Here is a 114,865-nt window from a genome sequence, read left to right on the forward strand (position 1 = left end):
AGCACGGATAATATCGCTGGTGGGGTAACCTACTCCATTGATCTTCAGGAAGAAGTCGGCAACAGGATCAAGAACCTTTGCCTTATTACTGATTACAATGAGGACGGAACCGTAAAACTGGTAAATGGCAGTCCTGTTACCAGACCTATCTTTGCCGAGGATTCAATCATCCTGGGGACCAACTCCTACAGCTTCAATAAATGGATGGGGAAAGGCGGTCCCCTTGAGGGCAAGAAGTATGAACCAATTTTCTCGTCGACAACCCAATGGGGTGATTATGGTACGGTACGGGAACTTACCATACGATATATCAAGGAAGCTCAGAAAGGTGTCCTTGATGGAAATGCTTTCAACTATGAGAACTGGAAGCTGGTTACCGGAATTGACACGACCTCCAAGGCTTTCAAGAAGACGGTTGAATTACTTAATGCCGGTAAGCTGGAACTTCCGAAACTCAAGAATGGCAGGACCAATGTAGGGGCCATCACCATTGAGGAAGTCAATCAATATCTGTAAGGGCAAGGGACCTGACAGGTACTTTGCAAAATAGTGTTTTTCAAGCAAGAGTCGTACAGGCTCTTGCTTTTTTATATCCTGCAAAGGCCATTTGCATCAGAAATTTCAATACAGGGTTATAGAAATTTTCGTATACTTGGCAAAAGAATTCATGAATTTTTTATTGACTAAAAATTGCGCTATACTGAGAGAAATAAAAAGGAGAAATACATGCTATTGGATAACCGAATTTTCACTTGCTTCCAACAGGAGGCGAAAGAATCAACCATTGACGAAATATATCTGGGGCTTGGATACTCAGCTGTTACCTTGACTGATGGAAGATGTGGCCTTTGCTATACACTCCTTGATGAAAATACTTCCTGCACAGTAAACAAGAATCCTCAGGATTTCGAAAAGCAAAGTGCATTGCCCCTTCTTGAAAAAATCTTTTCAACTGCGTCATTGGACAGAACCATGGCCATAGCCTTGGCAAACGCCTTGAATGCAACTTTTGCCACCTCCCTTTCCGATGCACCCTTGGATCTGAAACAAGCACTTCATCTAGCACAGGGAAGCAAGGTTGCCATGGTTGGATATTTCGAACCAATAGCAAGAAACCTTGCCAACGAGGGAATCGAAGTAATTGCCTATGACATCAACAAAGAAATCGGCAAGGAAAAAGAATTCTATGACTGGGCAAGAACAAACGCCGAGGCTCTGATACTGACGGCCACCAGTGTCATTACAGGAAGCACTGAACAGGTGTTTGAATCCCTGGGAAAGAAAAATATTCCGATGATGCTTATGGGACCTTCTACCATTATGCGCCCCATGCTGTATAAGGATTTGGGCATAACAGTTTGTGCAGGAACAGTTCCTACCGATATTCCCAATACCCTGAAAGCAATCAGGAATGGACGAGGAACCCCTGTCTTGCACAGGTATGCAAAAAAGATTCATGCCTTCGTATAAAAGGGAAGCGAATGTCAAGATGCTTCCCTGTATACGTCTTTTCAATCCCTGAACAATTCCCGGTAATCACAACCTACTGATTTATAGATACTTGGTTTGTCGAGCAGTTGGGCAAGGCTTTCAGGCACGGGAATCTCTTTGCCAATAAGAGGTTCCACGATGGTATCAAATTTTGCAGGATGTGCCGTAGAAACCACGATGGTTCCTGTATCGTTGAAATGATCACGCCTTACCCGTTCGGCTGTAGCAGTATGGGGACACATGATATAACCATTCTCACTATGGACTTCCTGGATTGTCCGCTTGATGGTTTCGTCATCAACAGACCAGGCACTGACTTGTTTTCGAAAGGTATCGATATCCCCATAGAGGGCAAAAAGACGTTCCATGTTGCTCGGAGCACCTACATCCATGGCGTTTGCCAAAGTAGGAACGCTTTTTCGGATCTTGTATTCACCTGATTCAAGATAATCAGGAATGGTCTTGTTGGCATTCACCGCCAAGGCAATACGGGCTATGGGGGCACCCATTGAAAAAGCCCAATAGGCACCACAGCTATTACCCACATTCCCACTGGGAATGATAAAAGTCGGTTTTTCTTGAAAGCTTTGCTGAAAAAGGTGGGAAGCGTACACATAATATACGCTCTGGGGAAGCAAACGCCCCAAGTTAATGCTATTGGCACTGCTCAAGCCCCATTCTTTCTTGAGTTTGGTATCCATGAAGGCATCCTTTACCATTTTCTGACAGTCGTCAAAGGAGCCCTCGACTTCATAGGCCTGAATATTGCCCCCCCAACAGGTCAATTGTTTCTTTTGTCGGGCGCTTACCCTACCCTTGGGAAACAAGACCTTGACGTCAATGCCCTTTCGATTGGCAAAGGCCGCCGCCACTGCTCCTCCTGTATCACCACTGGTAGCAACGAGAATCGTCAGTTTCCTCTGTTGCTTCTCCAGTAGCTTTTCCATGGAGCAGGCAAGAAAACGTGCACCAAAATCCTTGAAGGCGGCCGTTGGGCCATGATAGAGCTCAAGAACTGTTTGTTTTTCTTTCAGCTGGACCAGGGGCACAGGGAAATTGAAAGCCTCGATACAAATTTCAGCAAGGTCCTCCTTGAGTACATCATCCTCAAAGAAAGGGGCCAGAACCTCAAAAGCCAATTCCGGATACGAAGATATTTCATGAATATTCAGGTTTCCCAAAGAAGGAAAGGATTCCGGGATATACAGCCCCCCATCAGGGGCAAGTCCTTGCATTATCGCTTCACTGGCACTGACGGCCGCTGATTGTTTTCTCGTCGAGACAAAGTTCATTCGATCCTCCTCAGATTCTGGCACCAAGATAGGCTGCCAAACGCAGAATATCAGAAAATACGCCACCGGCGGTTACATCCCGACCGGCTCCAGGTCCCTTGATTACCAAAGGTTGGGTATAATAACGATCTGTTGTATAGCAAATGACATTGTCGGTTCCCGTTGCCTGGGCAAAGGCATGATCAGGTGGAAAACTCTTCAAGGAAGCCGAGCAATTCCCCAATTCATCGATAGTGGCGACATACCTGAGTTTCTCGCCTTTTGCCTGGGCTTCCTTGAACAAGGCAAGCATAGGTTCATCGATTTCCTCCAATCGCGCCATGAATTCAACAGATGAGGCATCCTGCAAATGTTTGGGAACCAGGCTTTGTATCGGTATATCCGATACCTCCACGGAAAAATCCAATTCACGAGCAAGAATGACTGCTTTTCTTCCGACATCCATACCAGAGAGGTCATCGCGAGGATCAGGTTCCGTATATCCCATTTCCTTGGCTTCACGTACCAGTTTGCTAAAAGGAATGGAACCATCGTATTGGTTGAAAAGCCAGGCAAGGGTTCCGCTGACAATCCCTTCGATTCGGTGGACTCTATCCCCTGTCTGGACAAGGTCCTTAAGGGTACAAATGACAGGAAGTCCTGCACCGACAGTTGTTTCATACAGGAACCGTCTCCCGGTTTTCAGGCAAGTCTCGAAAATTGAACTATAGTAAGGATAGGGAGTCGTCCCTGCTTTCTTGTTGGGGGTAATGACATGTATTCCCCTTTCAAGCCAACTGACATATTTTTCTGCCATTTCCGTACTGGTCGTACAATCGACCAACAAGGAATGCGGGAAATAGGTTGCACCAATATGATTTACGAATTCTTCCATCCTAAGATCGACAGCTTCCGAGGCAAAGCGTTCTCGCCATGTATCCAAGTCAATGCTGTCATCATCAAGGAGCATCTTTCTTGAATTGGCAATGCCACGTACATGGATATCGAGCCCAAACTGTTCTTTCAGGCGTACGGTCTCGCTGGAAATCTGGTCAAGTAAGGTACCCCCGATATTTCCTGGACCAAACAACCCGACTGACAAGGCTTGCTTGGAGAGAAAGAACCCAGCATGAAGAGCCCTGAGGGCCTTGGTAGAGTCAGGAGCCTTGATCACGACGCTTATATTGGTTTCACTGGAGCCTTGGGCTATGGCACGAACATTGACACCAGCTTTACCCAGGGAAGAAAAGAATTTTCCTGCAACTCCTGCCTGACCAGTCATTTGCTGACCGACTGCCGCCAAAATCGCACAATTGGGTTCTCCATCAATACTTTGAATCAAATGCTCTCCCATTTCATGGGCAAAGGCAGTCTTGGCGGTTTCACAAGCCAAGTCCATTTGTTTTTGGGGAACAGCAAAACAGATTGAATATTCGCTGGAAGCCTGACTGATGAGAATAACCGAAATGGAAGCCTCTCTCATGGCAGAAAAAAGTCTTCCGGCAATGCCTACGACTCCGCTCATACCGGCGCCTTCGACATTGATCAGCCCTACATCATGGATAATGCTGAAGCCTTTTACTTTATTATGGTTATGGATATTGCCTTGCTTGGAAATGACGGTGCCTTCAGATTCTGTGTCAGACCACCAACGAAGTTGCACATCAATGGAGGCTTCGATGGCAGGAAGCAAAGCCTGCGGATGAATCAAGGGAGCTCCAAAGAAAGAAAGTTCCGTGGCCTCTGAATAGGAAAGGGACTGGATGATCTTGGCCGAAGGCACTTCATGCACATCTGCATTTCGAAGCAGGGCCGTATCATTCCAGAAAGTCAGCCCTTTTGCCTTGAGGGAAGCAGCCAAGAGAGATGCAGCATATTCTGCAACTCCTTCAGAGGGAGAAGTCTGGTCCACTTGGGCAAGGAGCCCGGAGACAAACAAACAATCTTCCTTGATTTCAGTTTGTTTAAGGGAAACAGCAAAATCCATTAGATTGGAAGAATACCCAAGTGCGGCAAAATAATGACAGAGCAAATCAGAAAGCCAAGACCCAAGCAATATATCGATATAATGCTTGGAACCGGAGGAAATATCCTCAACGAGCCAAATGGCCCGAAGAAGATCCTCGATATTGGAAAAACCTTCCTTTATTCTCTGCAATACTTTTTCACCTGCACTGTGCACCAAAAGCCGATCAACCAAGGCTGTCCACTCTGAAAATCGTTTCTCAAGCATCGACCAAAGTCTTTCATCATGCTGTCTGGCGAAAAGCAAGAGCGAGTCTATTTCCAACTGACTGTCACGGACAGGCGAGAGGACAAACACCTGGTGGGGTTCGGCATAGGAACGAAAGATTCGTACCAGTTTTTCACAGCCTTCCTTTGAGACCAGGTTTGAGCCATCGACGGCATGTATTCTTATTTCTTTCATGTGGTGCTCTCCCTTGGGTTTGAGATACTAAACAAAGCAGTGAACAAACGTGTTGTCAGAATAATCGAGTAGGCGGGGGCCACTAAGCCCCAACCTCTCACACCACCGTACGTGCCGTTCGGCATACGGCGGTTCAACCAAACAGACTATTGTACCGGAAATCCAGCACAATCCCATCTTGCTCCATACGCACAGTATGGAGCTTCTTGTAATAACCCAGAATATCCACCAGTCGGTAATGCTCATGAAGGCTCTCATTGCTGATGAGATAGTTCATGGATTTTGCCATCTTCCAGTACGACCTGCTGGCAAGTGTCCATTTCTTCAGCTTCCACTCTTCCGCTCCCAGTTGCCTGATGCGGTGTTTCCGGTTATTCCCGGACTTCCACTGTTTCCATAGATACTGGCGTATGCGCCTCCGAATCCACTCCATCAGGCCCTTGAGGTATTCCTTGATGGCACTTCTTGCAAAGTACCCAACCCAACCCCTCAGGATGCTGTTGAGCTCCCCAATGACCGTCCAGATGCTCACTCCGCGGTTGCGCTTCGTGACCAGCCGTATCCGGTCCTCAAGTTTCTTCAGCTTTTTCTCGTGGGGAACGGTCCTCCCAAGTTTTCCTCTCTCGCCGTATGTCCGGAATGTGAATCCGAGGAAGGTCGAACCTACGGCCCTCCTTGCCTCCGTCTTCTCCATGTTCACTTTCAGTTTCAGCTTCCGCTCCAGATAGCTTTTCGCGCTGTCCCTCACCCGGTAGGATGACATCTTGCTCTTGGTGAATATGTTGCAGTCATCGGCGTACCTCACAAACCGCAGTCCCCGCTTCTCCAGTTCCCTGTCGTAGGGGGTGAGATAGACGTTCGACAGCAGGGGCGACAACGGGCCCCCCTGCGGGGTACCCAGTGCTGTTGCCATCATGCTCCCGTTGGTCATCACTCCGCTTTTCAGATATACGTAGATGAGCCTCCTCACGTCCTTGTCGTCCATGTGCTTGTCGATTAGTCCCATGAGGATGTCATGGTCGACCGTGTCAAAGAACTTGGACAGGTCCAAGTCAACCACGTGCTTGTACCCTTCGGACATGTAGGTCTGGGCGAGTCGGACCGCATCCTCGGCGCTCCTGCCGGGCCTGAACCCGAAGCTGAAGTCGCTGAATGTCGGTTCGAACACCGGGGTCAGAACCTGCACCAGGGCCTGCTGGATTACCCGGTCCACTGCCGTCGGTATCCCCAGCAGACGCACGCCCCCGTTGTCCTTGGGTATTTCCCGTCGGAGCACCGGTTTGGGTTTGTACGTCCGAGTGACAATCCGCTCGCGAATCAAGGCCCAGTTGGCTTCAAGGTAGGATGGAAGTTCAGTCACTTCCATCCCGTCGATTCCCGCAGAACCCTTGTTCTGCATCACCTTCCTCATCGCTTGCTGGATGTTCGCAAGGGAAATCAGTTGCTCGCACAGTCTCGTGTTCGGTCTTGACCTGTCTTCCTCTCTCATTCGTTCCTTTCTCACCCGCATCATCACTGGTAGGCTCTCGCCGTTCGGATTTGCGGATGGACCTTTCCCTTTCGAAAGGCGTTTGATTGTTCGGCCCTTTGCGTCCGTTTCCCCGGTCGCTACTACGGCCTCTGCTGACTTCTCCACATTCGTTGTTACTACGTCGTCATAAGCGATGTTGCAGCCTCGTACGCTGTGGAGACCTCGCGGGATAAGTCATCACTCTTTCCTCGTTTACCCGCCTGATTTACAGATGAAGGTCACATTGCCTTTGGGATTCACTGATAGTAGCCAGCTTGTCCCCTCCACCTGCCTACTATCAGGTTTCTGTCCGTCGGGCCACGATTTCGCTATTGCTTCTTCCCTCCCACACCTCGCGGCGTGAAACTTGCAAGTCGCTATCGGGTTCGTCGGCAACTACGCCCCTTGGGAATTTCACCCAAGAATGATGACATGCCCGTCATACTACAAAAAGAGCCCAACAAGGGCTCTTTGTCGATCGAATTATCGTAAAAGCTTAAATAATTATACGATCTTCTCGACCACTCCGCTCCTCAGGCAACGTGTACAAATCTTGATGGTACGGGGTGTCCCGTTAATCAAGGTCTTGACCGTCACGAGATTGGGGCGGAATACGCGCTTTGTGGTTACGCCAATGTGCTGGCCTACGCCGCCGTGCTTCTTGGCCTGACCTTTTCTTGGAACACTATTACCTGCAACAGTTCCTTTTCCGCAAATCTCACATCTACGAGCCATAGCTATATCCACCTTATCCAATTAATTTCATTCGTCTGGCCATATACTGGCCTGTTAAAGTCTCGGCTATCCTTGCACGGGCAACGGCTTACCCGTGAGCATAATTGCAAGGCTGTTGCTATAATGACTCTAACCTTTGCCAAATTATCAGATTACGGGCATTATGTAAATACAGCAAGCCTATCTTTTGAAAAAAACTCCCTTGTTGGGCACGCTATTTCGCAGTATGCTTATTTTCATGCCAAGTTATTTTTGTCTTCTCCTTCCAGAGGCTACCCGGAAGGTAATCAACCAAATACGAACTGAGCTTTTCAGAAAAAGCGGATCTAAGTCATTCAGGACGCTTCCTCCTTGCATCATGCTTGGAGAAACTGAGAAAAACAGTCTTCCTGCAGGGTTGGATTGCCCCAATTTGCCACTCAAAATAGGAAAAACATCCTGTTTTATGCATGATCAACTCTTTTTTCCGATAGAGAACAAATTCTTGCAACCGTTAAAGGATCAACTGGGAGTTTCGTACCCTATCACGGGAATTTTTCTCGGAAGCATAGAAGAAACCATAGAAGCCACTCTTCCCCCTGTCGATGACCTTCGCCTGGCCCTATTGGAAATTAAGGAAACAGAAGGCCTTACTCTTTGGAGGATCCTTTCAGAAAAGCATCTGCAGACGGACAAAGGTTGACCAACGGGCAAATCGGACAACTGGGTTTCTTTGCATGGCAAGTCGTACGACCAAAAAGATTGGCGGCCATGGAAAATCGATATTGAAAATCAGGGTCAAGTATCGAGGCAATTTCCTTTTCTATCTTCTCTGGATCTTTCGTATCAACAATTCCCAGCCGTTGGACGACCCTGCCAAAATGGGTATCCACTATAATAGCTGGTTTATGAAAGACTTCACCAAGCACGCAGTTCGCAGTCTTTCGCCCTACCCCAGGCAACTTGACCAGTTCATCAATTGTCGAAGGAATTTGCCTACCCACAAGAGTTTTGGCACAGGCAACGATATTTTTTGCCTTCATCTTATAGAAACCAGTTGCATGAATGATTTCTTCCACAAGTAAAATATCGGCATTGGCCAGGCTCTCTACGGTAGGATAGGCCTTGAAAAGCGGAACCACCACCTGATTTACCATCTTATCGGTCGTCTGGGCCGAAAGGATCACGCTCACCATGAATCTGAAGGGATCCTTTTGGTCCAAAAAAACTATCGTTTCAGGGTATAAGCCATCGAGTAATGTATAGATAGCCATAACCTTTTCTTTCTTTTCCATCATTGATGCATATTACCCCTTGACGCTTACAAGCTCAAGTGCGTATACTCCAGTAGGTTTTCGGGGCGTAGCCTAGTGGCTATGGCGCCTGCTTTGGGAGCAGGATATCGAAGGTTCGAGTCCTTTCGCCCCGACTCGTTTTTCTATTGCGAATGCAAAAAATAAAGATGGCAATTTGTTTGTTTATATATAATTACAAACAGGTTGCTTTTTTATGGCTCAACTCAGAATTCTGTGGGATTCGTATCGTAGGTAGGGTCTCCTGCTTGCTTCCATGATCTTCCAGAAGAAGTACGAGTGTCCCTGCAAACAGTCTTGATCAGGTTGTTCGCCCTTTCGCTTTCCGTACGAGCTTATGATCGATAGTGACATTGAAGCTTGCTAGGCCATGGGCAATATAACTGTGTCATGCATGGGGACGGCTTTTTCCTCTTTGTTGGAGTGTGGTAACTACAAAATAAAGGAATACCGTCCCTTTTTGCAATCCAACACTTTTCAAGACCTCAGTCTTTTCTCAGCATCCCACAAGAAACTGAATTGAGCCAAAACTATGCCAGTTTATAAATCAGATGCAATCTGTCCTTTATCCATGTATAATAATGAATAGTTTATATCCAAGAGGTAATTAATGGGATTTGTAGACGCAAAGACAGTATTCTTGATCTATCTCATTGCCTCCACTATCTGCTCCATTGTGCAAATCTCACTTTGGAAAGAGAATCATACCCGTTTTCCTGAATTGATACTCATAGCAGGAGCATCCATCCTGCAGGTAATTGGGTTATTCCTCTTATTGCTGAGAAATCAGATACCCAATTTTTTTTCCATAGTGCTTGCAAACACACTGATATTGACTGGTATAGCTATGTTATACAGGGGATTAGGAAAATTCACCAAACAAAAAACCTCGCTGCCATTTATAGGACTTACTCTTCTTGTTTATTCTATCATTCATACTTGGTTGACTTTTGTGCATCCAAGTCTTCCTTTGCGCAATATCAACACCTCCTTGTTCATTATCATTCTTACTACAAAAACTGCTTGGCTCATGATTTTTAAGGTTGGTAAGAAAATGCGCTCAATCACCTTGGTTCCAGGTGTCATTATTTTCTTTCATAGTTTTTTAAGTCTCCTTAATATTTTTGTAAATATTCAACAGCCGGAAACCAACAATCTTTTTGCCTTGGATTCATACAATACCTTTATTTTCCTGTTGTATATGGCAATCTATATATCCATTACGTTCAGTTTGGTGCTCATGATCAACAACATGACTACCCGGGAACTCATCCAGAGCGAACAAAAATTCTCCATTGCTTTCAAGACATCCCCCTGCGCACTTTCTCTCTCAGCACTGGAAGATGGAAACCTTCTTGATTTTAACGATGCCTTTATCACACTCTCAGGATTCACCAGAGATGAGTTACTTAAAAATTCATCTCTGGCTCTTAAAATATGGTTCTCAGAGGCAGAACGGACTGGAGTAGTTACAAGGACAATGAAAGGACTTCCTGTCTTCAATCAGGAAATAAAATTCCGTCATAAAACAGGGACAATCCTCACCTGCCTCTTTTCAACAGAATTGCTCAATCTTTCCATGGGTCCTTGTTTGCTCTCAAGCACAATCGATATATCTGATCGAATTTCCATAGATAATAAATTGCGAGCTAACAGGGCATTTCTTTCTGAACTTATTGAACATAGTGGAAACCTTGTCAGTGTCAAGGATAAAGAAGGACGATATGAACTGGTGAACAATATATGGGAAAAAGTCACAGGTTTTCAACGTTCAGAAGTACTGGGCAAGACAGATCTGGAGCTTTTTCCAGGATCGCCGGGAAAACAATTCCGGGAAAACGACCTCTTGGCTATACATGCGAAACAAAGCATGAAAGTCGAAGAGCATTTTTTCAATGGGAAAACTACCCATTATTTCCTTTCACATAAATTTCCCATGCATGATGAATTTGGACAAATATCCCAGATATGTACCATGACTACCGATATTACCGAGTTAAAACTAGCGGAGGGAAAGATAGAACACCTGGCAAACTACGATTTCCTGACAAACCTTGCAACAAGAAGATTGGCAATGGAAAACCTGAAAAAAGCTTCTGAACAAGCCAAGGCCAACAATTGCAAGGGAGCTTTGCTCTATCTCGATCTTGATGGGTTCAAGAAAATCAATGATTCCTTTGGACATAACACCGGTGATCTAGCTTTAGTGGAAGTGGCTGGCAGGTTGAAGGCCTGTGTAACTGAAAATGATACCGTTGCACGAATCGGAGGCGATGAGTTCATGATCATCCTGGCAAGAGTGAATTCCCATCAATCTCTGCTCTCCCTAACGAGATCCATTCTCGATACCATCCATGACCCATTATATCTTGAAGGAAATATATGCCAAATCAGTACCAGCATTGGTATCGCACTTTTTCCCAACGAGAATCAGGATTTTGAAGAGCTGGTCAAAAAAACTGACCAGGCAATGTATCTGTCTAAAACAACTGGCAAGAATACCTGGACACTTCTACCATGAACTTCTAGTCCGTGAGGAAATCCTCGCGTTCAGGAGTAAAGATATCAATGAGACTCCCCTCTTGCAGGCACACCGCACCATGGAGTATTTCCGGTTGTTTATACGTACTGTCACCGGCTTGCAATACTACCTTTTTTCCCCCGATTTCAAATTCAAATTTTCCTGAAATAATATAGGTGCACTGTTCATGGGGATGCGTATGCAAAACCCCTACAGAACCTTCTTGAAAATGCAATTCACAAACCATAAGATTTTCATGATGAGCCAGAACTTTTCGGGTAATCCCTTCACCGACAGTTTTTTCCACGCAATCTTTTTTCAAAAAAAAGTTCTGAATTTCCATTTTCCACTCCTAGTAGGACTTAATTAAGTTAAAACAAATATAATCAGGGTACATCCAGAAAAATACGGTATCACTGGCTTCGAATTCCGTCAACAAGCATATCTTATCATTTGATATATGTGAATATGCAACTTTTCAAGCTTAGCAAAAATAAATCAAGAAAAAGCTTTTCAAATCCGAAATTCAGTGTAGACTATGTTTACTGGTCGTATCTACGAATAGCGTTCGTATATAAGAACACTCTCAATAAGGAGCATTTACTGTATGGTTTCCTCAGAACACAGAACAACCGAAAGAATCCTGGACATCCTGGAGACTGTATCCAAACATCCTGATGGTATGACCCTCAGTGAGATTGGACGCGCCTTGAACGCACCCAAAAGCAGTATCTTCCCTCTTATAAATACGCTTAACAGTAGAAAATTCCTTACCTATAATAAGCGCGAACAACGATATTTCCTGGGAGAAAGCATATTTATCCTAGGCAACCGGTATGTCAATGAAACCACAATTATCGAAAGAATTCGCAAAGTCCTTTTTGCTGTCTGTGAGCAAATTCAGGAAACCTTATATTTTGGTATTCTCTCGGATCTCGATGTCCTGTACTTGATCAAGGCAGACGAATATTCCAAATTCAGGGTAGTCAGCAATCCGGGAAATAAATTGCCTGCTTATTCAACAGGATACGGCAAAGCCTTGCTAAGCCAATTCTCGGAAGATGAAATCAGGGCATTTTATCCAGAAAATACGCTCAAACCCATTACAGAGCATACAATAAAGACCGTCGATGAATTGAACAAGCAACTTACTGAAATCCGAAGAACAGGTTTTTCCTATGAAAAAGGTGAATCAACTGTAGGAATCCAGTGTGTCGGAATTCCTGTCTGCCACGAAGGCAAAATTCTTGCAGGAATAAGTATTGCGGTTCCTGAATTCAAGTATAACCAAGAGAGGGAAAACCAATTCAAGGAATTACTTATCAAGGCAAAACAAGAAATTGAACATATTATTGCCACCAACAGAAACCAGTGGAATTACAGTGATATTGAGGGAGATAGGCACTAGATGATTGATTTAATTACGATTGGGGAGACAATGGTTGCATTTATCCCTGAAACCAATACCCGACTCAGATATGTAAGCAAGTTTGGCAAGGCAATCGCGGGAGCTGAAAGCAACGTAGCCGTAGGCTTAAGCAAATTGGGACATACCAGTGGGTGGATCAGCAAACTCGGTGAAGATGAGTTCGGTGAATTCATCATTCGTGAGTTACGGGGAGAAGGTGTAGATACCTCAAGGGTACTTCACACAACAGAATATCCAACGGGAATCATGTTCAAGCAATTTTCCGCTGATAAAGAATCCTCGGTTTATTATTACAGGAAAGGATCGGCGGCCAGTACTCTTTGTCCTCAGGACCTGGATGAAGAATATATAAAGCAGGCAAAAATACTGCTGGTATCAGGAATTACACCGGCATTGGGTGAATCTTGCCGGAAAACTCTGGTCAGGGCCATTGAAATTGTCCATGAACAGGGTGGATTGGTTTGTTTTGATCCCAATATCCGTCGGAAGCTTTGGAGCGAGGAACAAGCTAAAGAGACTCTCCAACCCTTCCTTGATGTAAGTGACATCGTCCTTCTCGGTGAGGATGAAGCAGAAATTTTGCTTAACGAAACCATGCCGGAAAAAATCATTGAGGCACTCAGGAAACATAATGTCAGGTGGATAGCCGTAAAAATGGGAAACAAGGGTGCGTATGTAGCAGATAGCAAACACGAATGCTTCACACCGATTTATCCCATGAAGGTCGTTGATTCCATTGGTGCCGGGGATGCCTTCAATGCAGGGTTCCTTGCTGGATTGCTGGAAAATCGTCCAATCGCGGAATGCGGGAAGATGGCTTCCATAATGGGGGCTTTTGCTGTTTCGGCTCCAGGGGATGTCGAGGGAATACCCAATAGGAAAACCTTCAACCAAATCCTTGCAAACACAAAAGAAACAAACAGATAAGGAAATAGAATCATGGGAAACAAGGAAAATGTATTGGCAATAATCGAACAGACAAAGGTCATTTCGATTATCAGGGGAGTAAGGGAAACCTATGCGGCGCGCCTTATCGATGCCTTGCTTGACGGCGGGATTCGTTGCCTTGAAATTACCCTGAATACCCCGGGAGCCCTGAATATAATCAAGGAAGCCAGAAAACGGGAAGGCATTGTCGTCGGTGCGGGAACAGTGCTTTCCCTAGAGGATGCACAAAAAGCCATAGAAGCCGGTGCACAATTCATTCTCTCTCCTTCTCTTTCTGTTGATATCATCAAGTATTGCAATTCAAAGGATATATTGCCGGTTCCAGGAGTATTCAGCCCAACGGAATTATATACGGCAAGCCAGGCCGGTGCTGAATTGATCAAGGTATTTCCAGCAGGTTCCGTGGGACCCCGATATATCAAGGATCTTCTTGGACCTTTTTCGGGGATGAAATTACTGCCTGTCGGTGGAGTCTCCACTGATAATACCAAAGAATTCATGAAGGCAGGAGCTTTTGCGGTTGGAGTGGGTTCCTATCTTGCAAATGCGGAACTTGCCAAGTGTGGGGATTTCGAAGAAATCACCAAGCGAGCACAATCTTTTATTGCGCTTGCACATAATGCGTAAATTTATGCATCAAGCATAAACAATATTTCAAAGAGGTAAGAAAATGAAAAAAATCATTGCTCTTCTTTCTGTACTTGTCATTCTCTGCGGCTCGGCATTCGCAAACGGAAATGCTGAAGTCACGGCTGATACCTATCCCAATGGACCGGTATCTGTAATTGTTCCCTATTCAGCAGGTGGTGGAACGGACTTGGTTGCACGTGCTTTGGTCGATGCAGCAAAGACTTCCTTCCCGAAAAATATTTCGGTGGAGAACAGGACTGGTGGCGGCGGTGCCGTAGGAATGTCCTATGCAGCGAATGCAAAAGCCGACGGAAGCGTCATTGGCATGGTAACTGTTGAATTGGTTACCCTCCCCCACACCGGAACCGGTGCAGGACTGTATTATGACCAATTCAAGCCTATCATGATGGTAAATAGTGCCTACAGCGCTGTAACCGTAAAATCTGATGCTCCTTGGAATACGCTCAATGAATTCCTCGATGCCGCAAAAACCACGACCATGAAAGTCGGTAACTCAGGCGTCGGAGCCATCTGGCATCTTGCCGCTGCAGGCCTTGGCAAGGCTGCCGGTGTCAAATTCAACCACATCCCGTTTGATGGAGCTGCCCCGGCTATCACCAGCTTGCTTGGTGGTCACATTGACGCAGTAACGGTTAGCTATGCTGAAGTTGCTTCGCAGGTTGCAGCAGGAAACCTCAAGGTTTTGGCTGTTCTTGCACCAGAACGCATTGCAGCTACCCCGGACATCCCAACCGCAAAAGAACTTGGTTATGATGTTGCCATCGGAACCTGGAGGGGTCTTGGTGTTCCCAAGGATACTCCGGACGCCATTGTTGCAAAGATTTACACCATTTTCGATGCAGCTGCAAAATCTGATTCTTTCAAGAGCTTCATGAACAAGAGCAACAACATCATTGACATCATGGACAGCGCTTCCTTCGGGAAAAAGATGGCTATTGACAATGAGATGTTCAAATCTCTCATCACTGAGCTTGGACTCAAACAGCAATAATAACCATAGTAGGTTTTCAATCCAGACCACGGCAGGGTTTTTCCCTTGCCGTGTTTTGGGTTGTATTTCCCATGGGAAAGGAATCAACCCATGAAAAAAGCGAATTTCATTGTTTCAGGTCTCTTCATTGTTTTTGCAATATTCATTATTGCCATAGCCATAGGGTATCCACCAAGTAACCATGGGGTTCCCGGGCCCGGGATGTTCCCGATCATCATCTCTTTCTTGATAATCCTGGCTTCCATCTCGTTGATTATCTCTACCATCAGGATGCCAAAGGAACAGGATACCGCGATAGATTTACGTTCATCAAAAATATTGAATGTATATATCACGATGGGTGGCTTGATAGTCTATATACTTCTCCTTCCAAATGTAGGGTTCATCTCCACTACTTCAATAATGCTCATCTTGTTTATCAAATGGTTCAGTAAACGATCCTGGTGGAAATGCATTGTCATTTCCGTTTGTTTTACTTTGGCGATCTACGTTCTGTTCGGATCAGTACTCAATGTACCGATGCGTTACGGATTTCTGATATAGGAAGGGAGAAACTACCATGCTGTTAACTGTTATTTCTGATGTTTTCAACTTTCAGATTCTTCTGTTCATTATTATCGGGGTCTTTACTGGCATCTGCATTGGTTCACTCCCCGGACTTACCGCAACTATGGGTGTCGCCTTGGTCCTTCCACTTACTTTTGGTATGGAAGCTGCCCCAGGGATCCTCCTGTTGATCGGTGTATATGTCGGAGCCATCTATGGTGGATCGATTTCGGCAATTCTGCTCAGGACCCCAGGAACCCCGGCAGCCGCGGCTACGGTCCTGGATGGGTATGAGTTTTCAAAACGCGGGGAAAGCGGCAGGGCCCTTGGAATATCGACGATCTCCTCGTTTATAGGGGGACTTGTCAGTGTTGCCGCCCTTTGGCTCATCTCACCGCAACTTGCAAAGCTTGCCTTGAAGTTCAGTGCCCCTGAATTCTTCCTGCTTGCAGTTTTTGGTTTGAGCATCATTTCCAGCATCTCCGGCAATTCCTTGGCAAAAGGATTGCTATGTGGGGCTCTGGGTATTTCCCTTTCATTTATAGGTATCGACAGTATAACTGGATATCCTCGTTTCACGTTCAATGACATCAACCTCCTCAGCGGAATGTCCTTTATTCCTGTAATGATAGGTTTGTTTGCCATGTCGCAGGCTTTTACCACGATCGAGAATATTTTCTCCGCAGACCAAGTTGCCCAGAAGGTATCCAAAGTATGGCCTACGAAAGCTGACTGGAAGGTAATCTTCAAGACCGCTCCCGTAAGTGGAATGATCGGAACGTTCATCGGTATCGTCCCGGGAGCAGGGGCTGAAATCGGAGCTTTTGTTTCCTATAGCCAGGCAAAACGATTCTCCAAGCATCCTGAGCTCTTTGGCACTGGTATTCCTGAAGGCGTTGCTGCACCAGAGGCAGGAAACAATGGGGTAACCGGCGGTGCCTTGATCCCTATGCTTACCATGGGTGTTCCAGGCGATGCAGTTGCAGCCATCCTTATCGGGGCGCTAACCGTCCAGGGCTTGCAACCAGGGCCCCTTTTGTTTACCGAGCATACCACGTTGGTATATTCAATCTTTTTGGGAATGTTCATTGCAAACTGCACGATGCTTATCTTGGGACTTTCCTGTCTCAAGCTGTTCGTGAAAGTCCTGTCGGTACCAAAGACAATTCTTACCCCGATGATCTTCATCCTGTGTATCGTGGGATCTTATGCCATCAATACCAGTTTCTTTGATGTTGGGGTCATGCTGTTCTTTGGTATCCTGGGTTATTTCATGCAAAAAGCTGATATATCCGTTTCTCCGGCAGTCTTGGGCATTATCCTGGGACCAATGGCAGAATCGAATTTCAGGCGTGCCTTGCTGATGTCCGAGGGAAGTTACAAGATTTTCTTCTCCTCTGCCATTGCCATCGTATTCATTGCCTTGATCTTCTTTACCTTGTTCGTACCGTATATAACGGCATTCATCAAATCAAGAAGGAAGGTTGCCTGACCTCAATAGAGACAATAAGGGTATAAAACAAGGGAGCTGTGTAAAACAGCTCTCTTTTTTCATCAGTTGCCTGGATAAAACAGAAGGCGACCTCTCGGCCGCCCTACATATATAATAAATCCAAAGTCCAGTCAGTTACGCAGCACGCTTACCATTGATCAAACGAGCAAGGAATCTTCCGATTGACTTACCATAATTTGCATCGTAATCGATTACCGCATCATAGATATTTACATCGCTCTCTTTCTGGAGGCTAAGGAAGTACAAGTGGTCGCACAATTCAAAAAATACATCGGCACGCCTTCTGCCAGGGAAGCTCATCAGGGTTGTCCAGTTCTCCATCACTTCACTTATCGGAAGGTAGATGTTTCCCATCCAGGAGTAAACTGCTTCATCCCAAGTAATCGGATTCTTCAGGTCTTTACCTAAGAAATACCGATGCCCTTCTATTTGTGCCGCAAGGCGGTCATAATCTACCATTGAGAACATATCCGTGTTCTTTATTAAAAATTCAATGCTTTCTTTCTTTCTCTCATCATTTGTCTTCATGATTTCTTTCCTTTTTTCATCTTTTATCATACCCATACTATATTCATTAAATAAAACCTATTCAAGTGCTAATCATTCAATTAGTTTGAACTGTTCCGCCCAATGTTTGGATATTACAGTCATTTTACCTATTTTTAACACTTTTTGTACATTATATGAACACTTTTGTGGGGAATAGGAGAACCACCAGTGAATGAGATTTAATAACAGCAAACAGAGCTCTATATCCTGATGATCATTTGAGCCGTTCCTGCCTTAGAATTTTCTTGAGTTTCTTGCCAAGCAAAAGCATTCTACTGGTAAATAGGTGAAAAAGAAGATAAAAATGCACCCTCTCGGCAAGAAGCAACCAAGAGGGTGCAGAAAATCACGAAGTCAGGTTAGCTATGGGCAGCTTCAAAGAGGGTCGCTACTGCATTCCAATCAACAACATTCCAGAATGCTTTCACGTAATCTCCTCTCAGATTCTTATATTTGAGATAGTAGGCGTGTTCCCAAACGTCAATTCCCAAGATTGGTACATCACCGGTACCTGTCATCAAGGGATTGTCCTGATTTGGTGTAGAGGAGACACTCAACGATCCGTCCTTTTTCAAGGAAAGCCAAGCCCAACCAGAACCAAACCTGCCAGTGGCAGCACCGGTCAAACGGGTTTTCAAATCGTCAATGGTACCAAAATCCTTGACTATTTGCTTTTCCAGAATTCCCGTTGGTGCTTTTGCAGGTTTTGGTGAAAGTGAAGAGAAATACAAATTGTGATTATAAAATCCTCCTCCGTTGTTTCGAACAGTCGTCCGAACCTGTTCGTCTTTGATGGAATCAAGATGAGTAAGAATTTCCTCGATGGTTTTATCCTGCAAGGAAGGTTCTTTTTCTACTGCTGTATTCAAATTATTTGTATAACCGGCATGGTGCTTATTATAATGTGTGAGCATGGTCAATTCATCGATATACGGCTCGAGTTCCGCAAAACCATACGATAGCGTTTGCTGTACAAACATTTTGTACCTCCAAGAATATATCTAATTCCTAGTGTCATGCTAGGTAATTAAGATATACTCAATCTTTTCCGGGGAGACAAGACCTCCGTGAGAGTTTGTCAGTTTTATTTTTACATCTGCAATAGAAAATACCTGAATATTCCTAGGCTATCTTTACCTTTTCCAGAATTTACGATACTGTTTCCTAGCTTATTATTCTTAATGAGTATAAGTATGCGCCAATAGCTCAGTTGGATAGAGCAACTGCCTTCTAAGCAGTAGGTCGTAGGTTCGAGCCCCACTTGGCGTAGTAAAAACAATCTACTTACACAGAAAGAAGATACTAGCAACAAAGCTGGTATCTTTTCTTTTGGTAGCCTACTCACCTACCCTTGACTTACATCAAAATCTACATCAAAACTAGAAACCATGAGACATGGATACACACTTTTCAAGCGTTACAAGGATGCCAAGAACAAGAAAGGCATAGTCTGGTTCTTCTATTACTACGATGAGGATGGAACTCGTAAACCTAAATCCACTGTTGAATCCAGAAGTATATGAATCTAATAATCCAGTGGAATATGAAATAAACCAGCAGAAATAGCGAAATCTGGATAGTACCCGGTGTTTAAACGCTGTTTAATCAGTTCTTAGCCTGAATGTTTAATAAACTGTTGAATCCAGAAGTATATGAATCTAATAATCCAGTGGAATATGAAATAAACCAGCAGAAATAGCGAAATCTGGATAGTACCCGGTGTTTAAACGCTGTTTAATCAGTTCTTAGCCTGAATGTTTAATAAACGATAAACGCTGATATAAACATAAGGAATGCCTATCCAACGTTAAATGACGAAATATTTATAAACGGCCTATAAACGATTTCGCGAAATAGGAAAGGTAGAATTGCGAAATAAATAAGATTTTAGAAAACCTTATTTATTGCCTCTCTCGCTTTCTGTTGACTATTAATAAACCCTGGATATCTTTCTTCAAGTATAGCTTTCACTTCTGGAAGTTCTCCAACAGCCTTTAAGGTTCGATAGTCTGTTGTGTCCAGAAACCTATGGGCATCTTTTATGGCTATATCATTTATGCTTCTTTGTTCTTCCTTTTCACATGCATCGATGATCAATTGGTAGTTGGTTTTTACATATTCAGCAGCGGCTTCAGGCGAAGCAAAAGAGATTGGATTTGTAAAATATATATCCCCCTCATATTCAACCGTTCCCTCCTTTTCTTTCGGTTCCATATTTGTAAATAGATGAAAAACAAACTGATTGCCAACATTGAAAATCTCGAATTTTTTTAATGATGAAATTGTACCCTTCATTTTGCTATCTCCTTTATCTGATACTTAATAATTGCCGAGTCGATACGGTTTGCCATTAACTTGCAGTCTGAATGGATAACCAATCCCCTTCTAGACAACAAACTTCTTGCCTGGCATCTACTGACAACCTCTCTTTTCTCAATCCTGTTCAATGATCGGTTGATAGATAGGCTAATTTTTGCTCTTAAGGTTTGGTGCCCATCCCTATAGGTTTTATAACCAAGCATATCAACAGGACAGTCTGCCCATTTCCAGATCCGGATGGCACCTCTCCCATCCAATTTTACTTCCAGCCCAATATCTCTTACTTTTTCTACTAACTGAAGGCTAAAAGCCTTTGCTTTCTTTTTTGAAGAGAAAAAAGCTACAGAATCATCCATGTATCTTAGGTAGTGCTTGATTGCTTTGTCCTCCTTAATCCAATGATCAATAGGGGATAGATAAAGGTTGGCCACCCATTGAGACAGATATGAACCAAGCATCAAGCCTATATCTTTCCTATAAAGGCATTCATGAAAGAGAAGTAAAATTTTTTGACTCTTTACATGTTTTGCAAGCCAGTTTATCTGTTGATTTATATTGATATTTTCGTAGTACTTTTTAATATCCCATTTGACGGCATATTTTACAGCCTTACTTCCTGTATGAGCCCAGTATCTAAGCAACCTTCGGCCATATTCGATACCCCTGCCAGGCAATGAAGCCAGGTTATGCTGAATCATATAATTCATCATGAATGACTCCATGCCTTGGACCAATGCATGTTGGACTATTTTATCCTTCAGACTTGGTGCATCGATTGTTCTTGTTTTGCCAGTATATTTATCTATGATCGTAAAGTGTTTTGGAGGCGAAACCCTGTAGGTACCATATAAAACATCCTTGCTCAATTTTAGCAGGTTTTCATCATTGAGGTAATATAAAACAGCATGGGTTTTCCTCATTCCTTTTATAGCCTCTTTCCTTGCCAGACAGAAATTCTTGAAATCGCAAATTTCTTCTAATGTTACATTCCATCTCTTCAATTCAGCATCCTTTTGCACTCAGCGACGTTCGTTTCCTACCAGCCACCTTAGCTTGTGCGATTTTGGCCTTGGCCAGGAATTCTTAGACTTTCATAGGATGTCCCGGTCGCCATAGTTGATGTTCACGTTCGACGGCGAATAATTGCCATTCAAGTACCACGGACCGTAGTTCGCCCCGTTGTTCCAGTTGCCGAAACGCGCAATAACCGCGACCTGCCCAAAAATCCCTTTCATAAAAAAATTCCAGCTTCGCTGGGGAGTTACGCACTCCCCAGCCCCCTCCGAGCTACGCCGCAAGCGGCTCCAAGGAGATGCCCCGGTCGCCATAGTAGATGCCCACGTCCGACGGCGAACAACAGCCATTCAAGCACCACGGACCGCAGCCCGCCCCGTTGTACCAGCTGCCGAAACGCGCAATAATACGCACCCCTAGATACTCGGCAGAAAAGTAATAAATATAGTCGCAGTAGAAAGTGGCTGTGCTTGCCCCCGATTCCCACGGTATCCAGGTAAACTTCCCGTCTCTTCTCACTACTTTTACAGTCTTCAGATATCCATTGGTGATGAATTGTATTAAACCCAGATCTTCCCATCCGTCTGCACCGACAGGGTTGCTGATTAATCTACTCTTTTCAGGATCCCAGCAAATATACCAATTACCATCAACCCTTTGTTTTCCGCGCTCGAAAGCGTAGACGTTTGCCCAGGCATCTGCTAGACCATAGACATATACATGGGATCTTGATTCTGATCCCCATTGAAGGATGTATCCACAATCCATATCTATGGAATCGAGTTGCTCCTCATCAACAGATTGTCCCCAAGTTACGATGGTATTCCCAAGCACACTGTTAAATGCGTTCCCATCCAGATTAACTTGGGTATTTATCCCGTCCTCAAGAGCCTCAGTGGAAAGAACTTTACGATTTGGTGCAATGCTATTGTTTGAATAACCGGTTCCGATCTGAGCAATCATGCCAGCGTAGAACTGAGATCCCCATGCATTGGATACGATGATTGAGGTAGCACCGGTCTGTGCGATTGTACAAGCCGCGGTTGCATTAGTCCCGGTATAAGGCATCCCGCTTGAAATTCCTGCGCCAACCGTTGACTGCCCGTTTAATGAGCCGGTTTCAACTGCCAATAGATATGTCCAAACATCGTTGGTTGTGAAGTGCTCACCCATCCAGTGGGTATCGGGAGTCAAGTTGTTGTATAAGGTATCAAAGCTTAGGCAGGAAGTATTGGTAAGGGGAGCAATCCCTGATTTCCAGCAGGCTTTTCCAGCCGCATCCTTTCCTGTCTTGATCGCGGCAATGACAATTTCCTCCCTGATGGTACCATCCGCTCTTCTGAAAGCTGGCATAACCTCAAGGCCAGGAAGCTTTGAATCGGAAACCTCGATATACCGCCAGTCAACGCCATCAATTGTAACGATTTCATCACGGCCAAAGTAATATCTGAAGGCGGTGCCTCTATGGTAGAGTTTCTCGCCTGCTCCATTGAGTTCAGCCTTCTTGGAAACCCAGGTATCATCACCCTTGTAACAGACAATTTTTCCCATATCGTCTAATAGACACCGTCTGTTGTTTGCCCATGGAGTCAGGGGGGAAAAGTCACTCTTTACCGGGTTTACAGATCCTGCAGCCCTTGTAAAAGTAAGGCCGATTCCTGAACCTGTTCTCTCAACAACACCATCAGCAACCCTGATCCTGATTCCATACCGTTTACCGATCGAAGCCGAAACTAATGCAGCCAGACACTGGTCACGATATTCCAAGGCCGTAGACTCACTTGATGCTGCATTGGTTTCAGATGTTCCCGCATTGGTCTCTGAAATCTTTGCGGCGTCTTCAGACGCCTTGGCTGCATTCTCGCTTGCAAGTGATGCAGTGGCAGATTCGCCTGCTGCTATCTCGCTTAAGCCAGCAGAATTCTTACTTTCCAAGGCTTCTCCAGCACTTAGTGCCGCACCCTCTTCTGATGCTAAGGCGGCTCCTTCAGAGCTTGCAGCCCCTTGGGCAGACAAGAGAGCTGCTCCCGCGCTATCCGAAGCGTCGCTAGCTTGTTGCCCTGCGATGAGTGCCTGCTCTTCGGCGATGGTAGCGGCCGCCTCTGCAGCATCCTTGAGTGATTGGAACATAACCAGGTATTGATCAAGTACGGTAGGTACTACAGGAACGATAGCATCAGGATTGAGATTCTCTTCAACATAAACAACGGCAGGAGCCGAAACCCATTTCTTGGTCAAGATATCTTCGACAACCTTCTGTGCATAAATCTGGATCTGCAACCGACCCGATACCTGGGTAGCAGTGATTCCCGGTACCCAAGAAAGCTTTATCAGATTGTCTTCATAAACAGGAGCAAGAAGAACCGGCTCACCCTGGCCGTTCTTGTTCTTTGGCTGCAAATACCAGGTAAACAAAGGATCTGAAAGATCCTCCCCTGCAACAGTCTGGGCAATGCAAAACCGGATACCATCAACCCCGGTCTGTCCACCTATAATGAGATGTGCGATATCTTTTGCAACTATTTCTTTGCCGTTTAAAGTAGTATCAATCATTGTTTAATCTCCGTTTATAATGCTGTTTGTTTTGAAAATGTCAGACCTCTATTTGCAGGATTGATTCATCCAAATACAAGGTTTCTTGGGCGTTTATGGTAAAAACGAGATCTGAATAATTAACTTCGATCGAGAAATTATTTGGATTGTAAATCCTTGCCGGAAGGTATACCCACGCTCGAATAACGACATCCCCGCCATAGGCAAAGATATCTGAGGAAGTAATCAAATATTTCTTTATGGGTACACTCGGAGTCAGGTCATCATACGGCTCATAATAATTCCCAAGCAAAGGACAACCGGAAAATAATAAAACTAAAATAAGTAACAAAAAAAGGATCGTTTTTTTCATGTCTTCTCCTATGGAACAATTTTGAGACTTGTCCCGTCTCTCCAAATTCTATTCGATTCAGCCGGAGCGGAAGTCGGTAGGTTATTTATAAAAAGCCTTTCTTTTGTAGCATCCCAAAGAGAGACATCAAGGACTGAATACGGAAAGGTTGCCGCACCCCCGAAAGAACTGAATTCCGATTCAACGAAGTTATATCCCCCATATTGATAGTATTCATCAGTATCGCCGCTTTCATAAAAAGTCCCCGGTTTTGTTATAAGTTGGGAAATTGTGAGAGTAGCAGGATAATTCGGTGGGCTATTGGAAAAATCCTCATTGGCTACTAGGCATCTTCTGATAAAAACTACTGTTGAATTGTCTTGCATTGTGAATGTGATTGTCACATTGCTCACATTGAACTTTGCTATACAATACGGATAGCTCGAATTGATTCTTTTTGTTATTGAACCTTGGAGATTCGTTATCGTACTGTACTTTACTGAAGCGATTTGTGCACCGTTGATAGTCCCTGAAAGTATGAGCGAAACCTCAGCAGTTACGTTTGCAGCAAGGAAGGAAAGCAGTGCATTTGCCGTATCAAAATCACCCTGGGGATATTCCGTATCACCACCCAGGACAGTCTTCAGGGTGATTGTGTCCAGTTGCCCATTGAAGTTTCCTGACTCAGCATCAATCTGACCTTTTAGATACAGTTTCCTTTCCGAATGAACCCATTTCAACCCATTTCCATTGTCGTAGTCGCCGATTGTAATTGACTTAGTTGCAGGGTCAATCTCAAAAATCTTGTCAGCTCCATCGTATACATCAAAACGAGCTACTCCGGTTTCATCCCCCACATCATCTTGCATGATCCGGGTCCTGAATCCGGTAGTTCCGTCGCCGGTACCTATCTGTACATTCCTAGCGAGAAGAGAGTCAGTATAAAGTTTTGCCGTATAAATCGTGGTACCAGTTGAACGCGCCAAGACGTTCGCGTCCTTGGCAGCAATTCCAATATGATATGAATCGGTTACATCCTGCCAGGCAGTCCCGTCATAACTTAAGGTATGACCAAAGAGCACATTGTCGAAATCATATACACCTTCACTGATGACAGGTGAATACAGGAAGAAATCACCTGCTTTTGGGTCTTCAGGATATGCAGATAACGTGTCCAAGTATGAACCGGATATACTGACAGCTTTCGATGCCTTTGGCGTGAGCAAAGGTGCCGAGAAAGTAGTCAAGCCACTATCTGACCTTTTGGAAATTCCCGAATCGTAAGCAGGGATTACCGTTGCATCACTATATATTTCTGGGGCATAATCACTTGCTGTAATCTTGCAGACGCGATTGGAATCCTGAGTTATCTCAGTGATCAAAACCTTTAAGTTTTCCTTTGTATATGTACCGATTGCTACGAGGTCCCCTATGCTCATATCGAGGTCTGCAGGAGTGGTGAGAGCAAGAACCCTGCTATCCCCTATCCTGGTAACGATTGGCAAGGAATCAATGATTGTGGATAAAGTCCTGATCTTGATTCCATAGACTCCACCAGCTTCCATCCTGACATAGCTGTCCAGCCTGATATGTGTGACCAAGCCTTCTGAATTGAGTACCAGGTCAGCAATTCTTCCCTCACCAGTACCAAGCAAAAAATGGTCATTCGAAAAGAGGACTACGTCTCCCCTGGTACACAGAATACCCTCGATATCGCTAGACCAGGAGAAGGTTCGTTTTCTCCTTACTATTTCCAATAGCCGGAACCTTCCGACTTTTGCGACATGGGTAGCGTCAGTAACCCCAAAAAGAGTCACTTCTGTAGTCTCTTCATCGCCCATCAAGTCCTGGTCAAAGACAATCTCATTATTGACTATAGAGACATTTCTCTCCGCTTCTTCATAGCCGACCGAAGCATCGACAAACTTGAGCTTGAGAAGATCAGTTGCAGACGAGAACTCTTTCTGCATCGAAAAGTCTGAGGCATTCCGGGGAGTAAACATCTGTGCAATATAAGGGTTAGCTTGGTCAATCCGGATCCCGATGGAATCGGCAGACCTTCGCAACTCACACATATTGCTTTGGGCAATGAGATCGATGATCTGCCCTATCGTATAGTCGCCGGTTACCCAGGCGTCGCAATGGAATTCCATATCCTCGCAGTACTGATAGAAAGTCTCGAACTCCGGCCAGACGATCTGGGAATCGGAAACCGGCCTCGGATTTACCAGACTATCCGTGAGTAGGTAGAGTATTGCAGATGCTGGGTTTCGGGTCTCTACTTCGGTCCAGTGAGATACTCCTGACCCTTCGCCATCCCAGGCTCTTGTCTTGAGCGTCCCCTCGACATTCAAGCTGTCGATAGTCCCGTTAAGCTGATCCGTTGCCTTGATATCAATGGCCATTAAACGGTAATTCAATGGGTTGAGAATGGGGGCTGTCGATCCTGTCGTCTTATTGCTCGTGAAGCTCTGAAGCACGTCGAAATAGACCGTGTCATTATATGAAGTGGTATCGCCTGCCTTATTTGTCCTGGTAACCCGGATATCATAGGAACCGTCTGAGGATCCTGCCGGGATAATCTCATACATCTTCCGCCAGAGCTCAGTATTCAGCGTCAAGCTTTCGTTCGCAAAGATATTCCACGATCCGCTAGGTACTCTCCATTCAATTTTCAGTCCGATCGTGACGGTCGTCTTTTTATTGTCGGCATATTTATAGAGCCCATTAGGAGCGGATATTCCGATATTGATCTTTGTAGTACCTGATGCAGTGGTACGCTCGATAGCTGTCCCTGTACCGTCGGTATTTGCAAGCTCTAATCCTACCTGGCTTTCTATAATTCGCAATGGATAGAGAGTAGAATAATCAAGCGAAGTAAGGACACCAGTATATTTTTCTATTGCTGTATCCCCGATCTTGATTGTATCGAGATCCAACGAAACATTTTTATACCCGAAGCAGAATAGCTGGGTGAGGAACTGCTGGTTCGTATCATAATGAGTATAAGGAAGTGCTGCATGGTCAGGGTATATCCTGTACTGTCCTAGAAGGATAGGAAGCTGGCCGCTTTTTCTGGCTGAGTTGGTAGACCCCCTCAGTGATGGCGAGGTCTGTATCTTTCCGATGGATGGTGTCGATGTCAGCCATTTATATAGCGCGATGCCTCCGGCTATGATAAAGGGAGTTGCAATCATCAGACCAGCTACAACAATGGTCGCGATCACCGCTGCACTGAGTCCTGAAGGCACGGCCCTTACAAGGACCATCGACCTATCCTCGACGATAGTCTGCAGATCCTCTACAAGGATTCCATCGACAAATACCTGGCTGGTAACCGGACAACGGAATTGCTCCAGCAACTCACCTATGCAGGCGCAGCCATGGAGTTCATGATCGATATATTCACCATTGAAAATGTTTGTGACGATGCGAAGCTTCATAAAAACATGCTAGCATTTATACGATAGCGAAAATCCCAGACCTATAGAACCCTAGGATCCTGTCGGCAAGCTTTTTTTCCGGTTGATAAGAGGGACCGGCAGCAGTCATGTGCAAGATCCCGCCTTGGTAATAGATTCCTACATGCAAAAGATACCCATACCCTTTCATGTGGACAAGATCAAAGTCGCAAGGATCCTGTATCTTTGAGAATCCTGCCATCGCTTCGCCCGCCTTGGCCTTATCCTTTATATATGAGAACTCAGGCAATAGAAGTCCTGTCTCTTCGGCCAAAATAATCCGGGCAAAACCCCAGCAATCGCATCCCGTTTCCGATCGACCCTGATCTGCATAGGGAATTGCCAGGTATCGTACAAGATTCATCCGAAAAGCCCAGGGAATTCAGTTGCCGTGTAAGCAATCCTTGAAGCTGAGAAACCGAGACGACTCTGTTTTGAAAGCTCGAGCTTCAGGCTTCCGTCTCCGGACGATGTCAAGTTTTCAAGATTGTAATCGTATGGTCCATCGATATAGACCGATGGATCATCGAAACGGATATAGCCGATTGCAATTGAGACAGGATCTTCAGTCTCTTGCAGGACATACATCAGATCCCTGTCGACGTCTTCAATGGTGACAGTACTTGTCCCGTCATCTGACTGTGGATCCGGTGGGGAGAAGTCAAAACCCCTGGGAGAATAAACGGTACCGGAAATATTCACACTGCCATTATTATCGACAAAACAGAACTCTATGCCTGTCCCGGTAATTCTCAAGACGCTGCAAAAAATCTTTGCAGTCGATTGCGCAAGCAAGGCTTCCTTGGTCGTATTGGTGATCATATAAAGACCTCCATGCTCAAGGAAACTGAATGCTCCCCGACCTGCACTTGCTCACTCTTCCAGTCAGTGATGCGCGCTGTTACCCAGTTATCGCTTACAAAATCGTGATAGTTAAAGATCAATGCCCCATCGGCAATTTCTTCATGGTGCCACTTCATGAAAGCATCGAGTTGTGCGTCATTATAAGTAAGAGTCCCCTCGATATTCATGACTTCTGCTGACCTGAGCGGACGTGTCTTTGCCGGGCCTCTCTCGGGCTCGAAGCGGAGCACGTTACTTTTTTTTGATAGAGACCAACCGATTTTCAATCCCGGGAGATATTCGGGCCAAATTGGTGAACTAGGCATGTATTCCCTTCCTCTTTATTCCATATCGGTTTCCCAGGGACTTGTCATATCTGCCTTCGCTGATTTGCTTGTCGATGGTTTTGCCGATGATGATATTGTATTCCTTACCGTCTTCCGTCGCAGTCTCTTCCTGGGTCACTTCCGCGCCGGTATTGTTGATCACGTTTACCGTGACGTTTGAAGATGTACTGCCAAAACTGGCCTCTCCTTTGCGGACGCTTTCAGCCATGGGGGCTGGCAAGATTGTCTCCCCCTTGTGTACCAACGAGAGCATATCTTCCGGAATGTAATTTGCCCCGACTGCAAAGGATGGCAAGGGTTCGGCCTGTATCTTTGCTATCTCAAGCGCACCGGTCACACCGGCTGCAACGGATAGCCCCACTCCTGCCCATCCTCCCGGATCTGCAAGGGCCTTGATGATGGCAGTTGCCATGTTCAACCCTGCCATGAAAAGGTTCAATTCCTTTTCTCGCTGGGCTTGCTCGATTTGCAACAGTTGCTTTTTCTTATCTGCCTCATCCTCGATTCGTTGTTTTTCGATCGCGTTGGATTTCTCCTGGGCAAGTTCCATGTCACCGGCTTCGACTGCTGCCTTGTATTCGTCCTGCAACTTCTCCATCTCGGTCTGGTCCTGCAATCCAAGGGCTGCGAGCTTTTTCTCTGTCTGTTTGTCAATCTCATCCAGCTGCGCATCGGTCTGGGCGGACCACAGATCCTTGAGGTCTGACGACAAAGTGCTCATGTAACTTGCGATGCTTGATACAGTATCCTTCCAGTAGTCCTTTATCTTGTCTGTCTGTTCTTTCTGGAGTTGTTCTTCCTTGGTTGCATAATAGGTATTGATATCGTCGAGTTGCTGCTGGGTGGCCGTATTGTTCGCAACCTTGGCTTGCATCGCTTGTAGGGCCTTGGTCTTCTCCTGTTCCATAAGATCGAGGCGAATGGCAGTAGCGTCTCCGAAGGACCCGGCGGCCTCAAGCTCCTCGGCTTTCTTTTCCTTGATCCCATCCATCTGGTCATTCAGGAGTTCCTTGGTTTCCTTGGCAGCTGACAACCTTTCCGAGATAAGCTTGCGATCAGTCTCTTTGCGAAGCTCCACTTCCTTGGAGGAAGATACTTTATCATAGGCATCGAGCTCTTCCTGCGTAGCCTTATTGTCAGCAACCTTCTGGGCAAGGATTGCTCGCTCGGCCGCACGTTCTTCCTGCAGGACTTCCAGTTTTACCCTATAGCTTGCCTCTATCCAGCCAAGGCCTTCAAGCTCAGATGCCAGGGATTGCTTCACACTTGCTTGTTGACTACGGAGCGTAGACGCAATGCTATTTTTCAGGGACTGCTGATATTCCTTTTCTTTCTTTTCCTGATCCTTGCGAAGCTGGTCTTCCTTGGTTGCGTAATACGTTTTTAGATTATTGATCTCTTCTTGTGTGGCCGTACTGTTCGCAACCTTGGCTTGCATCGCCAGCAGGTCCTTGTCCCTCTCCTGTTGTATGAGGGCAACGCGGATGGCGGTAGCCTGGCTGAATGAACCGGCGGCCTCAAGCTCCTCGGCTTTCTTTTCCTTGATCCCATCCATCTGGTCGTTCAGGAGTTTTTTGGTTTCCTTGGCAGCTGACAACCTTTCCGAGATAAGCTTGCGATCAGTCTCCTTGCGAAGCTCCACTTCCTTGGAGGAAGATACTTTATCATAGGCATCGAGCTCTTCCTGCGTAGCCTTATTGTCAGCAACCTTCTGGGCAAGGATTGCTCGCTCGGCCGCACGTTCTTCCTGCAGGACTTCCAGTTTGACCCTGTAGCTTGCTTCTATCCATCCAAGGCCTTCAAGCTCAGATGCCAGTGCTTCCTTTGCCGAGGCTTCCTGCTCCCGTTTTGATTCGATGATCTTGTTTGCCGCGTCCCGTGCGGACTGTGCTGCATCATTGTCAATTTTCTTTAAATCAGAAGCAAAGGCGATGTCCATTGCCTTCAGCTCGGAATTGGCAGCAGCATTACCGGATATGCGCTTCCTTAGTTCCTCGATTGATAAGGTAGTTGCATTCTCGCCTTCCTTGATAAGCATGGCATCGGTGGCAAGCTTTTGGATTGCTTCTTCTTTCTCTTGGACCAGAAGGCTCCTCTTGATCTGTGCTGCTTTTTGGTACTCACCGGATTGTTCAGCCTGGTCGGATTGTAACTCCTTGGTTTTCTTTTGCCAGTCGGTTGCCGCGAAGGTAGCCGCTACTATTGCTTTTTTATTTGCATCCGTCGCATCGGTATTGACCTTCAACCCCTGGGCCATTGTCATGATCTGGGAATATAGCTCAGGATAGGATTGTGCCAGATACTCGACGCTGACAGCTCCGGAATTGACTGCCGTTGCAGCAGATAACACCGCTTCTTCCAGACCTTTTTGCGATGTAGCAAGATCACTTTGTCCTTGTGCTAGATCATTCGTAGCATCCTTGAGACCTTTTTCCCAATCGACTATTGCTGATTTTGAACGGAGAGTGAACTGCATCAAGGATTCTTTCAAGACATCGTAATACGTTTTCTCAGAGGAACTCATAGTAGCTTGCTTTTCAAGCTTTTTTATCTCTTCTCGGACGGCGGAAGGTCCCTTGGATACGGCAAGTGAGTATGCATCTTGCCTGGCCTGTGCCTCCTCAACCGATTTCTCATATTTCTTGATTTCACTGGATGTTTCGTCATATCCTTTAACTACTGCAGCAAGATTTTTCTGGACTTCAAGGCCCAGGATTGCCTTACGAGCTTCCAATAAGTTCCGTTCGCTCGTTGTCAAGTTGTCGGTATTCCCGGCTAGCTGTTTTGTCAATTCATTATATCCGCCAGTAGCTTCGGACAGTTGCCTGGTAGCCGATGCTAGTTTTTCGCTCGGATCCTTTGCAGAACTGATCAAGACGGTAAGGGCTGCGACCGATCCAAGGGCAATCCCGACCGGTCCTTCGACCATTGCCATCGCAACAGCCAGTGCTATCGTCGCGGAGGTTGCTGCCTTGGCTGCATCCGGCCAGGAATTGAACATCTCCATGACATCAATCCCCACTCCAAGGAATGCAGAGGCTGCCGGGATGAGAGCATCCCCAAGCTCAGCTGCCAGGTCATCAAGCTTCTGCTTTGCTCCCTGGGAAGAGTTCGCAAAACTATCGCTGGTCTTTGCAGCATCGCCCAAGGTATAGTCATAGTCCTGCCAGAGCTGCACGTCTTGGTGTAGGGCATTCTTGCTCTGCGATACAACTCCAGAGAGCACAGCCTCTTGCTTCTGTAGGTTTGACATCTGGTCCCAGGTCTTCCCAATGGACCGTGCATAGTCGCTCTGGTTGATGGTTGCGACACTGATCGAGACACCAAGTCTACGCAAAGCTTCGAACTGGAAGGAGAGCCCAGATTGCATCGCAGCCATTGCTTCGGTGATCGGGACGTTTGAGAAGCTTGCCAGGTCATTCGTGATTCCGACGACTGATTTTGAATATTCTGCGGCCGATGCGATGCTATCGCCATATCCGGTTCTCAGATCCTGCTGGGTAGATAGAAATTCCTTGGTCGCAATGATACCCCTATTTGTTGCGCTTGCATAATCCTTTACCCACGCTGTGGTCTGTGCCTCGACTCCCTTGAAGACAGTATCAAACTTGTTCTCGAGCTCTGTCGCGCGGCTTGAAGCTTCCAGCAAGGACTTGACCAGCATCCCTGAGATGATGGTCTTCGAGACCCTCATGATACTGGTACCCATCTTTTCTATCGAGGATCCTGTCTTGTCGAGTTTTCCCCTGGATACATCAAGGCTCTTGTCCAAAGCCGAATTGTCCCCAGTGATTTTATATATTAAGGTCCCGAGCAGGTTATCCATCATTTACTCCTTGAAATCACCCCGTCCGCCATTGCTTCTTGAAGGCCTTTGTTCTTCTGCTTCTGCTTCATGATCCAGCAGGATGCGTAATCTTCGGCTGAGACATAGGGGATGAGCTTTGCGATATCGAAAAGGTCCAGCTCTTCATAAAAATAGGCGGGCGTGATGTATGACCACGTCCGCCCGAAGACTGCACTGAGTCGGTCATAGTCCAGGACGCCCTCTACTTTTTTTTTTGGTCGACGGCATCTTTGCAGAGACATGACTCGACAAATGCCCTTACGTCAAATTCGTCGGTATTCTCCTGCCACCAAGCCTTATCGTAGCTATATCCATTTTTCGTCAGGATGTTGCTGAGCAGGTCATCGTACACGGCAGCCTTTTCCTGGGCAAACTTATCAACGGTTTCCGTAAAGGAGGTCGCGGAATCGACACCTTCCGGGGTCGATAAGTCGAACTCCGAAAGCTTGCGAAGCATCGAGCCCATCTCCTTTAGATGGTTTGCATATCTGACGCGCACTCCCGTGACGACACGGGAGATACGAAACGTCATGTCTGCAACTTTTATCTCAGCGGTTACGCAGTTCTCTCGGCCGTTGAGATCAAAGAAGCGTTCTTTCATCTGCGGCCCCCTCTCCCATATCTGACAGATTTTACAGGCATAAAAGGCCTCCTTTTATTCCACGCCGATTTCGTCGACGATATCAAGAAGCTGGCTACCCTCTGCACGATCAGGATCAAGCATGCCCGAAATCGTGACAGGCAAAGAGGCTGGCTTATCTGCATCTGCTCCGGGGAAGGATAGCTTCAGGCTCCCATCCAACAAAGCGGAGTACAGAGTCACCTGGTACTTCTTGCCGTCTTGCATCTTCAAGAACCGCACGATCCTCGGTGTGATCTCCACCACGGGAGCACCCATCTGGACACTCATCGAAGCCGCTGGAGTGTACCCATAGGTCACGTCAATTGCAGTGCCTGTCGGTGCATCTGCATCACTGATCATGATGATTCCCCATTTTCCGGATGCATCAGATCCCTGTACATAATCGGTTCCCGATACCAGGACGGTCGCGCCAGACTTTACCGAGGCCAAGGTCTGTTTGGTTCCATTCGAATTCTGCCCGGAGAGCAGATACAATCTTCCGATTGACCACCCCGCAGCAATCGACTGTACGACTCCAACGACAGGATCCCCCGCCACTGGAGTTACGGTCATGACTCCTCCGGTCAATTTGTTGATGACGTCCATGCGAATCTGATAGAGCTCCGTCGTGGCCTTTGCTGCCATGTTCTTCACATAGTTGAGCACGGTCTCTTTCTTTGATCCTTGGATGTTGATCTTGTCATACGTAATTTCAAGATTTGAATCGGTGTCAATTGGCAAAACGCCTACGTCTTGCAAATCCGCAACACTGTCCCCTACGCTTACTGTGCAACCTGCCGGAAGGTGCACTCCTACATACTTACTTTCCATGCTACTTTCTCCTACACGAAAATCTTATATCGATGGGAACCTTCCAGGTCCCGTCCTCCACTCTCAGTGCCTTGGTACGTTCTGCAGTTACAGATTGAAAATATGTTTCCCCCGATGTGAAGCTCGTGAAAATAAGGGCGAGTACGATTTCCTCAGCGATGTCGCTTGCGCTGTATTGGTCGGCTGCAAACACATCAAGCTGCATCCTTGGCTTGGCTGTCGATATTTCCCGTTGGGCGTTGGGGGAGATGTCCTGCAGCACTGCAAAAGGATTTGTTGCAGTTTCAGGTGCAAGCCCGTAGAATATCCGCGTACCGAATCTTGCGGTCATATCGGGGTTTGCTTTAAGATGCTCGAGGTAATCTTGCGCATACTGCATCACTTGTCTCCTGTCTGAAGGTGTTTCTTGAAGATTGCAGCAACAATAGGTATCGATTTATCGAAACCAGCCCTCATGTAAGACCGTGCTTGCTTGAATTTGGTGCCATACTCGACATGGGCTGCATACTCCACGTTCGTACCCACCACTGCCTCCCCTTCTTTTACTGATCCCTGGATGGTGCCGTCTCCGCCTTCTTTCGCACCTGTCCCTGTTATATAACCAATCGACCCCTGGAGGTGTCCTGTTTCCCTTGGACAAAGCGCAACGCAGTTCCCTTGGACTGCAACCGCTGATTCAGTCAATGCTATGTCGCGCAATCTTTTTACGTCTTTTTTTACTTTTTCAGAGTTGTCGACGAATCGTACACTGCTCATGCGTCACGCTCCTTGACCCAGACTTGGAGATGATGCCCCGCACCTCCTGCGTCTGAAATCGGAGGGATGACTTCATATCGGGTCCCCTCGATCTCAAGGATGTCAGAAGTAAGCAGATCGGTCTTGTCCATGAAGACCATGTGGGTAGCTTCTGTCCGTATCTTCCCGTTGGTGTATTCCCGCCCGCTTGATGACTGGATCCTGCAGAGAACCTCGCCTATCTTGTCCAGGGAATCCACTGATCCCCAGGCTCCTGTTGCCGGTGTCTTCCTCAGTATGTTTGCAGTCTTGTCGAGACGACTTTCAAAGCTCATGAAAGCCTCCCATATCGCCTGATCTTCTGTACCGTTGACTTGGGATAGCCCTTGATCAAGTCTGCGGAGAGCGATATCGAATAGCCCCCGATCATCTCATACGTGGAGCCCACGTTTCCCCTCAAGGTCAGGATCTTGTAGCTTATCATTTCGGCGGCAGCCATCTTTGATCCTGCGGGATATATGATATCCCCGTTTGCATCAGTATCGAAAGGCTTGTTGCGAATCGAAAGGTAGTCGTCCTCGACGACCAGGATGAGCGCATTGATCTGCGCATCGATCTTATTATCGGTGATTCCCGTGAGGTCCTTGTACTCTTCCAAAGTTATGATCTTGCTCATGCTTTCATCTTACTTTTTTTGGGCTTCGCGAATTCCGATGCCTTTGCATCTCTCACCACTCTGAATATGGCTTGGAAAATTGTGTCGAAATGATATGCGAAAGACTCATGCTGCGGGGTATAGATGGTCAGTTCCCGCTCCCCTCCCTCCATGATCATGTGTATATATATAAGTAGATGAAATGCCTCATGTGCGATTGTCGCATAGCTATCGCGTTCATCCCAATCTGCCTTCGATATATATGCAAACAGATGATGACCTCCCCCTGCCTTTTCTGATGTCTTCACTGCATATCCACGATTTGTAGAAACATTGATATCATCCTTGACGCCATGTTTTTTAAGTGACTTGGAGAATTCTTTAGGCGTACCGAAGGTTACCGTAATGGGAATATCGGTCATACGATCATGTGCGGTCCTTGTCATTGTTGCTTCCTTTTGAATAGGTATTTAACAAGCATTCAATAATGGCCTGGGTTTCCCCAGGCCGCATATTCAAGGTTCGTTCGGTTTACCTCGGCAGATACTTGGGGTAAATGGTCACATAGCCGACGGCAGCATCGTCATCGCAGGTAACCGTCACGCTGGTGTACCGCAAGATGCTGGGAGGCAGTACATAGTCAAAGATGAGATCCTTGTCTGCATACGCCTTTGCCCCCGCAACTTCATAGGAAAGCTTTGCAGCCAGTGAGTCGCTCGCATCACCTTCATTTACGGTGATCGTCAGCTTCTTTGTGTCTGCGATCGACACGGCCCCGTTTGCGACTACCTTGATGCATAGGGCACCGTTCTGCCCGCCTTCGCCTGTATCGAGTACAGCCCCGACGACACCAGCGCTGGCGCTGGCCAGCTCAGTCTTCTCGTGATAATCCTCTCCATGGACCCGAAGGTCACCGGTAAGGCTCTTACTTGCCATCATACGATGCTCCTTTACGCCAAGACGACGTTTGCGAACAGGCCATTCGTGCCCTGGTTATACGACGTGGTGATCGGTACCTGATCCCAAGATCCTACGGCCCGGCTGATATTGGTATCATTGACCGTCATGCTCAAGGCGTTTCCCTTGATTGCCCTGATGTATTTCATAGACTTGGGATGCGTGATGATCCTCGTCACCCCGTCTTCCCCCGCATGGGCATCGGCCAGCATGTCCTCGATCATGTCGGCAGTAGGCTTATGCGTGTCGTCGATGTTTACGATTGCACCGATGCACTTCGGGTTGTCCAGCAGGAAATCAAGATAGCTCTTGAAGTCCGCTCCGTAGCAGATTACCCCATCAGCCTTTCGCTCATAGGTTCCGCCACCGCATCTGATCAAGGTATCGAACATGGCTCCCTGGCCGAATCCGTTGGGGTCGTACAGACCGCAGAAGTTGTCCTGGGTGAAACGGGCCATGATGATCGCATGGCCTTGTCCGGATCCTCCGGCGCTGACAATGTTACCTACTTCTTTTGCATAGGCAACCATCAGGGCGATGACCTGGCTTTCCACACTCATTGCTGACTTGCGGATGATCAAGGGACTTCGATCTGCAAGATACGATGCAAAGGCATCCGTACCGCGTCCGTAGAGATCAGCAAGTTTGTCGACAGGAGCCTCGATCTTGAAGCCCATGATCCCCAGGTCCTCTGTCTTCAGTGCAGTGGTGACATCTGCAGAGGGAAGAGGTGCATCCATGGCAACCAAGGCTGCTTCACCGATGCTTTCGATTTTCTCGTATGCATGGTGCAAGCCTTTGTTAGTAGGATAGAACTGTGCGATGTCAAGCACGGGTGCATTGACTGTGATGTCATCGACCTGCTGTGGCTGTGCGACCGCATATTGTGCGGCGATTTCTCTCAAGGTAGCCATTCTACTTTACCCCCAGGATAGTTTTGAAGAAAGTCTTCGAATCCACTTTCCCCGTTACGTGGTCTTGGCCGGGAGCACCGGTCTGGGCAATTCCCTTCTTCGCCGTTGCTATGGCATTGGCCTTGACCTCTTCGACGAGCTGGGCAAGCAATTTGCCATTCTGCTCGACTTCTTCCGCTGTTGCCCCTGCAACCAGGGGAAGATACTTTTCCTCAAGCCCGGCTTTCGAAAGCTGCAAAGTGCGGTTTTGCTTTACCAGGCTATCTTGGAGATCCTTGAGCTCAGCCGCCTTCTTCTCGTCATCGGACATCTTTGCCCGTTCCGCTTCCTTTGCAACCTTTGCCTGTGCTGCTTTCTCGTCCTGCAGGGCCTTGAGTTCCTTCTTGGTCTTCTCAAGTTCCGATTCGCCCTCGGCCGCTGCCGGTGTTGCCTCAGGTTGTTTTGGATCGGTGGCCACCAGTGTGCCCTCGGCCGCTGCCGGTGTGGTTGCGCCGCCAGCTCCCCCATCATCGGGTGCAAAAAAAACATTCGGGGCCAAAAGCATAGACAGTAAATAAAACATCTTCATGCCGTCTCCTCCTCTGGAAACTAAAAACTATTAGTACCCCAATCGTAGCAGGTTTAAACTGCCTGAAATCCTAGGGGTAATTCGATTGACAACTGCTTTTTGCAAGCGTTGTGCAAGCCTATAACCCAAATCTTTGCGCAGAGGTGTTTATAAACGTTTATAAACAGGGGGTAGCAGAAGAGTTGCATAATTTGATATCCATGCAATTGCCTGCCTTACAGCGGGCTTTATGCCACCTTTGTCTTTTGTGTGACTTCCCACTGCTCGAAAGTCTGATACGCGGTGATCCCGTCTCCTCTTATGTACCGTTCCCCAGGGGGGTATCCCTTTACTTGCGATCGCAACCGGCATCGACAGTTGACATCAAAGGATGCAACTCCCGAATGCAAAGGTGCGGATACAACTCCAATGCCAGGGACATCCCAGCCACCTTTTGCCTCATTCCTTTCCTGGCCGTCGAGAGCAGCATGGGCAGCACGGGTTCTGCCATCAAGCGTCGCATCCCAAATCGCAATGACGTCGCAGCCAAGTTCCCTGGCTTTTTCATATGCAGCGTCTTGGCCCTCTACGAGAACCCTCTGACCTTCAGTCCTTGCCACGGTGATAGACCAGGCTGCCATTCCCTTATTCCCATAGATGGCCTTTGCCCGCTTGACATCTACTCCGATATGATTTGCGATCCGCTTTGCAAGTACGGGGTAACTGTCACCCCTGATGATTGCCTGTCCCAGGTCTTTCCTGATTGCAGCGATCGCTTCTTTCTGTGGCATGGAAAGCATCTTGCTTTTTGCGAACTTGTCATACTTTCCCTTGATCGCCCGCTCTACCGCAACCCTTGGGACAAGTCCCCAGGACAAGGACATACCACCTGCCTGATCGATGATATATGCATGGCGATAGAAGGAGGCCTTGTACATCTCTTCGGTCAGGTCCCTTGTGTATTCGGTTACCGAGGGCACTTTTTCTTTCAGGATCGCTTCGATATCATCCTGCAAGGAAGTAAGCCTGTTCGCCTTGCTCATGGCAGCGTTGTTAAGCTTTCCATCCTTTGAGTAAGTCTTGTATATCCGATCAAGCTTGTCTCGGCATTGCTGGAGCACGATGCCGTACTGCCTGACTATCTCTAGCTCCCCTTCATCCATGAGCTTTGCCAGCTCTACCTGGGTATTGCCGTACAACCTGGTATAAAGATCACGCGCCATAGCCTTCCAGAACCTTCTTCTCGTTTATATTGAGAGTCGCCTGTGCCTCTTCTTCCAGCCGTGTTTCTTCTGCACTGACATCTTCGATGACACCAGCCTGGTTCAGTTGTTCCAGGAAAGTCCTTCGCGAGACGTAGGGTTCTATCTTCGTGGCATTATCGATGGTCGTTGTGGCTTCGGCAGGAAGGTTTCTCTTCCATGAGATCGTGATCTCGTCGCTCTTATATTTCACAGGAATCCCTGATGCGGGAATCTTGTCATCCTCGCCCTTTCCTTCCAGCCAGTTCAGATAACTGCAGATCAGATGCAACCGTTTTGTCAACCCGTCATTGAAACCTGACTGCTTATCCCCTGCGACCATAACCTCGAATGTCGCATACAGATACTTCAGGGCCTCCCCTGATTGCTGGGCCATCGCCTTGCTGTCCGAGAGATTCGGGATCCCGCTCATTGAGTAGATCAGGTCCTCGATCTTTGCACGCAAGACTTCACGCCCTGCATAGCTGTTTTCTTTTACTAAATAGCTTACCTCAGCATCACTATCCAGGTCATCCAGAATCCTCTTATCCCGGATTTTTGCAATTTGCTCATCATCAAGCACGGCATTTTTCAACAGAAGCAAGGCATCGGCGAACTTCCCATCCTCATCCAGCCCGTTAGAAAGGATCTCATCATGGGAATCGATGAGGCCAAGCACACACTCGATATCACCCTGGCCTTCCTCGTTGTTCCTGAATTCTGCGATTGGTACCTCTCCGAACTGATGATGTATAGTCTTGCTTATCTTAAGGCCATTGTCTTTTCGGGTGAACTTCTCGATCCTGTCCTTGTAGTAGACATCGACATGCCTTTCGGTATCGTTGATTGTATAGAAGTTGATGGCAGCTCCCATCTTTGGCTTTATATCGGGGAGGTAGACAGGAATGAGTTGCCTTGCCGGGATCCTATAGAACTGCGGAAGGGCATCGGGGTTGTCGATGAAAAGGACTTCAAAGGCCGAACCGTAGGTCGCCTGGTCCCTTGCAAGGCGGATATCCTCTGTCTGCTCGTCGTTGAAATCGAAGACTCCCTTGATCTTTTCCTTCAACTTTTCATCTGAGTCGGGATACTTGTAGGTTATGCAGCCTTCTTTGAACATAAAACCGAGGGTGCTCTTGATGAGCTTTCTACCGAAGGGGATCGGTACCTTATGGTTCCTATCCTCAGCCAGGATGGACGGATTGTTTCCCTTGTAGTATTTGTCCAGTTTGTCAAGCTCGACATTCCACTGCTCCTTGGCGGCAATCGCCTTCATTATTTCCGTCTCTGCAAGAGTTCCTTTAAAGTTATAGGTATAAATAGGGATCATAAGTTGAGCTCCTTCTTGACATTTCTTCCTTGGTTTTTCTTGCTTGACAACGCACTTGTCCCGAATGCGCCCTTTCCTTCCGACGCAAGCACGGCGTAATAAAGCGCGTCACAAAGATCGTCATACCCCGCAGCGGGGAATCCTACTAATTGGTCGATGAGGTCTTCATTACCGGGGCCGAATACTATTATTCCGTTCTCGACCATCGGGCTGATGTACATGAGTCTCTGGGCTTTGCTTCCACGCCCTGGGTTACGGCCACGAAGAGGCAGATGGATATGTTCTTCCTCAGCCTTTTCGATTACATTCTTTTTATATATGTTCTGGAAAGCCACGCTCTCCATAAGGGCCCTTCTGTATCGGAAGAGCTTGTATCGGTCGATGAGACGTTTTGTGAAGGTCTCTGTCGATTCCTTTTTCCCGTTGCTCGATACGACGAAAAGCTTCTTGTCAACAGAGTCTTTGCCAAGATCCACCACGGCACTCATGTCGTGTGCTCCTGTCGCGGGGTCGATACCCTCGAACATTGTCATCCCTGTCGGTATCTCCGAAACCTTTACCCTCACTATCCAGGACGCCTTGAACATCCGATCCTCATCGGAAAGAGGCCGTGACAGATATTCCTGTGCATAGGCCAGGGACCCAATATCCGATTGCAATTTTTTGAGGTCTTCCCAACTGTAGCGCTCCGGCCAAAGCGGGGTGCCAGGCTTCCCATCCTTTCCCGGGATCTCAGCGGAGAAGCGAAGGCCTATCCAAGTTTTCTTTCTTCCTTCCTTAATGTCATCCAGGAGTCTCGAGGGAAGATCATCTTCATTCGTGATTGTGTTTACCACGATGATCAATGCTTCGGTACCCAGGGGCTGGATAGTCCTGTTGAACCATCTGGATACCTTGTCCCTGATCACGCTGCTTTCGGCTTCATTGTCCTTGAAAGTATCGTCAACTATGACCAGGTCCGGGCGGTACTGTTTCTTGCGCAGACCTCTGAGCGATCCTCCCTTTCCCCTGGCAGTTACGGCCGTTCCATTGGATAAGAAGAGAAGTTTCTTGTTCCATGTAGTCCCTTGCAGAAGGCCGAAGTCATCGATGATCCTATCATTCTCTTCTATGGCAAGCCGGATGTTCTCCATCTGCAGCTGAGCATCGTCACTGCTGGCTCCAACAATGATGATAAATCTGGACTTCTTGAAGAGTAGTTGCCAGAGAGGAAAAGCAAAGGTCATCCTGGTTGACTTACCATGACCACGGGGCTCCACGTCAATGATGCCCCTCAGATTCTTTGATGGGCGGAATGTGCACTGGAAATCCTCTGGAACAATTTCTTTCAGCCTATTTGCTTGCTGTTCAGTCAGTTCGCGATTTTGAATTACGTCATATAGGATCCTCTGATATTCAGCAGGTTTGCAAAAGAAGTATTCATGGAGGTAGTATTCGCAGAAGAAGGGGAAATCATTTTCAGCTCGGCTCTTTCGTGCTTCCCTTTCTGCCGCGAGGATCTCGTTCTCTGCCGCATGGGCAAGAACTGGGTCGCGGTCCATCAACTCCTCGATTGCACTCTTGCTCATTTTTCTTTTACCTTCAGACCAGCGATGGCCTTCTTCAAACCTTCCAGCAGTTCAGGATTTCCCTGCCCCAATTCCTTGGCCAGGGCATCGTATACGGCAGCCTTTGTCTTCTCCACCCCGTGCTCGAAGCTCAGACGAAACTGTGCAAGCTTTACCTGGTTGTTCATGACAGGGGCCATGCTCTTGAAAAAATCCGTAGTTGAAGCAAAGTCGAGTTCCTGCATCTGCAGGATCCTGTCATAGAACATATTCGCCACCATTGAATTGGCAGCCTCTGCAAGTTCGACGTTCGTCCCCTTGACTGCGCTTACTATTGACCGCGCCGATTCGGCAGCGAGCTTGTACTTCTCTGCCTTGCGTTCGGCATTGGTATAGCAGTTGCGTACAGCCTCGCGTCCGATATCAAAACCTTTCTGCTGGAGATGGTCGGCAATCTCCTGGTTCGTCATGTGCTGCTCATCATGCAGCCTTACGATTTCCTCGATCAAACCGAGTTGCTCGGCTTTGCTTTTGCGTCCCATGCCCTACCTCCGGATATGGACGCCATCATCTTTGATGGTGCCATCTATGAGGTCTTTGCCGAGTGCGGTGATCCGATAGTTCAGTACTCGGTCATAGGAGCTGCCAAAAGGATTGGGGAGGCCCTTCTCACTTACATATCCCTTGTCGATGAGATAGGATATTTCCTTTTCGATATCTTCGGTACGCGAGTATTCATAGAAAGTCTCGAATACACTCTCCCTGCTGATCTGCTCAGGGTAGATACTGGCAAGAAACTGCAGAAGGTTTCCCCTGAGTTCTTTTTTCTTGACAACGGGAAGTTCCATTTAGCTCTCCTTCTTTGCAATCAGTTCAGTGAGGTGCAAAATATTCTGGTTCATGTTATTGAGTTCTGTTCTCCAGCCACCGAACTGCTGGAACATGTCTTCCTTTGAGACGCCATGCGTCTGCAGGTAGGCAATCTTTTCATCCTGGGTACCATCGGTTTCCTTTTGTTCATCGATATGCTTTTTCAGCTGAAGCTTTTGCTCCTTGACTTCATCGCGGTATTGGCGAAGCAACATTACGATGACGATCAAGAGGAGGATGACCAGGGCAGTCGGTCCAAGATCATTTACTATCCCAAGGAAATCCATCACGCACCCCTATTGTCATCAGAGCATCCCAAGCGTTCTCTGATATTCTGGTCGATATAGATATGGAAGTTTGTTTTCATCAGTTTCCTCTCTCCTATATATATGGAAGGGTACGATAAAGAAGGCTCCTGAAATCCCAGGGGTTCCGGAGCCTTCTTTTGGAAGAAAGAGTTAAGGCGGGTTTGTCAAGAAATAGGTGAAGGATGCAACAATGACCAGGATAGTCGTGGCGATTGCTATGTCAGTCTTGATTCGGGATATCTTTAAGCTTCGAACCATATCTGTGTAGCCAGTCTGCAAGTCTTTGAGTGTTGAGACTGAGCTCATCAATGTTTCCTTGTCCTGAGTCGATAGAGTCTCCAATCTCTGCAAGCGCAGTTCTCGCTCTTGAGAGTTCTTTTGCAAGAGCTCTATACTGTTCTGTATCGGAATCATGGAGACCTGCAAGTCTTGCGAGTTCTTCTTCACGCTGTCGAAGTCGATCTGCAAGTTCTTTGTAATCCGCTCGTAGTTTGTCAAAATCTGCTCGAGCTCCCCGAGAGGAGTATCTGCCTGCAAGGAAACCGGCAAGAGCAGCAAGAGCAACAACAACCCAGCCAAGATGATGAGATGAGAGCCATTCCTTGGTTTTGGCAAACACATCAGTTACCTCCTGTATTTAGGATGGGACTGATATCAATGCCCTGGCGATTCGACCACCATTTCAATATACGCTTTGCCGCTTCCATGCTGACGAAATATTGGAAGAGGAAAACCGCAATGGTATGGATCAGGTACACCCACACCGAGGCAGGCCTTAGCCATGCCATGAAAAACAGCAGCGATACGATACATGAGAATGCAAACCCTGTCAGCAACCCGAGCCAGGATGGTATATTCCAGGGCGTGAACTCCTTCACCATATCCTTGTTTGCCTCTGTGAGTTCTTCTGCAGGTTGCTCATGGGCTTTCTTAAGCTGACGCTTCAGCACTTCCATGAGAAACACGACGACCAGTCCGGCTCCAACAATCGTTTTTAAAAGTAATTTCAAGTCCATAAAAAATCCTCCGATTTACTACAGGGTAGCAAATTTGGAGGATGGGAAATCCGAGGGCTGGATTCTATTAATTAAAATTAACCAATAGTCGGTAAAGAATAATTATTAAATCAATGCATCAAGGAAAATAATTTTCCCGCGATCTCCAATTTCTTTAGAATTTCTAGCAATATAATAAATAAAAGCCATACTTATACCAGGATCATTATAAAGACAGATAATTGTGTTTTCTGTAACCCAATACCTTTCAAGCCCATTCCAGAGTTCGATTGAAGGAAAAGTATCGCTTGAATTTGCAAGCTTCAAAAGATCTTCATAGTTTCCTTTTTCTAGGCCTTCCCCATATTTTTTTGTTATTCCAGCCTTGATCTTGGTTATTCTTGATTTGTTTTTCTGTTGATAATATTCGTCCATCGATTTTTTATATTCTTCCATACCTTCAGAATAATCGAATGTATCATTAATTAAGATAGTATAACTAGCCGAAGCCAATGTATTATCATCACCAAAATAAAAGTGAACCTTATCGAAATATGGGTTGTCTTTGAGCTCGTATTCGTATTCTTTATATCCTTCATAATCAGGAGATTTTCCCTCAGACTTGGCTACATCTTGCATTGTGTCACCCCAATTTGAATTCCGAAAATCAGGAGTTTCTTTGTTTGCAGTTGCCGAGATAGATTCAATTGATATAAGCAAACAAATACCTAATAACAATGCAATAAATCTTTTTTTCATACATTTACCTTTTTAATATTTTCAATAAGGATGATGATGTAACCACCCAATTACTTTGCCAACTAATACTACACGGTCACAATCGACAATCATAGGCTCATAGCGATCGTTCTCGCTTTTTATCGTAACTTTTCTATCGAACGGATTGAACGCTACCCTTTTTATATATACCTCGTTATCAACGGTCAGAACATAGATTCCATCCCCTTCCACCTCCCCTTTTGCAAAGAAGGCCATGTCACCATCAAAGAGTTGTATGCCTGTCATGCTATCTCCCCTGACTTCCGCTGCAAAGACATTCTCTTTCTGCCATGGCTTTATGAATCTTCCCAAGATAGGCAACCTCTCGGCCTCTATGAAATCCGCTTGCGTCCAAGGTTGTCCTGGACCAGCAGAAAGACGCTGAGTAATTATAGGAACTGATAACCCCCCGTCAGGTATTTCCTCGCTGATTACGGCCCCTTTAAAAGATAGGTAGCTATCGCCTTGCTCTTGACAATAATGCATTTTTGGTTCGCCTACTTCTTGGTTTAGAAACATGGGGCCATTCCCTGTGATAAGCCAATTTAAGTTAATTCCTAATTCCGATAATTGCTGCTTTAATTCATCAGGAACTGACCTTTTATTCAATTCATAATTTGCATAAGTAGTTTGGGGTAGCCCAAACCTTAAACCGAATTTGGCTTGCGATTCTTTGAATGATTCCCTAATCAAACGTAGTCTGTCGTTAATGGTCATTATTACCTCAAATTTCGATTGACATATAAGCCAATTCAAGTTAACCTATATTTGAGTTGATACTTCAACTTGGCATATATTATCACCGCTTTTATGAAGGTACAAGGAGAGATGCAAAGAATGGCAAAGAATAAAGAGATCATCCCATCAATGAAGGCTTGGAATTATGAAGAGAGTGTGGCTGCTTCAAAACCTCTTGTTGCTCTATACAACAAAGTGTCCCTTGATCTGGTGCGTGAGCTTTATGCAGCAAGGGAAGCACTGTCTAATCCTGGATATAGAGCAGATCTGACCTCTGCTGACCTAGTAACAAATGTTACTAGGTTACATACATTCAAAGATTATCTTGAGGAAATTGGGATAAATAAAATGACAGCCAATCGCTGGCTCGCTCTCTACTCTCCTCAGGAAGACAAACTATATACCCGTGAAGAACTGGAAGAGAAGTTTGAAGCCCTGTTCCTTACCATCAGAAAGAAGCGCCTGAAGCAATTTGGCTGGGCTCCCGAAGGATGGACTGAATCCAATGAACGGAAATATCAGACCTGGCTCAAGATGCAGGATACTCAAAAAAGCCTTGAGGAAAAGGGCTATGAGCAAGCTGAACTTTTTAGCCGTGAATATTTCAATCTGCTTGCTCGACAAATGCAGGACGATCCAACTCCTGCCGAGATCCTCCATTTCAATGACTTGTGTGAAACATACTCAGGCAGAGTGACTTCGGTCGTGAAGGTCGAGGATCAGATGACCATCGTTCAGGTAGTTGAAAAAGCACTGAGCCTTTTTGATGCAGATAAACGTCCGGAGATCGGAAGATCAATCGCAAAAGTGATAGACGACTTATCACTACAAATGGAGGTATAGGAATGAATGGGAATTTGCACACATTTATTGTTCTACACCTTGGCGAGCTGCACATAAGCCAGTCAGCCATCGCAAAGAAGTGTGACTGTTCCGTGCAGATGGTCAACTACGTGATCATGGGTCGTAGGAAGTCAGCTTCAGTGCAACAGAAGATTGCCAGGATCCTTGGCTTCCCTACTTGGGAATTACTGGAGGATGCAGCAGAGACTATTGCTCCTCTGCTCTCCGTCATCCTGAATCGTCCTTCTGACGGCAAGGAGGCCACGGCATGATATCCACTGATTTCTATTCAATCTGTGGGGAGAGAGTCTCTTCCTATGAAGCGACAGTCTCGATCCCAAGGAAAGCGCGCGTACTGAAAAAAGAAGAAATGAAAATTGTCAATGCCATTCCTTTCTACCCCGCGACGACTTCGATTTCCAGGATAGCAAAGGAAGCAAGGCAGACGCCAAGCATGTGTCTTCTTGTAATCAATTCGGTAAGCATCTGCGAACAGTTTTTGATCTGTTCTGATGGAAAGAAGATTTCGCGACTTAAGGGGGACCTTTCTAATGTGGATTAGTATAAAAGACCTAGCCTCCGCCGTGGGAAAAACACCCAGGGCAATACAGATCAGAGTAAAAAAAGATAAGTCGATAAACACACGGCAGAAAGATGGGAAAACCCTTGAGCTGTATGTCCCCTCATTGCCCGCTGACTGGCAGACTGAAGTGGCCAGAAAAGGATTGTTGAATGTAAATCAACAGTCATTAAACACTCTTGTCCCTTCAGCACAATTGGCTGTTCCTTCTGTAGCGAGCATATCAGGCCTTGGCTCAAAGCTTACTGAATCACAGCGTAGACGCATGGCAATTGCTTCGAAACTCCAGCAACGCCCTGTTGGTACCCAGAAGATGCGATGGGTATCTTCCGTCGCAAGAAGCTACGGCGTAAGCGTATCTACAGCAAGGAGAATCGCTTGCGAGATAGAAGATCACGGGACGATCGAGAAGCTACGAAACTCGGGAAGATATACCAAGTGGGATCCGGAAGCTTCAGGATATCTGAAGGCTTTCTTCCTGCAAGCTCTTGCTGAGCATGGGGCCTGTGCGCGATCAACTGCCTGGCTTGCTTGCCAGAAAGAAGCTAGCGAAAAAGGATGGCAGATCGGTAGTCGCACCAGTGCATACAACCTTCTCAAAGAGATCCACCCTCTTCTTATAGAGAAAGCGCTAGGAGGTCGTCGTGCCCTGGATAACTACTTTTATATCGCCAGGAATTCGGGCCTTCTTGCTCCTATGCAAGTTGTCATTGGTGACCAGCATATCTTTGATTTCTGGGTTGCCGATTATGAAACCGGAAGGATATGGAGACCTGAATGCTATCTCTGGCTTGATATGCACACCAAGCTCCTCTATGGGATCGCTTTTGCAGATAATCACTATAACTCGGACACCGTCAGGGATGCTTTGAGAATGGGATTATACCGCTTCGGAAAACCTGATTGTACTTATAACGACAACGGCTCATCCGAATGTAGCAAGGCCATCACGGAAATGGTTGACGATTTATTGCGATTCGGAGTTCAGGCCAGGGACTATAGCGATCTCTATAAAACCTCTGATGGGACATATGTCGTCTTGGATAAGGCTGAAGAGAAAGCCGTTGATATCGCTGGGTCGGAAAATGAATGGCGGGCAAAGCATAGGCGGATTTATGCGAATGTGAAGAATGCGAAGACGAAAGACATCGAGCGTTTTTTCAGGACAATCGAGGAAAGGCTTGACGGCAGACTTATTCCAGGCAGGTGCGCAACCCCGGGAGCAGCTGCAGCCATCGATGAAATCGAGCGAGCAAGACTTGATAGGCAAAAAGAAAAACATGAGCTGCTGACCATGGAACAATTTGTCAGGGTTGTCATTGAAGAGCTCCAAACCTATGAGAACACCAGGCATTCAACTTTGAAGATGTCTCCCCGCCAGCAACTCGAAACAGATATTGCGAAAGGCTTTGATCTTGATGGACGCAGATTCAAAAACAGCATGGATATAGAGATCATTACTGCAAGTCGCAAAAAATGCAGGGTACAGCGTGGCCGTGTCCTTGTCGACAATATCTGGTACCAAGGAGCCGAACTCGAGGCTGGTAATGATGATCTGCTGGATGTAGGACTTTATCGCAAAGATGGAGAGAAAGTAGAAGTAAGGTTCTCGGAATATGATCGGAATTTCTGTTTTGCGATCGTAGATGGCGAAGCCAGGAAACTCTTGCCGGTCAAGAAGATTCCGATGCTTGACAACACTTTGATGATAGAGGCCCTACAGACAAAGAATAGGCAGATCCGTGCTGTCTCTGATGTCTTCAATGCCATGACAAAAAAGATAGGGTCAGTCATGTACAAGCCCCCTGAGCAGGAAAAGGTAAGGAAGGTAGAACCGGAGGAGTCTGGGGTTTCAAAGGAAGTGGTGAAGCGTCCTGCGCTCCCCTTCCTGCCACTGCATCCGACTAGACAAGCAAGATACAAATGGTGCCTGGACATGCTCATCGCAAGGCATGAGCTGCCCAAAAAGGATATGGAATGGCTGCATGATTATCGGCACTCAGAAGAGTACCAGGAATACATAGCCTATTGGACAAATTACGAGCAACAGCTCGAGGAGGGAATTATATGATCAGTTTGAAACAGGCAATCGAAAAGTCGGGTTTGAGTATGAACAAGGTCGCAGATCGGCTTGGAATCTCTGCTAGTCAGGTCAGCCTTGTCTCGAGTCACAACTACTCGGCATGGGAAGACCGTGAACGAGAAATTATTGAAGGTATGGTCGCAAATGAACTGCTCTTGAAAGAGGACGCTGAGCTGGAAATCTTTGCCATGCCTGCTGGTAAGCTTCGTGTTGATCCCAACAAATTCATCATTACACAGAACGTCATGGCCATCGATACGCTAGCAAAAGATTTGCTTGATCCGGCGACTACTCTCAATGCATCTATCGGGGTTGTCATGGGTCACGCAGGCTACGGAAAGACTACTTCTATCCAGCACTTCTGTGCGACGAATGACAGGGCCATTTATACCCTTTTCATCGAGGGGTACACCCTCAATATGATGATGCAATCAATCGTCAAGGAATTCAGGGCAATCCCGGGACGATCGTTCTCAAAGAACCTGGAATCAATCAGAACTGCCACGGCTGTCTACCGGCGATTGATTGTCATCGATGAAGCTGATCGGTTGCCCCTGCGCTATCTTGAATCCCTTCGCGGTCTCAACGAAGAATGTGGGGTACCTATTCTGTTGGTCGGGGAACATACCTTGCAGTCGAAGATGTCTTCACTCCCACGTCTCGAGTCCCGAGTACGGGGAACCCCTGTTGTATTCTCTTCTCTCTCCCTCTTTGATGTAGGGTCTTTCTGGAAGATAGCTGTGGGCATCTCTCTTGATGGACAAGATCAACTCAAAAAGATGTTGCTTACAAGAAGTCGTGGCGATTTCAGGATCCTTGTCAATGACGCTCATAGGATTGTCTCTGCGATGAATGCGTCGGGCAAGCCTACCCTTACCAAGGAGGTCTTGGATGCCCTTAAGTAAGGAGGACAGGAACCTCGTTTTCAATACTCCCGTGATAGCAAGGCAACTGCAGAAATACATCGAGGCAAAGCGTGAAGTATCGTTGGCATCCATCAGGGAGGTCTTCCCTGAGATATCACCAAAAATCCTGGAACGCCAGCTTGCTCAGCTGAGGAATCGGGGGATCGTGACGATGAATACCGGTGTCTATATCGCTACTTACGATCAGCCGGTGCAGGGGGAATCCGCTGACCATGCCTGGCAGGCTGCCAGGATACTGGTCCGGTTTAAACCGGAGGATATCGCAAGGGTCGGAGGGATAAATATCGAGCATGCCCGGCAACTCTGCCGGACATGGCGTCAGGCAGAATTCCTTGTCGTGATCGGACGATGTGGGAAAGTCCCGATTTACAAGCTTTACAAAGATCAATCAGTGCGACCTATCATCGCGCAAAGGAGAAAACAATGAGCAGGAATTCGAAGTTGGCAAGGATACATCTGGCAAAACTGAAAGCAGAGACCTGTTCAAGCTGCGGAAAAATCCTTTTCTGTGTATCTGGAGAATGTCCGGAATGTGGCTGCATGTCAAGGGCGTCCCTAAAAGACCAGGAGTATAGGAAGCTCCTTGAAAGTCTTACAGGGAAGACCTCTTGCCATGACATGAACGATAACCAGTTAAGGAAGGTCATGGACCTTTTTGATCGCGCTGGTTTTGCAAAGGCCTATCCCTATGAACCGCCTCCGGAGCGTAAGCAAAAATATGCGGTTATCAGGCAGATTGAACGCCGGGCAAAGATTGTACTTGGTCCGGGATGGGCGATTCGTGTCGACGGTTTTTGTACAAAGACTTTCGGGAAAAGCGGGCTTACGAACCTGAATCCGGTTCAGCTTCGTAATGTAATCGGATGGATTAATAGGCTCGACAAGAGCCAAAAGAAAAAGGCGGGAGAAACAAAGTGAAAAAAGAATTGAACGGAAAAACCTATTATGAAAATTCTCGGGGAAGTCTTGTCCCGGAAGAACTCATAAAGCCTTACGACCTTATCAAAGATCAGACAGTGATGCTGTGTTTTCATCAAGTCATGGAACTCCGGAGTCAGATGGAAGAAGTAAAGCTACAAGTAATGCAGTCCGTCTCGGAACTTCAAGATGTCCTGGCTTCTGAGTACAAGGTAAAGCTTGGGGGGAAGAAAGAGAATCTCTGCGTGACCAGTTACGACGGTTCGATCAGGATCATTGTTGCAGTCAATGAATATCAGAGCTTTGACGAAAAGATTCATATCGCAAAGCAAGTGATTGATGGCTGTATTGAGCGTTGGTCGGAAGGCACTAATGCAAACCTGAAGGCAATTATTGACCAGGCGTTCGCATTGAATCAGTCAGGCCATATGAACATCCGGTCAATCGTGGGGTTGCGTAAGCTCAATATCGAGGATGCCGACTGGGTGAAAGCCATGACCATAATCTCGGACAGTCTCCAGACAGTGACAAGCAAAAAGTATTTCCGTGTCTATCGCCGTGATCCGTTTGGCAAATACCAAATGATCGATTTTGATCTCGCAAGTATCTGATCTATAAAAACAAGGAGCAAAGTGTGATTGAAGAACTTGACCTGGACATCCAGATCCCATCTGCAGATGAACTGCTGAAGGTTGCCTTGCAGGATGGTAAACGCTTCTTCAGTAAACGTGACTCTGCAAGGATCCTTGGGATAACTGTTGACCAGGCTGGAGACCTCATCACACTTTGCCGTCTTGATGCTTTTCTTATTGATGGAGAATACAGGATCCATTGGACTGCGATTGATGATTTTATCAATGGTTTTGAAGTGATCAGGCACCAATATCTTGAGTATTCAAATTTCACTCAATATAGGGAAGTCAGGAGGTTCTTCCAACTTCGTAGATTGATCAGAAAAGGAGGGACTATCGACCAGGCAAAAGTGTTGCTTAGACGGCAGAACATAAGCCCCTGGTTAATCTGGGAAATGGCAGATCGAAGATTGCCTAAAAGAGATCTTGATAACGAAGAAAAAGATCTCCAGGATTGGTACGATCTTCCTTCGATGGAACTCCCGCAAGAAGATTCTTGCCAGGGCTGGGCAGACCTTATCGGTGTGAAATCCTCTTCGATTGGCTCTCATCCTTTTGAAATCCTATCTTTCTTTGATATGTACGACTGGTTCGTTGAAAGGGAGGTTGTCAACCTTCCCATCCCCTATCGTGTCTCGGCTCAAAGAGACGTGATGAAGAATAAAGATTACGGGCAGCTTCTGCTGTTCTGAGGTGGGTATGAAAGCAATAAAAATCTTGGTATCGAAAAACGGAAAACTTGTTGGCATCTATCAATCGCAAATAGCTGCCGCTATCGCAACGGGCATAAATTATCAGCTCGTTATAACTCTAGGAAAATCAGGAGGCTCCTGCAGGGGGTTTACTTTTAAGAGATGCCAGGAGGTAGCCCATGCGTAATACTGTGAGAGCTATAGGCCTGGTGGTCTTTTTTGTGGGCTGTTACCTATTGGTTTTGAATATCTGTTTCAATGTCAGATCTTACCGTCTTGGTATGTCGCTTTTTATCCTCGGGACAGCAATGACACTTGCTCCCTTGGCGCTCTAAAAAAGGAGCAATAAATGCCAAAAATATTGGAGCAGATAAAGCTATGGTCTGGGCTTCAGATCATATGGAGAGGACGAAAGGTCTATCTAATCTCCGCTATTCAAGAAGACGATGGGAGTTTCACTGTTCACTACCAGGACAAGATTGGAACCATGATAGTTTTTGATGTTGCTGTAGATGAGCTGAAGAGATCCAAGGTGATAGAAGGATAAACTTCTGAAAGAGGGCTAACAAAATGTCAAGGAAGAAAACTGAAATGCGGATACGGGCAGAAGCAGCAGGGATAAAATATGCCACCATATACAACAGGATTCAAAGTGGAATGTCAGTGGATGAAGCTTTTATGACTCCTGTAAGAGGATCTAGATGGAGCAAAAAAGTTCATGACTTTATTTATGAGCATTACCAGGGAATAGATAACCAGGAACTTGCTAGCTTAATCAATAAAAAACTGGGAACAAACTTCACTAGGGAACAAATAAAAGTCTACAAGAATAACCATCATTTAGACAGCGGACTGACTGGCCATTATTCTAAAGGGCACGTTCCTGCAAACAAGGGGAAAAAGCTTGAGGAATTCATGGAATCAAAAACACTTGAATTGTTTAAAAGTAATTTCTACCCAAAAGGTCACTCCCCGCACAATACCCTTCCTATTGGTACCGAGATTCTTCGACCTGACGGATATACTTGGGTAAAGATATCAGGGAAGAATCAATGGAGACAGAAACATCGAATCCTATTTGAAACTTATCACGGTTCAAAAATTCCTGCCGGTAAATGTGTGACTTTTCTGGATGGGGACCGACAAAATTTTACAATGGAAAACCTGGCTTTAATTTCAAAAGACGAGAACAAGTATCTTAATAAAATGGGCCTTCGATTTAAAGACAAAAACATGACAAATACTGGAATAGCCTTGGCCAGACTTAAATCAACTATAGCCAAAAAAGAAAGGAGCTAACGCATGGGAACCAAGAATACCTTGCTTGATCTGAATGATTATCTATTTATGCAGATCGAGAAACTGAGTGATGATGATTTATCTCAGGAAGAACTAGAAAAAGAGATTAAGCGATCAAAGGCAATAGAACAAATTGCGAGTCGAGTGATTGGCTGTGCGAGCGTAGTGCTTGATGCTGCTAAGTTCAATAGTGATTTTGAAACTAAGGGAGAGGCCCCTAGACTTCTTACCGGTGATAAAAATAAGGGGTTACCAAAATGAATGATACATTCTGTAAAATTGGATTTTCGCATGATTATCCAAAGCTTCACGGGCAGACTTCTGCACGATTATTGGCTGTTGAGCCGATTACAATAGACGATAATACTCCTAAGGCCTTGCTTGATTATGATACGACCACCTTAGATGGCAATAAGTATCATTTGGCTGATGGAGAGTATATACAGTTGATTTTTTTGGGGAACTTACGAATTCCCTTCTGTACAATCAGAAGGCAGACATATGAGAAAATCAAGTTCTATCAGGCAGTAATTGGCCAAGAATTTGATATATATGTAACTAAGGATTTTGAGTACCCGATAGATCGATCTGATAAAGAATCCACGGATATGGGAAAATGTATGGTTCGAGCTGATGTACTCAAGAGAGAGCATGTAATCATTCAAAAAGATTATATGGAATTCTTGGTTCGTCTGGTAAATGAACACAAGGGGAATTGGCATACCGCAGTTAGTAAATGGATGAAAGACTTAGATAAAGATGAAGAAGTTGTCGTCTATTGGGCTACTATTTTTGGATGGTCATATGAAAGACAGATGCACTAATTAAATAAAGAAAAAAACCAGCTTGGTATAGGGCTGGTTTTTTATGCCTCGGATTTATGCTCTCAATCGTGGGTTATAGTTTGAGAACCCAACTAAACATAATCATTTTTGCCCTTACCAGATATCTATTTTAAGGAATCCAATAATGATCCACTTCTATTTAAATAGTGTTTACACGCTGTTTAATAGAGCTATGAAAACATGCTATAGCACGGTAAAGCATGGAAAAACATGATAAAACTTTTCATTCATTTCGGGATTTAGTGTTCAAATGGCTGGATTTTTTGTTCAAAAATTTTGGATTGTACAGCTCATGAAGATTTGGAGGGAAGAAGAGTATGCATATTTTTTTTTCATCCTGGCAACAACTGGCATGAGAAGAGGCGAAGCCAGAGCCTTGAAGTGGAAGCATGTAATTGAAGATAAGAAGCGAAATGGATTGTTGGTTGAACAAGCCATCAAGGACGACGATACCACAGGGAGCACCAAGACAGGGAAAAGCCGAGTTGTGGTTTTAAGCCAGAGAGCAGAGGAGATTCTGGAACATTGGAAAGCGAGTACGCCTTTTCATGATCCAGAGGATTTAATTTTCTATGGAAGGAATGGCAGCAGGCCAATCATGGGAAAGACATTGCAAAATAGATTCCAGAAAGCTTTGGAAAAAGCAAAGATTGAGATTAATGGAAGGAATCTGGTAATCCATTCTTTTCGCCACACCTACAACACCCTTCTGAAGAATGTACTTCCCTTGGATATTCTGCAGGAGACTACAGGTCATAGTTCAGAGAGCATGACAGAGCGCTATAACCACCCTTCTTTGAAGGAAAGCTATAGCAGGATTCTGGAGCATGAAGATGCATTCGATGGGCTGTTCTGATTATTCCAAAGGATAGTCATTGTTTCCCGCTACGCTCGGTGATTTTGGCAAGCAAGCTCACTCAAAATATACATAACAACAGAAGAGAAGAATTCAGAGATTTTCCTAACAGAGCCTTGGTTATTGAGCCAAGGTTTTGTCTGTATCAGGAGGAAGCCAAAGAGTCCTGAATATGCCTAAACGGCCAGATATGGAGTAATAGATAAACCAGCTATATATCGTATCACAACCTTTTTTTATAGAATATATTGAATAATCGTTATAGAATATTTTGAAATATGTGCTTAAGGTGGTAAAGATGTTTAGGCCAATAGACGATTTGCAAGACAATAATAGAAATATTATCCTACTCTTAGCTACAGTTCTAATACTATCACTGGCTACCAATTTATTAGCTTCACTACTATTTAAAATGATTAATAATTTGTTTGTGATTATAATTCTATGCTTGATATCTCTATTATTCGGAATACTACTCTTAAAAAATATCTATTTTTCACATCATAAATATGTTATTCGCCTATATGGAGGATACTGGTATAACCTAAAGTCAAAAGAATTGGAGAAAGTCAGTATTTCTGGCTATGAATTTAATAATGATTTTCATCGATATTTATTTAGTTTTCTGAATGAAAATAAAGCTTTCAAGAATATTTTCGAAAAAAATAAAAAAGGTATCACCATAAACAAATCTTCTTTTGATCCGACAATAAAGGACAAACTTACTATTCTTCGATCTACACTTGAGGTGGTAGTTTTAGATTTTCTACAATTGCACCTTAATTCATATTTCATAAAAAATGAAATTAATGATTTTGAGATAATCAAAATTACTAGGGATAATTTAGATCCTAGTATATTAAAAAATCGTGTACTTGATTCTATCACTAAAGATATGGATGAACGAGAAGCTTTTATAAACGATAATAGTACATCATTAAAAGAAAAAAATTGTTCTGTTGTTTATTCTATGTCGAAAAATGGAATTTTTTATAATAGATTAGAAATCGAATTACCTTCTGGTACAACAATCCACAGGAATAATGAGGGATTTATAGAAATTGATAATAAGTTATTTAAATTGACTATTGTTCCTATCGTAGAAGGTTATTCTTCAATTGTGTCATCTGTTCTTTTTGAAGATGGCAATTATAAATGTGGAGAAAATATATCACTTAATCTCGAAGTTCAAATAAAGAGAAGTTTCATTATTCCAAAAAAATCTATTCAAGTATACCAATGGTTGGATTCATTTTTACAAGCGATTGAGGAATACATTTCAATCGATAAGCTAGAAAAGAAAATGAAGGTTGATGTTCTACAGTTGATTATTAAAAATTTAAAATCTTCAAATAATATTTTTATCCAAAATAACAACTCAAAAATTGTTAACACAGCTCACAAATCTCGTATTGCAAAAACTCCTGATGATATTCCTGTTAATAAGAAATGGGATGTAGGAGGCAACTCAAGCAAAATGCTTTTCTAGATTCTACTACACCAATTCTACATCAAATTTCCTAATACTCTCTAATATTGATGTAGAAACACTGATAATTCCTGATAAAACTACTTGTACTTTTCTGCTTATATATCTATATCTATCAATCTTTTATGATAGTGTTTGATAACTGCTGATAAACCTCAAATAGCGCCTTCTAAGCAGTAGGTCGTAGGTTCGAGCCCCACTTGGCGTAGTAAAAACAATTCTTAACAGAATATAGAGATACCACTCATTGAGTTGGTATCTTTTTTATATCTCATCCTTCACTCTTCTTATTCCAGGCATCAAAGCTACCTCTTCGCTTTGACTCAATGGCTATTCTGTTTCCTGAATCTTGAAGGTGAAATATGGTAGTAGGCCTTGAAGGCCTTTGAAAATGCAAGCTCATCCTCAAATCCTACATTCCTGGCTACTTCAGAAATATGAAGATTCCTGGTAATCAACAGACTACAGGCATTTTCCATTCTGACCGAATTGAGAAATTGTTTTGGAGAAACCTGATAAGCTTTCTTGAAACAAGAAAACAGATAGTTACGACTGACCCCAACAGTATTGGCAAGCTCCTCTATTTTGATTGGCTTGGAAAAGTTCCTCATTATATGGTCATAGGCTTGGGAGGCATGCATGCAAAACTGATCATCAGAAGCTTTTTCTTTGGGTTCCTGTGCATTGTAATCATCAATCAAGTCAGCCAGAAAAAGAGAAAAACAACCATTTCGCCTCAATTCATTTGCATAGGTGGACTGATACGTGGCAACCATATTCTCAATATTTTTCTGGAAGTTATCCAAAGCACAGACACACCTGACTGGAGATCGCTGGGAAAATCCAGCCTTGAACAGACTCTCCAAAGCCAGAAGGCCCGAGAATCCCACCCACATATACTTCCAGGGATCTTGTGCATCTGCCGTATACTGGGCGCTTACACCACGGGGAATGAAAAAAGCTTCATTTTTTGAAAGATGATACACATTCCCGTTCATCTTCAGTATGCCTTTTCCCTTTAGTATAATATGAACAAAGCAAGTATCACGAATCTCCGGTCCATTGTTATGCAAAGGTGAACATTGCTGTATTCCACAGTAACACAACGAAACATCAATGACTGATTTTCTCACCTCATCCAGGCTGACAAATCTTGATGATTGATTCAGTATTATACCATTTTCATCCATAAGCGCCCCTTGAAGATGTAACAAATGCCACAAGCTTCACCAAGAAGAATACCACACTTATAGGAATATTCGTTGGGCAATAACTCCATGGCACTTGTATCATGCTTGTCGAATAGTCTCCGGCAAGCATGGGAATATAGTACACAAGTGCTTGATGAATTGGCTTATTTATACATTTTCATGTAATCCCCATGTGCCTCAATAAGCTCGTCACAGAGTTTTACGATATCATCGATGGATAATTCACTTGCCGTATGGGGATCCAACATGGCAGCTCTGTAAATATCCTCCTTCTTCTTTGTAACAGCAGCTTCAATTGTCAGCAGCTGTACATTGATATTGGTCTGATTCATTGCAGCCAGTACAACAGGAAGCCTTCCTACCTTGCAAGGACTTATACCATTGCCATCAACCAGACAAGGAACCTCGACACAAGCGTCAGTGGGAAGATTATCGATCAACCCGGAATTCAAGACATTGCCACCAATCTTGTAGACCTCATTCTTCGTAACAGCCTCCATTATATGGGACGCATATTCTAAAGAACGTTCATGGGTAATCTTGCCATTATCAAGTATCGTAGCCTTCTCTTCCTGCCATTCCTGTATCTGCTTGATGCACCTTCTAGGATATTCATCCAAGGGAATGGCATACCTCTCGACCAATTCAGGGTACTTGGCCTTGAGAAAAAATGCATTGTATTCCGCGTTATGTTCACTGGACTCCGTACAATAGAACCCAAAACGCCGGATGTACTCAAAACGAACCATATCAGTATGCGTTTCCTTCAAATTCTTTTGTGCTGCACGTTTCCTGATCTCAGGATACAGGTCATTGCCATCCTTATCTTTGAGAGCAAGAAGCCACCCCATATGGTTTATTCCTGCTATGGTCTCCACCCTACCCTCAAGTTTGTCTTCCATGTCCAATTCCTTCAGCAAAGTTTCTGAACAAACTTGTACACTGTGACATAATCCAACAGTTCGTACTGCAGTATACCGCTGCATATATCCTGTAAGCATTGCCATGGGATTCGAATAATTCAGGAGCAAGGCATCAGGACATTCAGACTCAATATCCCTGGCAAAAGCATCCATGACAGGAATAGTCCTCAAGGCCCTCATGATGCCCCCTATTCCCAACGTATCAGCAATGGTTTGCCTCAAACCATATTTCTTGGGAATTTCAAAATCGGTGATGGTGCAAGGATCATATCCCCCTATCTGAATGGCATTGACGACAAAGTTGGCATTTTTCAATGCGGCTTTCCTGTTCTCTTCTCCCAGGAATGTGAAAATCCTTGCCCGTCCCTTGTTAATATTCTCATTGAGAGCCTGAATGATCAATGATGACTCCTCAAGTCGCAAGGCATCGATATCATACAAAGCAATTTCAGCTTCCCCTAAAGCAGGGGTACACATGCAATCCCCCAAAACGTTTCTTGCAAATACCGTACTTCCCGCTCCCAAAAATGTAATCTTTACCATATTCTATTCTCTCCTATATATGTGAAGGCAATGGTGTTATTGCCGAAAAATAAATCAGGGTATAAGTCGTATCTTCCCTGCATCTCATTTTTTACTGAAATGTATCGCAAAAGGACTATTCTGGTGGAAACTCAAATGCAAGATATCAAAGCTTTCCCCCTGAAGTGGCAATTCCTTGCATGAATTGTTTCTGGAAGACAAAATACAGAACAATCATAGGAATACAAGCAATCAGGGAAGCTGCCATAAGCTCCGGATAATGGGAAGAGTACTGACCCTGCATTTTTGCAAGGGCAGAGGCCAGCACCAATGAATTTTTGTCAGTATTGACAATCATCGGCCACATCAAGTCCTTATAAGCAAAGACTGCCGTAAAGATACTCAAGGCCACCACACCCGACTTCGTCAAAGGTGCCATGATGTATAGGAATGTTTTCCCGATATTAAGCCCATCCAGTCTTGCCGCTTCTTCCAATTCTTTTGGCAGAATCATATAAGTTTGTCGCATCAGGAATGTACCAAAGGCCGAGACCAAGCCAGGGAAAACCAATGCAAAAAGAGTATTGGTCATATGCATTTTTGTTACCATCTGGTACTGGGGAATGATAAATATCTGCGTAGGAATCATCATCTGGAACAGAACCAAGGAAAAAGCCAAGTCGGCTCCCTTGAACTTCAATCTTCCAAACGCATAACCAGCCATGGAGGCTGTCACCACAGCACAAAGGATACGGAAGAAAATCATCAGCACCGTATTTTTATAGAGAAGCAAGAAATTCATGTTTTTGAATACAGTCTTGTAGGAGGTGGCATCCCAGGTTTTCGGCAAAAATGAAAACGGAGCAATTTGCGTCGCTTCGGTAACCGTCTTGAAAGAGGTGAGAAACATCCAAAGGAAAGGAACCAGCATAGTTATGGAAACAAGTATCAGAAACAGATGAATCAATAGGGAACTTGCCCTGGCCTTGGTCGTCATATCCATACCTCCTAGTTATAATGGACCCATTTTTTCTGGGCTATCATTTGAATCACTGTTATCGCCAGGATCAATACCAAAAGAATGACCACGATCGTAGAACCATAGCCTATATCTTTCATCACAAATGAATATTGATAAAACAGGTAAACGAGTGACTGTGTCTTCGCTAGTGCCGGGTTTGACCTATCCATAACCATATAAATCAAATCAAACACCTGCATTGCAGCAATGAGACGAGTCACCAGGACAAAGAAAATCGTTGGTGAGATCATCGGTACAGTTATATATCGGAAGCATTGAAAACCATTGGTTCCATCAAGCTCTGCCGCCTCATAGTATTCTTTGGGAACTTCTTGCAAGCCTGCAAGAAAAAGAATCATGTTATAGCCAATATCAGACCAAATGCCGATTATTGCTATTGAAAAGACAGCAATGGAAGGATCCGATATCCAGTGGGTGCTGAGATGAAACATATTGTTGATAAGTCCGAACTGAGAGTTGTACAGCCACCGCCAAACCATGGCAATGGCAGCAGGGGCCGCAACCATAGGCAGGAAATAAATTGTCCGGTATGTCGATTTCCCATGCATTTTTCTATTGAGCAGTACCGCCAGGACAAGAGCAATGACAAGGGAGAACGGAACTTCAAGTAACGTATACTTGAATGTATTGATGACTGCCTGACCTACAGAGGAATCAGAAAACAGCTTTCCGTAGTTTTTTGCACCAATAAAGACATTACCTCTACCAAAATCCCCTGTCTTGCAAAAACTCTGGTAAATCGTCTGTATCATTGGATAGATATTCAGAATTATCAACCCAGCCAACGTAGGCAATATCAAAAGCCAGCCCCAAAGAAAGGAATTTCGCTTTGTAACATTTTGTAAACTTTGTATTCGCATTGCTGATGATCCTTTCATACCAAAAGACAACCTAGGCGGATTGAAACAATCCGCCCAGGAAACCAGACTTACTCTTCTGCCAGAATTGCATTCATTTTACTGGCAGCTTCAAGGCACCCTTCTTTCATGGTGATTTGCTTGGTCCAGACTTTCAGCATACTATCCTTGATAGCTTCCTCCCATTTCACAGTGTTCTTGGAATAGGGACGTATTACCATATCTTTCTGCATATTGAGGTAGGACTGTAGATGGAACTGGGGAACACTATTCTTCCAGGCATCGGAAGTTCCCTTGTATGCAGACATGGTTATACCAAGTTTAGCCTGCTTGAGCTGCCCTTCCTTGGAACAGAAGTATTCAACAAGTTTCCAGGAATCATCGGCACGGGTTGTATTTGCGGCAATTGCCCAACCAAGACCATTATAGATTGAACATTGTCTGCCTGTACTCGCAGTTTTAGGTAACATGGCAACATCACAATTTGCCAAGGTATAGGAGTTATCCCTAAAGGCAGCCAACAGCCAGGACCCTTGTAGAGTCATGGCAACCTTTCCAGATTCAAAAAGCACATCCTCACCACTTTCTGACATTGTCTCCTGGGACGGCATCAAATTTTCATTGATTATCTTTTCCATGAATTGCATGGCTTCAATGGTTTTGGGGTTATCCATTCCAGAGGTTTTCTTGTCATCGGAAATTACATACCCATTGTTACCATAAATAAGGTTATACCAACCTGCCTGGTTGTTTGTATTGACATTTGCAAAACCATAGACACTTCCATCAGCCTTTGTGATTTTCTTTGCAGCTAAATACAAGTCATTCCAGGTCCAATCATCGGTAGGATAGGCAACACCGGCTTCATCGAATAAAGTCTTGTTATACCAAAGACCAATGGTATCGATATCCTTGGGTACTGCATAATATTTCTTGTTATACGTATAAAGACCAAAAATATCAGAAGGATAATTGCTTGGGTCAATTTCAGAGCTCTTCTTGATCTTATCGGTTACATCAAGCAACATGTCATTTGACATATACCGCTGTGATTCATTCGAATGCATCCAGAAAACATCGGGTAACGAACCACCTTGAGCCCCTGCAGAAAGAAGGGTCCAGTAATTATCCCAGTTAACCACCTGAATTTCAGCTTTTATCCCGGTTTTTGCAGTAAAATCATCAATGATTTGCCTGATTCCAGGCTCTTGGTTGCTATCCCAGATCATCACAGTCAAGGGCTTTTCTGAACTTGTTGCATTCTTTTTTGTAGATTCCGCAGTTTCCGATGTTCCATTTGCAAAGGCAAAGGAAGCTATTACGACTAACACCATTACCAACGATACAACTTTTTTCATTCTCAATTTCTCCTTTTTTGATTTCGCCTAACCAATAATAAATATAGCCAAATGCATGCAAATATAAACTGAAAGATCTATTTATAGCCTTTTTTATATTGATGGTAATTAATATGATAGATGCTTGAAATGCGTTTTCAATGTAAATTTGTTACGACAATATGGCAAAATGTTCTGTAATTGAAAATGCTATAAGCTAAAAACCCAAGAATTCGAATATTACCATCTAAATGACATCCAAGATGCCTGAACTATTTTTAAGAGTGATTAAAAAAGATGGTTGAAATCGGATTCCCTATTTTTTATATACTTTAATATTGCTTATAGTAATTTATATGTACATATGGTAAGATAATCTTTTAAAGAAATGTAAAAAGGTTCAATATCTTAATGAAAAAAACTATCCTCCCAATTTCTTTGATTTTCTTGATTGTGATGCTAACCAGTTGTGCGACAATACTGAGCGATAGTAATTATCCAGTAACTATTACGAGTGCTCCTGCTGAAGCAAGAATATTGATTACTGATAACACCAATAGGTTGATTTATACTGGAAGCACGCCTGCAACAGTTTTTCTCAATGCTGGAAATGGTTTTTTTACAAGAGCTTCCTATACAATAACTTTTGAAAAGGCTGGTTTTGAACCTTCCATCTATATATTGACAAGCACCCTTGATGGATGGTATTGGGGCAATCTGCTTGTAGGAGGTCTTTTTGGCATGATTATTATCGATCCTGCAACAGGATCAATGTGGAAGTTGGATCAAAACATATCAATGAAATTAAATCCCAAAATTGCATCGTCTGGCTCCATTTCCATAATGAGCTATAATGATATTCCCCAGGACTTGCGGAATAAATTAGTAAAAATCAGCTAATTTTCTGCATATCCAAATTTTCTTTCTGAGAAGGGAAAGGAAAATTACTTGTCTTCTTGTATCCTAAGATTTATCCAGACAAGAGAGCTTTCCTTTTGGATTGTTCTTCGATCTTTTGGCAATCTTGATTTATTTTGTCATTGGGGAAAACCTTTTTTCTTACAAAAGCGACTTTATGTAACGATATAGGATTCTACCTGTTTACTAGTATGAAGGGATGTTTTTAAAACAATCCATTTCATAGGAGATAATTATCATTAAAACTCATTCGCTGTTCGTTATCCTTCTCTTGTTGGTAAGCACATCCGTTTTCGCCCAAGGAAATGTAGAAGTGCTTGAAAAAACGACTTCCCTGGAAGGAACCATTGAGTTGATCCAGAATCCAGCTGAGAAACCGACAGTTTATCTGATTCAAGAAGACGGTACAAAAATTGAAATCATGCTCCCAGAAGGTGCTGTTACCCAGCTACAGCTTAAAGATCAGCAACAGTGCCAGATCGAAGGCATTTTCCTCGGTACTCCTACACAAGATAAAATCCAAGAAAAACTGTTTGCTCGGTTGCTCGTCAGGGATCGGGAACGAATACTGATCGATACCCCTAAACAACTCACAACACAGGAACTGGCACAGCTCAAAACGTATCAGGATGAACAACTGCAAATCCAAAAGCAACTTCAGCAGTCCTCCAAGAAGATTGATAGTGGAGACGCCACTGGCAATGGTACTGCCAAAGAAACCTCCAATGGAAGCAAAGGCGGAAAGTAATAGCTACCTGAAATAGGTTTAAGCAAAATGGGGAATCATGAAATTGATTCCTCTTTTTATTTTTTACGCTCTTGCACCGTATTGCAGTTTTTTATTCAAAGCGTCATTTCTCATACTCTTTGGACCTTTCTCAAGAGTAAAACCGAAAATCCTTGGAGATTTTGTCTTGCTTGGTGCAACGTGTTTTAACTAGTCAAGGATACGAATCTGTATCTCCGTAATGAAATTCATGCTATCGCGTTCCACAAATTGGTCGATAATATTGAAATTCATGTAATCAGGACTCAAATTCAGATCAAGAGCCTTCCCTGTTTGTCGTATCCTGGAAAAAGACTGTCCGATTGATTCATAGGCACCTTGGTGGTAACCACAGAGAAATCTTCCTTCCGGTATAACCGAAAGCTCGGCACCAAATCTATTGGTTCCCTTTTCATCGGAATCCTGGTAGTTGAACATATAGGCCCCGAACTGCTTTCCCTGTTGTGTATAAAATACTACCGTGGGATACAAATAAAACGACTCAGAAGCATACAGGATTTCTTCCAAACCGATATTGAGGTATATTCGTTCACCAAAAGTCTTCAGAAAGATGTTTCTTACATCAAGGGATGCAACAGACTGTTCCTCGATAAACTCAAGTTTCCGGCTGATGGCCAAATCAATGGTATAGAGTTCATTCCATTGCGCCCTGAGCGCTTCAGCTTGTTGCCTGAGTGATTCCATGCTATTATCCAGCGTTCTGGAATTCAGATATTCACTGATTTGTTTCAGAGAATATCCCAACCTACGTAAATAGCGAATGCTTGCCAGTTGATAGACCTGATCGAAACGGTAATGCCTGTAACCCGTCTTCGTGTCACGGGAAGAAGGAACCAATAGCCCAATCGAATCATAATAACGAAGAGTTTGGACATCTACATGAAATAATTCGCTGAATTCGCCAATGGAGAAAATCTCTTTCATTACAGAACCTTAGCAACAAGACCTTTCACCTGTCAACGCTTGTCACGGTCATACGGGATTCCCAGGGCAGAAGGATCCTGGTTTCTTCCAATGGAAAACAGCAATACCACAACTGTCACTACATAGGGAAGCATGGTAAACACTTGGGCAGGAATATTGGTTCCCATGGTCTGCAGACGAATCTGAAGTGCTTCGGCAGAACCAATGACCATAGAAGCCAACAATACCCCCACAGGATTCCTTCTTCCCAGAATTACCGTAACCAAGGCTATAAACCCCTTACCAGCAGTAAGATTTTCCATGAAAAACCCAAGTTTTACCAAGGAAAGATAAGTTCCACCCAAACCTCCAAGCAAACCATTGGCGAAACAGGCCAGATAACGCACCTTGTTCACCGCTATTCCGGCGGTATCGGCAGCACGAGGATTTTCTCCTACTGCCAGAAGAATTATTCCCCATTCAGTCTTATAGAAAAGAATCCAAGTCAGCAAAACCAAGAGAAGCAAGAGATATACAAAAGGATCTTGGTTGAATATAGCCTCCCCTAGCAACGGTAACCGGGATAAAAGGGGAATCTTGAAAGTCTTTATGACAGCAACGGAAGGCAGCGTGGTAGTCTGCCCGAATTTCATGAGAAACAAAAAACTCGTAAGGCCGAGCAACAGGAAATTGAGTGCCAACCCGGCAATCGTCTGGTTCGCCTTGCATCGGATACTCAAGAACGCATGCAACATACTCGCAGCAACTCCTCCTAGCATACCGAACAATAATCCCAAAAAAATACTTCCTGTAGTAAACAAAGCTAAAAAGCTAAAGAAAGCTCCACTGAGCATAATGGCCTCGACCCCAATATTTATCACCCCGCTACGTTCACTAATCGTCTCACCGAGTCCAGCCAGGGCAATCGGAGTTGCCATTCGAATAGTCGCAGCCAAAAAGGCCGTTATGGAAACCAGAAAGGAAATATCCATAGTCAAGCCTCCTTTTCAATCGTAAACAATTGTTTGCGGGCAAGTATCAATACAACGATAAGTCCCATGATGATCGAAGCAATTGAAGTAGGTACCCCGGCACTACGTTGCATTGCCATGGAACCTACTTGCAAGGCAGAAATACCAAGTGCAGAAACTACGATCCATAGTGGATGGTTTCCACCAAGAAGCGCTACGATTATGGCGAGATAGCCATAACTGGGGCTTATTCCCTCAAGCAATCGATGATGCAAGCCCGACACCTCACACACCCCGGCTATTCCGGCCAAACCTCCGCTTATCACTGAAGAAAGTGCAAGATTCTTGAAGACGGAAATACCTGCGCATCGACAAGCCCTACTGTTAAGCCCAACAGCACGCATACCAAATCCTGTCCATGTCTTGAATAACAAGATATACATAAGTACGGCCAGAACCAAGGCAATCAAAAACCCTGCATGGACACGATTGGGAGGAAATAGTTGAAAAAGGTAGGTAGCCTTGGGAAGCATGGGAGACATCGGATATGGATAGGAAGTATCCTTGAGACTGGTCCTGACCAAAATTCCTACCAAATTTATGGCAATATAGTTGAACATAATCGTATTCAGTACTTCAGAGATACCAAATTTTGCCTTGAGAATTCCTGGGATGAAAGACCAGATCCCCCCAAAGGCAAACCCTAGGACAAGGGCCAGGGGAATCATTACAATGGCTGGAAGTCCAGGAGCAGCCATACCCAGGGCAGTAACGGCAATGGCTCCCATATAGAGTTGTCCTTCCGCCCCGATATTGATAAACCCCGTCCTGAAACCCATACCTACCCCCAACCCTGCAAGGATAAGGGGAGTAGAACGTACCAGAACCTCACTGAAACCATAGAAAGAACCAGCGATGCCCCTGATAAAACTCGCCAAGGATTTTTGGACGCTGCTCCCTACCGAAATAATCAACAAAGCAGAGACAAGCAATATAATGGCAATGATACAAAGATAGGAAATAACTGTCCTGGCTCTTCTCTTCATTCGATTATCTCCTTTCCAGCCATCAACAGACCTACTTCCGTCAAGTCAATATTATCGTTGGGAAAACAATCCATGATCTTGCCACCATACATGACGGCAAGATCATCGCTGAGCAACAACAACTCTTCCAAGTCAGAGGATATCAAGAGGATTGCACATCCTTCCTGCCTCAGACACAATAAAGCATTGTGCACGGTTTCCGAAGAGCCGATATCCAAACCCCGTGTCGGTTGACACGCAACCACTAATTTTGGATTTCCCTCCATTTCCCTGGCTAGAATCAATTTCTGCTGGTTTCCTCCGGAAAGATACCTAAGATGACAATCCAACGATGAAGTCTTTATTCTATGATCAAACACAGCCTTCTCTGTCTTCTTTTGAATCAAGGGACGATTGAGAAAACCACTGGAACGCAAACCTCCTTCTCCCTGGACTCCAAGCATCATGTTTTCATTCAGGTCCATATCGAGAATCAAACCATCATTCTGACGATCATCAGAAATATACCCTATTCCCAATTGCTTCCGTTCCAAGACAGACAAAGCATCAAGACATACCCCGTCAAGAAAAACAGAGCCCTTTGGGTTCATACGAATACCAAGAATAATCTCGGCAAGTTCTTTTTGTCCATTTCCATCCACCCCTGCTATACCCAATACGGAACCAGGAAAGACCTTCAAGGAAAGCGGACCAAGCCTATCCTTAGCAAGTTCAACAGATGATAGAACCAGCCCATCCTTTTTTGAACCATTATACAAGGGCTCCCGTTTTGCTCCCTGCAGTTTTCTCCCAATCATAAGACGAGAAAGTTCCTCTTCGTTTGTTTCCTTGGTGTTGACAGTTCCTACCATACGTCCATTTTGCAATACCGTGATTTTGTCGGTAATGGAAAGCACTTCGGGTATATGATGGGTTATGATAATGACAGAATGGTCTTCCTCCCTAAGTCTGTTCAATACAGCAAAAAGGCTCTGGATCTCCTGAGGGGTAAGAACCGCGGTCGGTTCATCCAGAATAAGAAGTTTGGCATCGCGGTAGAGCAATTTTATGATTTCCACCCTTTGTTGCTGGCCGATCGACAAATCCTTGACAAATCGAGTGGGGTCAACCTCAAGGCCATATTTTACTGACAAAGCGCGAATCTTTTCGTCAAGCGCTGCCCGTTTCAAAAACGGATATCCAGGGCTTTTCAAGCCCAAGGTAATGTTTTGGGAAACAGTCAGGGTTGGGACCAAGGCAAAATGCTGATGTACCATTCCAATACGATGTTCTATGGCAGCTTTTGGTGAATCAAACGATACCAGCTCACCCTCCAGCTCAATAGTCCCCCCATCACGTTGGTACATACCATAGAGAATATTCATCAAGGTAGTCTTGCCTGCCCCGTTTTCACCCAGCAAGGCATGTATCTCGCCATATCCGATTTCCAGGCTTACCTTTTCATTTGCCGGCTTTCCGAAAAAGGATTTATCTATGGCATGCATGGTCAACAATGACATCGTAACTCCTTGGTATATGGGGATGCATGCATACAAATTGCATACATGCATCCTACGTTCTCGTTCGGTTATTTCGTCCTGGTCTCGATCAAGGGAACAGTAAAGCTTCCGTCCAAAATCCTGGCGCGGGTATCGGCGATCAACTTCTTCGTTGCCTCAGGAATCCTTGACTCAAAAGAATTATACCCGGAAATATCAACTACCCCATCTTTCATTCCAAGATTGAAAACACCACCTACATACGTTCCGTTCTTCACCTTCTCAACCGCGGACAGCACCAAGGCAGGAACACTATAGACCGTCGAGGCCATTACCGTATCAGGGGCAATGGAATTCTGGTCATAGGAATCCCCGGTAGCAAGCAAGCCACGCTCCTGGGCAGCCTTGATAACCCCGGTTCCGGCCTGGTTGGCAATATGACTCAGGACATCCGCACCTTGGTCAGCCATCGAAAGTCCTGCTTCCTTCCCCAAGGCAACATCGGTAAAACTACCAATATAAACTTCCAGCACCTTGATATCTGGTCTTGCAGCCTTTGCCCCAAGTTTGTAGGCCTCCACGACCTTTACAATGGAAGGTTGCTCAAACCCTCCGACAATACCGATGATACCTGTCTTGGACATGTAAGAACTGAGCATTCCCATCAGATATCCTGCCTGTTCGCAAGCCATTACATAGCTGGCTGCATTCTCGGAATAGACATTTGACTCAATAGCCATGAATTTTGTCTTCGGGAAATTCGCCGATACCCGCACGGCAGGGTCACCAAACTGGAACCCATGGCCGATGACCAGATCATAGCCTTGGGATGCATAGTCGGTAAAGGCTGCCTCGCCATCGGCAATCCCGACGTTTTCAGAATAGGCAGTCTCAAGATTATACTTCTCTTCGGCTGCCTTGAGACCTGCGAACGCCACTGCATTCCAACCTTGGTCGTTAGCAGGGCCCGAAAGTAAAAGCGCTACCTTCAGTGAACCATTTTCTGTTTTCGTTTCAGCGCTGCCACCTGCAAACAAAGCGGTGCAAGCGAGAGACACAATCAGGAACATCAATACAGCCGTTTTTTTCATGTCAGTTCTCCTCATATCATCATTGGGCTTCAGCCCATGAAAATGCAATGATCAGTGCGTGATCGAGCCGAATACCGCTGGAAACTCCGAACGAAGAACGCGCGTACAGACCTTTTCGGCTTCCTCCGCCAGTTTGTATTCATCAATTCCCGTCAAATAGCCTTCCTTATAGACAACCTTGCCGTTTACCATGGTCAACCATACAGGTCCTGTCACTCCTGTGCGCGCCAACAAGGTCTTGGGATCATGCAACGTACCTGCCAATTCCAGGGCAAGGGTATCAATCATGAACAAGTCTGCACCTTTGCCTGCCTCGAGGGAGCCGATATCAGTTCGTCCCAAGGTCTTGGCACCATTTATCGTGGCTATCTTCAACATGTCATAGGGAGAAGGACAACCTCCCCGTGCCTTACTATGATAAGCCTGCATCAAATAGGCCATGCGCAAGGAATCCAACAAATTTGAGCTGTCATTGGTTGCAGAACCATCGCATCCCAAGGATATATTCATTCCAGCTTTCTGCATTGCCGGAATATCCAGAATAGGGAACCCTCCCAAGACAGCAGGGGCAGGACAATGGGAAAGTCCTGTACCTGTCTGGGCCATGACCCTGTACTCTTCCTTGGTGAGTTCCCACCCATGGGCAAGCCAAACATCCTCACCCACAAAACCGATATCCTCTGCCCACCGGAGAGAACGCTTTCCCCAGCGCTCAAGCATTATGGGATTCTCACCCTCGCCCAAATGCGTATGGAGACGAACCTTTTTATCCCTGGCCAAGGCAATCGATTCCTTGAAGGTCTCAGGATAACTATTTATGGGTTGGCAAGGAGCGACAACAATCTGGCTCATGCTGAAGGGTTTTGAATCGTGGTAAAGACCGATGAGCCGATTGCAGTCGTCAATGAATTCCTTTGTAGTTTCCAGCATTTTTTCAGGAATAGTACTTCCCTTGCTTTTGGGAAGGGTGTTGCATCCCCTTCCTGCATGATAGCGAATTCCTAAAAGCGAAGAAGCTTCCATTTGCCGGTCAACGGGAGATTTTCCCGTCTTCTTGGTATAGCAATACTGATGGTCGAAGGCACAGGTACACCCATGCTTGAGCAGATCTGCCATGGCGACCAACGAGGAGTAGTAAATGACATCACTGTCTATTTCCTGGAAAATCGGATAGATCTTATCCAACCAATCGACCACGAGCATATTGGGATAATCGATGGTCATCAAATTTCTGACGAATGTCTGAAAAAAATGATGGTGGGTATTTATCAGGCCTGGATACACATACTTTCCACGGGCATCGAGAATGGTGCACCCCGTGGAATCAAGATTCTTTCCGATGGAAATAATGGCAGGTCCCTCTATGAGCATATCCGAGTCATAATATACGGTATCTGAATCGTCACAAGTGACTATTGCACGAGCATTGCGAATAAGTGTTTTTGAAGACATCTTCTCCATCCTTATCTCTAGGGTTATCTAAACGGTAAACCTTATAGCAACTATAGAGTCAAGAAAAATATATCTTTTTTATTTTTGCGTATTTGAAACAATTTTGCTATTTTAATCAATTATTATCGCTATAAGAATATATTTACAAAGAAAAATGGATTGCATGATCCATCTTCATGATTTCTACAATTAATTTTTCAGCTCCGGCTTGACAATCGAGTAGGCGGGGGCCACTAAGCCCCAACCTCTCACACCACCGTACGTGCCGTTCGGCATACGGCGGTTCAACCAAACAGACTATTGTACCGGAAATCCAGCACAATCCCATCTTGCTCCATACGCACAGTATGGAGCTTCTTGTAATAACCCAGAATATCCACCAGTCGGTAATGCTCATGAAGGCTCTCATTGCTGATGAGATAGTTCATGGATTTTGCCATCTTCCAGTACGACCTGCTGGCAAGTGTCCATTTCTTCAGCTTCCACTCTTCCGCTCCCAGTTGCCTGATGCGGTGTTTCCGGTTATTCCCGGACTTCCACTGTTTCCATAGATACTGGCGTATGCGCCTCCGAATCCACTCCATCAGGCCCTTGAGGTATTCCTTGATGGCACTTCTTGCAAAGTACCCAACCCAACCCCTCAGGATGCTGTTGAGCTCCCCAATGACCGTCCAGATGCTCACTCCGCGGTTGCGCTTCGTGACCAGCCGTATCCGGTCCTCAAGTTTCTTCAGCTTTTTCTCGTGGGGAACGGTCCTCCCAAGTTTTCCTCTCTCGCCGTATGTCCGGAATGTGAATCCGAGGAAGGTCGAACCTACGGCCCTCCTTGCCTCCGTCTTCTCCATGTTCACTTTCAGTTTCAGCTTCCGCTCCAGATAGCTTTTCGCGCTGTCCCTCACCCGGTAGGATGACATCTTGCTCTTGGTGAATATGTTGCAGTCATCGGCGTACCTCACAAACCGCAGTCCCCGCTTCTCCAGTTCCCTGTCGTAGGGGGTGAGATAGACGTTCGACAGCAGGGGCGACAACGGGCCCCCCTGCGGGGTACCCAGTGCTGTTGCCATCATGCTCCCGTTGGTCATCACTCCGCTTTTCAGATATACGTAGATGAGCCTCCTCACGTCCTTGTCGTCCATGTGCTTGTCGATTAGTCCCATGAGGATGTCATGGTCGACCGTGTCAAAGAACTTGGACAGGTCCAAGTCAACCACGTGCTTGTACCCTTCGGACATGTAGGTCTGGGCGAGTCGGACCGCATCCTCGGCGCTCCTGCCGGGCCTGAACCCGAAGCTGAAGTCGCTGAATGTCGGTTCGAACACCGGGGTCAGAACCTGCACCAGGGCCTGCTGGATTACCCGGTCCACTGCCGTCGGTATCCCCAGCAGACGCACGCCCCCGTTGTCCTTGGGTATTTCCCGTCGGAGCACCGGTTTGGGTTTGTACGTCCGAGTGACAATCCGCTCGCGAATCAAGGCCCAGTTGGCTTCAAGGTAGGATGGAAGTTCAGTCACTTCCATCCCGTCGATTCCCGCAGAACCCTTGTTCTGCATCACCTTCCTCATCGCTTGCTGGATGTTCGCAAGGGAAATCAGTTGCTCGCACAGTCTCGTGTTCGGTCTTGACCTGTCTTCCTCTCTCATTCGTTCCTTTCTCACCCGCATCATCACTGGTAGGCTCTCGCCGTTCGGATTTGCGGATGGACCTTTCCCTTTCGAAAGGCGTTTGATTGTTCGGCCCTTTGCGTCCGTTTCCCCGGTCGCTACTACGGCCTCTGCTGACTTCTCCACATTCGTTGTTACTACGTCGTCATAAGCGATGTTGCAGCCTCGTACGCTGTGGAGACCTCGCGGGATAAGTCATCACTCTTTCCTCGTTTACCCGCCTGATTTACAGATGAAGGTCACATTGCCTTTGGGATTCACTGATAGTAGCCAGCTTGTCCCCTCCACCTGCCTACTATCAGGTTTCTGTCCGTCGGGCCACGATTTCGCTATTGCTTCTTCCCTCCCACACCTCGCGGCGTGAAACTTGCAAGTCGCTATCGGGTTCGTCGGCAACTACGCCCCTTGGGAATTTCACCCAAGAATGATGACATGCCCGTCATACTACAAAACAAGGGGAGCCGAAGCTCCCCTTGTACATGCATTGTCAATCATCAGGCTTTTTCGCCGACTTCAATAGCCCCATCGAGGTTTTCCTTCTTTGGTTGGGCTACTTCGACCTTAACCGTTTCCCTGGGTTTATCAGGTTCTACGATTACCCTCGGAGCTTGCTTCTTGCCATCCTTGACCAAAAGATAGGTTGCCAAGGCAAGGAGAATCACTCCCGTGTTCAGGAAGGTACAGCCAAGGAGTAAGAGCATCAAGTCATAGTGAGAGTTCATACCCATTGCATAGGGAGATCCCATACTGAACATATATCCATTGGCAAACTGATGAAACGAGGCCTGTGGTTGGAAAGTATAAAAGCTTCCGATGATAAGACCGATACTGCACAGAATCAAGATTCCGGAAAATACGAGCGCTACGATTGCACCTTTTTTCATGTTAGTTTACTCCTATAGTAATTGTTTGCTAATACATAATTTGTACTTAAAATATGAAGAATGAAAGGATATAAAGTGAAGATTCAGTGTCGCTCGGTTGAAGTAATATCAAGCAAGGATAAACCAAGGCAAGGCATCTGCCCTCTCTAAAAGAGTTGAGTATTTATGCTATCTTGGTGTCGTACTGCTTGTACCATCAGACCAAATATCCGATGATAGGCAGATATGGAATCATTCTCAATGATCTCAAACTACCGTTAAGGCAAGGAATATATTTTCTATGAATTACAAACGAACAATACATGCCTGTTATGAAGGAAATCTCGTAGGCGCCTTGGTCTGCAATCTCACCCCATTATTATTCGTAACACTCATGACGGAATACAATCTTACCTTTGAAATGGCGGGAAGACTTACCTTGATCAATTTCTTCACCCAGATCGTCACCGATCTGGCTTTCAGTCGACCTGTCGACAAGTATGGTCCTCGTCCTTTTGTCGTAGCAGGGCATTTTATCGCGGCAATCGGCTTGGCCTTGTTTGCCCTCTCACCGACACTTTTCCCCGAGTTCCCCTATACGGGATTTGTTCTGGCTACGATTATTTTCAGTTGTGCAAGCGGCCTGATGGAATTGTTGCTCTCCCCTATTGTCCAAGCCATACCGGGCCCCGAAAAAGTAAAGGCAATGAGCTTGTTGCACAGCTTTTATGCCTGGGGTTTCATTCTGGTCGTAGTCCTCACCACCTTCCTCCTTACGATTCTTTCCTGGCAAAAAGTAGTCTTGCTCTGGACCTTGGTCCCACTGGCAGGGGGAATAAATTTTTGCTTTGTCCCATTAGCTCCCATGGTAGACGAACAACAAAGAACCAAGGGCAAGGAATTATTGACTTCTCCCCTCCTTTTGTTGCTTGTTTTGGGAATTCTTTGCGGCGGGGCTGCCGAAGTATCGATGAGCCAGTGGACCAGTGCTTTCACCGAGCAAGCCCTACATCTACCCAAGGCAATGGGAGACCTTCTCGGTCTTTGCTTGTTTGCCGCGTGCCTGGGAACAGGAAGAGCCATATTCGGGCATCTGGGAGAACATTGGAATGTCCGAAGGCTCATGACTTTCGGGTCAGCGCTCTCTGTGCTCTGTTATCTGGTAGCAGCACTTTCTCCCTTCCCTCTCCTATCACTTTTTGCCTGCGCTTTTTGTGGCTTTGCCACCAGCTTGCTTTGGCCTGGTTCAATCGTACTGTCGACAAGAGTGTTTCCCCTTGCAGGAGCAGGGATGTTTGCCCTGCTGGCAGCGGCAGGAGACAGCGGTGCGGCCTTGGGCCCCTATCTCATAGGACTGGTCGCAGACCATGCCCCAGTATTGCAACTCAGGGCTGGTCTCATTGCCGGAGCCATTTTTCCCTTTATCCTCATCTTTCTGCTATTGGCACAAAAACGAGTGGAAAAAAACCGCTAGATACGGTATGATTCTGAAAATATCAACCCTATAGGGGAGAACAATAGTGCTTTCGGACGTTACGTTTGTCGAACAACTACTTCAAGATGACAGTGGGCTATTCCTTCTTTCAAGAAAAAATGGACCGAAAATAATCAGTTTCCTGTATACTGTTTTCAAGATTCAAAATCGTACCAATATAGAACAATCCCACCTCCAGCAATTGCTCTCCGGTTTTCTGCAAACAGAGGATACCTTCATTGAGGAAGATGAATCAGAGACTTCCATCATTGAGCTGGATACAACGGATAAAGCAAGAAACTTGATCCTTTCCTGGAGCAATGAAAGAAATGGTTTTTTGCTGCGCTACTATGATGAACAAGCAATAGAGACAATTGAATTGTCAGCAGGTCTTGAAAGAATCTTTCGCTTCCTTGAAGAAATCATAGACTCAAAAAAACTATTCATCGGTACAGAGTCACGTTTTGCCCAGATAATGGAAGGCTTCAGGGAACTCGATTTGAACACCATAGATAACCCCAGGGCCAGAATCGATGAACTGGAAAAGCAAAAAGCAAAAATACAGGAACAAATAGATGAAATCGAAAGGACAGGAAAGGCCACGACTTTCAGTCCCCAGAAAATCTCGGAAAGGCTATATAACCTGCAGCAAACCAGCAAAACCTTGCTTTCAGATTTCAGGCAATTGAAAGACAACAATCATGCAATTTTCTCGGAACTTTGCCACAAACAGATCCAGGCAACAGAAAGTCGTGGACAAATGCTGGGATTTACCCTTGAAAAAAGCGAAGAACTCGAAAATTCCCCACAAGGACAAAGTTTCACCTCTTTCTGGAATTACCTATGCGCGACACCCGAGGAAAGTACCATCAAGGCAAAGACAGATGCATTGAAAGAGCGTTTGGGATCACAAGCGTTCGACCATGCCTTCTTTGCCCATCTTGAGGATGTGCTCATTGAGGAAGGAAGGGAGGTAATCGAAGAAAATCGACTGCTTTCCGATCGTATCAAACGAGTCCTCACCCGTTACAATTCCCCGGAATACCGGCTGATCAAGGAGACTTTGGATTCCATAAAACTCCTGGCCCTGGACAATCCTCCCTATGGCAAGGAGGATATCCTTTTTATTGATGGACAAGCCAATATTTTCTCCAGCCTTCAACGATACCCGATTTTTCCCATAGCCGAAGGTACAAAGAAAATAAACTCCTACGAACCGCCTACACTCAGTCCGCTTGATTATGCAAGTCTCTTTGCAGATGTACAGATAGACGAATCGGAACTACTGGCAAATCTCGAATTTGAACGAAACAAAGGGAAAAACCTTTGTCTTGCAGAGGTTTTGCTCAACCATCCGATCAAAGAGGGTTTGGCTGAAATCGTAACCTATCTGACTTTGCTGGAAAAACAGGACTGGGCAATTTTTGATGATGCAAAAACAGAAATAGTAACATACAGAAACAATGAGGACGGATCTCCCGTCAGACTTATCATACCAAAGGTGGACATCAATGGAAACGACAACTGAATGGGGTAATCTTTGCTCAAAACTCTTGCAGGAACCCCTTTTCCGGGACGAAAGTCCCGAACCTTTCGAAAATCTCATCATCTGGCAACAAAAGATAAATGAATATATGGCAGTCATTGGCCTCACCCTCCAGCTTAATGTCGATGAAGGATATGCTTTTCTTATGGAAAACGAGGATGCAGAAGGCAATGTCGTCGGAGGAAATGTCCGTTTATTGAGAAAATCCCCCCTTACTTATGAACAATCCCTGTTATTGGTCCTATTGCGTGACGAACTGGATAAGTTTGAAATGAGCAAAAGCACCAACCTTTCGCTCATAATGCAGGAACAGCAAATTGCGGAGTTGATGGAACCCTACTATCCCAATAGCCAAGATAAAGTAAAATATGCTGACTTGGTCTCCTCCCTTCTGTCCAGTCTTGCCCAGATGTACTTCATCAAAAGCCTCCATAACCCTACTTCAGAAAGCCTGACCTCCCCTCATGAACGGGAATTTGAAATCCGCACCATCATCAGGGCAAAAATAACCACTTCCTTCCTGACAGAATTCAAGACTCGTCTCAAAGCCTCCAAGGAGGAAATCAATGCTAGAAAATGAACTTGACCTGGATATCCATCATACTGGTTACCGATTATCCCATTTCCAATTATTCAACTGGGGAACTTTCTCAGATTATATTGTCAATCTCGACTTGGCAGGAGAAAACACCTTGCTGACAGGGGCCAATGGATCAGGGAAAACAACCTTGGTCGATGGGTTGCTCACATTGCTGGTACCTCGAGAATACAGGGCCTACAACCTTTCAGGTGGGCAAGATGGCAAGGAAGGAAGAAGTGAGGAAAGCTATGTACTCGGAGCCTATTCCACTACCAAGAGTGAACATGATTATTCGGTAAACAAAGAATATCTGAGGGACAAGAGTTGCCACAGTATCATTTTAGGGCAATTTGACAATGCCAATACTGAATATCCCCTTACCCTGCTCCAAATCCGTTATTTCAATCAAAACGGAGTATTGCAAAGATATTTCATCCTCTGCGAAGGCGCATTGGATCTCCAAGCCATGACTGAACGGGACGTTGCCTTTGACGCCACACCAGGCTGGAAGAAACGTATGCAAGCCGCCTTTTCCTCCTACAAACTTTTCTTCTTTGACACCTTCAAGGCCTATAGCATCGAATTTGCCTCACGCGTCGGATTCCGGGATCGGGAGAAAGCCTTGCGAATTTTTTCCCAGACCGTAGGGATGAAAGACCTTTCGAACCTGAATGAATTCATACGGACTAGAATGCTATCGGAGATGGATATCGAAAGCGAATTCAAGAAAACCCTGGTAAATTTCGAAACACTCATGGGTACAAAAAACTCATTGAAAAAGAAGAAGAACAGATTTTGCAACTCCGGTCAATTGAACAGGAAGCGCACGAATTCCAGCAACTCGATACCAAGTTGGTCGGTCTGAAAGTCGAGAAACAGACCCTGCCCTTATGGGAAGGACTGAAGGCAATGCAATTTCTCGACCAGGAAATTCAACAGAGAGAGATAGAACATGAAGAGTTGCAAACCCAATTATCGGAAAACAGAAGAGAATCTGAACGTGTGGAAGAAATTCTTGAAGATCTGAAGCGTACCCTTTCCAGTGATAAGAGAGTTGAACGTGAAAACGAACTGAAAAAGCAACGAGAATGGCTCTGCAATGGCCTTGCCACTACCCAAGCCTCCAGACATACATACGAAACCCTTGCCAAAATCTTACGGCTTTCGGTTCCCCAGGATTCACCTGCTTTTATCCAAAACCTTGCCCATATTCAATCGATGCAAGAAAAATTCAGAATCAGGGTGGACAGCCTTGAGGATGAACGGATAGATCAGACCAATGAACTGACCAAATGCAATCAAGAACTGCAAAATCTTAACGCTCAGCTCCAGACCATGGGAAACAAGGAAACCAATATCCCATACAAGTACCTATTGGCAAGAGAGCAACTATGCCAAGAACTTGGCTTACAGGAACAGGACGTGCCTTTTCTGGGTGAATTGATTCAACTTAGGCAAGATTGCCTGGAATATGAGGCTGGGACGAATGGAATTCTTCGCTCCTTGGCACTGACTCTACTCGTTCAGCCCTATCATTTGGAAAGCATAGTCTCCTACCTATGGGAACATCCGTTGGAACTCCCCCTTGAGATCCGACGAATCGAAGAAAAACAAATCAGCCCGACAGATCAGAAAAAAGAGGAAGAACCAAAACTTATAGATGATGACGAACAAATATTTCTTGAGGATCTACCTACGCCCAATCGTCTGGATCTCATGTTGGAAACACGACCTGACTACCCGTACAGTAATTTCATAAAGACCTTATTGGAACAAGAAATTCCGTATTACCTAAGTACTAATCCCCTGGAACTTCTGGAAACGGACAACCGCTTTGGGTCTTGCAGTCTCCTTCATGCGAAAAGCTATTTCCGCAAGGGAGCAACGGAGACTGCAGAATGGCAAATCCTTGGTTGGGACGCCCAGAAAAAACGAACCCGACTCCAGGAGCGTATGGGGCAACTATCAGATTTGAAGCAGGAAATCGAGGGAATTCTCGAGGATTTGAGACGGGAAAGCAAACTCCTTGCAGACAAGAAAGCTGCCTCTGACAGAATTCTGGAGTTCAAGCAATTCAAGGAAATTGATACGGACTCGCTGGAGAATCGGCAGGAGATCCTGGATGACCAACTCATAGCCCTCAGAAACGAGATGAATGACCTCAGTGCCCTTCAGGAACAAGCACATCATACCAAACTCCTTTTGGATACCTTATCATCTGAAAAAGAAAAACTGACCTTGAATCTTGGCTCAAACAATAAAGAAAAAGAACTGGAGATCCGTGACCGCAAAACGTATAGCGAGCAACTCTCCTCCTTTGACCTGGCACAATATCAGGATTATATCGAAGGCCTTGCAAGCCGCAATTCACTGCCTTCAACCTTTGGTAGCCTTGAGCAGATAAAGAAAGTACGAATGGAGCTCCAAGTCAAATTGGATACCCGCATCAATGAACTTTCTCAAGCGCGCGAGCAAGCCAGGAAAAAAGTTGAGACCCTGATGGACCATTTTGTTCGTCCCAACCAAAAACTCTTGCAAACCTATCCGACCTGGACAAGCGATGTATCGGATTTGAGACCGGACACAGAGGCCTTGGATATGTTTCTTGCCCTGCAACACAAGCTTGAGGCTGAAGATCTTCCTCGGTTCAAGGAACGCTTCGAGAATATGCGTTCCAGGCAAATGAAAAGCGATATCATAAACTTCAATGTTGCCTTGCGCCAGTGGGATAGGCATATCAGGGAAAATATCGCCGAGCTCAATGAAAGCCTTTCCTCAATTGTCTACCAGCAACAACCCCAGACACGAATCAAGCTTACCTTGGAAAAAATTCAGGATACCCAAATCAAACAGTTCAACACTCTTCTGGGTGCAGCAATTCCCGATGTCGGAGCAAACCTTCAAGGTAATGACAAAAATCTAGAAATAGCCAACAACCGTTTCTTCGAGGCAACAAAAACCTTGCTGGAAGCACTCAAGGCAGATGAACTCTTCTGCAAAAAAGTATTGGATGTCCGGCGCTGGTTTGTGTTTGCCGTAGAGGAATACGATCCTCTTTCAGAAAAACAGGTACGGTATTACCAAGACAGTGCAGGAATATCGGGAGGACAGAAAGCCAAACTTGCCTATACCATCCTGGCTGCGGCAATTGCCCACCAGTTTGATGTTTTCAATAGCTCCAATGTCTCGCGTTCCTTCCGGTTTGTCATCGTCGACGAAGCTTTCAGCAAAAGTGACGATGAAAACTCACGCTATGCAATGGATCTTTTCAAGAACATGGATCTCCAACTCATGGTGGTAACCCCCAAGGACAAGGTAAATTTGGTGGAACCCTATATAAAGAGCGTACAGATTACAACCTGTAACGATGGACAACATTCCTTTGTGCATAGCCTCACCAAGGAAACGTTCAAAGAAGAGCTAAGTAGGCAATAATGATTACCTATCTTATTTCATGAAAAGACTCCAAAGTCTGACAAAGGGATAAGATAGAAGCTCCCTGAAGGTATAAGGGGTATTGAGTGCCAAAAGCATATGCCGCAAAACAAATACCAACCCTGTGGCAATCAACAAGGCAAGACCAACAGAGAGGATAGTCTTTCTCAAAGCCTTGCGCTGCATCGATACCATCGATTCCAGAGTAGGAATGCCCTCCAGAACAACGATGCCCTCCTTGAGTTTCTCCAAGGGAGCAATAAAGGGATAGCGCAGACGAAGATATTCAGCCACGGTTCCATCGAGGTTCCTTTTTTTCCGCCAGGCTTTCCAAAGTTTGGCAATTTCAGGCAGTGTCTTCGCAAACGAATACAGGGAACGGAGCAAGGTAACCAAAAGACATAGGGAAGCAAGCAACATCGAAAGCTCCCCGTCAAAGGAAAGAAATAACAGGGCAACCAGGAAAACTCCAAGGTTGATGAAACAGTTGAGTATCGTTTTTCGTTCCTGTTTTCTCAAAAGCCCCTGTAATTTCATTCTTGCAGCCTCAAAAGCCTTTTCATAGGCTTTTGTTACTTGTTCCCCCAGTTTTGCAGGTGCTGTCTTCGCTACAATTTTTGCCCCTACCTTGGTAATATCTGCAAGTTTTTTCCATATGAATCCAATGACTGCCGCATCATCCAACAGCCCTGCCCCAGGTATTGCATCAGGAATAATATCAAAGGGAAGTACAAGATAGAGCAAGCCACCAATAATAAGGGTGCGCACGGAAGCGGGGGTATCCTCACTCATGAAAGCCCGGTAGAGATCCTGAACCTTGTCCCAAATTTTGGCAATGGGACCCTTGTTCATGGAAGGAAGCTTTCCTTCCATCTTCTGGATTTCCTCATTCCCGGCGTTGTCTCCGAGCTGTGACGCCAATTCCAGGGCTTTCTCTTCATTCTTGTTTTTCTTAAAGATCATACGCCATGGTATAATCGGAAAAGGTCCTAGTCAACTCAAGGGTTCTTGTTTTTTTCCCCGAAAAATCGGCAAATAACAATTAGTGGATATGCAAACAGATTATTGCGTTCCAATATTTTACATATTCATCATCCTATAGTTATCCGTTCCTTTTGCAATCTTGCAAAATCTATGGGAATCATCAAAAACAACCTTGTTTTAATCTTAAAATATATTGTTTACTCATATGGTTTTATATATTTTTTTTTCAATCTTGTTTTTTTTGATTCAAAAGCCTTGACAGTAGTACTTAAATATTCGATAGTCGCATTGAATCGCAAAGGCTCCGAAGGGGCTTGTTCCCTACGGAAATTCTGTGCCTGAAACGAGTGGAGGGAATGGAAAAGATTGAAAGGTGTTGAAGTAACAGTTGGCCAGGTCTCCCGTGCCTATGGGGATTTCAAGGCTCTCGATGAAGTGAGCGTCCAGATCAAGAAAGGTGAATTCTTTTCCCTTCTCGGACCTTCGGGATGTGGTAAAACCACATTGTTACGGATTATCGCTGGGTTTGATTACCCAGATAATGGAACAGTAGAGTTCGATGGAAAGGACATACTTCCCTTGGCACCAGACAAACGTCAGTCCAATACGGTATTTCAAACCTATGCCTTGTTCCCCCATCTTACAGTTTATGAAAATATAGCCTTTCCTCTCCGCCTCAGACATATCAAGAAAGACGAAATAGACAGGAAAGTCAGGGAATACGTACACCTCGTCCAATTGGACGATCATATTGCCAAAAAACCATCCATGCTTAGCGGTGGTCAAAAACAACGTGTTGCCATTGCTCGTGCCCTTATAAACGAACCAAGGGTGCTGCTTCTGGATGAACCGCTTTCCGCACTTGATGCAAAACTCCGCCAAAACCTGCTTGTTGAACTCGATGAACTTCATGATAAGGTAGGCATTACCTTTATTTACGTTACCCATGACCAAAGTGAAGCACTTTCGGTTTCAGACCGTATAGCTGTCATGAATAAAGGCAAGGTATTGCAAATCGGGACTCCTTATGAAATCTATGAGGCTCCGGCAACCAGATTCGTTGCCCAATTCATAGGTGAATCAAACATGTTTCCTTGCACCATTTTATCCTGTGAACCTTCTGAGAAGGAATATCTTCTCCGATGCGATGTACCGGATCTCGGGGGAATCGTTTCAGTTACCGATTATGATCCACAACCCATTGGTGCGAAATTTGATTTCACAGTCAGACCCGAGAAGGTCAGGATTACCGCAGAAGCTCCCCGTATTTCGAACAAGGAACTGAACACCTATTGCGGAATGGTAGATGAACCCGTCTATTCAGGATTCCAGTCAAAATTCTATGTGCGACTTGAAAATGAACAGCACAGCATCATCAAGGTCTTCAAGCAACATACGGCCTTTCTTGACGATGGACCTGAAATCAGTTGGAAAGACAAGGTCTTTGTCAGCTGGACCGCAGCTGATGGCTACCTGGTCAAGGAAATCGATAAATGAAGCAGTATCGTAAGCCAAAGGACCGGGAAAGAATATTGGGAACGACCTACTCCTATCCAATGGGTTTGTGGTTCACTTTCTTTTTTACCATTCCACTTGGAATAATCATATTATATAGCTTTCTGAAACGCGGGCTCTACGGAGGGGTTGAATGGAAATTCACCCTTGAGGCGTATAGACAAATGTTCAACCCGAGTTTTGGGAAGGTTGTAATAAGGACTCTCTGGATCAGTGTAGTTTCAACCTTCATTTGCTTGCTGATAGCAATCCCCTGCGGATATGCCATGGCAAAAAGCAAACATCAGACCTTGCTTCTATTCCTGATCATTATTCCCTTCTGGACCAATTCCCTCATCAGGATATATGCCTGGATATCAATCCTTTCCACAGAAGGATTCATCAATACACTCTTGATAAAAATGGGAATTCTGGATCATGGAATGCATATGATTTACAACAATGGGGCAGTCATACTTGTATTGATCTACATGTATCTGCCGTTTGCCATACTTCCCCTATTTACGACGATCGATAAGTTTGATTTCGCCCTTCTCGATGCGGCCCGCGATCTGGGAGCCACCAAGCTGGGTGCAATTATAAGAGTCATGTTCCCCAACATCAAAAGTGGATTGAGCACCGCCTTCATCTTTACTTTCATCCCGATATTCGGAGCTTATACGGTCCCGTTGCTCGTTGGTGGAAAAGAGTCAACCATGATAGGAAATATCATCGTAGACCAAGTTTCCAAAACTCGTAACTGGCCTCTTGCCTCTGCTTTTTCCATGGTATTGACCATGATTTCCTTAGTCGGGGTTTTCTGGATGCTATACAACGGAAAAAGGGAACAGTCCCAAAAAGAAGGTTCCGGGAAGAAGAATACCCAGGAAAATCTTGAACAGAACATACGTCGTCACCACCTGATACGAGGTGCAAAATGAACTATCATAGCTACAACAAAGGCCACAAGGTCTCTTTTTCCTATATTGTATTGACACTGATCATTATTTTTCTCTTTATTCCACTATTTGTTGTCGTGACTTACTCATTCAACAGCACCAAGGGTATGGAATGGGATCATGCTTCGCTCGTATGGTACGAAAAGCTGATCTTTGAAAGCCCGTCGCTGTGGGCCGCCTTCAAAAACAGCCTTATCATAGCCTTGACCAGTAGCATAACGGCTACCCTTTTGGGAACTCTTGCCTCCATCGGCATCAAATGGTATAGGTTCCGGGGACGTTCCTATATTACGACGATAAGCTATTTGCCGATGGTATTGCCTGAAGTTATCATCGGTATTTCAATGTTGATATTCTTTTCGGCTGTCAAGATCCGTCTTGGCTTGTTTACTATTTTTGTTGCCCATACGACCTTCAATCTCCCGTTCGTCTTCATGATGGTTTCGGCAAGACTGGATGAATTTGATTTTTCAACCATTGAGGCTGCCAGGGATCTTGGTGCAAATGAGTCCCAGACTCTCAGCAAGGTCATTGTACCGACAATCCTTCCGGCAGTTCTGTCAGGATTCTTGATGTGTGTTACTATGTCCCTCGAGGACTTTGTCATAACGTTCTTCGTATCCGGGCCTGGTTCGGGTACACTCCCCCTATATGTATATTCAATGATTCGTTACGGCGTATCCCCGGTTATCAACGCACTGTCGTTCGTCATGATACTCGGGACTATGATCATTGCATTCATCTTTAGAAGGTTCCTTAAGACTGTGGCTGCGAGCAGCTAAGCTTCGGAGGCTTTTCAGGAGGTGCGACATGCACAAAACAAACATTCGGATGCTGGTACTCTGTTCCCTTATTGCATCCATGGCCTTAATCGGTTGCAAAAAGAGTAATCTGGTAAACGGAAAGCTTTATTTATATAACTGGACCTATTACACACCGGACTCGGTGATAGAGCAGTTTGAAAAAGAAACGGGCATTGATGTCATCATTGACAATTTTGCCTCAAATGAAGAAATGTTTGCAAAAGTCATGGCCGGGGGAAATGAAGGGTACGACATTATCTTTCCCTCTTCCGATTATACCTCTATCATGATAAAGTTGGGAATGCTTGAGGAAATTGACCATTCCAAGGTCCCGAATCTCAAGTACATCAACCCTCTTATCAAAGAAAAGGCTACCTACGATAGCAATTTTCGTTATTCTGTCCCCTATTTCATGGGTTCTAGCGGAATTGCGGTAAACAAGGCCTATGCCCCGGCAAATTACAACAAGGATTGGTCGATTTTTGCCGACAAAAGAATGGCAGGTCGCATGTCCATGCTTGACGATATGCGCGAGGTAATGGGTGGCGCACTCAAATATCTTGGATATAGCGGCAATACCACCGATGAGGCCCAACTGCAACAGGCACTTGACTTGATCGTCAATGAGTGGAAACCAAATATCGTAAAGTTTGACTCCGAATCCTTTGCAAAATCCTTTGCACGAGGTGAATTCTGGGTATCCCAATGTTATCCAGAGAATGTTTTTTCCGAGATTCCCGAGGAAAAATGGGGCGATATCGATTTTTTCATACCCCCGGAAGGTGGTATGATGTATATCGACAACATGGTCATTCCCAAGGGTTCAAGAAACTATGATTCTGCATTGAAATTCATCAATTTCATCCATCGTCCAGAAATATATGCAGAATTCCTCGATGAATTCGGCTTTCCTCCCACTACCAATACGAAAGCTGAAAAGTATATGAAAAATCATAATTATTTCTTTACTGCCGAAGATATGAAGAACTCCGACAACATCATGGATTTGGGTATCGACTTGGAAAAATATAACAATATTTGGCAAACAATCAGGTATCAGATGTAATATAACGCATATTTATGCAATAAATACGTATTGTTTTTTAGAATTCGCTTGCCAACCACATTTGGAACAGGTACTCTGAGGCAATATTTTTCTTAGGGGGAGTTTCTATGAATAGCAATAACTTGATTACTATTGTTGCATTTGTACTATACCTGGGTTCAATGATTGGCATTGGCATCTATACGTATAGAAAAACCAACAGTACCAGCGATTATTTTCTTGGAGGTCGCTCTGTCGGTCCCTGGTTTACAGCCTTGAGTGCCGAAGCCTCCGATATGTCTGGCTGGCTTTTGATGGGTCTGCCCGGGGTTGCATATTTTACCGGTCTCAAGGAAGCCTTCTGGACAGCCGCTGGGCTTATTATAGGAACGTATCTCAATTGGTTCTTCGTTGCAAAAAGAATACGCAAGTATTCCATTCATGCCAAGGATTCCATTACCATTCCAGAGTTCCTTGCAAACCGTTTCCATGATAATTCAAATATCCTCAAAACCATCAGCTCTATGTTGATCATTGTATTCTTTGTTGTGTATACCGCCAGCGGCTTCCTTGCCAGTGCCAAGCTTTTCACTGCCGTCTTTGGCTTGAATTATTATATTGCCTTATTGCTAGGGGTTGTTGTCATTTTAGGATATACGCTACTCGGCGGCTACCTTGCCGTCGTAACCACGGACTTCTTCCAAGGTTCGCTTATGTTCATTGCACTGTCCTTGACCGCTATCATAGCTACGATCAAATGCGGAGGACCTGGAGAGGCTATTTCCAAGTTAGGATCATTTGGTCAGCAATTCCTTAATCCGTTTACATCTGCACCAGGAACAAAATATGGTGCCATTGATATCATCTCAGCCCTTTCCTGGGGTCTGGGCTATTTTGGAATGCCTCATATCCTGGTTCGTTTCATGTCCATTCGAAGCAATGAGGAGGTCAAGACCTCAAGACGCATTGCCATGGTATGGGTTACCATAGCAATGGCAGCAGCTCTGATCGTCGGAGTCATCGGAAAAATTTTTCTGCTTCCTATGGTCTATGAAAGCCAGAGCGCCGCTGAAGCAGTTTTCATTGCAAGCATGCAAAACATATTCCCGACCTTTATTGCGGGAATCTTCCTTTGCGCCATCCTTGCTGCAAGCATGAGCACCTCGGATAGCCAGTTGCTCGTTGCCGCCTCTGCTTTCAGCAAGGATGTATACAAGGCTTTTATCCGTAAGGATGCCTCAGACAAGGAAACCTTGATGGTGAGCAGAATTACCGTTTTGGTCATAGCAATCATTGCCATTTTTCTGGCAATGGACCCGACGAGTTCCATATTTGACATCGTCAGCTATGCCTGGGCTGGCTTCGGTGCAACTTTTGGTCCTGTCGTCATTGCCAGTTTGTTCTGGAGAAGATCTTCCAAGAACGGGGCCATAGCTGCCATGGTAGGAGGATTCATCACTGTCGTACTCTGGAAACAACTCTCCGGGGGTATCTTCGATATCTACGAATTGCTTCCTGGCTTCATCATTGCCTCCATCCTCATGATTGTATTCAGCTTACTGGAAAAAAATCCTGATAAAGAAGTTTTTGCTGAATTTGATCGATTTCAGGCACTGGAAGACTAAAAATTCAATTTTCAAATGGGCTGTCTCCACAGAGGCAGCCTTTTTTGCGACCATACGAAAGTAAAGAACTATCTACTTTATGATATACAGGGGAAGATGTTCCTCTTTCAAGGCGTTGAGGTTTTTCCGTAAGGCCCCTGGGGCAAAACTCTTGCCATGGGCAGGATAGATTCGATGTACGGGAAAAGTCAAAAGAGTCTCCCAACTTAGATAAAACTGCTTAAGATCAGTCAAAAAGGGAGGTGCATACCTGGTTTGTGCAAATTGTAAATAATTGGAGGCTGCATCCCCGACAAAAAGGTTGCCTTCATCATCCAACAAGCTGATGGAATCAGGGGTATGACCAGGAGTAAAAATAATGGTATATCCGAGCCGGGAGATGGAGGGTGTAGGAAAATCCAGAAGGATATCAATTTCTCTGACCTGGTAGGCAGGAAAGGAAAGAGTCCAATTCCGATCAAGCTTGCCATACATACCGGCAAGGACTTTCATGGTAGGAGAAGCCCACTTTCCGCCGTATTCGGTCGCATTGACTCCCTTGGCCACCAAATCAGCACAAAGTCCATGCATCACCACCCTGATTCGAGGGTTCTGTTCAACCAGAAAATTCACCAACCCACAATGATCATCGTGATGGTGGGTAAGAAAAACATAGTCGATATCACTGCAACTGATGCCTTGTTTCTTGCATAATGAAAGGAATCGCTTTTTATCATAGCTATAACCGGTGTCGATAAGGAGAGTTCCCTCCTTACTTCTAAGAACATAACAATTGGTTTTGCTTAAAGACAATATGTTCATGAACGCCTCGCTATAAACCCAGAGAGAAATCTCAAGACCAGAGAAGGACCATACGCACACCATCATAATAGACTCCGTCTATGCGTAAAAGCCTGCTGATCTTCCCTTCCTCGACAAAGCCAAATTTCCTGTAGAGATTAAGGGCACGTTCATTATCCTGACGCACCTCGAGACTCAGCTTACTCAACCCTGTCTCCTGTCTTTTTGCCCAGGTAATCAAGGCATCGAGTAATTTGGTTCCGATTCCCATTCCCCAGAAATCCTTGGCAACCGATATTCCGATTTCACCACCATGACATATACGAGAGCGAAGGGAAGCCTCACAATTGGTAGTTCCCACTATCTGGTCGTTGCAACAAGCAAGCAGCATGATGGAATTGGATGCACCTTTCCTTGCTTCAAGGAAAGCAATCTCCTGTTCAAGGGTAGAGGGTAAACCCTTTTCATCGATAACCAAGTTTTGGCTCTCTTTTCCGATCTTCATCAGATAATCCAGAAGCCTTGAAGCATCGGAACCCTCAGCTTCCCTTATCACGATATCAGTCGTTTTTATCATGGTCATCACCCAAGGCAAGAAGACATATGTTTGTCATATGGTCTTTCAATTTCTCTATCGCACAATCATCAATGAATTGCACGGTATTCCCTTCTACCCCTGCGGCCCAATTAATACTATAGGCCAAGCCTGCAAACCGAAGACCCGCTTCCTTTGCCAAGGAAGCCTCTGTCGCGCACGTCATGCCCACATAGTCAGCACCGAGCCTTCCGTAGCATCTGATCTCTGCAGGAGTCTCCAGACGAGGTCCATTCGTACAACAGTAGACACCACCTGTCACCAAGGAGGAATCACCATCCAGGAGAGCGGCATTCAAGGCAGGGTCGAAAGCACAGTCCATGGCTACATGTCGTACCAATTCTTTACCGCCGGTAAAAAAGGTATGGTTCCGTCCTCCCCCAGTCATATCGATAAAATCCTCGACAATACCAATCTTGCCTGGTTGCAAGAGATTCGAGATGGAACCTACCGCATAGATTCCTATAGCTTTAGTGACTCCAAGAAGTGCCAGGGCCTTGATATTTGCCCGATAGTTTATCAGGTGGGGAGGAACCTCATGATTCGACCCATGACGAGGAAGAAAGACCAGGGAGGCATCCTTGCCTCTTCCCTTAAAGAGTTCCACTTCCCCATAGGGAGTGGAAACCAGTGTTCTTTCCGCTTCGATCCCGGGCAGGGAATCGACTCCTGTTCCCCCAATTATTGCTTTCATAGATATGCTCCTGACAAATCACTTGGCTTGAGAATTCCCTTGGGTGTTACAAGGCCTTCAACCAAGGAATGAGGGACTATATCAAAAGAAGGATATAAAGCCTCTATTCCTTCTTCGGTAATACGTGAACCCAGACAATGCGTCACTTCCCTACCAGATCTTTCTTCTATTTGCAACGTCGAGGAATCCAGTTTCGTACGATCGGGTGAAATACTGAATGCATAATACGGAATATGGTAATAGGCGCAGGCGATAGCGTTGGACAGGGTACCAATCTTATTTACCACAGTTCCATCCATGCAAACGACATCAGCGGCGGTAAAATACAAATTTACTTTTCCACGGGAAAGCAAATTTGCTCCCATTCCATCGGTAATCAATTTGACAGGAATTCCCAATTCCCTGAGAGAGGGCGCTGTCAAACGCGCCCCTTGTAAATAGGGTCTGGTTTCACAGGCCAGGACGGAGACTTCCTTACCAGCTTCCTTTGCATAGGCTAGGCTCAGAAGAAACGTATGCTCAGCAAAGCAGGTTGTCAGGATAGTATCACCATTGGTCAGCAGCGATGATCCCAATTGCCCCATGAAATGATAGATATTATCAAAATAGCGTTCCTTTTCCAGAACCAAATCATCGATGGCCCGAGCTATATCGTGTATAGTGCCATTCTTTTGGAAAAGGAGAGTAATCTGTTCTAGCAATTCGACAAGGACCCTTGCCATGGTGGTATTGGTTGGCCTAGCAGAAACCAAACAGGCGACGGCCTCGGAAAAAGTAGAAATGTTGGCATTCATCGTTCCCTGTTCCATTCTGTGCCCACAGTAGGAAAGGGTGGTCAAGGCAACTTGGAGCGGCCCTCCCCCTTGGGTTACCATCTTTTTGAGACTCTCAGCTATCTCTTCTACAGAGAAGCATTGTACAAAGGCTTTTTCAAACGGAAAAACCCTTCTATCCCCAATAAAAAAGGTAGCATCCTCAAACCGACAGATATTCTCTTTTTGCAACAGATACGGAAGGGTTATCATCAGTTATTCCAAAACCCAAGATGATCCTCAATGATGGCATTCACCAAATTGGCATCAGATACCGGGCCTACGATCACCATATCCTTTTGCCCATGGGAAAGCACTTCCCCTGCTGGAAGGTCAAAAGTTGGATTTTGATCATTGCTTCCGGTCAAGGAGAGCAATTGTTTTTCGGTAATACCAAATACCAAGCGACGGACATTTGTCCAATACATGGCACCGCAACACATCACACAGGGTTCTGCTGAAGTATAGAGACTGCAGGTAGATAAAAACTCAGGACTGTAGAGTTTCCCGGCTTTGAGCATCAAGGCAGTTTCGGCATGCATTGCAGCGCCTCCGCCAAGGTGATCATTGCCCTGTTCTAGCAGAATATTTCCATTTGCATCGGCAAGCAAAGCTCCGAAAGGATGGTTTCCCTTTTCCTTTGCCTCGTGGGCAATACGCACTGTCTCATATAAGAGCGCAATATCTTTTTGTGTAGCATTCTCTTGGGAAATCATTGGCATTATCGGTTCCTCTTTGTTCGTACAGTAGCATGCAAAAAACAACTTTTCAACCAATTTCACAAAGTTCATAAAAATACAAAAAATGCCTTATTTATTTTACTGGATAGGAATTACAAGTTTATGGCAAGAACTTTTTCTAAAAAGAGTCATTGACGATTGGACAAAGAGAACTTACATTAGACAAATAGGTAGAAATCTATTTTCTAGAAAAAAATAAAGGAATAAACATGAACAGAAGCAAATTAGCAAAGTGTGCCATGGCGTTTTTTACCATGACGCTCGTTGTCCCTGTATTGTTTGCAGCAGGAATGAAAGAAACGGCTCCGAATGCAGTAACTGGTAGAATCATATCAATCAGTTCTGCTGACTCAGTTCCCGTAATAACTGTCCGCACAGAAGAAGGCAACCGCGTTGTTTTTTCTACAGATAAAAATACGGTAAGCAGTTATCCTATTGCTTCCCTTTCATCCGGTGACTATATCGAAACAGTTGCCCAGGCCGAAGTTGCCCAAACAATCAGATATATCAATCCTCTTGTTGCCATGAAGATCAAGGATCTTTCAATCAGCGGTTCCCTGATGGAAGTTCCCCAGACCCTTGCTGAACGTTTCAGCTACACCTATGGCTATCTTCTTCTCCAATCCTTTGCCAACCAAAACCTCTTCTTCCATGGAGGATATTATATCAAGGGCTCCTTGGATGGACTTGCCTCCGCAACTCAGAAGGTACCAGGTTCTTATACCCTTGATGAGATGTATACAAATATCGATACCTACCAATCCACCGTCTGGAATGCAGGAAAGGCTCCTACTGATTTTGGTCCTGCAGAAAGTTTGGATACAATCAATGCACTTACCGTCAGTGAGGATGCCACTGATGCCTTCAGTTATGCTTATGGGTATCTGTTAGCCTACAATATGGTAGCACAAGGCATTGAACTCAATTCTGATTTTTACATCGCAGGAATAATGGATTTTGCCTATACAAATCCAACCTTGCTTACCGATGAGGAAATGCAGAGTGCTTTTTCTGAATATCAGGCAAAGATTGAAAAGGAATATGCAGAATGGTCAGCCAAGGCCAAAGTTGAAAACCTTGCAAAGGCTGAAGATTATCTTGCACAAAACAAGAGCAATGAAGGCGTCATCACCACCGACAGTGGTCTCCAATATCAGATACAGGTCGCTGGCACAGGTCCGAAACCTGCAGCTACCGATACAGTCGAAGTCAATTATCAGCTTCAATTATCTGATGGCACGGTTGTTGAGAGCTCCTATGATTCCGGCACAACTGCCCACTTTGGAGTATCCCAGGTCATTCCTGGTTTTCAGGAAGCGCTGCTCAACATGAATACCGGTAGCCAAATCAGATGCTGGATTCATCCTACCCTTGGGTATGGCGAAGAAGGAACCCAGAAAATCGAGCCCAATTCCTTGTTGGTCTTTGATATTGAGCTTGTTGGTATCGATCCTCCTGCAACAGCAACTACGACACCTGCCGCTGCTGTTACAACTCCTGCAACCAACTAATCATTTTCCTGTTTTTATAAAGAAACCTCTCATTGCAAACCATGAGAGGTTTTTTTATCGGAAAATTACATTAAAGGAAGCTTGTATTCAAGCCGTTTTTCTACTTCTCACGACACAATCCTTTGGGTATACTCTGTCCTATTATGCATGAAGAGAAAAACACTTCCCTTATTGAAACAATCTACCAGACACTTCGCTTCAAGATTCTTCAAGGAACCTTGAACAATGGTGAGAAACTTTCGGAAAACACTTTGGCCAATGATTTCCATTGCTCCAGAACCCCTGTCAGAGAGGCCTTGAAACGATTGGAACAGAATGGTTTCATTGTAATCATTCCCCATAGTGGAAGTTATATAAAAGCCTCGACCATCAATGATTACCAACAGTTAACTGAGGTTCGCACCTATCTTGAGGCACTTGCAATGCGGCTCGATTGCGATAACCTTGTAAATACCTCTGAATTGGAAAGTATACTCAATCAAATGGATACAATTTGGGAAAATGACCAGCACGACATGCAGTCTTTCACAAGTCTTCACTATCAGTTCCATCTCAAACTTGTGCAACTGGCAAAGAATACCTTGCTCGATCAAATGTATGGAAGGCTCAATTTAAATGAAATAGCCTTGCTTTCTTTTCAGGAAATCAACAAAGCAGGATTCAAGAAAACTCAGGCCGAACATCGCAAATTGGTGCAAGCAATACAAGACGGAAATTCCAAGGATGGTGAAAAATTCATGATTTCCCATCTCTGGAGGAAAAGGGAGCGCTTCAGGGCCGAGGCCCTGCAAGCGTAAAAATTACCTTCTTTACCTGTTGAGGGACTCCATTTTGCAAGGAAGGCTTATAATGCTCGCCTTTCTCCAGCAATATGAAGCGCCCGGGAATTGCCAAGGCAACCACTGAGGGAATGCCTTCTTCTTCCAGGGCAATCATCTCCTCACCTTCCAAGACAATATGCATGCAATCAAAAGAAGCTTCCTCAATGGGACCATCGGAGTGTGAAATATAGGAGGATACAGCGTACTCGATGCCATCGACACAATAGGTGCCATCGGCATCCTCATACGGTAGGCTTCGATCCATAATATCAATCAATCGCGCAACAGAAGGATATTGTTTCTGGTACCACTCCAAATTATCCAAGACATCAAAAATCATCAGATACCCTTTCCCTTATGACTGCTCCAGGTTTTTTCAAAGGCAATGATTTGCTCGGCACAACCCTCAATTCCAATTTTACCACTGTCCAGGCTCAAATCGTACGTGCGGCACATGCCCCATTTGCGATCACTGTAATAATTATAAAAATTGGCTCGTTGCTTGTCCGCCTTGAGACAGACATCCTCGGCTTTGGCCTCTTCCACCTGATACACCCGGATGGCACGCTCTTTTCTGTTCTCTATTGAAGCATGGACAAAGATATTCAAGACATTCTCCATATCCCTGAGAATATAGTCGGCACAACGCCCTACAATGACACAAGGACCTGTTTCTGCCAGCTTCTTTATTGTCTTGCATTGGATGAGGAATAACTGGTCATTCAAGGGCATCTCGGTTACGCCAAGAGCACCACTGGCCATTGGATAGTTTCCCATCACCAGCGAATAGAAGATGCTACTTGTTGCCTTTTCGTCTGCATTGGCAAACAAAGCTTCGCTCAAACCGCTATCCTGAGCGCTCAATGCAACAAGTTCCTTATCATAAAACGGAATCCCAAGTCTCTTTGCCAAGGTTCTCCCTACCTGTCTTCCACCGCTTCCGAACTGTCTGCCAAGAGTAAATACTGTTTTATTATCCATATGCAGGTTCCTCCACTGCGCATAGTATACCATATTTTAGGTTTCTTGGAAAATCTGAATCTTCCTCTTGCGTCTTATACAAATTATTTCTATTATTATTTCAAAACAATGTTTCATTTTTTAGGAGGTAGTATGGTTTATTTACAAAACGGAACTTTTTCCATGGAAATAGCAACTCTCGGAGCAGAGCCCCAATCGCTTAAAAACATACAAGACAATCGAGAATATATCTGGAACGGAGACAAGGAATATTGGTTCAGGCATGCTCCCCTACTTTTCCCAATGACCGGCCCCACCAAAGAAAATATGATTTCCGTGAATGGCAAAACCTACCCAATGTCAAACAATGGGTTTGCCCGTGACATGGAATTTGCAGTTCTGGAAAATGATGATACCCATGCAGTATTTCTTCTGGAAGACAATGAGCAAACCAAAGCCATGTATCCCTTTGGTTTTTCTCTCATGGTCACCTACACACTCCTCAACGATGGCTACAGTGCCCGTGCGCAGATATTGGCCAAGGATGATCAGTATTTTAGCTTTGGCTGGCATCCTGCCTTCAGCCTTGACATGAATGGCAAGGAAACTTCCCTTGAACAATACCAGGTGGAATTCACAAAGAGGGAAACCACTGACAGAAAATATCCTGTCAATGGAGTATTCGTTACGGAAAAAAATTTCCTGGACAATACGTCCTTACTCGATTTGTCGCGTATTGAAACAGATAAAGGCCCCATTATTCTTGAAAACTTACGATCAAAGAGCATTACCCTCCGTTGCAAGAGCGGAAAGCACGGGGTACGGGTCGAAAGAAATGATTTTCCGACTTTTGTAATCTGGACTTGTTCCCCCAAACATGGACAATATGTCTGCCTGGAACCTATGTGGTCCTTCGGCGACACCACCAGACCCTTGGAACTCAAGGATATGAAAGAGACCATGTTTCTCGAAAAGGGAAAGAAGAAAGTCTTTGAAAACACCTTCAAAGTTTTCTAGAATCGCTTAATCACGGAAGGACGCCACAACTCTGGCGGGACAGCCATCGCTATCTTTTACTGAAAGTGGCAACGCTGTCAAATCGATGCATTTTCCGACCAAGGTACGCAAATTACATAAATTTTCAAGAACAAGACAATCTTTCGAGAGGATTTTCCGGTGAATCGGGAAGTCCTCTTCTTTTTCATCATCGCAGCTCATGCAATCAAAACCAAAAAGGGTTATTCCCCGCTCAAGGAGAAAGTCCACGGCCTCGATGTTCAAAAGAGGGAATCCTGCTTGATATCGTTCAGTATTCCAATAGGCTTCCCAGCCAGTAGAGAACAGGACACAAGTAATCTCAGTGGGAATATCCTTTACAAGTTCCTTATCAATCACAGATACCCCCTTGCAATCGAGTACGAAACCCTTTGCAAAGAAAGTTGTCATAGAAAATTCATCAAGCGTCTTTCCTGAAGAGAACATATGACCAGGACTATCGAGATGTGTTCCACTATGGCTTCCCAGTTGTATTTTTTTTACGCGATAACCTTCCTGTTCCACTGTCGCCACCGTTTCAAGAACAATATCTGGATCCCCAGGATAGGAAGCTTTAGAATTTTCCAGGACATGACTCAAATCCAGGGAGATCAAGGGATGAAGCATTTTTCCCTGTGCATAAAGTTCATGAGCAAAAGCCTTTCTTGCTGTCTCTTTCAACACATTCCTAAACTCAGATAACTGAATAGGATCAAGATTAAGATGTGAAAGCGGAGCGTAAAGACGAAAGAGCAGACTGTTCGCCGCTTCCTCGCTCATTTCCTGTATACCAGCTATCTTCGATCTTGCCTGAAACCAAGCGAAAAATAAATCAAGGGCCTGGTCAATCAAACGATTTGCTTGTTCTACCGCTTTTTCCCGCTCAGGCAACCTACAATCAAGATCCTTGAGTGTATATAAAGTTTTGCCAGCAAGCTTGCCTACTGCAGGATCTATATCAGGAGGATTGGAGAGATCAATATACAAAAGAGGAGCTGTAGCATCACCCTCGCACAAGGTATAGCCCAACCCCTTGGTGGCACTTATAACGACACCAACCTCTGAAAAATAGGAAAAACGTTCGTCATACAAAGCTCTGGAAACCCCATTCGGTATCAAGAAATCAGCTTTTTCCAGGTCCCTGATCGTCATGGTAATCGGCACTTTCAGGCAAAGCAGTTCCTGAGCAACCAACCGAGCCAATCCACTGCTTCCGATAATCAGGATACCCAGATTAGAAGGCACTTTTCCTTCGATTTCCAGAAGATGCCGTACTGCAAGGGCAATGGTTTTTTCGGGTAAAGTGAGATTGATGGTAGATTGTACTTTCTTGGCCACGGTAATGGCCCCTTTGAAAAGTTGTTCCAATACAGAGGTGGTACAACCACACTGTCGCGAGCGAAGAATCGATTCCCTCAATTGGCTGATAATCAGATCTTCGCCAAACAACGGGGAATGAAGACCGCAAGCAAGCTCGTACAGATATCTCACTGAGGAGGTCCCTTCTTTTTCATAAAAATAGGACTTCCAGGCAAGAGGAGAAAGAGATAGTTCCCTGCACATTGGTTCATAGGCGGAAATTGAACTATCAAGACACCAGACCTCTATTCTGTCGCACGTACAAAGAATGACTGTTGCACAACTGTTGGTTTGTTTTTTCACCTTTACCGTTGCATCAATCAATTGCTTTGGAGAAAAGAGAAAGGAGGTACGAGCTGAGGGAGTCATCTGATCTAAACGTATGCCGATTACCTTGATTTGCATCAGGACTCCTCCAAGGTTCTCACATAATGGAAAAGATATTGTTGTGCCAAGGCTGCATAGGGAGAAAAGATTTCACTGGTTTCATGCGGATACCAACGAGCCATTGCCTTTTTCATCCAAGTATCCATTGGAAAAGCTTCCATTCGATGATAACCATAAAGAAGGACACAGGAACCGACCTTGCGACCAACTCCTCGAATTGTCATCAATTGCAAGAGCGCGTCTTCAAACTCCAAAAGAGGAATTGTATCAAGCAAAGAGCTTTTTTGAATGGCGTCCAGGATATAAGGAGCGCGGAATCCCATTCCAAGAGCACGCAACTCAGTTTCAGTCGCTTTTTGAAGTTGCTTCTGGGTGGGAAAGGAATATCGCCCGGATTCCACTTGAGTACCGTACTCTTTCCCCAGCTTTTGGAACATCTGGGTAATCCGTTTGATATTATTATTCTGGCTCAGTATAAAACCTATCAGAACTTCCCAAGGATCCTGATTCAATATATGCAATCCCTGAGCATGAGCAACGGCATCTGCCATCGGATAGCCCAAGGAACCCAGGTAAGACTCAGCCTTAAGATACTCCCAATCCATATCAAAATAATGTTGGAGAAAAAGGTCCTGGGAACACTTTTCAAGAATGTTTTCCTGACGGATACGGACCAGTTTTCCATCCAAAACCGCACTATAGGTATCACCTTCTTGCAGCCAACCAAAACTCTGTCCGCAAAACAGCGTGGTTTGCAAATCAAGTACAACATGTTCCATACACGTACTGTATCAAGTTGCCTCTTTGTTGACAAGGTTTCAAAAAATTCAGATACAGGGTTTTCATTTACTCCTTTTTTATTCCGCTGCTTGCAAATCCCCTGAAATTCCAAATTTGACATAAAACTATCATTTATATGATGCATTTTCGTCATTTTTCAGTATTTCTGATAGATATTTTCCACTTCTGGCAGTATTCTTGGAGTGAAGGAAAAGACCATACCTATGCAGACAAGACAACCTACAATCCCCTCTTGTATGACACGAATCATTGGGACTTCTGATGAAACAGAAAGAATTCACAGAATTCTCAGTAGGTATGCCCATATCACCTTTACAAAACAATCCATCTTGGCAACCTTTTCCCAGGAAGATATCTCAGTAATCGGGAAAATACTTCGATCCCTTCCCAATCGGGAACAAGTGCTTTGCGAACCATATAGTTTTGGGGACCTATTTCTTGAAGGGCGAACCATTTTACAGAAAAAATTCAATGCAAGCAACTTTCCACTTCAATGCAGGGTATTGGATGTCGCAGAAGAGGTCGAGAAAGCAAAAACCAAATTTGCCTTGATTGCCGTCGATTGGAACAGCGGAGTTTCACTCTTGCTTTCCGTCTCCTCAAAAGAAGAGAACCTTTGGAAACAAGCGGAGGGCTTTCTTTTTGATCCGTTGACAAAAACCATGGTGGACGTTGCAACCGAAAAAGATTTGGCGAACCTTATAAAACTTTCCCAGACAAGCCTCCATACAAAAAAGGCCAATCAAAGCATCGGAATTTTCAAGGTTCGATGCTCTGAGGCCTTTTTTATTGAGAATATCTTTGGATTCCCCTTGGATTGCAAGTTTTCCCTCCGTATGGGGAAAACATTCGACGAGTCAGGCCATCTTATCCCTGAATTCATTGATCTCTGCTAGTTTCCTGAGTTCAGGCTTCTGAGAACAACCAGGTGGAAAGATACCGTTCCCCGGTATCAGGAAGTAAGGCAACTATGGTTTTTCCCTCATTTTCCTTTCTTCGAGAAAGAGAAATAGCTGCCTCCAGAGCAGCCCCAGAAGAGATGCCAATGAGTAAACCTTCCTGCTTGGCAGCCTGTCTGGCGGTTTCCCCTGCCTTGGCATCCTCGGAGGTATAGACTTCATCGATTACTGATTGATCAAGTACCTCGGGAATAAAACCTGCACCTATGCCTTGTATTTTGTGAGGCCCTGCATGCCCTGCACTCAAGACAGGGCTGGTCAAGGGTTCGATACCCACTATCTTGATCGCTGGATTTACTTCTTTGAGATATTTACCTACCCCTGAGATTGTTCCACCGGTACCGATTCCTGCAACAAAAATATCCACGTTGTGTCCTGAATCTTCCCAAATTTCAGGGCCAGTGGTGTCATAATGGACCTTAGGATTATCAGGATTCGAAAATTGGGAAGGAATAAAGGAATTGGGAATACTTGCAGCAATCTCGTTTGCTTTTTCAATAGCACCTTTCATTCCCAAGGTTCCCTCGGTCAAGACCAGTTCCGCACCAAGTGCAGAGAGAAGCTTCCTTCGTTCCACACTCATGGTCTCTGGCATGGTGATGATCAAGCGATACCCTTTTACCGCAGCAACAAAAGCAAGGCCTACTCCTGTATTTCCACTTGTCGGTTCCACCAGTACGGAACCCTTGGTAAGTTTACCACTTTTCTCTGCGCCTTCCACCATGCCAAAGGCAATTCTGTCCTTTACACTGGAAAGTGGGTTAAAGCTTTCAACCTTGACCAAAACAGTGGCATAGCCATCATTTAAGCGATTGATACGAACCAATGGCGTATTTCCTATTTTCTCTGTGATGTTGTTATAAATTTTTGAAGCCATGACGATATCTCCCTTGGACTAAATTCCTAGTATTATCATAGGTTTAATAGTATTTAAAACCATGCCGAATGTCAACCTATCCTTATTACCTAAATAACTCGTTATATGGAATAGGAAAAAGTTTCTTGTTGGACAATATCTGCAAGTGTCATTCCCTCAAAAAGCTGCTGTATCCGAAGGTCAAGTTTCTGATAGAAATAAGAATGCAAGCAACGTCGAATAGCTGTCTGTGTACCAAATGAAGGATCATCGAACGATAAACCACCTTCCAAGATATCCAATACGTCATACACCAGTATCTCTGAAGGATTATCTTTTAGCAGGTAGCCACCACCTGCACCTTTTACAGAGACCAGAACCCCGTTACGGGTCAACATCAAGGCAACTTGCTGCAGATATTTTTCACTGACACCCTGTCTTTCCGCAACCTGGGAAAGGGCAATAGGATGATCCTGATGATTTTCGGCCAAATCAACAAGTAACCGCAACCCATAACGTCCGCGGGTGGAAATCTTCATATCCCTCCTCCCTGTTCAGATTCCACCAGATGGGAAGCCAAAGACTCCAAGGTAATAGCTCGAGCAAATTCATTGACATTATTCTTGAATAAGGACCAAGTCGCATGGGTCTTGCATTTCTCGCGCTTGCAACCATTGCAAGGAACAGGTTGAAACTTTCCCTCGCTTGCGTTCAGCACATCAAGACACGTAATACCCGTTCGAGCTAGTCTGTATCCACCTTGCACACCTCTTTCTGATTCAACCAGTCCAGCGCGTCTGAGTGGTATCATCAGTTGCTCCAGATAACCACTGGAAATGCCTGTAGCGTCACTAATTGAACGAATACTGCAACTTGTATCGCTGGTAGCAAGGAACACCATGGTCTCCAGGGAATATCTGCCTTTTGTTGAAAACTTCATAGTAAGAAAGTATCAGTTGGTTTTCCAATGGTCAAGTGAGTTTCAAACACTGACTTCGAATTATTTCTCTTTATATTATGAATATATTTATACAAATTCGTAAGTTTATATAAGTGTCCTACAAAAAAAGCCAGGCAACCCCAAAAGGTCACCCGGCAAAGTCAGTCAAAGGAAAATCAAAGGATCTTTTTCATCCTGAGATCATTTGCATTCAAGGCCTCGATATTCGGAGTTCTCCCATCGCTGCTGGTCGGAAGCATAATTTTCCCATCCCGGACGAGAGCATAAATTCTCTGTGCATCCTTGTCGGAAAGGTCTGCTCCTATAAGTTTCCAGTTGTTGTCGCAAGATGGCATGATAGTCCCATGCTTTACCACATAATCGCTGATAAGGTCACGGATGGCCAAACCACTATTATAGACAAGGTCCTCACTCTTGGAACTGATCAAGCCACTGGACGACAATCCACCATATCTATAATTATTGAGGGCAAGAACAAGAACTTGGGAATCAGAAAGAGGTTTTCCCTTGTAAATCACGTTGCAAATACGTTGCCCCACAGGTTTCGATACATCGATGTCATAGGCAACACCTTGGAACATATCATAATTATACATGCGAATCTTGGAATTAAAGGAAATGGTTACGTCTCCCTTTTTATACTGATTGAAGAAAGAACCTGCCTGCAATTCCATGATTGCCTTCAATTGCTTACCCGTCACACGTACAGCCATGAGCGTATTGTCATACTTGTAGATTTTTACACCATCACGCTTGCGGAAATCTCCCTTGGGAAGATCGCTGTTCGCATCAAAAAGAGCTGCAAGCGATACATCAGCCTTTGTGGCATCCAATTGGATATCATTGATCAAGTCAACCATCGCAGTATCTTGCATGATTGCAGTTGGAATACCAGGGATGTCATTCCAATTCAAGGAGGGCAAGAAATTCCCACCGACCTTTCCAACCGCAGTATTGGCCATGGCACGACTCTTATCGTCAACATACTTGAACTCACCAAGGAAGGCTGGATCAGCTTCGATTTTTTGGCCTTTGACAGGAATTACTGAACCTGTTACGCCTTCGATCAACCATTTTCCGCCAGATACTTTCTGAACCAGCTTAATCTCTACTTTCCCGACACCTGAGCCTTTGCTACCCGGTTCTACGATAACCGAACCATTACTCTCAACTTCCTGAAGAGTCGAATGGGCATGCCCTATGAGAAAAGCGGAAATTTTATCACCATACTTAGCTGCAACTTCGCGGATTCCCTCGGTATCATACTCCCCCTCCTCACCATAATGGATCAAGGCAACGATGACATCAGCCTTTCCTTCCAGTTCCTTGAGGATCTTTCCTGTTTCTTCCATAGGGGATGTAAAGGTCATATTGTCGAAATGAGCAGGATCGGAAGCTTCCCACCGATTGATATGTGGTGGGGCAAGACCCATAATGGCAACCCTTACACCGTTTACTCTCTTGATTATATACGGTTGAGCAAATCTGGTACCATCTGTCTTGTATATATTTCCACCCAAGACAGGAGCATTCACCGCCGCAATTTCTCTCTGGAGGTTTTCAAACTCAAAATTGAACTCATGGTTTCCCAATTCCCAGGCATCGTACCCAAGAAAATTGAGCGCCCTTGCAACAGGGGGAACAGCATCAAAACGAAATTCCTGGATCATATTGTCCTGGGAAGTATCTCCGTTATCGACAAGCAGGAGACTGGGATCCTTTACCCTTTCCTGCTTGATGACAGTTGCAACCTTGGCCCAACCTTGATCAAGGGGAGAATCAGTGGCATAGTCCCAGGGAGCAAAAGTCCCGTGCATATCACTTGTTTCGAGTATCGTTACCGTTACCTCGTTTTGTCCCGTTGCAAAAAGCGGGAAAGCAATCATACACAAAGACAGAATGAACAGAAGAGCAATGTTTCTTTTCATGAGCAATCCTCCTAACATAGTTCACCCGTCAAGAAAGACAGGCCCCTCTATCCTAAGCCCTCTCATAGCAGATGACAAGCTTAACATTAAAAATCGCCAAGGGAAAAGGAATGTAATTACTGACAAGTGAATACTTATAGGAAAAGACTCAAAAAAAAGATATAAAAAGCTCCAGGAAACAATGGTATTCCCGGAGTTTTTCAAAGTTGCAAAATCAAGTTGAACAGATCAGAATTCCTTACTGGATAACCTGCTTGGAAAGTTTATCTGCTGTTTTTTGGTCAAACAATCGCGTAATGATTGCCAGGGCAAATTCCAAGGCACAACCTGCTCCTTGGGCTGTTATTAGATTTCCATCGGTCACAACCCTTTCTTTGGAAAGGACCAAACCAGGGCACTCTTTTTCCGACCCCGGATACCCCGTTACGGTATGGCTCTCAAGCAATCCTGTCCTACCCAAGACAACGGCAGTCGCAGCACAAATGGAGGCAACAATACCCGTTTGTGCAGTTTTAATGCACTTTTCCAAAACGGCATAGGAAGCGGCCAGATTCTTAGAACCAACAGATCCGCCTGGACAGACAACACAATCATAGCCCTGATTACAATCAGAAAGAAGTGCATCGCAGGTAACTCGGATACCATGGGAACCAAGGATTTCCAGATTATCCAATCCGGCGACCATTACGTTAGCACCACTACGTCTCAACATATCAATCGGGGTGATTGCCTCGATTTCCTCAAACCCATTGGCAAGAATTACCAAAACGGAAGGAACCATAGAAACCTCCTATAACGGCATGGAATGATTGTCATTCAAACGGGCATTCTGAAGCATATTGCAGGAATGCATCAATACTCGCTCAGTTTCATCCCATCCCAGACAAGCATCTGTTATAGAGACTCCATACTTGAGATCAGAGAGATCCGCAGGAATTTTTTGGCTCCCGCACACAAGATTACTCTCAAGCATAAACCCCTTTATTGATTTTTCACCCCAGCATACTTGATCAATAACCGAGCGTAACACTCGTTTTTGTCGATCAAAGTTTTTTCGTGAATTGGCATGACTGCAATCAATTATTATTGCGGGATTCAACTCAGCCTTTATCATCATATTCCGGGCATTCTCTACATCGTCTTCATAGTAGTTCGGGCTATTATCCCCTCCACGAAGAATCAAATGACAACAATCATTGCCAGTAGTACGAAAAATGGTGCTGGCGCCCTTTCTATCCATTCCAATAAAAGAAGCAGGCGCATAGGCGCATTGGATTGCATTGATAGCATTGCTCAAATCGCCACTGGTACTGTTCTTGAAGCCAACGGCTACGCTTAAGCCACTGGCAAGGTTTCTATGAATTTGGCTCTCTGTTGTCCTAGCTCCAATAGAGGACCAACTCATCAGTTCGTCGATATACTGGGGAATGATCGGGTCAAGGACCTCACAACCAACAGGCATACCCATTGAAACAATATCCAGAAGCAAGGAACGGGCAATGGCAATGCCACTGCCAATATCATAGGAACCGTCCATCTTTGGATCGAGAATCAAGCCCTTCCAACCAAGAATAGTCCTGGGTTTCTCGAAATAGGTACGCATGACGATATACATCTCGTCTTTTACCTTGTCGGCAAGATCTTTCAATCTATGCGCATATTCAATGGCAGCCTTTGTATCGTGAATGGAACAGGGACCAACAATAGCCAGTAGGCGATGATCCTTTCCCTTGATAATATCATTGACTGTCTGGCGTGAAATATTGATTGAGTTTGCAGTCGCCTCATCTACCGGAAATTGTTTGATGAGCTCATCTGGAGTTGCCAGCGATTCCGTTTTCTTGATTCTGATATCAACATTAGACATAGTATTCCCTTTTCGATGGTATAGCATAACGGAAAAGAAGGCTCAACCCTATTTCTTGTCCTTTGTTGAATCATTGTTCTTCCTTGAATACAGGAATCTCTTTATTTTTTGTGTAGGGGTTCGCTGGAACGGTTCTTCCTGAAGTTCCACAGAACTGATCCTGCTGAAAGCACTAAGCTCCTTGTTTACCTCATCCCGAAGCCTCGACAAGTATTTCATTGCCTCTGAGCGTGCATCATTGACATTCAAGGCCATTTTTTTTGCATAGGAATCAATGTCTATCTTGACCAAGGCAAGCAAGCCCCCTTCCTCAGGAACTACCAGCGATTCAGTGACAAAACCCTGATTATTGAGGACGGCCTCGATATTCTCCGGGTAGATATTCTCTCCACCAGAGCCCAAAATTACTGTCTTGGTACGTCCCTTGATTGACAGCCGATTTTTTTTATCCAGATAACCAAGGTCACCTGTCTTGAAATAGCCATCAGATGTAAAACATTCTTCATTGAGCGCTGGATTATTATAATACCCAAGCATGACATTGGGACCCTTGACAAGAATTTCCCCAACACCCGTAACAGGATCTTTTTCCTCCAGCTTAACCTGAACATGTTCAACCAGTTCCCCGATCATCCCGATTTTATGTTTTGCGACACTGCTACCGGCTATCAAGGGAGCTGTTTCTGTCAAACCATACCCAATGCCATAGGGAAAACGAGCTTCGTAGAGAAATTTTTCAACTTCACCGTCAAGGGGCGCTCCACCGATACCAAAAAACTTCAATTTACCGCCAAAAGTCAATTCCAGTTTCCTTCCGATAATCCTTGAAATAAATCTTCGGGAAAAATTCCACTTCAACCAAGTCTGCAATTTTTTATTATCCCTGAATACCGGCAAGACAGCACTTCGATAGACCTTTTCTATGAGGAGAGGCACAGTCATTACAATGGTCGGCCTGATTGTTTTCAGGGCAGGGAGCAAAATACTCGTTGCAGGGGCTTTTCCCAGATAAAATATTTCCAGACCATTGAGCAACTGGAGAATTTGTCCTGTGGTGAATTCATAAACATGGCTGATTGGCAAAATAGAAAGTGATTTGTTCCCTGGCCTAAATTTAACATAGACATCAGAGCAAATATCTGCATTCCAAACAAGATTTTTATGGGTAAGCATGACACCCTTGCTATTTCCAGTTGTTCCACTGGTATAGATAATGGACGCCAAATCATCTTCTTCTGGAATTCTTTCCTCTCGTTTCTCCAGAATCTTCTTATTCAATTTGAGTCGGGTCAGATCACGGCCTGGGGCTGCTGCAAACTGGGTACGATCCTGCAATTGGGAACTGAGTGGGTCAGGAACATGGAACAAGTCTTCCATTCTTACCAAGAATTGCGGATTCTCCTTTACAAAAGGAAGAACCTTCTCGAAATGTTTGACATTTACGACAATGCCTTTGGCCCCACTCTGCTTAAGGATGGAACAGACTTCCTTACCCGAGAAATCAGGCAAGATGGGAACAGCAACACAACCAACACCTGTTATACCGAAATAGGCTACCATCCACATTGGACAACTTTCGCCTAAAATAGCAATCTTATCACCTTTGGCAAATCCATTTTCGACCAAAAAAAGACCAATGCTATTCTTCATCGTTTGTATTTGCGAATAGGTGATCTTGCTTTCGTCATCCCCATAGATACGCAGTGCCACCCGCTTTGAATAGCGACTTGCGCAACAATCGACAACGGCATTCATCGTGTACGCATTTACTGCTTTCATCTTCAAACCATCGGTTCTTTTCAGTTTCTTGATTTTCCGAAGGGACCATTTCATTTCCTTGGCTTTTTTTTCTTTGCTCATAATTGCTCCAAATCTCCCCCGTAGGACTTGCCTTTCTCACAAACGGTAAAAGGAACAGTCAAATTCTGCCCAGCAGCTTGCTCAAGTTTTGAGGGATTGTTATTAGTATCGGATAAATGAATAAAATATACATGTTTACCATGGAACCCACTGGTTTGCAGGAAAGCCAGGGCCTGGTCATTCGAAAGATGGCCGGAATTCCCACTGATTCGTTTTTTCAAGAAATACGGATAGGGGCCCTTGAGGAGCATTTGCTCATCATAGTTTGCCTCAAGGAATAAGATATCTGCAACCTCGGCCAGCTTGCACTGGTCTTCGGAAAAACATCCCGTATCGGTAAGAACCATTACCTTGCTATTTTCCAATCCAATGGTCCACCCCACCGAGCCTGCACTATCGTGACTGGTAGAAAAACAACCAAGCGTAAAAGGCCCCATCGAAAAAGAACTTCCAGGATATACGGTTTTCAAGCAATCCTGAGGAATGGAAAGTTTCTCCATTACTTGCAATTCTTTTTGCTGTGCCTCTTCTGGGATATATACGGGAACTCCCAGCTTGCGGGCAAGGGTTCCGACACCCTTGGCATGATCAGGATGCAGATGGGTAACGCAAACCCCTGCAACCGATGAAAGAGCAATTCCAAAAGAAGAAAGGCGTCTCCCCAATTCCACTACACTGTATCCTTGGTCAATGAGAATCGAAGTGCTGCCATCGGTCAAGACATAACTATTTCCGCTGGAGCCACTGCCCAGAACCGCATATCGCAACATCAGGTGTTTCCCCAGGCAAGAAGGGAATCAATTGAATACCCAACCGAAACCTTGCCTTTATTTCGAAGAATTGGAGTCTTGAGCAACTGGGGGTGTTCCTTCAGTTCCTCAATACTATCAAACTCACGAAAGGAATACCCATTCTTTATATAATAAACAGAATCAGTATCAAGCAATTCTTGGGCAGGCAGTGCCGCAAACAAGGCCTTCCATTCCCCCTCTGACAAATCCCTCTGGGATAAATCGACAAATTGGAAGGGAATGGAACGTTCCTTGCAAGCCCGTAGGACTTTGGCAGTATCTTTGCATTTTTTCGTTCCGATTATCTGTAACATACATGGCCCCTATGCCTATCTTGTTCTGTAATTGTATAGGACATAGGGGAAAATAGCAATATTCTTGACAAAAACCTAGACATATGTCGAATATAAAACCTGCTAGTTAAATATTACTAGAAACTTCAGCTTGCAAACAGTCCATCAATCTCATTCTTATAAAGCCTGTTTATTTCAAATCGCTTCAATTCCTGCTTTGCACTGAGCTCCCGACCTATTTCGAAGGATTTATTGATAATCGTAAAACGAGAAATATGCTCATAATTCTTGAAACCATATTTTGCGCTTATGATTTCATGTATTCGTTCTGCAATGAGATCGTGCACTTCTTTCATTACTGACAAACTATCCACCAGATACGGTATCTGATGCTCTGTAAGATATTCCTCAACCAGCTTCCGATTAAGAACGACCAAGGCACCAAGATATTTTTTATCTTGTCCAACCACCACTGCCATCTCAATCATTTCGCATTCGCATAATTTTGCTTCGATAGGAACGGGTTCCAGATTTTCTCCCCCTGAAAGAACAATGGTATCCTTGGCACGACCGGCAAGGGAAAACTGACCATCATGGGTCCAGATTCCCAGATCCCCGGTAGACAACCAACCATCGGATGACAAGACTGCCGCAGTCAGGTCGGGACGTTTGAAATATCCCTTCATGACCTGCTTTCCCCTAACCATCAGCAAACCTTTTTCCCCGGGAGATACCATTCGGCCCTGCTCATCCACTAGCTTTACTTCGGTATTTCCCAAAGGAGAAACAGTTCTCTTGATGGAGTGGTCAAAATGTCTCACTGCAATTACCGGGGCTGCTTCTGTCAATCCATAGCCATCAAGGAGTTTCACCCCTATGGAGGAAAAGAATCTATCAACACCCTCACTAAGTGATCCGCCTCCACTCACCCCGGCCAGAAAATTCTTGCCGAGTTTTTCCTGTATCTTTGAGTAGACGAGATGATCACCCAACTTGTACAAGGGATATAACAGCATGGTAGGCAGAAAAGACCTGATGACATCAAGGAAACGATAATGCTTTTTGAAAGTAGCAACCTCTCCGAGCAGGAGATCCTTATTCCTATCATACGTATCCGCCACAGCCAGGAAAAATTTGAAGAGGGTCTTGGCCACGGGACTCTTATTCTTTGTACTGGCAAAGACACCTGCTTTCACCGCTTCCCAAATTCTGGGTACAGAACCCATCCAATGGGGATTTACCGCTTGAAGATCAGCAAGCAAAACAGAACCCAGGGGCTTGGAATAGGCTATGCTCGAGGCTTGACTCACAATGGTATATTGAAGAATCCTTTCAAATGAATGCCAGACAGGCAATACACTGAGCCATCTTTGTCCAGGTGCAAATTTGGTTATTATCTTGGGAAGCTCTTCCAGTTGGAATGTAAAGTTCTCATGAGTAAGAACAACCCCCTTGGGATCACCGGTAGTACCGCTGGTGAAAATAATGGTAGCAACTTCATCTGAGGTCCCTTTTTTTCGTTCCTCATCGATTTTCTTGCTTTCCAGGGGACTGTCCATCAAAAGGCGTCCTTCCTCAAGCAAGGAATAGAATAGAAAAACTTCCACATCAGGAGGAAGTGACATATTTGCAAGGCTCTCAGAGGAAAATTCTTTATCCAGGACAATAAGATACTTCAGCATCGGCAAGCTGTCCTTGAGATTGAGAACTTTTCGCAGCTGAACCGCATTCTCGACAAAACAATATACAGCTTCCGTGATTGAAAGAATAAAACTGAGTTCATAGGGCATGGCATCACGTCCACGTGGGACATCTACGGCCCCCAAGGTAAGCAAGGCAAGATCGGTTATCAACCATTCCTTTCGATTATCACTGATAAGCCCTATCAAATCCTTGCGTCGTATTCCATGACTTGAAAGCGAGGCAGCAAAGGCATTTACATCTGCAAATAGCTGAGAATACGAGGTGCTTTGAAAAACTCCTTGACTGTCCTTGACTAACTGTGCAGAGAAAGCAGGATACGTGGTTGCTATGGTCTCAAGCATCCTGGGAATCGTTGTATACATAGTATAAGTACCTCCATTCGGGGTTACTTATATATTTAACACATTTTCATAAATTGTCAATCTGTCAATATAAATAATATGAATAACACCTGCTCATTACCGGTGAGGAGTATTCAGTTTTCTCAAAAATCGTTCACTTTTTATTGATCAGGTCCCAAGCAAATAGGCAATGAATATTTCCACTACTTGCGGATCAAATTGAGTTCCTGCACATCGCTGCATCTCTACGATTGCCTCGTCTCTATCCAAACCATTTTTATAGGTCCGTTTGGTAGTCATGGCATCAAAGGAATCCGCAACAGAAATGATCCTTGCCTCAAGAGGAATCTCATTCTTGGCAAGTCCCCGGGGATACCCTCCACCATCCCATCGTTCATGATGGGCCAGAATAAAATCCGCCACCTCGGAATATTCTTGTGTCGAAAGCAATATTCGATACCCGATTTCCGGGTGTTTTTTCATTTTTTCCCATTCAAGATCATTCAAGGCTTGAGGTTTGTTCAAGATTACTTCCGATACCCCAATCTTGCCGATGTCGTGCATAAGTCCGGCAATTTGCATCCGATTGACTCTTTCATCGCTAAAGTTCATTTTCTTGGCAATAACCTTGCAAAGTTCACCGACTCTTTGGGAATGAGCCATCTCACGTTTGCTCTTTTCGAATAATGCACTCGTAATAAGGCCGATTGACTTGCTACGGAAACTCAAGCTTTCATACAACTTATGTTTGTACATATCAGATTCAGCATCCTGGTAAATCTTCCGTAAATTCTGGGAGGCGTCCAACTTGCAACCAATTCCGATGGAAATCGATAAAGCCATATTCCGGTAGCGGCTCTCTGCAGTCAATTTTTTGATCCGATTCATGAGCTCTTCCGCTTCAGATTTCTGAACTCCTGGAAGCAATAAAACAAACTCGTCTCCACCGACCCGAATTGGAATTCCCATATCAGGACACTCCTGTTTCAAGATGGTCGAGATTTTCATTAGCAGTTCATCTCCAGCCTTGTATCCAAAGGCATCATTCATAAGCTTCAATCCATTGATATCAGCCATGAGCAGGGAAACAGGAACTTGCCCTTCCCTATCAATTCTATCAATGCAATCATCAAAATATCTTCGGTTATAGAGTCCAGATAAATGATCGTGATAGCTCAAGAAAAGAATCTCTTCGTTCTTTTTTCTTTTTTCGGTAACATCGCGAAACACCAAAACTACGCCGATTACCTTACCATCCTCACGCACAATGGGAGCGGCACTATCCTCAATAGGCCAATTAATACCACTCTTGGAAATGAGAATGGTATGATTGGCAATTTCCTGGATCTTTCGGGAGGAAATCACCTTTTTCACAATATTATCCGAGGGAAGATCAGTCAATTCATTTCGACAACTGAATACTTGCTGAAAAGGTTTTCCAGACGCTTCTTCTTGCGACCATCCAGTCAGCTCTTCCGCTACTTTATTCATATATACGATTGCTCCATATAAATCAGTGGAGATTATTCCATCACCTACAGAAAGCAATGTTGTCTTGAGAAGATTTCGCTCATCCTTGAGGGCAAGCTCCAGACCAATCCTTTCAGTACTATCGACACCAACACTTATCAGGATCTTTCTTCCATCCTGCATTTTTCCAAGTGCAGTAGAATAAAAATCCCATTCCAAGGATTTTCCTTCCTTGGTCCTAATCGAAAAACATCCATTATATTGTCGTTCCTCAAGCGAATAGAGATTTTGGATAAGCTTGCCAACCTGTGTTGCACCGTCTCCATAGGCCTTTTGCGTCCAGGCAGAAATCGTAGGAATCTCTTGTTTGGAATAGCCTGTCAATTCCAGCCAGGCACGGCTTATACCCAGCACTTCACCATCTTCGGCATGCAACAGAATAGGTACAGGGGCTTCTTCAATGGCTTTTCTGAATTGTTGCTCGCTCTGCTTGAGGGCTTCTTCTTTTTTCTTATTTTCAGTGAGGTCAATTCCAATTCCTACAAAATAGTTATTTCCTTCGGTTGAAAAAGGAACACCACTTGAACGAACCCAAACTTTACTGCCATCCTTTCGTCTCAGAGGAGCCTCAACTACACCTGATCCAGTCGCAAATACTTTTTTTACTGCAACAAGCACTCGCTGTAAATCCTCATTCTCAAACCAATCTTCCATTGTTTTGCCAAACAATTCATCCGATGAATATCCTGTCATTTCCTCATGAGCTTTATTCCATCGTATCAACTGGCTTTTTTCATTATATACATAGAGATATCCTGGAAGACTCTCAAAAAGGGCCTTTGAGAAATTCAATTCTTTTTGCAACAGTCTCCATGACGTATTCTGGGCAATTGCCAAACCAAATTGTCTTGCATGTATCTCTGAAATCTGGTGTTTCTTGAATCGTTTTTCCATGGGCATGAAATGGATGAAGAATCCCAATATTTTTGAGGAGGTCCCAATGCTGACAAAAACGACATCTCCTATTCCAAGTTCCTTTTCGACTTGTTTCAGTAGAGCCGTAAGAGCCCTATCTTTATAGAATTCAGAAATGGAGGAATAAACCCTGGTCATTCCAGTCTCCAATATCAGGGGATGCTGGACCCCAAAGTCCTTTATGTCCTTGATAATATCGATGCCAAATTTCTTTTCTATCTGTGCAAAAATCATATTGTCTTCGGATATAGCTTGCCTGAGATACTCCTGTCCATTTTCGTCAAACAGGTAAAGGATAGAATACTTGGCATCGACCAAATTCTTGAGACTTTCAGTCTCCAATCGGTAAGCAATGTCACCTTCGGTCTCTGAAAGCCACCGGTCAGCAAGAATCACCAATTTCTTCAAATCCGATAAAAGGGATACTTCATTCTGCATCTCACTGAGACGAACAATGAAATAGCCTTTTTCCAGGGAATAAGCTTTTACACTGAATAGACGGTGAAGGTTTTCGGAATATTGCTGGAATTCAATCGAACCACCATGCAGGGCAAGCTCTCCATACCTTTTCACCCAATCAAACGAATCGTTTTTTATCCCTGGCGATACCTCTTTTACGCTTCTCCCAATGATGTCAGAAATCGACAACCCTGTATAATTTTCAAAAGCGGGGTTCGCTTCAAGGAAAATGTAATCGACAGGAATGCCCAAATCGTCATAAACAACCTTTTGATAGGCATATCCAAGCGGGGAATCCTCAATCATATGTTTATAAAAATCTTCCATCATTGAAGTTCCTCCCTATCCGCTGGACCTAGTCAAATCAGATCAATCATCATCTTAAAGATAGTGCTGCACCATAAGGCCTGCAGGTATCCCATTTCTATAAAAACAGTTATCTGTCAAGTATCATATGTACACCTAGAGCCTATGGAACCATGTGGTTCCACCATTATCTTTGCACGTAACAGTATTTTTATAAAGCAAAACCATAAATGGGGCAAAATCAGCGAGGCAGGGAAAGCTCCCGCTTCTCTCAATAAAAAGAAAAGCATGAGAACTGGGCATTAGTCAAGGTCATCAGTCAGGCATAACAATATGCTGAGGTATAGACAATGGAGGACTATCTTTACACCGCTTGTTTCTTTTTATACAGAAAAAGAAATTTTATGCAAGTTACGGGAATACTGCCTGAATAGAGCTCCAACAGAACATACAAAGAAAAATATCAACATCTTTCACCTAATAGGAAATCCTTTAAACAAAATGAATATTGACTAGGACAGGAGAAAGGACCCATAATACTTGAATAATTTTTTAAGGAGCATTTCCTATGAACGAACGGATTTCAGCTTTACTCAAGAGAAAGCCGGGGCCGGAAATTATTACGGCAGAAGGCTGGGTACGTACAAAACGTGACAGTAAAACCGTCTGCTTCCTTGAGCTGAACGATGGTTCGTGTCTCAAAGGTTTGCAGGTAGTCATTGACAAGGCAACCCTTAATAACGATGCCCTGCTCTCTTCCATTACGACAGGAGCTTCTGTCCTCTGCAAAGGACCGATTGTTGCCAGTGCAGGAGGCAATCAGGATGTCGAGCTAGCCAGTACCGACATTAATCTGATGGGTGAATGCCCGGCAGACACCTATCCTCTTCAGAAAAAGCGCCATAGTGTTGAATATTTACGAGAAATAGCACACCTCAGACCCAGAACGAATATGTTTGGGGCAATAGCCAGGGTCCGCAACACCATGGCCTTTGCAGTCCATCAGTATTTTCAGGATAATGGGTTTGTCTATGTAAACACCCCGCTTATCTCGGCAAGCGATTGCGAGGGAGCCGGGGAACAGTTTCAGGTAACGACCCTCGATTTTGACAAGGTTCCCAGAACAGAAGAGGGCCTGGTGGATTATTCCCAGGATTTCTTCGGAAAAAGGTCTTTCCTGACCGTCAGCGGACAGCTTGAAGGCGAGACCTATGCAATGGCCTTGAAAAACATCTACACTTTTGGACCTACTTTTCGGGCAGAGAATTCCAATACAAAACGCCATCTATCTGAATTCTGGATGGTTGAGCCCGAAATGGCTTTTTGTGACATTGAAGGGAATATGGAAGTCGCGGAATCTTTCCTCAAATACCTGTTCAAGTCGGTATTGGAAAAATGTCCTGAAGACATGGCCTTTTTCTCAAAATTCGTGGAAGAAGGTGTAGACAAAACTCTCAGGCATGTCGTAGATACTCCCTTTGCCCATTTGACATATACTGAAGCTGTGAAAATCCTTGAAAAGTATAATGACAAGTTTGATTATTCAGTTTCCTGGGGCAGTGACCTACAAAGCGAGCATGAGAAATTCCTCACGGAAGTAGTCTGCAAGAGCCCTGTCATCGTTACTGATTATCCCAAGGAGATCAAGGCTTTCTACATGAAGCTCAATGAGGACGGGAAAACGGTTAGGGGCATGGATGTGCTGGTACCTCGTCTTGGAGAAATAATCGGGGGATCAGAACGAGAGGCGAATATTGATGTCTTGACAAC

At 44.8% G+C, this 114,865-nt stretch carries 116 protein-coding genes, 2 tRNA genes and 1 pseudogene (2 of these 119 running past the window's edge); 47 read left to right on the plus strand and 72 right to left on the minus strand.

Annotation, left to right across the window (positions count from 1 at the left end; translation table 11 throughout):
- Positions 1–516: the 3' end of a 5'-nucleotidase C-terminal domain-containing protein gene (locus ACHZBG_RS14725; protein WP_320130223.1), read on the plus strand. The gene continues 1,362 nt to the left of window position 1, outside the view; only the last 516 of its 1,878 coding nucleotides appear in the window; the start codon falls outside the window, past its left edge; the stop codon is at positions 514–516.
- Positions 517–726: 210 nt separating this feature from the next.
- Entirely contained in the window at positions 727–1,470 is a 744-nt protein-coding gene (locus ACHZBG_RS14730) for a Rossmann-like domain-containing protein (RefSeq protein WP_320130224.1), read from the plus strand.
- A 41-nt stretch (positions 1,471–1,511) separates the two neighbouring features.
- Here ACHZBG_RS14730 and thrC read toward each other — a convergent pair whose 3' ends face one another.
- From thrC to rpmB, 4 genes are all read right to left on the minus strand, one after another.
- Positions 1,512–2,783, minus strand: coding sequence for a threonine synthase (gene thrC / locus ACHZBG_RS14735; protein ID WP_320130225.1), 1,272 nt, complete (start codon positions 2,781–2,783; stop codon positions 1,512–1,514).
- A gap of 10 nt (positions 2,784–2,793) precedes the next feature.
- Positions 2,794–5,190 carry a bifunctional aspartate kinase/homoserine dehydrogenase I gene (thrA, locus tag ACHZBG_RS14740; protein WP_320130226.1) on the minus strand — a complete coding sequence of 799 codons (2,397 nt, stop codon included), beginning with the start codon at positions 5,188–5,190 and terminating at the stop codon, positions 2,794–2,796.
- A 133-nt stretch (positions 5,191–5,323) separates the two neighbouring features.
- Positions 5,324–6,826, minus strand: coding sequence for a group II intron reverse transcriptase/maturase (gene ltrA, locus ACHZBG_RS14745; RefSeq protein ID WP_320128961.1), 1,503 nt, complete (start codon positions 6,824–6,826; stop codon positions 5,324–5,326).
- A 378-nt stretch (positions 6,827–7,204) separates the two neighbouring features.
- Positions 7,205–7,435 carry a 50S ribosomal protein L28 gene (gene rpmB, locus ACHZBG_RS14750; RefSeq protein WP_320130227.1) on the minus strand — a complete coding sequence of 77 codons (231 nt, stop codon included), beginning with the start codon at positions 7,433–7,435 and terminating at the stop codon, positions 7,205–7,207.
- Between the two features lie 238 nt (positions 7,436–7,673).
- On the opposite strand from rpmB, the gene ACHZBG_RS14755 reads away from it, so the two are divergent.
- Positions 7,674–8,117: a hypothetical protein gene (locus ACHZBG_RS14755; protein ID WP_320130228.1), complete on the plus strand. Its 444-nt coding sequence runs from the start codon at positions 7,674–7,676 to the stop codon at positions 8,115–8,117.
- On the opposite strand, the gene nth is transcribed toward ACHZBG_RS14755, so the two are convergent.
- Positions 8,065–8,709 (minus strand): endonuclease III domain-containing protein, encoded by a 645-nt coding sequence (gene nth / locus ACHZBG_RS14760; RefSeq protein WP_394699411.1) that lies wholly within the window; start codon positions 8,707–8,709, stop codon positions 8,065–8,067. The genes ACHZBG_RS14755 and nth overlap by 53 nt on opposite strands.
- Before the next feature lie 61 nt (positions 8,710–8,770).
- Between nth and ACHZBG_RS14765 the strand changes: the two genes are divergently transcribed.
- Both ACHZBG_RS14765 and ACHZBG_RS14770 read left to right on the plus strand, forming a co-directional pair.
- Positions 8,771–8,843, plus strand: a tRNA-Pro gene (locus ACHZBG_RS14765).
- Between the two features lie 494 nt (positions 8,844–9,337).
- Positions 9,338–11,248 carry a sensor domain-containing diguanylate cyclase gene (locus ACHZBG_RS14770; protein WP_320130230.1) on the plus strand — a complete coding sequence of 637 codons (1,911 nt, stop codon included), beginning with the start codon at positions 9,338–9,340 and terminating at the stop codon, positions 11,246–11,248.
- 4 nt (positions 11,249–11,252) lie between these two features.
- On the opposite strand, the gene ACHZBG_RS14775 is transcribed toward ACHZBG_RS14770, so the two are convergent.
- Positions 11,253–11,591 carry a cupin domain-containing protein gene (locus ACHZBG_RS14775; RefSeq protein WP_320130231.1) on the minus strand — a complete coding sequence of 113 codons (339 nt, stop codon included), beginning with the start codon at positions 11,589–11,591 and terminating at the stop codon, positions 11,253–11,255.
- Positions 11,592–11,855: 264 nt separating this feature from the next.
- Between ACHZBG_RS14775 and ACHZBG_RS14780 the strand changes: the two genes are divergently transcribed.
- The 6 genes from ACHZBG_RS14780 (at position 11,856) to ACHZBG_RS14805 (ending at position 17,305) form a co-directional block, all read left to right on the plus strand.
- Positions 11,856–12,656: an IclR family transcriptional regulator gene (locus ACHZBG_RS14780; protein ID WP_320130232.1), complete on the plus strand. Its 801-nt coding sequence runs from the start codon at positions 11,856–11,858 to the stop codon at positions 12,654–12,656.
- Positions 12,657–13,604, plus strand: coding sequence for a sugar kinase (locus ACHZBG_RS14785; RefSeq protein ID WP_320130233.1), 948 nt, complete (start codon positions 12,657–12,659; stop codon positions 13,602–13,604).
- A gap of 12 nt (positions 13,605–13,616) precedes the next feature.
- Positions 13,617–14,252 carry a bifunctional 4-hydroxy-2-oxoglutarate aldolase/2-dehydro-3-deoxy-phosphogluconate aldolase gene (locus ACHZBG_RS14790; protein WP_320130234.1) on the plus strand — a complete coding sequence of 212 codons (636 nt, stop codon included), beginning with the start codon at positions 13,617–13,619 and terminating at the stop codon, positions 14,250–14,252.
- 43 nt (positions 14,253–14,295) lie between these two features.
- Positions 14,296–15,267, plus strand: coding sequence for a tripartite tricarboxylate transporter substrate binding protein (locus ACHZBG_RS14795; RefSeq protein WP_320130235.1), 972 nt, complete (start codon positions 14,296–14,298; stop codon positions 15,265–15,267).
- Positions 15,268–15,357: 90 nt separating this feature from the next.
- On the plus strand, positions 15,358–15,810 hold the full coding sequence (locus ACHZBG_RS14800; RefSeq protein ID WP_320130236.1) for a tripartite tricarboxylate transporter TctB family protein: 453 nt from the start codon (positions 15,358–15,360) through the stop codon (positions 15,808–15,810).
- Between the two features lie 16 nt (positions 15,811–15,826).
- Entirely contained in the window at positions 15,827–17,305 is a 1,479-nt protein-coding gene (locus tag ACHZBG_RS14805) for a tripartite tricarboxylate transporter permease (protein ID WP_320130237.1), read from the plus strand.
- A gap of 135 nt (positions 17,306–17,440) precedes the next feature.
- On the opposite strand, the gene ACHZBG_RS14810 is transcribed toward ACHZBG_RS14805, so the two are convergent.
- Positions 17,441–17,884, minus strand: coding sequence for a hypothetical protein (locus ACHZBG_RS14810; protein WP_394699412.1), 444 nt, complete (start codon positions 17,882–17,884; stop codon positions 17,441–17,443).
- Between the two features lie 350 nt (positions 17,885–18,234).
- A complete protein-coding gene (locus ACHZBG_RS14815; RefSeq protein WP_320130239.1) occupies positions 18,235–18,855 on the minus strand; it encodes a superoxide dismutase in 621 nt (206 codons plus the stop codon).
- Between the two features lie 215 nt (positions 18,856–19,070).
- Here ACHZBG_RS14815 and ACHZBG_RS14820 point away from each other — a divergent pair.
- Together ACHZBG_RS14820 and ACHZBG_RS14825 are read left to right on the plus strand one after the other, a co-directional pair.
- A tRNA-Arg gene (locus ACHZBG_RS14820) sits at positions 19,071–19,144 on the plus strand.
- A 119-nt stretch (positions 19,145–19,263) separates the two neighbouring features.
- Positions 19,264–19,398 (plus strand): hypothetical protein, encoded by a 135-nt coding sequence (locus ACHZBG_RS14825; RefSeq protein WP_320130240.1) that lies wholly within the window; start codon positions 19,264–19,266, stop codon positions 19,396–19,398.
- Between the two features lie 364 nt (positions 19,399–19,762).
- On the opposite strand, the gene ACHZBG_RS14830 is transcribed toward ACHZBG_RS14825, so the two are convergent.
- The 30 genes and pseudogenes from ACHZBG_RS14830 to ACHZBG_RS14975 all read right to left on the minus strand — a co-directional run.
- Positions 19,763–20,170, minus strand: a complete 408-nt coding sequence (locus tag ACHZBG_RS14830) for a hypothetical protein (RefSeq protein ID WP_320130241.1) — start codon at positions 20,168–20,170, stop codon at positions 19,763–19,765.
- A complete protein-coding gene (locus ACHZBG_RS14835) occupies positions 20,167–21,195 on the minus strand; it encodes a reverse transcriptase domain-containing protein (protein WP_320130242.1) in 1,029 nt (342 codons plus the stop codon). Before ACHZBG_RS14835 ends, ACHZBG_RS14830 begins: the two co-directional genes overlap by 4 nt.
- Positions 21,196–21,481: 286 nt before the next feature.
- Positions 21,482–23,761 (minus strand): hypothetical protein, encoded by a 2,280-nt coding sequence (locus ACHZBG_RS14840; protein WP_320130243.1) that lies wholly within the window; start codon positions 23,759–23,761, stop codon positions 21,482–21,484.
- 40 nt (positions 23,762–23,801) lie between these two features.
- On the minus strand, positions 23,802–24,113 hold the full coding sequence (locus tag ACHZBG_RS14845; protein ID WP_320130244.1) for a hypothetical protein: 312 nt from the start codon (positions 24,111–24,113) through the stop codon (positions 23,802–23,804).
- A gap of 8 nt (positions 24,114–24,121) precedes the next feature.
- Positions 24,122–27,535, minus strand: coding sequence for a phage tail protein (locus tag ACHZBG_RS14850; protein ID WP_320130245.1), 3,414 nt, complete (start codon positions 27,533–27,535; stop codon positions 24,122–24,124).
- Positions 27,536–27,551: 16 nt separating this feature from the next.
- Positions 27,552–27,917: an NlpC/P60 family protein gene (locus tag ACHZBG_RS14855; RefSeq protein ID WP_320130246.1), complete on the minus strand. Its 366-nt coding sequence runs from the start codon at positions 27,915–27,917 to the stop codon at positions 27,552–27,554.
- The gene (locus tag ACHZBG_RS14860) at positions 27,914–28,375 is read right to left on the minus strand and encodes a hypothetical protein (protein ID WP_320130247.1); all 462 of its coding nucleotides are present in this window, start codon (positions 28,373–28,375) and stop codon (positions 27,914–27,916) included. Before ACHZBG_RS14860 ends, ACHZBG_RS14855 begins: the two co-directional genes overlap by 4 nt.
- On the minus strand, positions 28,372–28,722 hold the full coding sequence (locus ACHZBG_RS14865; RefSeq protein WP_320130248.1) for a hypothetical protein: 351 nt from the start codon (positions 28,720–28,722) through the stop codon (positions 28,372–28,374). Before ACHZBG_RS14865 ends, ACHZBG_RS14860 begins: the two co-directional genes overlap by 4 nt.
- Positions 28,715–32,569, minus strand: coding sequence for a hypothetical protein (locus ACHZBG_RS14870; protein ID WP_320130249.1), 3,855 nt, complete (start codon positions 32,567–32,569; stop codon positions 28,715–28,717). Before ACHZBG_RS14870 ends, ACHZBG_RS14865 begins: the two co-directional genes overlap by 8 nt.
- A 223-nt stretch (positions 32,570–32,792) precedes the next feature.
- The gene (locus ACHZBG_RS14875; RefSeq protein WP_320130250.1) at positions 32,793–33,191 is read right to left on the minus strand and encodes a hypothetical protein; all 399 of its coding nucleotides are present in this window, start codon (positions 33,189–33,191) and stop codon (positions 32,793–32,795) included.
- Positions 33,192–33,245: 54 nt separating this feature from the next.
- Entirely contained in the window at positions 33,246–34,043 is a 798-nt protein-coding gene (locus ACHZBG_RS14880) for a hypothetical protein (protein WP_320130251.1), read from the minus strand.
- A gap of 1 nt (position 34,044) precedes the next feature.
- Entirely contained in the window at positions 34,045–34,422 is a 378-nt protein-coding gene (locus ACHZBG_RS14885) for a DUF3168 domain-containing protein (protein ID WP_320130252.1), read from the minus strand.
- Positions 34,422–34,799 carry an HK97 gp10 family phage protein gene (locus ACHZBG_RS14890; RefSeq protein WP_320130253.1) on the minus strand — a complete coding sequence of 126 codons (378 nt, stop codon included), beginning with the start codon at positions 34,797–34,799 and terminating at the stop codon, positions 34,422–34,424. The genes ACHZBG_RS14885 and ACHZBG_RS14890 overlap by 1 nt, the downstream gene beginning before the upstream one ends.
- Positions 34,796–35,113, minus strand: coding sequence for a hypothetical protein (locus tag ACHZBG_RS14895; RefSeq protein WP_320130254.1), 318 nt, complete (start codon positions 35,111–35,113; stop codon positions 34,796–34,798). Before ACHZBG_RS14895 ends, ACHZBG_RS14890 begins: the two co-directional genes overlap by 4 nt.
- On the minus strand, positions 35,110–35,454 hold the full coding sequence (locus ACHZBG_RS14900) for a hypothetical protein (RefSeq protein WP_320130255.1): 345 nt from the start codon (positions 35,452–35,454) through the stop codon (positions 35,110–35,112). Before ACHZBG_RS14900 ends, ACHZBG_RS14895 begins: the two co-directional genes overlap by 4 nt.
- Positions 35,451–35,879, minus strand: coding sequence for a hypothetical protein (locus ACHZBG_RS14905; protein ID WP_320130256.1), 429 nt, complete (start codon positions 35,877–35,879; stop codon positions 35,451–35,453). Before ACHZBG_RS14905 ends, ACHZBG_RS14900 begins: the two co-directional genes overlap by 4 nt.
- Positions 35,880–35,964: 85 nt before the next feature.
- On the minus strand, positions 35,965–36,372 hold the full coding sequence (locus ACHZBG_RS14910; RefSeq protein WP_320130257.1) for a hypothetical protein: 408 nt from the start codon (positions 36,370–36,372) through the stop codon (positions 35,965–35,967).
- 11 nt (positions 36,373–36,383) lie between these two features.
- Positions 36,384–37,304: a hypothetical protein gene (locus ACHZBG_RS14915; RefSeq protein WP_320130258.1), complete on the minus strand. Its 921-nt coding sequence runs from the start codon at positions 37,302–37,304 to the stop codon at positions 36,384–36,386.
- Between the two features lies 1 nt (position 37,305).
- Entirely contained in the window at positions 37,306–37,872 is a 567-nt protein-coding gene (locus tag ACHZBG_RS14920) for a hypothetical protein (protein WP_320130259.1), read from the minus strand.
- A gap of 227 nt (positions 37,873–38,099) precedes the next feature.
- Positions 38,100–39,074 (minus strand): phage minor head protein, encoded by a 975-nt coding sequence (locus ACHZBG_RS14925; RefSeq protein WP_320130260.1) that lies wholly within the window; start codon positions 39,072–39,074, stop codon positions 38,100–38,102.
- On the minus strand, positions 39,064–40,422 hold the full coding sequence (locus ACHZBG_RS14930; protein ID WP_320130261.1) for a phage portal protein: 1,359 nt from the start codon (positions 40,420–40,422) through the stop codon (positions 39,064–39,066). The genes ACHZBG_RS14925 and ACHZBG_RS14930 overlap by 11 nt, the downstream gene beginning before the upstream one ends.
- Complete coding sequence (gene terL / locus ACHZBG_RS14935; protein WP_320130262.1) at positions 40,419–41,990, minus strand: phage terminase large subunit; 1,572 nt, start codon at positions 41,988–41,990, stop codon at positions 40,419–40,421. The genes ACHZBG_RS14930 and terL overlap by 4 nt, the downstream gene beginning before the upstream one ends.
- Positions 41,987–42,511: a phage protein Gp27 family protein gene (locus ACHZBG_RS14940; RefSeq protein ID WP_320130263.1), complete on the minus strand. Its 525-nt coding sequence runs from the start codon at positions 42,509–42,511 to the stop codon at positions 41,987–41,989. Before ACHZBG_RS14940 ends, terL begins: the two co-directional genes overlap by 4 nt.
- A 3-nt stretch (positions 42,512–42,514) precedes the next feature.
- A complete protein-coding gene (locus tag ACHZBG_RS14945) occupies positions 42,515–42,817 on the minus strand; it encodes a hypothetical protein (protein WP_320130264.1) in 303 nt (100 codons plus the stop codon).
- Positions 42,818–43,126, minus strand: coding sequence for a hypothetical protein (locus ACHZBG_RS14950; protein WP_320130265.1), 309 nt, complete (start codon positions 43,124–43,126; stop codon positions 42,818–42,820).
- A 171-nt stretch (positions 43,127–43,297) separates the two neighbouring features.
- Positions 43,298–43,768 carry a hypothetical protein gene (locus tag ACHZBG_RS14955; RefSeq protein WP_320130266.1) on the minus strand — a complete coding sequence of 157 codons (471 nt, stop codon included), beginning with the start codon at positions 43,766–43,768 and terminating at the stop codon, positions 43,298–43,300.
- Positions 43,768–44,163 (minus strand): hypothetical protein, encoded by a 396-nt coding sequence (locus tag ACHZBG_RS14960; protein WP_320130267.1) that lies wholly within the window; start codon positions 44,161–44,163, stop codon positions 43,768–43,770. The genes ACHZBG_RS14955 and ACHZBG_RS14960 overlap by 1 nt, the downstream gene beginning before the upstream one ends.
- Positions 44,164–44,268: 105 nt before the next feature.
- Positions 44,269–44,901, minus strand: coding sequence for a hypothetical protein (locus ACHZBG_RS14965; protein ID WP_320130268.1), 633 nt, complete (start codon positions 44,899–44,901; stop codon positions 44,269–44,271).
- A 21-nt stretch (positions 44,902–44,922) separates the two neighbouring features.
- Positions 44,923–45,408 (minus strand): S24 family peptidase, encoded by a 486-nt coding sequence (locus tag ACHZBG_RS14970; protein ID WP_320130269.1) that lies wholly within the window; start codon positions 45,406–45,408, stop codon positions 44,923–44,925.
- A gap of 48 nt (positions 45,409–45,456) precedes the next feature.
- Positions 45,457–45,639 (minus strand): annotated as a pseudogene (locus ACHZBG_RS14975) (helix-turn-helix domain-containing protein); the annotation flags it as partial.
- Positions 45,640–45,759: 120 nt separating this feature from the next.
- Here ACHZBG_RS14975 and ACHZBG_RS14980 point away from each other — a divergent pair.
- The 16 genes from ACHZBG_RS14980 (at position 45,760) to ACHZBG_RS15055 (ending at position 56,823) form a co-directional block, all read left to right on the plus strand.
- Positions 45,760–46,503, plus strand: coding sequence for a hypothetical protein (locus ACHZBG_RS14980; RefSeq protein WP_320130270.1), 744 nt, complete (start codon positions 45,760–45,762; stop codon positions 46,501–46,503).
- A 2-nt stretch (positions 46,504–46,505) separates the two neighbouring features.
- On the plus strand, positions 46,506–46,775 hold the full coding sequence (locus ACHZBG_RS14985) for a helix-turn-helix transcriptional regulator (RefSeq protein WP_320130271.1): 270 nt from the start codon (positions 46,506–46,508) through the stop codon (positions 46,773–46,775).
- A complete protein-coding gene (locus ACHZBG_RS14990) occupies positions 46,772–47,065 on the plus strand; it encodes a hypothetical protein (protein ID WP_320130272.1) in 294 nt (97 codons plus the stop codon). Before ACHZBG_RS14985 ends, ACHZBG_RS14990 begins: the two co-directional genes overlap by 4 nt.
- Positions 47,055–49,154: a transposase domain-containing protein gene (locus ACHZBG_RS14995; RefSeq protein WP_320130273.1), complete on the plus strand. Its 2,100-nt coding sequence runs from the start codon at positions 47,055–47,057 to the stop codon at positions 49,152–49,154. The genes ACHZBG_RS14990 and ACHZBG_RS14995 overlap by 11 nt, the downstream gene beginning before the upstream one ends.
- On the plus strand, positions 49,151–50,071 hold the full coding sequence (locus ACHZBG_RS15000; protein WP_320130274.1) for an AAA family ATPase: 921 nt from the start codon (positions 49,151–49,153) through the stop codon (positions 50,069–50,071). The genes ACHZBG_RS14995 and ACHZBG_RS15000 overlap by 4 nt, the downstream gene beginning before the upstream one ends.
- Positions 50,058–50,519, plus strand: coding sequence for a hypothetical protein (locus tag ACHZBG_RS15005; RefSeq protein ID WP_320130275.1), 462 nt, complete (start codon positions 50,058–50,060; stop codon positions 50,517–50,519). The genes ACHZBG_RS15000 and ACHZBG_RS15005 overlap by 14 nt, the downstream gene beginning before the upstream one ends.
- Positions 50,516–51,010 (plus strand): phage protein GemA/Gp16 family protein, encoded by a 495-nt coding sequence (locus ACHZBG_RS15010; protein ID WP_320130276.1) that lies wholly within the window; start codon positions 50,516–50,518, stop codon positions 51,008–51,010. The genes ACHZBG_RS15005 and ACHZBG_RS15010 overlap by 4 nt, the downstream gene beginning before the upstream one ends.
- Complete coding sequence (locus ACHZBG_RS15015) at positions 51,007–51,621, plus strand: DUF3164 family protein (protein ID WP_320130277.1); 615 nt, start codon at positions 51,007–51,009, stop codon at positions 51,619–51,621. The genes ACHZBG_RS15010 and ACHZBG_RS15015 overlap by 4 nt, the downstream gene beginning before the upstream one ends.
- Positions 51,622–51,644: 23 nt before the next feature.
- Positions 51,645–52,334, plus strand: a complete 690-nt coding sequence (locus tag ACHZBG_RS15020) for a hypothetical protein (protein WP_320130278.1) — start codon at positions 51,645–51,647, stop codon at positions 52,332–52,334.
- A 179-nt stretch (positions 52,335–52,513) separates the two neighbouring features.
- Positions 52,514–52,669 carry a hypothetical protein gene (locus ACHZBG_RS15025; RefSeq protein WP_320130279.1) on the plus strand — a complete coding sequence of 52 codons (156 nt, stop codon included), beginning with the start codon at positions 52,514–52,516 and terminating at the stop codon, positions 52,667–52,669.
- Between the two features lie 14 nt (positions 52,670–52,683).
- The gene (locus ACHZBG_RS15030; protein WP_320130280.1) at positions 52,684–52,881 is read left to right on the plus strand and encodes a hypothetical protein; all 198 of its coding nucleotides are present in this window, start codon (positions 52,684–52,686) and stop codon (positions 52,879–52,881) included.
- Positions 52,882–52,904: 23 nt separating this feature from the next.
- Positions 52,905–53,633: an HNH endonuclease signature motif containing protein gene (locus ACHZBG_RS15035; protein WP_320130281.1), complete on the plus strand. Its 729-nt coding sequence runs from the start codon at positions 52,905–52,907 to the stop codon at positions 53,631–53,633.
- 3 nt (positions 53,634–53,636) lie between these two features.
- Entirely contained in the window at positions 53,637–53,894 is a 258-nt protein-coding gene (locus ACHZBG_RS15040; RefSeq protein ID WP_320130282.1) for a hypothetical protein, read from the plus strand.
- A complete protein-coding gene (locus ACHZBG_RS15045) occupies positions 53,891–54,457 on the plus strand; it encodes a hypothetical protein (RefSeq protein ID WP_320130283.1) in 567 nt (188 codons plus the stop codon). Before ACHZBG_RS15040 ends, ACHZBG_RS15045 begins: the two co-directional genes overlap by 4 nt.
- A gap of 313 nt (positions 54,458–54,770) precedes the next feature.
- Entirely contained in the window at positions 54,771–55,334 is a 564-nt protein-coding gene (locus ACHZBG_RS15050) for a site-specific integrase (protein ID WP_320130284.1), read from the plus strand.
- A gap of 298 nt (positions 55,335–55,632) precedes the next feature.
- Complete coding sequence (locus ACHZBG_RS15055) at positions 55,633–56,823, plus strand: hypothetical protein (protein WP_320130285.1); 1,191 nt, start codon at positions 55,633–55,635, stop codon at positions 56,821–56,823.
- A 323-nt stretch (positions 56,824–57,146) separates the two neighbouring features.
- Here the strand turns inward: ACHZBG_RS15055 and ACHZBG_RS15060 are convergent, their stop codons facing one another.
- The 5 genes from ACHZBG_RS15060 to ACHZBG_RS15080 all read right to left on the minus strand — a co-directional run bounded on the left by ACHZBG_RS15060 (position 57,147) and on the right by ACHZBG_RS15080 (position 62,736).
- The gene (locus tag ACHZBG_RS15060) at positions 57,147–58,013 is read right to left on the minus strand and encodes an AraC family transcriptional regulator (protein WP_320130286.1); all 867 of its coding nucleotides are present in this window, start codon (positions 58,011–58,013) and stop codon (positions 57,147–57,149) included.
- 164 nt (positions 58,014–58,177) lie between these two features.
- Positions 58,178–59,500, minus strand: coding sequence for an alpha-glucosidase/alpha-galactosidase (locus ACHZBG_RS15065; RefSeq protein WP_320130287.1), 1,323 nt, complete (start codon positions 59,498–59,500; stop codon positions 58,178–58,180).
- A 145-nt stretch (positions 59,501–59,645) separates the two neighbouring features.
- A complete protein-coding gene (locus ACHZBG_RS15070) occupies positions 59,646–60,476 on the minus strand; it encodes a carbohydrate ABC transporter permease (protein ID WP_320130288.1) in 831 nt (276 codons plus the stop codon).
- Positions 60,477–60,487: 11 nt separating this feature from the next.
- Positions 60,488–61,273, minus strand: coding sequence for a sugar ABC transporter permease (locus tag ACHZBG_RS15075; protein ID WP_320130289.1), 786 nt, complete (start codon positions 61,271–61,273; stop codon positions 60,488–60,490).
- Positions 61,274–61,449: 176 nt separating this feature from the next.
- Positions 61,450–62,736 carry a sugar ABC transporter substrate-binding protein gene (locus ACHZBG_RS15080; protein ID WP_320130290.1) on the minus strand — a complete coding sequence of 429 codons (1,287 nt, stop codon included), beginning with the start codon at positions 62,734–62,736 and terminating at the stop codon, positions 61,450–61,452.
- Between the two features lie 390 nt (positions 62,737–63,126).
- Here ACHZBG_RS15080 and ACHZBG_RS15085 point away from each other — a divergent pair, with 390 nt between their 5' ends.
- Positions 63,127–63,615 carry a hypothetical protein gene (locus ACHZBG_RS15085; protein WP_320130291.1) on the plus strand — a complete coding sequence of 163 codons (489 nt, stop codon included), beginning with the start codon at positions 63,127–63,129 and terminating at the stop codon, positions 63,613–63,615.
- Positions 63,616–63,946: 331 nt separating this feature from the next.
- A complete protein-coding gene (locus tag ACHZBG_RS15090) occupies positions 63,947–64,381 on the plus strand; it encodes a hypothetical protein (protein WP_320130292.1) in 435 nt (144 codons plus the stop codon).
- Positions 64,382–64,570: 189 nt separating this feature from the next.
- Here ACHZBG_RS15090 and ACHZBG_RS15095 read toward each other — a convergent pair whose 3' ends face one another.
- From ACHZBG_RS15095 to ACHZBG_RS15130, 8 genes are all read right to left on the minus strand, one after another.
- Positions 64,571–65,344 carry a MerR family transcriptional regulator gene (locus tag ACHZBG_RS15095; RefSeq protein ID WP_320130293.1) on the minus strand — a complete coding sequence of 258 codons (774 nt, stop codon included), beginning with the start codon at positions 65,342–65,344 and terminating at the stop codon, positions 64,571–64,573.
- Positions 65,345–65,376: 32 nt separating this feature from the next.
- Positions 65,377–66,315 carry an ABC transporter permease gene (locus ACHZBG_RS15100; protein ID WP_320130294.1) on the minus strand — a complete coding sequence of 313 codons (939 nt, stop codon included), beginning with the start codon at positions 66,313–66,315 and terminating at the stop codon, positions 65,377–65,379.
- Between the two features lie 2 nt (positions 66,316–66,317).
- Positions 66,318–67,340, minus strand: coding sequence for an ABC transporter permease (locus tag ACHZBG_RS15105; protein WP_320130295.1), 1,023 nt, complete (start codon positions 67,338–67,340; stop codon positions 66,318–66,320).
- Positions 67,337–68,839: an ABC transporter ATP-binding protein gene (locus ACHZBG_RS15110; RefSeq protein ID WP_320130296.1), complete on the minus strand. Its 1,503-nt coding sequence runs from the start codon at positions 68,837–68,839 to the stop codon at positions 67,337–67,339. Before ACHZBG_RS15110 ends, ACHZBG_RS15105 begins: the two co-directional genes overlap by 4 nt.
- A 68-nt stretch (positions 68,840–68,907) precedes the next feature.
- Complete coding sequence (locus ACHZBG_RS15115) at positions 68,908–69,909, minus strand: BMP family protein (RefSeq protein WP_320130297.1); 1,002 nt, start codon at positions 69,907–69,909, stop codon at positions 68,908–68,910.
- A gap of 51 nt (positions 69,910–69,960) precedes the next feature.
- Positions 69,961–71,361, minus strand: coding sequence for an amidohydrolase (locus tag ACHZBG_RS15120; protein ID WP_320130298.1), 1,401 nt, complete (start codon positions 71,359–71,361; stop codon positions 69,961–69,963).
- Positions 71,362–71,645: 284 nt separating this feature from the next.
- The gene (ltrA, locus tag ACHZBG_RS15125; protein ID WP_320128961.1) at positions 71,646–73,148 is read right to left on the minus strand and encodes a group II intron reverse transcriptase/maturase; all 1,503 of its coding nucleotides are present in this window, start codon (positions 73,146–73,148) and stop codon (positions 71,646–71,648) included.
- Between the two features lie 368 nt (positions 73,149–73,516).
- Positions 73,517–73,906 (minus strand): hypothetical protein, encoded by a 390-nt coding sequence (locus ACHZBG_RS15130; RefSeq protein ID WP_320130299.1) that lies wholly within the window; start codon positions 73,904–73,906, stop codon positions 73,517–73,519.
- Between the two features lie 280 nt (positions 73,907–74,186).
- Here ACHZBG_RS15130 and ACHZBG_RS15135 point away from each other — a divergent pair, with 280 nt between their 5' ends.
- Genes ACHZBG_RS15135 through ACHZBG_RS15155 form a run of 5 tightly spaced genes read left to right on the plus strand, consistent with a single transcriptional unit; the run spans position 74,187 to position 80,920 of the window.
- Positions 74,187–75,359 (plus strand): MFS transporter, encoded by a 1,173-nt coding sequence (locus ACHZBG_RS15135; RefSeq protein ID WP_320130300.1) that lies wholly within the window; start codon positions 74,187–74,189, stop codon positions 75,357–75,359.
- 46 nt (positions 75,360–75,405) lie between these two features.
- Entirely contained in the window at positions 75,406–76,887 is a 1,482-nt protein-coding gene (locus tag ACHZBG_RS15140; RefSeq protein ID WP_320130301.1) for a DUF3375 family protein, read from the plus strand.
- Positions 76,871–77,485 (plus strand): DUF4194 domain-containing protein, encoded by a 615-nt coding sequence (locus ACHZBG_RS15145; RefSeq protein ID WP_320130302.1) that lies wholly within the window; start codon positions 76,871–76,873, stop codon positions 77,483–77,485. Before ACHZBG_RS15140 ends, ACHZBG_RS15145 begins: the two co-directional genes overlap by 17 nt.
- The gene (locus ACHZBG_RS15150; protein ID WP_320130303.1) at positions 77,472–78,350 is read left to right on the plus strand and encodes an ATP-binding protein; all 879 of its coding nucleotides are present in this window, start codon (positions 77,472–77,474) and stop codon (positions 78,348–78,350) included. Before ACHZBG_RS15145 ends, ACHZBG_RS15150 begins: the two co-directional genes overlap by 14 nt.
- On the plus strand, positions 78,281–80,920 hold the full coding sequence (locus tag ACHZBG_RS15155; protein ID WP_320130304.1) for an SbcC/MukB-like Walker B domain-containing protein: 2,640 nt from the start codon (positions 78,281–78,283) through the stop codon (positions 80,918–80,920). The genes ACHZBG_RS15150 and ACHZBG_RS15155 overlap by 70 nt, the downstream gene beginning before the upstream one ends.
- 12 nt (positions 80,921–80,932) lie before the next feature.
- On the opposite strand, the gene ACHZBG_RS15160 is transcribed toward ACHZBG_RS15155, so the two are convergent.
- Positions 80,933–81,883, minus strand: coding sequence for a YkvA family protein (locus tag ACHZBG_RS15160; RefSeq protein WP_320130305.1), 951 nt, complete (start codon positions 81,881–81,883; stop codon positions 80,933–80,935).
- 387 nt (positions 81,884–82,270) lie between these two features.
- Between ACHZBG_RS15160 and ACHZBG_RS15165 the strand changes: the two genes are divergently transcribed.
- The 5 genes from ACHZBG_RS15165 (at position 82,271) to putP (ending at position 87,830) form a co-directional block, all read left to right on the plus strand.
- Positions 82,271–83,401, plus strand: a complete 1,131-nt coding sequence (locus tag ACHZBG_RS15165) for an ABC transporter ATP-binding protein (protein WP_320130306.1) — start codon at positions 82,271–82,273, stop codon at positions 83,399–83,401.
- Positions 83,398–84,339: an ABC transporter permease gene (locus ACHZBG_RS15170; RefSeq protein ID WP_320130307.1), complete on the plus strand. Its 942-nt coding sequence runs from the start codon at positions 83,398–83,400 to the stop codon at positions 84,337–84,339. The genes ACHZBG_RS15165 and ACHZBG_RS15170 overlap by 4 nt, the downstream gene beginning before the upstream one ends.
- Positions 84,336–85,139: an ABC transporter permease gene (locus ACHZBG_RS15175; protein WP_320130308.1), complete on the plus strand. Its 804-nt coding sequence runs from the start codon at positions 84,336–84,338 to the stop codon at positions 85,137–85,139. Before ACHZBG_RS15170 ends, ACHZBG_RS15175 begins: the two co-directional genes overlap by 4 nt.
- Positions 85,140–85,167: 28 nt before the next feature.
- Entirely contained in the window at positions 85,168–86,226 is a 1,059-nt protein-coding gene (locus ACHZBG_RS15180) for an extracellular solute-binding protein (RefSeq protein WP_320130309.1), read from the plus strand.
- Positions 86,227–86,333: 107 nt separating this feature from the next.
- Positions 86,334–87,830, plus strand: coding sequence for a sodium/proline symporter PutP (gene putP, locus ACHZBG_RS15185; protein WP_320130310.1), 1,497 nt, complete (start codon positions 86,334–86,336; stop codon positions 87,828–87,830).
- Between the two features lie 72 nt (positions 87,831–87,902).
- Here putP and ACHZBG_RS15190 read toward each other — a convergent pair whose 3' ends face one another.
- The 5 genes from ACHZBG_RS15190 to ACHZBG_RS15210 are packed head-to-tail and all read right to left on the minus strand — an operon-like array spanning position 87,903 to position 91,433.
- The gene (locus ACHZBG_RS15190; protein ID WP_320130311.1) at positions 87,903–88,631 is read right to left on the minus strand and encodes an MBL fold metallo-hydrolase; all 729 of its coding nucleotides are present in this window, start codon (positions 88,629–88,631) and stop codon (positions 87,903–87,905) included.
- A gap of 31 nt (positions 88,632–88,662) precedes the next feature.
- Positions 88,663–89,187 (minus strand): GNAT family protein, encoded by a 525-nt coding sequence (locus ACHZBG_RS15195; protein WP_320130312.1) that lies wholly within the window; start codon positions 89,185–89,187, stop codon positions 88,663–88,665.
- Entirely contained in the window at positions 89,171–89,899 is a 729-nt protein-coding gene (locus ACHZBG_RS15200; RefSeq protein ID WP_320130313.1) for an MTAP family purine nucleoside phosphorylase, read from the minus strand. The genes ACHZBG_RS15195 and ACHZBG_RS15200 overlap by 17 nt, the downstream gene beginning before the upstream one ends.
- Positions 89,896–90,924, minus strand: coding sequence for a translation initiation factor 2 (locus tag ACHZBG_RS15205; RefSeq protein WP_320130314.1), 1,029 nt, complete (start codon positions 90,922–90,924; stop codon positions 89,896–89,898). The genes ACHZBG_RS15200 and ACHZBG_RS15205 overlap by 4 nt, the downstream gene beginning before the upstream one ends.
- Positions 90,924–91,433: a nucleoside deaminase gene (locus tag ACHZBG_RS15210; protein ID WP_320130315.1), complete on the minus strand. Its 510-nt coding sequence runs from the start codon at positions 91,431–91,433 to the stop codon at positions 90,924–90,926. The genes ACHZBG_RS15205 and ACHZBG_RS15210 overlap by 1 nt, the downstream gene beginning before the upstream one ends.
- A gap of 227 nt (positions 91,434–91,660) precedes the next feature.
- Here ACHZBG_RS15210 and ACHZBG_RS15215 point away from each other — a divergent pair, with 227 nt between their 5' ends.
- Both ACHZBG_RS15215 and ACHZBG_RS15220 read left to right on the plus strand, forming a co-directional pair.
- Positions 91,661–92,962, plus strand: a complete 1,302-nt coding sequence (locus ACHZBG_RS15215; protein WP_320130316.1) for an FKBP-type peptidyl-prolyl cis-trans isomerase N-terminal domain-containing protein — start codon at positions 91,661–91,663, stop codon at positions 92,960–92,962.
- 143 nt (positions 92,963–93,105) lie between these two features.
- Positions 93,106–93,759 carry a GntR family transcriptional regulator gene (locus tag ACHZBG_RS15220; RefSeq protein ID WP_320130317.1) on the plus strand — a complete coding sequence of 218 codons (654 nt, stop codon included), beginning with the start codon at positions 93,106–93,108 and terminating at the stop codon, positions 93,757–93,759.
- On the opposite strand, the gene ACHZBG_RS15225 is transcribed toward ACHZBG_RS15220, so the two are convergent.
- On the minus strand, positions 93,734–94,123 hold the full coding sequence (locus ACHZBG_RS15225) for a hypothetical protein (protein ID WP_320130318.1): 390 nt from the start codon (positions 94,121–94,123) through the stop codon (positions 93,734–93,736). The genes ACHZBG_RS15220 and ACHZBG_RS15225 overlap by 26 nt on opposite strands.
- Positions 94,123–94,764 (minus strand): cytidylate kinase-like family protein, encoded by a 642-nt coding sequence (locus ACHZBG_RS15230; RefSeq protein WP_320130319.1) that lies wholly within the window; start codon positions 94,762–94,764, stop codon positions 94,123–94,125. Before ACHZBG_RS15230 ends, ACHZBG_RS15225 begins: the two co-directional genes overlap by 1 nt.
- Positions 94,765–94,896: 132 nt before the next feature.
- Here ACHZBG_RS15230 and ACHZBG_RS15235 point away from each other — a divergent pair, with 132 nt between their 5' ends.
- On the plus strand, positions 94,897–95,760 hold the full coding sequence (locus tag ACHZBG_RS15235; protein ID WP_320130320.1) for a hypothetical protein: 864 nt from the start codon (positions 94,897–94,899) through the stop codon (positions 95,758–95,760).
- Between the two features lie 6 nt (positions 95,761–95,766).
- On the opposite strand, the gene ACHZBG_RS15240 is transcribed toward ACHZBG_RS15235, so the two are convergent.
- Positions 95,767–97,542 (minus strand): cyclase family protein, encoded by a 1,776-nt coding sequence (locus ACHZBG_RS15240; RefSeq protein WP_320130321.1) that lies wholly within the window; start codon positions 97,540–97,542, stop codon positions 95,767–95,769.
- Positions 97,542–98,303 (minus strand): DNA glycosylase, encoded by a 762-nt coding sequence (locus ACHZBG_RS15245; protein ID WP_320130322.1) that lies wholly within the window; start codon positions 98,301–98,303, stop codon positions 97,542–97,544. The genes ACHZBG_RS15240 and ACHZBG_RS15245 overlap by 1 nt, the downstream gene beginning before the upstream one ends.
- A gap of 137 nt (positions 98,304–98,440) precedes the next feature.
- On the opposite strand from ACHZBG_RS15245, the gene ACHZBG_RS15250 reads away from it, so the two are divergent.
- Complete coding sequence (locus ACHZBG_RS15250) at positions 98,441–98,587, plus strand: hypothetical protein (RefSeq protein WP_320130323.1); 147 nt, start codon at positions 98,441–98,443, stop codon at positions 98,585–98,587.
- Entirely contained in the window at positions 98,562–99,221 is a 660-nt protein-coding gene (locus ACHZBG_RS15255; protein ID WP_320130324.1) for a hypothetical protein, read from the plus strand. The genes ACHZBG_RS15250 and ACHZBG_RS15255 overlap by 26 nt, the downstream gene beginning before the upstream one ends.
- Positions 99,222–99,231: 10 nt before the next feature.
- On the opposite strand, the gene cysK is transcribed toward ACHZBG_RS15255, so the two are convergent.
- The 11 genes from cysK to ACHZBG_RS15310 all read right to left on the minus strand — a co-directional run bounded on the left by cysK (position 99,232) and on the right by ACHZBG_RS15310 (position 113,119).
- Positions 99,232–100,161, minus strand: a complete 930-nt coding sequence (cysK, locus tag ACHZBG_RS15260; RefSeq protein WP_320130325.1) for a cysteine synthase A — start codon at positions 100,159–100,161, stop codon at positions 99,232–99,234.
- A 101-nt stretch (positions 100,162–100,262) separates the two neighbouring features.
- Entirely contained in the window at positions 100,263–100,679 is a 417-nt protein-coding gene (locus ACHZBG_RS15265) for an Rrf2 family transcriptional regulator (RefSeq protein WP_320130326.1), read from the minus strand.
- Entirely contained in the window at positions 100,676–101,080 is a 405-nt protein-coding gene (locus tag ACHZBG_RS15270; protein ID WP_320130327.1) for an Rrf2 family transcriptional regulator, read from the minus strand. Before ACHZBG_RS15270 ends, ACHZBG_RS15265 begins: the two co-directional genes overlap by 4 nt.
- Before the next feature lie 176 nt (positions 101,081–101,256).
- A complete protein-coding gene (locus ACHZBG_RS15275) occupies positions 101,257–103,029 on the minus strand; it encodes a 5'-nucleotidase C-terminal domain-containing protein (RefSeq protein ID WP_320130328.1) in 1,773 nt (590 codons plus the stop codon).
- Between the two features lie 238 nt (positions 103,030–103,267).
- Positions 103,268–103,810 (minus strand): DJ-1 family glyoxalase III, encoded by a 543-nt coding sequence (locus ACHZBG_RS15280; protein ID WP_320130329.1) that lies wholly within the window; start codon positions 103,808–103,810, stop codon positions 103,268–103,270.
- Between the two features lie 9 nt (positions 103,811–103,819).
- On the minus strand, positions 103,820–104,896 hold the full coding sequence (locus ACHZBG_RS15285) for a 3-deoxy-7-phosphoheptulonate synthase (RefSeq protein ID WP_320130330.1): 1,077 nt from the start codon (positions 104,894–104,896) through the stop codon (positions 103,820–103,822).
- A 48-nt stretch (positions 104,897–104,944) separates the two neighbouring features.
- Positions 104,945–106,756, minus strand: coding sequence for an AMP-binding protein (locus tag ACHZBG_RS15290; protein ID WP_320130331.1), 1,812 nt, complete (start codon positions 106,754–106,756; stop codon positions 104,945–104,947).
- A complete protein-coding gene (locus tag ACHZBG_RS15295; protein ID WP_320130332.1) occupies positions 106,753–107,526 on the minus strand; it encodes an MBL fold metallo-hydrolase in 774 nt (257 codons plus the stop codon). The genes ACHZBG_RS15290 and ACHZBG_RS15295 overlap by 4 nt, the downstream gene beginning before the upstream one ends.
- Positions 107,526–107,861, minus strand: a complete 336-nt coding sequence (locus ACHZBG_RS15300) for an ArsC/Spx/MgsR family protein (RefSeq protein ID WP_320130333.1) — start codon at positions 107,859–107,861, stop codon at positions 107,526–107,528. Before ACHZBG_RS15300 ends, ACHZBG_RS15295 begins: the two co-directional genes overlap by 1 nt.
- A 125-nt stretch (positions 107,862–107,986) precedes the next feature.
- Entirely contained in the window at positions 107,987–109,906 is a 1,920-nt protein-coding gene (locus ACHZBG_RS15305; RefSeq protein WP_320130334.1) for a long-chain fatty acid--CoA ligase, read from the minus strand.
- Between the two features lie 147 nt (positions 109,907–110,053).
- The gene (locus tag ACHZBG_RS15310; RefSeq protein ID WP_320130335.1) at positions 110,054–113,119 is read right to left on the minus strand and encodes a PAS domain S-box protein; all 3,066 of its coding nucleotides are present in this window, start codon (positions 113,117–113,119) and stop codon (positions 110,054–110,056) included.
- A gap of 544 nt (positions 113,120–113,663) precedes the next feature.
- On the opposite strand from ACHZBG_RS15310, the gene asnS reads away from it, so the two are divergent.
- Positions 113,664–114,865: the 5' portion of an asparagine--tRNA ligase gene (asnS, locus tag ACHZBG_RS15315; protein WP_320130336.1), read on the plus strand. 187 nt of this gene lie beyond the right edge of the window; only the first 1,202 of its 1,389 coding nucleotides appear in the window; it begins with the start codon at positions 113,664–113,666; its stop codon lies off the right edge, out of view.

The organism is uncultured Sphaerochaeta sp., assembly GCF_963676625.2.
Taxonomy (GTDB): domain Bacteria; phylum Spirochaetota; class Spirochaetia; order Sphaerochaetales; family Sphaerochaetaceae; genus Sphaerochaeta.

Excerpts from the sequence above, each read along its gene's own strand:
- ACHZBG_RS14730 (WP_320130224.1), top strand. The coding sequence starts at position 727 with ATGCTATTGGATAACCGAATTTTCACTTGCTTCCAACAGGAGGCGAAA.
- thrC (WP_320130225.1), bottom strand. The coding sequence starts at position 2,783 with ATGAACTTTGTCTCGACGAGAAAACAATCAGCGGCCGTCAGTGCCAGT.
- thrA (WP_320130226.1), bottom strand. The coding sequence starts at position 5,190 with ATGAAAGAAATAAGAATACATGCCGTCGATGGCTCAAACCTGGTCTCA.
- rpmB (WP_320130227.1), bottom strand. The coding sequence starts at position 7,435 with ATGGCTCGTAGATGTGAGATTTGCGGAAAAGGAACTGTTGCAGGTAAT.
- ACHZBG_RS14755 (WP_320130228.1), top strand. The coding sequence starts at position 7,674 with ATGCCAAGTTATTTTTGTCTTCTCCTTCCAGAGGCTACCCGGAAGGTA.
- nth (WP_394699411.1), bottom strand. The coding sequence starts at position 8,709 with ATGGAAAAGAAAGAAAAGGTTATGGCTATCTATACATTACTCGATGGC.
- ACHZBG_RS14770 (WP_320130230.1), top strand. The coding sequence starts at position 9,338 with ATGGGATTTGTAGACGCAAAGACAGTATTCTTGATCTATCTCATTGCC.
- ACHZBG_RS14775 (WP_320130231.1), bottom strand. The coding sequence starts at position 11,591 with ATGGAAATTCAGAACTTTTTTTTGAAAAAAGATTGCGTGGAAAAAACT.
- ACHZBG_RS14780 (WP_320130232.1), top strand. The coding sequence starts at position 11,856 with ATGGTTTCCTCAGAACACAGAACAACCGAAAGAATCCTGGACATCCTG.
- ACHZBG_RS14785 (WP_320130233.1), top strand. The coding sequence starts at position 12,657 with ATGATTGATTTAATTACGATTGGGGAGACAATGGTTGCATTTATCCCT.
- ACHZBG_RS14790 (WP_320130234.1), top strand. The coding sequence starts at position 13,617 with ATGGGAAACAAGGAAAATGTATTGGCAATAATCGAACAGACAAAGGTC.
- ACHZBG_RS14795 (WP_320130235.1), top strand. The coding sequence starts at position 14,296 with ATGAAAAAAATCATTGCTCTTCTTTCTGTACTTGTCATTCTCTGCGGC.
- ACHZBG_RS14800 (WP_320130236.1), top strand. The coding sequence starts at position 15,358 with ATGAAAAAAGCGAATTTCATTGTTTCAGGTCTCTTCATTGTTTTTGCA.
- ACHZBG_RS14805 (WP_320130237.1), top strand. The coding sequence starts at position 15,827 with ATGCTGTTAACTGTTATTTCTGATGTTTTCAACTTTCAGATTCTTCTG.
- ACHZBG_RS14810 (WP_394699412.1), bottom strand. The coding sequence starts at position 17,884 with ATGATAAAAGATGAAAAAAGGAAAGAAATCATGAAGACAAATGATGAG.
- ACHZBG_RS14815 (WP_320130239.1), bottom strand. The coding sequence starts at position 18,855 with ATGTTTGTACAGCAAACGCTATCGTATGGTTTTGCGGAACTCGAGCCG.
- ACHZBG_RS14825 (WP_320130240.1), top strand. The coding sequence starts at position 19,264 with ATGAGACATGGATACACACTTTTCAAGCGTTACAAGGATGCCAAGAAC.
- ACHZBG_RS14830 (WP_320130241.1), bottom strand. The coding sequence starts at position 20,170 with ATGAAGGGTACAATTTCATCATTAAAAAAATTCGAGATTTTCAATGTT.
- ACHZBG_RS14840 (WP_320130243.1), bottom strand. The coding sequence starts at position 23,761 with ATGATTGATACTACTTTAAACGGCAAAGAAATAGTTGCAAAAGATATC.
- ACHZBG_RS14845 (WP_320130244.1), bottom strand. The coding sequence starts at position 24,113 with ATGAAAAAAACGATCCTTTTTTTGTTACTTATTTTAGTTTTATTATTT.
- ACHZBG_RS14850 (WP_320130245.1), bottom strand. The coding sequence starts at position 27,535 with ATGAAGCTTCGCATCGTCACAAACATTTTCAATGGTGAATATATCGAT.
- ACHZBG_RS14855 (WP_320130246.1), bottom strand. The coding sequence starts at position 27,917 with ATGAATCTTGTACGATACCTGGCAATTCCCTATGCAGATCAGGGTCGA.
- ACHZBG_RS14860 (WP_320130247.1), bottom strand. The coding sequence starts at position 28,375 with ATGATCACCAATACGACCAAGGAAGCCTTGCTTGCGCAATCGACTGCA.
- ACHZBG_RS14865 (WP_320130248.1), bottom strand. The coding sequence starts at position 28,722 with ATGCCTAGTTCACCAATTTGGCCCGAATATCTCCCGGGATTGAAAATC.
- ACHZBG_RS14870 (WP_320130249.1), bottom strand. The coding sequence starts at position 32,569 with ATGGATAACCTGCTCGGGACCTTAATATATAAAATCACTGGGGACAAT.
- ACHZBG_RS14875 (WP_320130250.1), bottom strand. The coding sequence starts at position 33,191 with ATGAAAGAACGCTTCTTTGATCTCAACGGCCGAGAGAACTGCGTAACC.
- ACHZBG_RS14880 (WP_320130251.1), bottom strand. The coding sequence starts at position 34,043 with ATGGAAAGTAAGTATGTAGGAGTGCACCTTCCGGCAGGTTGCACAGTA.
- ACHZBG_RS14885 (WP_320130252.1), bottom strand. The coding sequence starts at position 34,422 with ATGCAGTATGCGCAAGATTACCTCGAGCATCTTAAAGCAAACCCCGAT.
- ACHZBG_RS14890 (WP_320130253.1), bottom strand. The coding sequence starts at position 34,799 with ATGAGCAGTGTACGATTCGTCGACAACTCTGAAAAAGTAAAAAAAGAC.
- ACHZBG_RS14895 (WP_320130254.1), bottom strand. The coding sequence starts at position 35,113 with ATGAGCTTTGAAAGTCGTCTCGACAAGACTGCAAACATACTGAGGAAG.
- ACHZBG_RS14900 (WP_320130255.1), bottom strand. The coding sequence starts at position 35,454 with ATGAGCAAGATCATAACTTTGGAAGAGTACAAGGACCTCACGGGAATC.
- ACHZBG_RS14905 (WP_320130256.1), bottom strand. The coding sequence starts at position 35,879 with ATGACAAGGACCGCACATGATCGTATGACCGATATTCCCATTACGGTA.
- ACHZBG_RS14910 (WP_320130257.1), bottom strand. The coding sequence starts at position 36,372 with ATGATGGCAAGTAAGAGCCTTACCGGTGACCTTCGGGTCCATGGAGAG.
- ACHZBG_RS14915 (WP_320130258.1), bottom strand. The coding sequence starts at position 37,304 with ATGGCTACCTTGAGAGAAATCGCCGCACAATATGCGGTCGCACAGCCA.
- ACHZBG_RS14920 (WP_320130259.1), bottom strand. The coding sequence starts at position 37,872 with ATGAAGATGTTTTATTTACTGTCTATGCTTTTGGCCCCGAATGTTTTT.
- ACHZBG_RS14925 (WP_320130260.1), bottom strand. The coding sequence starts at position 39,074 with ATGGCGCGTGATCTTTATACCAGGTTGTACGGCAATACCCAGGTAGAG.
- ACHZBG_RS14930 (WP_320130261.1), bottom strand. The coding sequence starts at position 40,422 with ATGATCCCTATTTATACCTATAACTTTAAAGGAACTCTTGCAGAGACG.
- terL (WP_320130262.1), bottom strand. The coding sequence starts at position 41,990 with ATGAGCAAGAGTGCAATCGAGGAGTTGATGGACCGCGACCCAGTTCTT.
- ACHZBG_RS14940 (WP_320130263.1), bottom strand. The coding sequence starts at position 42,511 with ATGGGACGCAAAAGCAAAGCCGAGCAACTCGGTTTGATCGAGGAAATC.
- ACHZBG_RS14945 (WP_320130264.1), bottom strand. The coding sequence starts at position 42,817 with ATGGAACTTCCCGTTGTCAAGAAAAAAGAACTCAGGGGAAACCTTCTG.
- ACHZBG_RS14950 (WP_320130265.1), bottom strand. The coding sequence starts at position 43,126 with ATGGATTTCCTTGGGATAGTAAATGATCTTGGACCGACTGCCCTGGTC.
- ACHZBG_RS14955 (WP_320130266.1), bottom strand. The coding sequence starts at position 43,768 with ATGTGTTTGCCAAAACCAAGGAATGGCTCTCATCTCATCATCTTGGCT.
- ACHZBG_RS14960 (WP_320130267.1), bottom strand. The coding sequence starts at position 44,163 with ATGGACTTGAAATTACTTTTAAAAACGATTGTTGGAGCCGGACTGGTC.
- ACHZBG_RS14965 (WP_320130268.1), bottom strand. The coding sequence starts at position 44,901 with ATGAAAAAAAGATTTATTGCATTGTTATTAGGTATTTGTTTGCTTATA.
- ACHZBG_RS14970 (WP_320130269.1), bottom strand. The coding sequence starts at position 45,408 with ATGCATTATTGTCAAGAGCAAGGCGATAGCTACCTATCTTTTAAAGGG.
- ACHZBG_RS14980 (WP_320130270.1), top strand. The coding sequence starts at position 45,760 with ATGGCAAAGAATAAAGAGATCATCCCATCAATGAAGGCTTGGAATTAT.
- ACHZBG_RS14985 (WP_320130271.1), top strand. The coding sequence starts at position 46,506 with ATGAATGGGAATTTGCACACATTTATTGTTCTACACCTTGGCGAGCTG.
- ACHZBG_RS14990 (WP_320130272.1), top strand. The coding sequence starts at position 46,772 with ATGATATCCACTGATTTCTATTCAATCTGTGGGGAGAGAGTCTCTTCC.
- ACHZBG_RS14995 (WP_320130273.1), top strand. The coding sequence starts at position 47,055 with ATGTGGATTAGTATAAAAGACCTAGCCTCCGCCGTGGGAAAAACACCC.
- ACHZBG_RS15000 (WP_320130274.1), top strand. The coding sequence starts at position 49,151 with ATGATCAGTTTGAAACAGGCAATCGAAAAGTCGGGTTTGAGTATGAAC.
- ACHZBG_RS15005 (WP_320130275.1), top strand. The coding sequence starts at position 50,058 with ATGCCCTTAAGTAAGGAGGACAGGAACCTCGTTTTCAATACTCCCGTG.
- ACHZBG_RS15010 (WP_320130276.1), top strand. The coding sequence starts at position 50,516 with ATGAGCAGGAATTCGAAGTTGGCAAGGATACATCTGGCAAAACTGAAA.
- ACHZBG_RS15025 (WP_320130279.1), top strand. The coding sequence starts at position 52,514 with ATGCGTAATACTGTGAGAGCTATAGGCCTGGTGGTCTTTTTTGTGGGC.
- ACHZBG_RS15030 (WP_320130280.1), top strand. The coding sequence starts at position 52,684 with ATGCCAAAAATATTGGAGCAGATAAAGCTATGGTCTGGGCTTCAGATC.
- ACHZBG_RS15035 (WP_320130281.1), top strand. The coding sequence starts at position 52,905 with ATGTCAAGGAAGAAAACTGAAATGCGGATACGGGCAGAAGCAGCAGGG.
- ACHZBG_RS15040 (WP_320130282.1), top strand. The coding sequence starts at position 53,637 with ATGGGAACCAAGAATACCTTGCTTGATCTGAATGATTATCTATTTATG.
- ACHZBG_RS15045 (WP_320130283.1), top strand. The coding sequence starts at position 53,891 with ATGAATGATACATTCTGTAAAATTGGATTTTCGCATGATTATCCAAAG.
- ACHZBG_RS15050 (WP_320130284.1), top strand. The coding sequence starts at position 54,771 with ATGAAGATTTGGAGGGAAGAAGAGTATGCATATTTTTTTTTCATCCTG.
- ACHZBG_RS15055 (WP_320130285.1), top strand. The coding sequence starts at position 55,633 with ATGTTTAGGCCAATAGACGATTTGCAAGACAATAATAGAAATATTATC.
- ACHZBG_RS15060 (WP_320130286.1), bottom strand. The coding sequence starts at position 58,013 with ATGGATGAAAATGGTATAATACTGAATCAATCATCAAGATTTGTCAGC.
- ACHZBG_RS15065 (WP_320130287.1), bottom strand. The coding sequence starts at position 59,500 with ATGGTAAAGATTACATTTTTGGGAGCGGGAAGTACGGTATTTGCAAGA.
- ACHZBG_RS15070 (WP_320130288.1), bottom strand. The coding sequence starts at position 60,476 with ATGACGACCAAGGCCAGGGCAAGTTCCCTATTGATTCATCTGTTTCTG.
- ACHZBG_RS15075 (WP_320130289.1), bottom strand. The coding sequence starts at position 61,273 with ATGATACAGACGATTTACCAGAGTTTTTGCAAGACAGGGGATTTTGGT.
- ACHZBG_RS15080 (WP_320130290.1), bottom strand. The coding sequence starts at position 62,736 with ATGAAAAAAGTTGTATCGTTGGTAATGGTGTTAGTCGTAATAGCTTCC.
- ACHZBG_RS15085 (WP_320130291.1), top strand. The coding sequence starts at position 63,127 with ATGAAAAAAACTATCCTCCCAATTTCTTTGATTTTCTTGATTGTGATG.
- ACHZBG_RS15095 (WP_320130293.1), bottom strand. The coding sequence starts at position 65,344 with ATGAAAGAGATTTTCTCCATTGGCGAATTCAGCGAATTATTTCATGTA.
- ACHZBG_RS15100 (WP_320130294.1), bottom strand. The coding sequence starts at position 66,315 with ATGGATATTTCCTTTCTGGTTTCCATAACGGCCTTTTTGGCTGCGACT.
- ACHZBG_RS15105 (WP_320130295.1), bottom strand. The coding sequence starts at position 67,340 with ATGAAGAGAAGAGCCAGGACAGTTATTTCCTATCTTTGTATCATTGCC.
- ACHZBG_RS15110 (WP_320130296.1), bottom strand. The coding sequence starts at position 68,839 with ATGTCATTGTTGACCATGCATGCCATAGATAAATCCTTTTTCGGAAAG.
- ACHZBG_RS15115 (WP_320130297.1), bottom strand. The coding sequence starts at position 69,909 with ATGAAAAAAACGGCTGTATTGATGTTCCTGATTGTGTCTCTCGCTTGC.
- ACHZBG_RS15120 (WP_320130298.1), bottom strand. The coding sequence starts at position 71,361 with ATGTCTTCAAAAACACTTATTCGCAATGCTCGTGCAATAGTCACTTGT.
- ACHZBG_RS15130 (WP_320130299.1), bottom strand. The coding sequence starts at position 73,906 with ATGAAAAAAGGTGCAATCGTAGCGCTCGTATTTTCCGGAATCTTGATT.
- ACHZBG_RS15135 (WP_320130300.1), top strand. The coding sequence starts at position 74,187 with ATGAATTACAAACGAACAATACATGCCTGTTATGAAGGAAATCTCGTA.
- ACHZBG_RS15145 (WP_320130302.1), top strand. The coding sequence starts at position 76,871 with ATGGAAACGACAACTGAATGGGGTAATCTTTGCTCAAAACTCTTGCAG.
- ACHZBG_RS15150 (WP_320130303.1), top strand. The coding sequence starts at position 77,472 with ATGCTAGAAAATGAACTTGACCTGGATATCCATCATACTGGTTACCGA.
- ACHZBG_RS15160 (WP_320130305.1), bottom strand. The coding sequence starts at position 81,883 with ATGATCTTTAAGAAAAACAAGAATGAAGAGAAAGCCCTGGAATTGGCG.
- ACHZBG_RS15170 (WP_320130307.1), top strand. The coding sequence starts at position 83,398 with ATGAAGCAGTATCGTAAGCCAAAGGACCGGGAAAGAATATTGGGAACG.
- ACHZBG_RS15175 (WP_320130308.1), top strand. The coding sequence starts at position 84,336 with ATGAACTATCATAGCTACAACAAAGGCCACAAGGTCTCTTTTTCCTAT.
- ACHZBG_RS15180 (WP_320130309.1), top strand. The coding sequence starts at position 85,168 with ATGCACAAAACAAACATTCGGATGCTGGTACTCTGTTCCCTTATTGCA.
- putP (WP_320130310.1), top strand. The coding sequence starts at position 86,334 with ATGAATAGCAATAACTTGATTACTATTGTTGCATTTGTACTATACCTG.
- ACHZBG_RS15190 (WP_320130311.1), bottom strand. The coding sequence starts at position 88,631 with ATGAACATATTGTCTTTAAGCAAAACCAATTGTTATGTTCTTAGAAGT.
- ACHZBG_RS15195 (WP_320130312.1), bottom strand. The coding sequence starts at position 89,187 with ATGATAAAAACGACTGATATCGTGATAAGGGAAGCTGAGGGTTCCGAT.
- ACHZBG_RS15200 (WP_320130313.1), bottom strand. The coding sequence starts at position 89,899 with ATGAAAGCAATAATTGGGGGAACAGGAGTCGATTCCCTGCCCGGGATC.
- ACHZBG_RS15205 (WP_320130314.1), bottom strand. The coding sequence starts at position 90,924 with ATGATAACCCTTCCGTATCTGTTGCAAAAAGAGAATATCTGTCGGTTT.
- ACHZBG_RS15210 (WP_320130315.1), bottom strand. The coding sequence starts at position 91,433 with ATGCCAATGATTTCCCAAGAGAATGCTACACAAAAAGATATTGCGCTC.
- ACHZBG_RS15215 (WP_320130316.1), top strand. The coding sequence starts at position 91,661 with ATGAACAGAAGCAAATTAGCAAAGTGTGCCATGGCGTTTTTTACCATG.
- ACHZBG_RS15220 (WP_320130317.1), top strand. The coding sequence starts at position 93,106 with ATGCATGAAGAGAAAAACACTTCCCTTATTGAAACAATCTACCAGACA.
- ACHZBG_RS15225 (WP_320130318.1), bottom strand. The coding sequence starts at position 94,123 with ATGATTTTTGATGTCTTGGATAATTTGGAGTGGTACCAGAAACAATAT.
- ACHZBG_RS15230 (WP_320130319.1), bottom strand. The coding sequence starts at position 94,764 with ATGGATAATAAAACAGTATTTACTCTTGGCAGACAGTTCGGAAGCGGT.
- ACHZBG_RS15235 (WP_320130320.1), top strand. The coding sequence starts at position 94,897 with ATGGTTTATTTACAAAACGGAACTTTTTCCATGGAAATAGCAACTCTC.
- ACHZBG_RS15240 (WP_320130321.1), bottom strand. The coding sequence starts at position 97,542 with ATGCAAATCAAGGTAATCGGCATACGTTTAGATCAGATGACTCCCTCA.
- ACHZBG_RS15245 (WP_320130322.1), bottom strand. The coding sequence starts at position 98,303 with ATGGAACATGTTGTACTTGATTTGCAAACCACGCTGTTTTGCGGACAG.
- ACHZBG_RS15250 (WP_320130323.1), top strand. The coding sequence starts at position 98,441 with ATGATGCATTTTCGTCATTTTTCAGTATTTCTGATAGATATTTTCCAC.
- ACHZBG_RS15255 (WP_320130324.1), top strand. The coding sequence starts at position 98,562 with ATGACACGAATCATTGGGACTTCTGATGAAACAGAAAGAATTCACAGA.
- cysK (WP_320130325.1), bottom strand. The coding sequence starts at position 100,161 with ATGGCTTCAAAAATTTATAACAACATCACAGAGAAAATAGGAAATACG.
- ACHZBG_RS15265 (WP_320130326.1), bottom strand. The coding sequence starts at position 100,679 with ATGAAGATTTCCACCCGCGGACGTTATGGGTTGCGGTTACTTGTTGAT.
- ACHZBG_RS15270 (WP_320130327.1), bottom strand. The coding sequence starts at position 101,080 with ATGAAGTTTTCAACAAAAGGCAGATATTCCCTGGAGACCATGGTGTTC.
- ACHZBG_RS15275 (WP_320130328.1), bottom strand. The coding sequence starts at position 103,029 with ATGAAAAGAAACATTGCTCTTCTGTTCATTCTGTCTTTGTGTATGATT.
- ACHZBG_RS15280 (WP_320130329.1), bottom strand. The coding sequence starts at position 103,810 with ATGGTTCCTTCCGTTTTGGTAATTCTTGCCAATGGGTTTGAGGAAATC.
- ACHZBG_RS15285 (WP_320130330.1), bottom strand. The coding sequence starts at position 104,896 with ATGTCTAATGTTGATATCAGAATCAAGAAAACGGAATCGCTGGCAACT.
- ACHZBG_RS15290 (WP_320130331.1), bottom strand. The coding sequence starts at position 106,756 with ATGAGCAAAGAAAAAAAAGCCAAGGAAATGAAATGGTCCCTTCGGAAA.
- ACHZBG_RS15295 (WP_320130332.1), bottom strand. The coding sequence starts at position 107,526 with ATGTTGCGATATGCGGTTCTGGGCAGTGGCTCCAGCGGAAATAGTTAT.
- ACHZBG_RS15300 (WP_320130333.1), bottom strand. The coding sequence starts at position 107,861 with ATGTTACAGATAATCGGAACGAAAAAATGCAAAGATACTGCCAAAGTC.
- ACHZBG_RS15305 (WP_320130334.1), bottom strand. The coding sequence starts at position 109,906 with ATGTATACAACGATTCCCAGGATGCTTGAGACCATAGCAACCACGTAT.
- ACHZBG_RS15310 (WP_320130335.1), bottom strand. The coding sequence starts at position 113,119 with ATGATGGAAGATTTTTATAAACATATGATTGAGGATTCCCCGCTTGGA.